Below are 115,343 nucleotides of genomic sequence, written 5' to 3'. Positions count from 1 at the left end.
AGTAAAGCCCTTGTGGGTGCGGCGCCACGCCACGGCAGTGGCCGCACCGCACGTCTAAATCCCCAAGCCTAATGGCTACCTGCCATTGCGCTTCTGCTATACCTCTATCCCTGCCAATACCACTTCAGGAAGGATTCCGATGGGGGCATCCAGCAGGGAGCAGGGCGCCGAAGCCAACGGCGTGATGGGGCCGTCGCCGGCCATGCAGGCTTTACATGCACTGATGGAGCGGGTAGCTGCAAGCGACCGGCCGGTGCTGATCTGTGGCCCCACCGGGGCTGGCAAGGAAGTCATCGCCCAGCGACTGCATCGCCTGAGTGCGCCAGGCAAGCCGTTCATCGACCTCAATTGCGGGGCGATCCCCGAGTATCTGCTCGAAGCGGAGCTGTTCGGTCATGCGCGAGGGGCATTCACCGGGGCTGTTGGCGAGCGGGCAGGGCACTTGCAGATGGCCGGTGCGGGCACGCTGTTTCTCGATGAAGTGGGCGAGCTGCCACTGGTCCTGCAACCGAAGTTGTTGCGTGTGCTTGAAACCCGCCAGTACCGTCCGCTGGGCAGTAGCGAAAACCGCCACTTCGCCGGGCGCGTGATCGCCGCCACCCACCGTGACCTCAAGGCGTTGGTGCATGAGGAGCGCTTTCGCGAAGACCTCTACTACCGCCTTGCCGTGTTCGAGCTTGAGCTGCCGAGCCTGGACGCCCGGCGCGAAGACATCCCCGGCCTGATCCAGTACTTCTGCAGCCTGCAGCCACGCCCGCTGACGTTCGACGCCAGGGCGACGGCGCTGCTGTGCCAACGGGACTGGCCTGGCAATGTGCGCGAGCTGCGTAACCTCATCGATCGTATCGGCGCCCTGGCCCAGAGCCCCGAGATCGACTGTGCCGCACTGCAGGCCTTTCTCGAACCTGTGCAGCACTCGCCGCAGAAATGGGCAAACCTCGCCGAGGCACTGCTGCAACTGGAAGGCAACGACAAGCTGGCCGCCGCCGAGAACCTGCTGGTGGAACATGCGTTGCAGCGTTGCAAGGGTAATAAAAGCGCGGCCGCGCAGTTGCTTGGGGTCAACCGCAAGGTCATCGAGCGGCGCCAGAAATTGCGCGCAGACAAGCGCCAGGCGGTAGAGCGCTACCTTGCCCAGGGCCGCCTGCTGATCGAAGACGCCGACTTCCGTGGCGCCTTGCCGGTATTGCAGAAAGGCTTGCAAGTGGCAGGTGACGTCTTCGACTGCAAAGACCTGTGGCGCCTGCAGTTCGAATTGCACCGCTTGCTGGGTGTGAGTTTTCGCAGCATCGAGGGCTGGCTCAGCGCTACCAGCCAGGCCAGCTACCGTAGCGCCCTGGCCCTGGCGGCGGAACAGGGCACTTCAGACGAGCTGTCGTCGGTGCAGTTCGGTGTCTGGACCACCCAGTTGATGGGCCTGGAGTTGGGCAAGGCACGGGCTACCGCCCAGGACATGCTGCAGCGGGCGCAACAGGCCGGCCTTGGTGCCTTGCGCATCGAGGCCCATGTGGCCATGGCCAACACGTTGTTCTGGCTGGGCGATTTCGAAGAAAGCCTGGCCTGCCTGAACCGCGGTGAGCTGCTCAGCGAATACCAGCCGGACTGGCCCCAGACCCAGGGCCTGGACCTGATTGGCCTGGCAATCACCTTCGAGGGGCTGTCGGCCTTCGAGTTGGGCCGCTTCGCTCAAGCCCGCCATGCTCAGGCCCAACTCACGGCCCGTGCCGGGCAGACCGATGCCAACGCCTTCAACCGCGCCGTGGCCTTGCAGGGCGCGGCCTGGTTGGCGGCGGTGCTGGGCTTGCAGCCAGCCCTGGGCACCCTGGCGCGGGAGCTGGAGCAGTTGTCGGCGCGTCACGAGTTCTCGTTCTATCAGGGCGTCGGGCAGATCCTGCGCGGTTATCACCAAGGCTTGGAAGGCTTCTACGATGAAGGCGAGCGCGCCATCGCCGATGGCTATCAGCATCATGTCCTGCGCAACGGCGGTCAGCTGTTCCATGCGTTCCAGGCCTGGAAGCGCGCAGAAGTGTTGTTGCTGGCCGGACGGGTACGTGAAGCACTGGCGCTGGCAAACAACGCCCTGGACCTTGCCCAGGACCATCAGGAGCGTGCCTACCTGTGCGAGCTGATGCTGCTCAAGGGCCGTGCCTTGCTGGCTGCCGGCGAGCAGGATGAGGCCGAAAGCACTTTGCGCAACGCATTGTCCACCACCCTGACCCTCGGCAGCGTACCGGCGCGCCTGCGCACCGGCCTCGAACTGACCCGCCTGTTGCAGCGCGACGGTCGCCCGGAACAGGCCGCCCTGGTCCTGGAGCGGGCCTTGCGCGGCATCGAGGCGGATTGCGGCTACCCACCGGCGCAGCAAGCCAGTGACTGGCTGGCACGGCTGCGGCGCTGAAACCTCTACGGCGATTCACCCATAGACAACACCAGGAGCAAGACCATGGCTTTCGAGCTGGAACACAAGGATATGCGTGCGTTGATCGATGGTGGCTGCTTTTTCGGTAGTGGTGGTGGCGGCACGCGCACCTCGGCCTTGCACTTGCTGGAGTACTTCAAGGTCGGTGATTTTTATCCCACCAACCGGGTCACAGTGGTCAGCGTGGAGGAGGCGCGGGAGGGGGACGCTGCCGTACTGGCCTACATGGGGGCGCCGGAAGCCATCGCCGGTTGCCGCTACCCCCTTGGGCCGGTCCAGGCGTTGCAGAGTATTGCCCGGCGCCTGGCCAGCGAGGGTCGCAGGCTGGCTTATGTGGTGCCACCCGAGAGCGGTGCCCTGGGCTTTCTGGTGGCCTGCCTGGCGGCTGCGCGGCTTGGCCTGGCGGTGATCGATGCCGACGGTGCCGGACGCGCAGTGCCGTCGTTGCCGATGCTGACCTTCGCCGCCGTCCAGGTGCCGCCGCGGCCGGCCTTCGTGGTCAGCCACAACGGTCTTGAGGTGGAACTGAACGTAACCCCACCCACTGACGCTACAGATTACAACGATGATGCCAGTGTGATCGCCGAGCAAATGCTGCGGCCGATCGTCGCTTCGACGGCCTTTGGCGAGTTCGGTGGCTTGGCGCTGTGGGTCATGAGCGCTGAGCAATTGCCCCGGGCATTGCCGATTCGCGCCACCCTCAGCCGCGCCCTGGACCTGGGCCGGGCCTTGCATGCCGGCGAGCTGGGCAGCACCGAGGCACTGCTGGCATTCCTTGCCAGGCGCTGCGGCATCCAGGCCCGGATGCTGTGCGGGCCTGCGCGTATCGACCACGCCGGGGCCAACACCATGGGCGGCTTTGATGTCGGCACCATCGACCTGCAAAGCGCCGATGCCAGCCTGCGCCTGTGCTACGAGAACGAGTCCTTATTGTTGTGGGACAGACACCAACCGCAACCGCTGGCCATGGCCCCGGACAGTATCAGCTGGTTTTTCCCGGGCCCGGGCCCGCAGGTGGCCTCCAACGGTGACCTGGTCGGCAATGACGGCCGCCTCGCTGCGCACTACGGCGGGCGGCCTGTCTGCCTGCTCGGCTGGCAGGCCGAGGCGCCGTTGCGGGTGCCTGGCGGGTTGATCCTCTGGAGCTTCGAGCAGTTGCTGGCAAGCCTGGGCTACCCCGGCCCGTACCGCAGCATCGGGCAATTGCAGGAGGTCCGCTGATGAGCCTGCGAATCGCCATGCTCGCACCGGTCAACAGCAGCGCCTACAACACGGCCCTGATGGCCTGCATCGCCCCGGTGGTACCGGCGGATGTCAGCGTACAGGTGTTCAACCTCGACCAGGGCAGCCCCAGCATCGAAAACCGCTTGAACCTGAGTGAAAATGCCCCGGCAGTGGTAGCGCTGGCCCAGCGCCTGGAGCAGGAAGGCTTCGACGGCATCTGGCTCAGCGACTTCGACATGTGCGGGGTGGAGGCGGCCAGGGAAGTCATCGACATCCCGATCATTGGCGGCTTCCCCACCTCGGCGTTCACCGCACTGGGGCTCTGCCAGCGGTTCTCGATCATCACCATCCTGCAGAGCACCCTGGCCCTGCAGCAAGGTCATGTGGCCGCCTACGGCCAGAGCAACAACTTTGCCTCGATCCGCGCCATCGACTGCCCGGTAGCGCGCTTGAGCGATGTCGATGTGGTGCTGGTCAAGGCACTGGAGGCGGGCTTGGCGGCCGTCCGCGAGGATGGTGCGCAGGCGTTGTTGCTGGGCTGCACCGGTTTCATGGGCGTCGCCGAACGGCTGTCGCGCCTGCTTGAGCAGGACCTGGGCTGCTATGTACCGGTACTGGACCCCAACCAGTGCGGCTTCAGTTTCCTGCTTTCGCTGGTGCGCATGGGCTTGCGCCCGAGCCGTTTGTGCTACAGCAAGGCGAGCCTGGGCTGAGGTGGTCGATTGCGTCCCCGGCCACGGGGACGCAATGGACGAAAACGGCCAACCCTCTTTTGTTGCATACAGCCAAGCTATTGATTTTACGGCCATTAGAAGCTTGGCACAGATGCTGCTGTTCTCTCCTGGCGTGGCAGACGACCTGCCCGCATACAACACGACAATGGAGAGTGTCATGCCCAACTACTACGTGGACTTCAATAACAACACCAGTGAAACCTGGACCATGGGGGTGTATCAGGAACTGCCAGGATCGGTCGGATTGGAGAGTGTTTCCTGGAAGCAGACCACTGTGCCGCAGATGGGTGAAAGTGGCGTGGAATGGGAGGTTGACTACAACGTCGCCATCGCCAACTACAAACAGAACGGCGGGATTGGCGTGTACAAGGCCAGCCAGACCCTGGGCGCCAGCCTGGGCTCGGTGTGGGACTGCGTGTTCGAAAACAACGTGCAACAATTGCGTCTGGCCAGCGGATCCACCTTGCCTGACTCGATTCTGATTCGTAACGCCTCCAACCAGCTCGCCAACCTGGGCATCGGCATGAGCGGCCAGGGGGCGGTGTACAAACGCAATGTCGTCGGTGGCGGCTCAGCTCAGTTCCAGGTCACTCCGACCTATTACTTCGGGTTGTTCAATAACCTGGTGCTCGGTGAAGTGATCAGCAGCAACGTGGTGGTCGGCCCACAGAAACTGGTGTTCCCGTCCGGGTTGAACTGCGCCACCGTCACCGCCCGGATGGACGGTGCCAATATCAAGTTGAGCGTTGCCTATTCGCAGGTGTCCTCGGTGTCTTACGAGGTGGTCAATCGCCTGCGTGCCATCCAGCTGGAACGCACCGGCGAACTGCTCGAGCGCGCCTAAGCCTTGCCCTCGGTGTGCTGCGCGCATGCGCGGCACACCCGGGGTGCGGTTTGCCATTTCTGCAAGGAGCTGATCATGAACGAAGCTGTTAAATCCCAAGCCCTGACCCAAGACGGCCCGCTGGCTTTCACCAGCGACAAGGGTGTCTCGCCCACGCAACTGGAGAAGTTCGTCGCAACCGTCGACCTGCAGGCCGCCGAAGTGGCTCGCGGGCTGCTCGACAGCCTGAAGAAAGAAGGGGTGAAAGCCCGCGTGGAGCAGCGCCAGAACCAGTACCTGATTATTCAGGAATCGCTCAGCCCCAGTGTCGCCGAGCTTGCGGCGGTCGACCCGAACAGCCGGCCATCACGGATCCGGCTGTTTATCCGCAGTGCCGACGCACCGCCGACGATCAACGCCCTGCGGCTGTTTTTCCGCGACTGGCGGGCGGTGGCCGGGCTGGTCGCTGTCGGTACCGCCTGGCAGGCCGGCCAATGGCTGATGACGGTGCGCCGGCGCGAAGGCCCAACCCAGCACTGAGGCCCTGTGAGTTACAGGATGCTGCTCAAGCAGGGTTCAGGCCGGAGCGGCCAACTCGGCAAACAACGGGTGACCTGCAAGCACAAGCCTGGCCTGAGTAGTGGCGGCAAGCACCGCTTGCTCATTGATGGCCAGGCCCTCCAGGTAGACGAAGTGCACATCCTGCAGGCCCAGTGTACCGAGCACATGGCGCAGGTAGGGGCTGAGAAAATCCGGCTGGCGGGCCCGCGCTCCCCGATGAAAACCACCTGAACTGACGATCACGTAGACTGGCCGATCCCCCAGCAGGCCGACCTTGCCGTCAGGGCCGGCAATGAAGGTGCGGTGGATTCGCAGCACATGATCGATCCATAGCTTGAGTGCTGCCGGTACGCTGAAGTTATGCATGGGGGTTGCGATCAGCAGTACCTCACACCGTTCCAACTCGCTGACCAGTACCTCGGAGTGGGTAAATACCGGGTCGTGTGCAGGCGTCAGCCGGGTCAGTGCAGTCGCGTAACCCGCGCTCAGTGGCGCCAGTGGCGCTGCAGCCAGGTCACGCAGGGTGACCTTGAGCTGAGCGTGCCGTTGGCGGATACAGTCGACCATTTCACTGGCAAGGCGCAAGCCAATCGAGGCGCTGCCACGCATGCTGGCATTGATCAGCAGCAGGTTATCCATGGCGCTGCCCCTCGGCTGCGGGCAATGCCTGGACGAAATGCATGCCTTTGGCCAGCAGTCCCTCGCGATAGTAGAAGCGCTGAGCCAACGGCATATGCAAGCCGGTATCCAGCACCAGGTACGCATGGCCGTAACGCAGGCCCTCTGCGCGTGCCGCATCGAGCAAGGCTGCGCCCACGCGCAGGCCGCGCATTGCGGGGGCAACGACCAGATCGTCGACGTAGGTAAAGCGCCCATAGAGCAGGTTTTCGCTGGTCCGCACACCGGCCAGGCCTAGCAGCTGCTTACCGTAAAAAGCCCCGAGCAGCCTGTAGCCTTGCTGCGCTTGGCGCCTGACTTGCTGAGCGAACGCGTCTGCGTCAACCAGGTGCGGCCGCAGCTCGCGCATGAGCTCGAATGCCGCCTGCTGTTCGGCACCTTCTTGCAGGTATCGGATGGTTGCCTGTTCGCCCACGGGTATCTCCCTGATCAATTTGAGGCGTTACTTTACGGCCGCGACGGACTACCTTATAGGTCCAAAAAATGCACAAATGACTAGGACATGCCGAATTCCTGCCCGCCACCCAACCCGCATGCGGCGACGCCGATCTATCGTCAGGTTTATCTGCGTTTTCGCCACGCCATCAGTGCCGGGCGCCTTCAGCCTGGCGAGCGTCTGCCGTCGGTTCGGGCCTTGGCGGCGGAACTTAACCTGGCGCGCGGTACGGTCGAGGCGGCTTACCAGATGCTCGCCGGTGAAGGCTATGTGCAGACCCGAGGGCCGGCCGGTACGGTGGTAGCGCCGTTGCTGAGCCCGACCCCGGTTGATGCCGGTGAGCGGCGGCTTGACCCGCCACAGACATTCCCTAAGCCTGCAGCGCTTGCGCCAATGCCTTTGCAGATGGGGCTGCCGGCGCTGGACGCGTTCCCGCGCAAACTGTGGACGCGCCTGCTCGGTCGCACCTTGCGCCAGAGCGGCCTGGATGGCCTGGTATACCCGGACCCTCAGGGGGACCTTGCACTACGCCGTGCGTTAGCGAGCTACCTGGGGGTATCGCGGGGGATTTCCTGTACAGCGGAGCAGATTTTTATCTGCGCCGGATACCGTGCCTGCCTCGACCTGATATGCCGCAGCCTGCTGCACGATGGTGATCGCTGCTGGTTCGAAGACCCGGGTTACTTCCAGGCCAGGCGCTTTCTTGAGCAAGCCCGGGCGCAGTTGATTGCGGTTCCGGTGGATGCCGACGGCCTGGATGTCGAAGCCGGCATGGCGCTGGCGGGTGACGCGCGCTTCGCCCTGGTCACGCCTCATCACCAAAGCCCCCTTGGGGTCACGCTCACGCTGCCCAGGCGCCAACGCCTGCTGGAATGGGCCAGCAGCCAAGACAGCTGGGTCATAGAGGACGACTACGATAGCGAATACCGTTACCGCGGTCGTCCGGTGCCGGCACTGAAGAGCCTCGACACGCAGGGACGGGTCCTGTACTGCGCCACCTTCAGTAAAGTGCTGGCGCCAGGCATGCGCCTGGCTTACCTGGTGGTACCGCAGGCTCAGGTGGCCCGCTTCGCCACGGTGGCAGGGGACATGCAGAACCACTGCCCGCAGCTTTTGCAGGCGACGGTGAGCGCATTCATCGAAGCGGGGCACTTTGCCAGGCACTTGAGGAGGATGCGTGGCCTCTACGCCGACAGGCGCAGGTACCTGGTCGACGCCTTGCAGGCCGAGGTGGGCGAGCACCTGCAACTGGACGACAGGGCGGGTGGCATGCACCTGGTGGCACATCTGGCCGGCGGCCTTGACGATTGCACGATCGCCAGGCGCGCGCACCACCTTGGCCTGGCGATTGAACCCCTTTCCAGCTGGTATCGCGGGCACGGGCAACGGCACGGCCTGTTGATCGGCTTTACCAATGTCAGCAGCCGCGAGCAAGCCGCTGAGCTGGCCAGGCGGTTACGCCTGGCGATGGACCTTTAGCCGGGCGCGTGCGCTCGTGCTGGCGGCGATCAATTGCGATCGATCCACACCGTCTGCGCGTTGCAGAACTCGCGCACGCCGAAGTGCGACAGCTCACGGCCAAAACCGCTTTTCTTCACGCCGCCAAAGGTCACCCGTGGGTCACTGGCGCAGTAGCCATTGATGAACACGCCGCCGGTGTCCAGCTCAGCGGCCAGTTGTTCGGCCAGCGCGGCATTGTTGGTGTAAAGGGTCGAGGCCAGGCCGAACTCGCTGTCGTTGGCCAGCTCCAGGGCATGGCGGGCATCGCGGGCGGTGATGATCGAGGCCACCGGGCCAAACAGCTCCTGCTTGAACGAGGTCATCTGGTCGGTGACGTCTGCCAGTACCGTCGCCTGGTAGTAGTTGCCATTACCTTCGACCTTGCCTCCACCCAGCAGCAGTGTTGCACCCTCGGCCAGGGTCGCCTGGACTTGCTGGTCCAGTTCGTCGCGCAGGTCAAAGCGCGCCATCGGGCCGATGTAGGTGTCGGCGGCGTGCGGGTCGCCCATCACCAGGGCTTTGGTGGCGTCGACGAACTTGCGGGTGAACGCCTCGACCACGCCTTGCTCGACGATCAGCCGCTTGGCGGCGGCGCAGACCTGGCCAGTGTTCTGGTAGCGGCCGATCACCGCGGCCTTTACCGCTTCATCGAGGTTGGCATCGTTGAGCACGATGAACGGGTCGGAGCCGCCCAACTCCAGTACGCATTTTTTCAGCGCGGCGCCGGCCTGAGCGCCGATGGCGGTGCCGGCCCGCACGCTGCCGGTCAGGGTCACGGCGGCGATGCGCGGGTCGGCGATGGCCTTGGAGACGCCATCGGGAGTGACGTTGATCACCTCGAACACCCCTTCAGGGAAGCCGGCGCGCTTGAACGCCTCGAGCAGCAGGTAGGCACTGCCCATCACGTTCGGTGCGTGCTTGAGCACATAGGTGTTGCCGGCCAGCAGCGCCGGCACGGCGCCGCGCAGCACCTGCCAGATCGGGAAGTTCCACGGCATTACCGCCAGCAGCGGGCCGAGCGGACGGTATTCGATGCGGGCCTTGCCAGCGGGTACCTGGGCAGGCTCGGCCTGGAGCATGGCCGGGCCGTTGGCGGCGTACCATTCGCACAACTGGGCGCATTTTTCGATTTCACCCCGCGCCTGGGTGACCGGCTTGCCCATTTCGTCGGTGATCATCCGGGCCATGGCTACGGCGTTGTCGCGCAGGGCGCCGGCCAAGGCCAGCAAGCGCTCGGTGCGGGCCGCTACCGGCGTGCGGCGCCAGGCGGCAAAACCTTGGGCAGCCCGGGCCAGGGCGGCATCCAGAACGGCGTCGCTTTCATAGGCGTAGTGGCCGATCTGCTCGCCGCTGGCGGGGTTGATCGACAAAGCATGGGTCTGGAAGTTGATCGCGGTCATCACGGCGGTCCTGAGGGGAGAAGAACGGCTTCAGACTACTGCGTTGTATCTTTGCCTGAAACTGAATAATACTGAGCAAAACATTCACGTAGAGAGAATGAGCATGGACCTGGTGCAACTGGAGATGTTCAAGGCGGTGGCCGAACAAGGCAGCATCAGCGCTGCGGCCCAGCATATCCACCGCGTGCCGTCGAACCTGACCACGCGGATCAAGCAGCTGGAGCAGGAGCTGGGTGCCGAGCTGTTCATTCGCGAGAAAAGCCGCTTGCGCCTGTCGCCGGCGGGCTGGAACTTCCTCGACTATGCACGGCGCATTCTTGACCTGGTGGCTGAGGCGCGGCTGACCGTGGCCGGTGACGAGCCGCAAGGCGCCTTCGCCCTCGGCTCGCTGGAAAGCACCGCCGCTGTGCGTATTCCGACGTTGCTCGCGGCGTACAACCAGGCCTACGCCAAGGTCGAACTGGACCTGACCACCGGTCCTTCAGGCGCGATGATCGATGGCGTACTCGCCGGGCGCTTGAGTGCGGCGTTTGTCGATGGGCCGGTGCTGCATCCGGCGCTGGAGGGCGTGCCGGTGTTCGTCGAAGAGATGGTGCTGATCGCGCCGCTCAACCATGCGCCGATCACCCGCGCCAGCGAGGTCAATGGCATGACCATTTACGCCTTTCGCGCCAACTGCTCGTACCGGCATCATTTCGAAAACTGGTTTGCCCAGGACGAGGCGGTGCCGGGCAAGATCATCGAAATGGAGTCGTACCATGGCATGCTCGCCTGCGTCAGCGCCGGTGCAGGCCTGGCGCTGATGCCGCGCAGCATGCTCGAAAGCATGCCCGGGTGCAGTACGGTCAGTGTCTGGCCGTTGTCGCAACGCTTTCGCTACCTGCGTACCTGGCTGGTGTGGCGGCGGGGCACGGTGTCGCGCAGCCTGAGGACTTTTGTGCAGTTGCTGGAGGCGCGGGGCGAGGTGCTCAAGGTCGAGGAGGCGCAGTGAAGTGTGCGGCGGCGCCTGGATTTGCGAGCGCTGCGCGCTCGATCGCCGGCAAGGCCGACTCCCACAGGTTCGGTGGCGTCAGGATGTCCGCGCTGCGCACACCCCGTAACTGGTCCGCAAGCTCGGCATTGATCGCCACCAGCTTGGCAATGTTCTGCCGGGCCTTGAGCAACTCGGTGTTGAGGTACTCGGCTTCGTTGGTCATCAGTACCACCTGATGCTTCCACATTTCCACCAGGGTCGGTGAATCAGGCGCGGCGAAGTCTTCATCGTAGTCGTTCATCATGTGTACTCGTTGATGCTGTATGCATATACAGTAATCCATGTTTACAACCTTTTGCCAGCCCAGCCGACAAACTGCGAGTGCTGGGCACCCGGGTGTGGCATTGTCAAAGCAGCAGCGTTTTTACCCGGAATGGACATGAGCGAACAGCGCACCGCCCCGCGCAACATTGGCCTGGACCTGCTCAAGTGGCTGGCGATCATCGCCATGGTCGCCGATCACCTGCGGTTTATCTGGCCCGCCGCGCACTGGCTGTTTGTCGTCGGCCGCCTGGCGTTCCCCTGGTTCTGCCTGGCAATTGCCGCCAACCTGGCGCGCAACACGCCCGGGCACGCCTATACCGCCGCCAATGCCCGCTACGTGCAAGGGCTGGTGGTTTTCGCGCTGCTCTCGGAGTGGCCCTATCGCTGGCTCAATGGCCCGTCGCCGACGCTCAACGTGATGCCGACCCTGGCGCTGGGCTTGTTGGTCGCCTGGGGGCTGCACCATCGCACCCGCAGCAGCGGGCTGGTTGCACTGGCGACGGTAGCGGCCGCGGCGCTGCTGTCGGAGTGGTTGATGTACGGGTTGCCCGGGGTGTTGTTGCCGGGCGCTTTTCTGTTGGCCATGCGCTACCGGTCGCTGACCTGGCTGCTGCCCGCGGTGCTGGCATTGGCAGCGAACCTGACCAACCTGTGGTTGCGCGAGCACCCGCTGCAATTGATCGCGCTCATGGCCCTGGGCACAGCGTTCGTCTCTGCGCCCCTGGGGCTGGCGTTGTTACGGCTGGAGGTGCGGCAGCACCTGTGGCGCGTCGGCCGCTGGGGCTACTGGTTCTATCCATTGCATCTGGCCCTGATCAAAGTGGCCAGCGGCATTGGCTATACTTGAACATCAAGGTACTGGCTCACCGGTCGAAGTAGCGCGGATCCAGGAATATCGATCAGTGAGGGCTTGTTCGGGGCCCCAGGTGGCGCAGCATGATAAAGGTTCACTGGGGCTACTTGTTGTTGGCGGCGATGCTGATCGCCTCTGCCGGCGTGCTGGCCTGGGGCGCTGCGGTGGTCCGGCGACGGCGGCGTGAGGAGCGCATAGCCCGCCAGCATGAGCCCGGCGACGACAAATAAGTCGTCGCTGGGCGAGCAATTCGAACCCACTCGCGAGCCAGAGGTCTATCGACTACCTGCATGCCACACAGGAAACCCTGCGATGAAACCGCTGACCACGATGTTTGCCGGCCTGGCCCTGCTCGGCGTAATGGCCGCCACGCCAGTGTGGGCCCAGCAGCCTGGCGACGACTGGAAAGTCGACCAGGCCGAAGCCGAGGCGACCCTCAAAGCCGCCGGCTACACCAGGATCATCAAGATTGAGGCCGAAGAGGACCACTGGGAGGGCGAGGGCATCAAGCAAGACGGGATGAAGTATGAATTCAACGTCGATGCCAACAGCGGCAAGATCACCAAGGATGAGAGGGAGTACTGATCCTGGTCTGTGCGCAGCTCAGGTTGTAGCCGCAGGCTTGGCCAGTTGGATGCCCGCCGCCGCCAGCCGCTTGAGAATCTCGAACAACAGGTCACTCTTGGTCGTGGCGACAATGCGCGGGCTGCTGACGTAGCCGGTGACCTTCAAGGTGATGCCCTCTGCGGTGAGGTTACTGAAGCGTACGAACGGCGCAGGTTTGTCGAGGATCGTCTCGTGTTCCAGGTAGGTGTCGTAGAGCAGGGTCTGCACCTGCTCGGGGTCGATGTCCAGAGGGAACACCAGCTCCAGGGTCGCCACCCCCTGGGCACTGCCGCCGAGGGTGACGTTGCGCAGGTTCTGCGAGATCAGTTGCGAGTTGGGCACGATGACGATCGAGCGGTCGCTCAGCTGGATCTCGGTGGCGCGTACGTTGATGCGGCGGATGTCACCCTCGACCCCGCTGATGCTGATCAGGTCGCCAACCTTGACCGGGCGCTCGGTGAGCAGGATCAGGCCGGAGACGAAGTTCTTGACGATCTCCTGCAGACCGAAACCGATGCCCACCGACAGCGCGCTGACGATCCAGGCCAGGTTGGTCCATTTGACCCCCAGCGACGACAGGGTCAGGAGGATCACCAGGGCATAGCCGATGTTGGCGAACAGGGTGCTGAGCGAGGCGCACATGCCCGGGTCCATGTCGGTCTTGGGCAGGAACTCGTTATCCAGCCAGCGGCGCAGGGTGCGGATCAGGTAGATGCCCAGCATCAGGGCCAGCGCCGCATTGAACAGGTGCCCCGGAATGATGTTGAACTGGCGCAAGCCGGCGCCGCTGAGAAACGCGGCGATGTTGCTGATCAGTTGGCCGAGGGTGGTCCCGATACCACCGACGAACAGGGTGATGACCGCCAGCAACAACAACCCAGCCCGACCGAAACCGCAAATCAGGGTCTCGATCTGATCCAGGCGCCGGTCACCGATGCCCAGCAATTCCTTGAGCGCCTTGCCGCTGGCCTGCCTGGGCGAGAACAGGTATTCGCAGCCGTCCTTGAACGCCTGCATCAGCAGGTAGAAACCGGCCAGCAGGATAAACACCCAGACCACCTCATAGGTGACAAAGCGCGCCAGCGACACATAGCCGGTGAGCAGGGCAATCACCGAGGTGAGCATGGCGATGCTGGCGATGGTGTAGATCACCCCGGCCATGGTCGAGGCGGCTTCCGGCGCGTCACCGGCGGCAGCCATCGCCCGGCGGGTGCTGCTGGTGCGCACCAGCAGGGCGATGATCAGGCCGGTGATCACCGAGGCAGCGATGCCGCGCCCGGCAATGACCAACGGGTTGCTCATGCCGGCGGCGTTGCAAATCTGCACCAGGGTCACCAGCACCAGCAGGGCGCCCGCCAGCCAGCGGGCAAACGGCTGCAAGGCCAGCGCTACCGGGTCGGCGATATCGGGTAGCCGCCAGGAGGGATGCTGGGTCGACAGCAACGCCCGGCTCAACCCTGTGATCAGCACACAGGTATACGCGAGCTTTTCGAATTCCTCCGAGAATGTCGCCAGCATGGCAGGCAACGGCAGGTGGCGGGTGCAGGCGTAAAACAGCAGCTCCAGGGCAACGCCGGTGGCCAGCAGGGTTGCCAGTACCGAGGCCAGGGCCAGCGAGCTGCGGCGCAAGCGGCCCTCGGGCACGCGGTTCATGCAAGCCCAGGCCAGCCAGCGCTCCACCAGCCGGCGGCCCAGGGTCCAGACCAACAGGGCGAGCAACACCAGCACCACGGTGGAGACGCGCTGGCCGGGTTGCCAGACGGCCCCGGCGGTGCTGCCAAGCTCAGCGAAGAACGCCTGCAGGCGCTGGCGGTCGTCGGGCAAGGGGTTGAACACCGGCAACCAGAATGCCGGGTTGAGCAGGCTGTGGGTGCTCAGGGTCAGTTCGCTTTCGAGCATGGTGCGGCGAATGCCGGCAATTTGCGTCAGCAGGTTGGTGGCACTTTCCTTCAGCGTCGCCAGGGTGGTGAGGGTGGCATCCAGGCTGTCCTTCTGTTCGGTGAGTGCCTTGCGTTGCGCGGCAATGTCCGAGGTGCCCGCTACCGGGGCGTCGACCTGCGCCGGGCCCAGCACCTCCAACTGCGCGCGCAACTGCGCCTGTTCAGGTAATAGCGCAGTGGACAGGCGGTCGATATCGACGATCAGCGCCTGCAGTCGATCCTGCGGGCCTTCGAGCTGGTTGTAGTTGTTGGCTTGGGAAATCTGCTGCTTGAGGCTGTCCAGGCGCAGTTGTAAGGCTTGCAGGTCGTTCTGCGTCACCTTGACGGCCGGCGCGGCAGCCGTGGCGGTTGCAGGCGCGGGTGGTTCGGCGGCCTGCCCAAGGGCACTCAGCTGCAGCAGGGCGAGGGTGATGATGCCGATGATCTTAAAAGCATTGCGCATGGTAATGCCCGGTTCGGTAATTGATCTCCCAGCTTTTGAGGGTAGGTCATTACAAGGTATTTGCGCGGGGCATCGGTTGAGGGAAAGCCTTCATTGGCGCTGCTGTGAGGGCTTGCGGGTATGAGAGCGCCGTTCAACCGCCACCACGGCGTTGGCCAGGGCTACCACGCCAGCTTGTAAAAAATATTAATAAGTCATGTCCTTTTGGCCCCGTTTATCAGGGACTTTCAATAACCGATCATCTCGACATCCGTCCCAGGCCTTGCGAGGTGCTCAGCATGTCCCTTGATTTTCAGTTCGATCATTTAGCCTTCAACACATCCGCCGACGGCGATCTTCAGGCTGCGCTGCAAACCTTGCTGGGCGTCGAGCCTGGGCCGAGGCCGGCGTTTCCGTTCCCGGGGCACTGGTTGTACCAGGGTGGCCAGGCGCTGGTGCACCTGATCGAAGGTGAGCACACGCGCTTCAACCACCTGGCCTTGCGCACCGCGCATCCCGCGTCGGCCGTGCTTGAGCGGGTGCGTGCCAGCGGCTTGCCGTACCAGGTCGCGGTGTTGCCGCAAGAGCGTGTCTGCCAGGTCTTTGTCAGCCTGCCCGGCGGTCTGGTGCTGGAGCTGGACTGCCCGCTCGACCGGGACGACATCGGCATCAGCCACCACTACCAGCACAGTACCTACGCCCCGGTCTGAGCATCCCCAATCGGAGCACTGCGGTGCTTCTTCGATGCGAGACCACTATGAACAACAAGACAACGCTCGGTCAGAACGCCAGGGTCACCCGCAGCCCGCCAACGTCACGGTTGTGCAAGCGGACCTCCCCGGCGAGGCGATCGGCAATGGTTTGCACGATGGTCAAGCCCAGGCCCGCACCTTGATCGTTGCCGCGGCTGTAGAAGCGCTCGAACACCCGCTCGCGTTCGGCCTCATCGATGCCCGGTCCCTGGTCTTCGACCGACAGCTCGAACCGGCCTGCCTGCTTGCTCAAACGCACGGTGATGACGCCATGGACAGGCGAAAAGGTGGCGGCATTGCTCACTAGGTTGTTCAAGGCGATGGTGATGGCCGAGGCGTCGACGCGGGCCCGGTAGGTGCCTTCTTCGTGGTCGAACACCAGCTCCAGGCCTTGATCGAACAACCAGGGCGTCAGTTGTGCCAAGGCTTCGCGGACGGTATGGGCCAGGTCGATTTCCTGCGCCTGGCGGCTGCCGGTTTGCGGTTCCAGCCGAGCCATGGTCAGCAGTTGGTTGACCAGGCGGCTGGTGCGGTCGACACCGGTGATCAGGTGCTCGAGCGATTCGCGCCGCTGCGCTTGGGTTCCGGCTTCGAGCAGATTTTGCGCATGGACGCGCAGCACCGCCAGAGGGGTACGCATTTCATGGGCAGCATCGGCAATGAAGCGCCGCTCGCGTGCCAGCACGTCCTGGATCTGCGCCAGCATCCGGTTGAGGGCTGCCTGCATCGGCTCAAGCTCGGTCGGCAGAGGCACCAGTTGCAGCGGTTCGAGCGAGCCTGAATGGCGCGCGCGCAAGGTTGCCGCCATGTCCGCCAGCGGTTTGAGGCCCCAGCCGATGGCCAGCCATACCAGGCCCACCAGTATCAGGCTGCCCAGCACGTTGGGCCACAGGGTATGGCGCACGATGCGGCTCACCAGGTCCGTGCGCACATCATCGCGCTCGCCCACCCAGATCCGCAGGTCGGTCTGTTTGTCTTCAAGCAGGAAGGCGCGCCAATGGCGATGCTTGAGGTCAGTGATATCGCTGAAGCCGGTCGTGCTCGGCGGCACCTCGAAGCTGGGCGCGCTAGCGGTATGCACTAGGCGCTCGCCCTGCGGGTTCCAGACCTGAAACGCCAGCTTGCTTTCGTAAGGATGGCCGTCGACCTTGGGTTCCGCCTCGCCCAGTGCCTGGTTGAAGGCCCGGTACAGCGCGGCATGTTCCTCGCTGGTCAGCGGCATACGCATCACACCCTGGAGCAGGCGTGCGTTCTGGGCCAACTGGGCATCATATACTTCGGCAATCTCATGGTTGCTGTCGTGCAGGTTGAGCGCGCTGATGATCAGCAGCCCGGCCAGCATCAGGCCGATGATCAGGCTCAGGGTACGGCGCCGGATCGAGGTCATGGGCGGTCCTCCACCAGGTAACCGACACCGCGTACGGTGCGGATCAGGTCAGTGGAGAACTTCTTGCGCAGGTGGTGGATGTGCACCTCGAGGGTATTGCTCTCGGCCTCTTCGTTCCAGCCATACAACAACTGGACCAGCCGCTCACGGGTCATCACCCGTCCCGGTGGCGACAACAGTTCGTGCAGCAATTGGTACTCTTTGGGGGTAAGCGCCACGGCCTGGCCGTGGTAGGTAACCTGTTGGCTGCCAGGGTCCAGGGTGATACCGGCGTGCTCGATCAATGCCCGGGCGCGCCCGGCGCTTCGGCGCAGCAGGGCCCGCAACCGGGCTTGCAATTCGGCCAGGTCAAAGGGCTTGACCAGGTAATCGTCGGCGCCGGCATCCAGGCCGGCAATACGGTCTTCGGTGGCATCCCGGGCCGTGAGGATCAGTACGGGCACCGTCGCTCCGTTGTGACGCATGCGCCGCAGTACTTCCAGGCCGTCCAGGCGCGGTAAGCCGAGGTCGAGAACCACCAGGTCGAAGGTTTCGCTGAGCAACGAATGCAGGGCGCTGCTACCGTCGTGCAGCCAGTCGACGGTATAGCCTTCACGGCTCAGCGCGTGATCGATCCCTTCGCCAAGCGCGGCATCGTCCTCAATCAGTAATAGGCGCACTGCAACTCCACTCAGTCGATGTTCTTGTTGACGTCGCCCAGCAAGGTCTCGATCTCCTTGCGCCGCCCGGCGTCGGCACTTTCGCGACCTGGACGGGGCGCCGCCAGCAGGGCTTTTTGCAAGGCAGAGCGGGCTTCGCTGTATTTCTTCTGACGGTAGAGGTGATCCCCCCAGAAGTACAGGCTGTCGATACCGTCAGGGTTGATGTGCAGTGCCTGTTGGAGCAATTGTTCGGCTTTGTCGGTATCGCCAAAGCCAATGGGCCAGCCCGGTACCCGGTCGTACAGCGCGGCCAGGCTGGTGTAGGCCGAGCCCTGTAATGCTTGCGGGTCCAGGGCCAGGGCTTTTTCCAGGTCGGCCCTGGCAGCCTTGACCTTGCCCAGCGCGCCCAGACCACCCTGAGCACCGGCCCAGCTACTGATGACAATACCAGACCAGATCCATGCTTCAGCGGCGCCGGGGCGCTCCCGGGCGAAGGCCGAGGCTTGGCTTGCGAGCTGTTCAAAGGCGACGCTGCGCTGCTCGGCAGGCAACTGATACTGGATTTGCGCCCAGCGTTGCTGGATATCATTCAGGCGCTGCTGGTCGGGAGCGTCCAGCGCGGCCCAGGCGCCTTGGCTGAGCAGGCCGAGCAGCAGGCAAGTGGCAAGTGTTCTCATGGTTTGAAGTGCTCCTTGTCAGGCTTTTGGCTCAGGCGGCGGATCAAGGGTAGTTGCTTGCGCAAGCCGCGATCCACCAGATGGGGCAGCAAGCTGTTCAGACGCACGAAGAAGCGTTCTGGCCAGCCCAGGTACAAGTCCCGGCGATCACCGGCAATAGCGTTCAACACCGCTGAAGCGACGGTTTGCGGGTCATCGACACTGGACTTGAGCGCGTCATTGAGGGCCTGGGCTGCGGTGCTGTTCATGGCCGTGCGGGTGGCCCGGGGCGCGACGTACAACACCGTGACGCTGGTGTCGGCCAGCTCGCGTCGCAGCGCTTCGGAAAACCCGCGCAAGGCAAATTTGCTGGCGCTGTAGCTGGCATAGCCGGGGTAGCCAATGGAGCCGTAGGTCGAGCCGACGTTGACCACCATGGCACTCTTGGCTTTGCGCAGCAGGGGCAGCAAGGTTTTAGTCAGGCAGATCGGTGCGCCGATGTTGACTGCTAGCAAGGCATGAATCTCGCTGTCGTCCAGTTGCTCGAGCATGGCGAAGTGGTTCACACCTGCGGCGTTGATCAGCAAGTTGATACCACCCATGGCCTGGGCCATGGCCAGTACTTTCTTGCGATCGCTGGCAAATGTCAGGTCGGCATCTACCCAGCAGAGGTTGTGCGCGAAGCGCGCAAGCAACGGTTCCAGGGCCTGACGATGGCGGGACACTGCCAGCACCTGGGCACCGCTGGCGCACAGCCCTTCGCAGATCGCCAGGCCAATGCCGCCCGAGGCGCCGGTCAATACCACGCGAGCTTCAGACAGGCGCATGCTTGGGCTCCCCGTCTTGCGGCAAGCCGCGGAACATGTCGGTATAGAGCGCGTAGACCACTTTTGATGCATGAATGACCGCCTGCTGGTCAAGCGGATCGTCCAGCCTGTCCATGAGTCGGCGGTAGGTCTGCATATGTTCGATGTCCAGCGCACCATGGGAGTCGAGGTAGCTGAAGGCGCTCTCAGGCAGGCCCAGGTGTTGGCGAATGCTGCCAGCGGCATGGGTCGCCAAGGCGATGCTGGTGCCTTCCAGAACGTTGACCATGCCGAACAAGCCAACCGGGTTGTCCCGGGCGATCAGGTCGTAGAGGTAACTGACCATCAGCTCGATCGGCAGCGACGGACGCCCATCACGCACCGCCGCAGGGTCGCCACCGCAGGCCTGAATGTCATTGAGCACCCAGGCCTCGTGCCCGTATTCGTCCTCGATGTACTCGCAGACCGCCTTGCGCAGCCATTCCAGGCGCATTGGCAGGCGTGCGCCGCAGGCCATCATCAACGGCACGGTGTGCCGCACGTGGTAGTAAGCCTGGGCCAGGAACGCCTGGTAGCTTGCCAGGCTGACCTGGCCATCGAGCGCATCGCGAATGATTGGCAGGTTGAACAGCGTCTGACGCTCGTGGTGGGTGGCCTGTTGCAGGGTGTCGAAAAAACTCATGATGTGCTGTCCTCATCGCGGAAGGTGTCAGTTAGCTGCGCGCGGTAGCGTTCGACAATCTGCTCACGGCGCGCCCGGCCATTGGCCGTGAGCAAGCCATTGGCGCAGGTGAATGGTTGCTCCAGGCGGCTCCAGCGGTGAACCCGGGCGTAGTCTGGCAGCGCCTGATTGGCTTGGGCGACGGCGGTGGCCAGCTCGCAGTCAGTGCAGTCCGGACGATGGGGCCAAAGCAAGGCATGGTTGTGCGCCATGGCTTCGCCGTAGACGAAGGCCTGAGCGATCGGGCCGTGTTGGGTCAGTTCGGTCTCGACCCATTCCGGGTTGACGTTACGGCCGAAGCTGGTGACGAACTGATGTTTTTTGCGACCCTTGAGGTAAAGAAAACCTTCGTGGTCGAACTCGCCCAGGTCGCCACTGGGCCACCATTCGCCGCTGTACGGGGGCTCACCGAGGTAGCCGAGCAAGTTTGAGCCCTTGATCAACACTTCACCGTCGTCGGCCAAGCGCACCTGCAGATGAGGCAGCGGCTGGCCAACACTGCCTGGGCGCAACGCCTGAGGTCGATTAAGGCACACTACCGATGCGCATTCCGATAAACCGTAGCCTTCGTACACGGGGATGCCGACGCATTGGGCGCGCTTGAGCAGCGCGGCCGATACCCGCGCACCGCCCACCGCGGCAAACCGCAATGAACGCGGGTCGAAGCGATGCTGTTCGGCGGCGCTGACCAATAACAGCAGCAGTTGCGGCACCAGGATCACACTGTGCGGTGCTCGGGCTGCCAGTACCCCGAGGAGGCGTGGCACATCGACGCCGCTGGCGCCCTGGATACCCAGGGTGTGCAGCCCGGGCACACTCAAGGTCGCGCCGCTAATCAGGGCGGCGTAGCACCCCAGGTTTTCCAGGAGAATCGCCAGTGATAGCAGCGCCAGGTGATGACGCGGGTCGGTCAGCGCGCTGGCCGCGCTCAGTTCGCGGGCGACGCTGAGCATGCTATCGGCGCTCAAACACACCCCTTTGGGCGTGCCCGTGGTGCCGGAGGTAAAGGTCACCTTGGCGGTGCCTGCCGGCAGCCGTTGCGAGCCGTCATAGTGCTTGTGCCAGAACGAACCGACCTTTTCATAACCGCTTGCCTGCAACTCGACTTGCAGCGCAGGTTCAGCGATGACCAGGCTGGCCTGGCTCAGTGCCAGGCAATGGCTGCGTTGCGCCATGCTGAAGAACGGCGGCAAGGGCAGGCAGGTCACCCCCTCGAACAACAACGCCAGGTCCCAGAGCAACGCGTCGACGCCATTGTCCAGCGCCAGGGCAACCACCGTAGCCCGCTCATCGCGCAATTGTTGCTGGCGGTACCGCACTTCGGCGTACAGCGCGGCATAGCTCAGCTTCAACTCATCGCCCCACAGGGCGATGACAGTGGCGTTGTGCTTGGCATGGTGGCGCAGGGTCTGCGCGAAGCGCTGCAGTTCAGGCGACATGACCGCCCTCCAGATGAGCGCTCGGCAACCCGAGTCGATTGAACAGGCCGGTGTTGTGCAGATGAACGAAGCCTGCGCGGATGTTGCCGACATGCACCTTTGGCTGGCTTTGGTAGTAGCTGCCCCAACTGTGGCGCTCTTCGCCCAGTCGTAGCGGGTCTGCGGTGCACAGTGTCTGAGGCTTGAGGCCCAGGCGATGAAAGCTGTTGACCAGACCGATGCTGCCGGTGAACGTGACCCACTCCAGCCCGCCCATGGCCAGCAGGTAGGTTATGGTGATGATGCTCAGGCGTGCGCTGCCGGTGTCCGCAGCGGCCAGGTTGCCGACTTCGACAATTGCCCCGCGCTCTACCGACTGCGCCTGAGCGGCGCTGATCATGCGCTCGATCGGCTCGTCCAGGTAACACTCGAGAAACAGCGGCTCGGCGCCTGCCAGGCGTATACCGGCCACGGCACAAAGCGTTCCTGCCACGCTGCTGAGCGCAAACAGTTCGGGCATGAAGTGGCGGATCTGCGCGCCATGGACTTTGCCAAAGCGCTGCTGGATGAAGGCTTCAAACAGTGGGCGAGGGCCTTCGCCGGGGAGCGCCCTGGCCAGCATCATGGTTGTCGCGTGCGCAGTACCGAAGCACAGGGGCAGGGGAATATTCCAGTCAAAGTCCGGCATGGGTCGATGCCTCCCACAATTAGCAATGGCAGGAGTATCCGGGGCAATTCTTAACGGAGTCTGAAGATGGTCAAAGCAGCAGGGCGGGGCGTTCTTGAGCGTGCCTGCGGTTCTGGATGTGTTTGGATCTATGCTCAAGCGTATGCTAGCCAAGCGCCAGGCACATGCATGGATCGAGCATGTGGCGGCCACCTTGTTTCTAACTGGCAGAGAGGAATGCGCATGACCATCGATTGGATCAACTTCACCCCCTGGACGGCATTGCTCGGCGGTCTGTTGATCGGTGGCGCGGCCAATTTGTACATGCTCTTGAATGGGCGCGTGGCGGGTATCAGCGGGATGCTCGGCAGCCTTCTGGAAAAACACGGCGAAGGCAAAGGGGAGAAAGCGCTGTTCCTCCTCGGGGTGGTGCTATCGCTCTTGCTGTGGTGGGTGTTCGCCGAGGGGCCGGTCGTACAGTTTGAGACCGGTTGGCTTGGCTTGCTGGTGGCCGGCGTTCTGGTCGGGGTGGGTACCCGCTACGCCGCCGGTTGCACCAGCGGGCACGGTGTCTGCGGCGTGGCGCGGCTAGCGCCTCGTTCACTGCTGGCCACGCTGTGTTTCATGTCCGCAGGCTTTGCTGTGGTGTTCATCGTTCGTCACCTGCTCGGAGCCTGATCATGCTACGGCTTATGGCCTTTATTTGCGGCGTACTGTTTGGCCTTGGCCTGTTACTGTCAGGCATGGTCAATCCGGCCAAGGTGCTGGGTTTTCTGGATCTGGCCGGGCAATGGGATCCATCACTCGGGATGGTCATGCTCGGTGCGATCGGGATTGGCTTGATCCCCATGCAATGGGGCCGCAAGCAAACACGCTCGCTGCTGGGCGCGCCGATGTGCATGCCGACGTCGCGGACCCTGGACCGCAGGTTGGTGGGCGGCAGCCTGCTGTTCGGCATCGGTTGGGGGATTGCCGGTATTTGCCCCGGGCCATCACTGGCGCTGTTACTGAGCGGCCACTGGCAAATCATTATTTTTGTGCTCGCGATGCTGGCGGGCATGGTGCTTTTCAATGCCCTGGAAAGCCGGCGTACGCGCTGATCTATTGCAACAGCAGGCCTGCCCACATCGAGGTGATAATCAGCAGCTGTCCAACAATGACATAAGCGCCGAACCTGGGCCCACCGCTGGTCCAGGCCAGCACGCACTTGGTCAGCGTATTGCTGCTCATGGCTGTCAGTGCGGGGATCGCGATGTCTGCCACTGGCAGTTGCCCTGACTTCACCACCGAGGCGATCGACGCTGCCGTTGCATGCGCATCGGCCAGGCCGCTCAGCAACGCGGCGATCAGTACACCTTTGTGTCCAAGGCTGGCTAGAAGCGCCGATGAGAGCAGGGTGATGCCGGTCACTGCCGCCGTGACCACAAGGGCGACCTTGAGATTGAAAGCGCCGTCCCCAACCTTGCTTGCGGCCGGCACAAGCGAAGGATTCCAGGGGGCTAGCAGCAGGGAACCGCAGACCACTGTCGTCAATGCCGCCAACAGCATCGGCGCCCATAACGCCCCCACGTACGCCGGGTCGACGGCCCCCAGCACCAGACCGAGCAAGGCAACAGTCGCCAGGTTGGAAAACAGCGCTGCAGCGCTGAGCGCTTTGACAGATGATGGTTCCCTTCGGGCTAAATGCCCCATCAGGGCGATGGTCGCCGAGCCAGAAGCAAATCCTGATGCAATGGCACTCAAGGTATAGCCATAGCGCTCGCCCACCATGCGCATGGCAATATGGCCCAGTGCCCCGGCCCCCATCAGCAGCACGGTCAGGGTGCAGATGGTGCGCGGATTGATGGCGCCAAACGGGCCGAAGAAGCGATCTGGCGTCAAGGGCAGGATGACCAATGCCCCAGTCAGCAGGATCAACCCGTCGCGAACTTCGGTTTCGGTCAATTGCTGGAGGGCAAAACGGTGCAGTTCTTGCCTGAGCGCCAAAACAACCGTAAGCACCACGCCGATGGCGATCGCCAATTCTGGCTGCTCATGACACAAGGCACCGAGCAGCAAGACGAACAGCAGGGCGATTTCACTGGTGATGCCTGGATCCTTGCCAGCGTGTTTCCAGTAGGCGACGGCAATGATGAGAGCCAGCGCGATACTCATGACAGCCACTAACATCGCCCCCGCGACGGCCATGCAGACGTAGCCCAGCACCGAGGTGATGGCAAAGGTCCTGAGGCCGGCAAATGCGCGATGCTCGCCGCTGCCTTTCTTGCGTTCACGCTCAAGGCCAACCAGCATTCCTATGCCCAAGGCTGCAGCGAGGTGCGTAATGTCCAGGGTTTCAAGCATGATGGCGGCATCGAGGCACAGGGGAGGGCAGGCGTGCTAACCGCTTGGGTTGAGCTGCAGTCCTTCCCGGATTATAGCGTTGTCGCCGGGCCTTCACCGTAGCGTTGACTTACCAACTACCTGCGCACGCTCAGCTAGCATCGTCAGGGAGTGCGGGGCGTTGACTCGAGCATGGAGGCGATCGACGAAGGTTGTCGCTTCTTCAAGACTTTGAAAACTCACCCTCCAGACATCCAGGTGCACCCACCAACGGTTCTGACGTGGATGGCTTTCAATGTAGATGTTCATTGAGGCTACTCCGTTCATTCAGGGCGTAATGGCGACCTTCATGACGCCGTCGCGTTGATGGGCAAACAGGTCGTAGGCGGCTTCAATGTCGTCCAGCTTGAAGCGGTGGGTCACCAATGGCGCCAAGTCAATGCGTGCGCTGGCGATGACTTCCATCAAGCGTCGCATACGCTCCTTGCCACCGGGGCACAGCGTGGTAACGATGTTGTAGTCACCCAGCCCGGCCGCAAAGGCATCGAGGGGAATGCGCAAGTCTGAAGCGTAGACACCGAGGCTGGACAAGGTGCCTGCGGGCCGTAACACCCGCAGCGCGGATTCAAACGTCGATTGGCTGCCAAGTGCTTCAATCGCGACATCGACACCACGGCCGTGAGTTATCGCCATGATCTGCTCGACGACATTGCCCTGGGTGTAATCGACCAGGTGTGAAGCGCCAAGCTGGCGGGCCACGCTCATGCGCGCGCTCACGCTATCAACACCGATAATCGTGCCGGCACCTTTCAAGCGGGCACCGGCGACCGCACACAAGCCAATAGGGCCCAGGGCAAAGACCGCGACCGTATCGCCGATTTTCACATCACCGCGTTCGGCACCGCTGAACCCGGTGGACATGATGTCCGGGCACATCAGAACCTGTTCATCACTGAGGTTATCGGGTATCAACGACAGGTTGGCCATGGCGTCGGGTACCCGAACATACTCGGCCTGGCAGCCATCGATGGTGTTGCCGAACTTCCAGCCACCGATGGCCTTGAAGCCATGGAGGGTGCCGGGCCCATCCTGGGAAGAGCACCCACACAGGCAGGCATTGCTATAGCCGCTTGGGGTGATTGCGCCGGCAATGACCCGCTGTCCTTCGCTAAAGCCTTGAACCTGGGCGCCGAGCTTTTCAATGATGCCAACGGGCTCATGACCGATGGTCAAACCCTTGGCGACAGGGTATTCACCGCGCAGGATGTGGACATCGGTGCCACAGATGGTGGTGGTTGTGAGGCGCACCAACGCGTCACTCGGGCCGATGTCGGGAATAGGCTTTTGCTCCAGCACTATCCTGTTTTTCTCCACAAAAACTGCAGCTTTCATGGTCGCCATGGCATCGGTTCCTCTTCGGGAGCGTGGCATTCACCTTGGTTTAGCCTGCGCGCAAAACCAGCGAATCGATTGACCCGGATCAAGGATCCAAGGCTATTTTCACTAGTCGGGTTACCGTGCGTCGGACGACATCGCCTGGTATGGCCTTCAGCAACGCAGTGGGCCATTGCGCGTTGCATTGCATCGCGAGCTTGATGCAAATCAATCGTTCAGCGTTGGACGGATGCAGGATGGTATGTACCTGCTCATTACTTCGCCCGAGGTGAGTCATGTCTGACGTTCAACGCTTGTTGCTGATTGCTCCGTCCCTGATGCGTCGCACTGACGCTTATGACCGTGCTGCAGCCTTGGCCAAGGCTAAAGGTAGTGCGCTGCATATAGTGGCGTTTGATTACCTTGAAGGGCTTGCGACTGCGGGCCTGGTCAATGAACAGGCGCTGGCGGTGATGCGCCAGGCCTATGTCGAGAAACATCATCAATGGCTTGAAGCCCAAGCCGCTCCCCTGCGTAGAAATGGGCTTACGGTCACAACTGAAGTCGTGTGGGTAGAGAATGTCCTGGAGGAAATGCTGACTCACTTGAAAGAACAGCCCTTTACCATGCTGGTAAAGGATATCGAGCAGGAATCGCGCCTGATGCGGGCGATGTTCAGCACGCTGGATATCCGGCTGTTGCGCGAAAGCAGAACACCGTTGCACTTTGTCAGCGAGGCCAGCCACGCCCTACCGCGCAAAATACTGGCAGCGGTTGATCTGTCACGCCCTGAGGATCAATTCCAAGGGTTCAATGACCGTATCATCAATGAAGCGTTGAAATTGGCCATGCAATGCCAGGCGCAAGTGGAAATCCTGTATGCCTACGACCTGACCGCTATGCAAACGGATGCAGAAAACCTGGGGCGTAGCGCCTTTGTGTTTGGCTCCAATGTGGCCGAACGTCTGCATGAAGCCCAAAGCGATGCCTTTCGCCAGCTGGCCGCGCGCAATGGTATCGATCCAGAGAGTTGCCACATGATCATGGGCGACCCGACAAAAGTCTTGAGTGCCTTTTGCCGGGATCACGGCACCGATATCGTGGTGATGGGGCGGGTGCACCACCGTGGTTTGGCCAAGTACATTGGTAGCACGGTTGAAAGGGTACTCTACAAGATGCCCAGCAGTGTCCTGGTGATCACGCCGGATGTTCCGGTGGCCTGACAACGGCGTACCTCAGCGTGGTTCCGCGGCCCGGATGCTGCCTGGCAACGCTCATCACAGCAATGAAAGCCGATGGATAACCTGGCACGCATCGCTGGGGTCACGCACGGTCGAGAAACCAAACTCGCGAGCCAGATCGCGCATCGCCGTATTAGCCGCCGAGTCGATCGAGAACAGGCTTGTGTAGCCGTTCGCCCGCGCCTTGTCGATGAGGTGGCCAAGTAGCAGTGACCCCAGGCCGCGATGCTTCCATTGATCATCAACGGTAACCGCGCATTCACACTCATCCGCTTCAGGGCTGGCTGCATAGCGACTGATACCGACCTCCAGGAGTTCGCCATTGACGTGTGCCAACGCCACGTACGCCACATGCTGACGCATGTCGATGGTCATCAACTGATCCAGCATCGCTTGCCCCGGCTCTGTGATTTGCGACAAAAAGCGAAAGTGCCGCGACTCTGGTGAAAGGCGCATGATGAAGGCTTTTTCTCGCTCGCGATCCTCGGCGCGCAACGGCCTGATGAGGACATGTCCACCCTCCTTTAGCGGCTCGATCCAGTGTTCGCCTTGTACAGGCGCAAAGGCGGGGGTAGAGGGTGTTTGCGCAGAGGGCTGGGGTGCCATGGGGGTTACTCCGAAGCGATCGAGAGGTTGGAAAGCACCTCCCTTGTCTACACCTGTCACAAGCTGCGTGTTTGATTTACGTCAAGTGAAGATGCATCGACGACTGCCTTATGAGCGCTCGGCAGAACCGCCCCATCGCCGCGCACGCTGCGAGCAGCGATGGGGCGTCCAGGGCGTAGGCAATGCGTAAGTAAGGTCCAAGGCCGAAGGCGCTGCCATGCACCACGGCAACCTGCGCCTCTTCCAGCAAGGCCAGCGCCACGTCTTCATCACTGGCCAGATAACGGCCAGCCGGGGTGGTCTTGCCGATCAGCGCCGCGCAGCTGGCAAAGGCATAGATGGCAGCATCCGGCGTTGCGCAATGGATCCCCGGCATGCCAGCGAACTTACGCCTGCCTCATGCGATAGGTCGTGGCGCTCCAGTAGCTATTGCCATTGCGCTGTTGGCGAACCCAGCCGGCAGCTTCCAACTGCTTGGCGATCAGCTGATTCATGATTCCGTGGCCAAGCAGTAGTACGGGCCCTTCATCCGCAAGGGATTGAAGTCGTTGCGCTGCTTGGTTGGCCCGCAGTTTGGCCTTGCGGGCAGACTCAACCGTGCCTGAGAAACCGCACAACCATAAGACACGAAGAATGAATGCCCAGGTGAAGGGGGAAAGACGCGGCAGCGCCCAGCGGCCATGAGGCAGTTGCGCCTCGCAGAAAACCGCGTCGACCAGAATGGGCTGCAAGCCCAGCGCTCGCACGGAGGTCAGTGCCCGGGGCGCGGTGCTCGAGACAATCACTTTGGCGGTAGCCGCCAGCTCAACGCTAACCTGTGGTGCGGGCTGGTTTTTGACTTCGGAGCATTCGTACTGCTCGATCCAGCGCTGCATCTCGAGCGCTGAAATCTTGCCGGAGGTGGCCAGGTCTGGCTGACCATGACGCATCAAGATGATTTCCCTATGCACGGTGTTCCAATCCTTGATTTGTTCTTGCGTGAGAAGGCGTTACCTACAGGTTTTCTCTCAGTTGGGAGAGCTGTTCAGCTTCTGCAGCTCAATTTGCTCGGCGGCACTGCGTTCAAGGTTGATGCGCTCCTCATCGAGATACTGATAAATACTCTGGAGGCTGACGATTTTCTGTTTGATCTCTGCCATCTTCTTTTCAATCAGCTTCGCGCCGGCCGCACAGTCGATCAGCTTGTTGCGCTGCGCATCGAGAATCTCGCCAATTTCCCCGAGGGAAAACCCCATGCCCTGTGCGCGCTGGATAAAGTCCAGGTCCTGCAGTGTTTGCGTGGTGTAGATGCGGTAGTTGTTAGTCCGCCGCTGGGGCGAGATCAAGCCGATTTGTTCGTAGTAACGAAGGGTGTGCCGACTTGCCCCGCTACGAGCCTCCAGTTCGCCGATTCTCATGAAAACACCGCTTGACTGTAGAGTTGGGTCGATAGTTTACGCTTGATTTCTCACCTTACCAAGGAGCAGGAAAATGAGCGTGGAGTGCTTTGTCACAGGGGGTACCGGCTTCATCGGTCAGCATCTGGTGGCGCTCTTGAGTGCACAAGGGCATACGGTCCGGGTCTTGATGAGGCGCCCGGAGCGACTGGCCGCATTGCGTGAGCACGTCGCCAGCCTGGGGGGAAATGCCGCCCAGGTGTTCGCCGTATCTGGCGATCTGCAGCGGGATAACCTTGGCCTGAGTCATATCGACCGAGCCGTGCTAAGACGTGCCCGCATAGTGTTTCATCTGGGGGCCCAATTCGCCTGGGGGCTTTCGCTGCAACAGTCACGGGCAGTGAACGTCGAGGGGTCGAGGCAGGTGGCGCTGTTGGCCGCTGAACAAAACAGCCGGTTGGTGTTGATCGGCGGCTACATGCTGAAGAATCACCAGCATCTGCGCAACATCGGTATTGATCCCCGTCGTCCAGAGCTGACCAACTGGCCCGCCGTTTACCGCAAGGTCGGTGGTTACGAGGCAAGCAAGCTGGAGGCGTATTTTGCGACCCTGCAGGTTATGGCGGCCCAGGGCGGGGAGATTACCGTTGTCCACCCTGCGACAGTCTGCGGCCACAGCCGCACCGGACACATCCTCGAGGGGCAGCCCCTGATGGAGCTGATACGCAACCTGGTGCAAGGAAAGCTGGCGGCAGTGCCGGGGACCCCCGAGCACTGGCTGCCGTTGGTCAGCGTGGATTACCTGGTCGAACTGGTGGCGGCCTGTGCTTTTGATCCCGCCATGGTGGGGCAGGAACTGCTGGCGCTTGATGACCAGACGCCCAATTTGCGAGAACTCCTGGCCCAGGCGGCACACCCGCTTGGCGTGAAAGCGCCGAAGCATCACATGCCGCTGCGACTGATGAAGTTGCTACTCAGCGTTCGTCCCATTGCGCGGTTGTTGAATACAAACGTCGAGGCCTTGGACTTCATCCAGACCACCCGTTTTGATACCGCGGCGGTCGAGCAATTTGCTGGCAGGCATGGCATTGCCAAACCGGATATCCGCGAAGCGCTGCGACACACCGCGACGTTCGTCAATGCGCATTGTCTGGGCAAGGATATCCAGTGACACCTGAAGCGAACTCGCCGCTCAGGCTGGAAACTGCTCTATGTATTGCTCCACCCATTCGTACAGGCGCTCGTCGAGCTGCGGCCGCTGCTGGCTGAAGCTGTCCTGGCAGGCGTTGAACAACGGATCCTGATTGACCCGCACGGCCAGCTCAATTGGGCTTTCGCGCTCGGTATGGGCTGCCCGTAGCCGTTGCTGGCGCTGATCGGCCTGTTCCAGGGTGTCCGCCAGGGCATCCAGTTGCAGGTGCCTGAGTTGGGCGATGGCCTGCGGCAGATGAAAGTGCAGGGCACTGTCAAAGCCTTCCCAGTCCTCAAAGGCCAGCCATTCGTGGAGCACCATGAAGCAACGCGGTGCCGGGGCCAGTTGTTCCAGCCGCTCGAAGGCCAGCCAGTACTGGCGCGGCAGTTGCTCGGCGGTTTCTATCGCCTGGGCGATCAGGTCCAGGGCCCGGGCCTTGTCCTGGTGATGTGTGCGCAGGATGCGCTGGGTCAGGGTGAAGCGCGCTTGCTCTACCGCGCTCAAGGCGCGGTTCAGGTCATAGCCTGCGTTGTGCAGATGCGCCTGGGCTTGATCGGCGGGCAGACCGGACTTGTCCACCAGCACCTGCAGCAGCTCGGTCTTGTAGCGCTCGGCGGCCTGCTGGGGGTTGCCTGCGCAGTGTTCCAGCAAGGCCTGGGCGTGGCGCAGGCTGATGGGGAGCACGCTGCGTAGTTGTTGAAGGGCCTGGATGTGCGTCGGGTCCATCGACTGCGGTGCCTCGGTGTTTGCTGGCGTTGGGGATGGCGGGCCGAACCTGTCACGGCTCGACAGCGTCAATGGGGGGCGGTGTTTGCGAGGTATTGGTGGTAAGTCACGAATTCGCCTTCCCGTTGATAGCCCAGTGACTCGTACAGGGCTTGCGCGGCCTTGTTCGAGGTAGCGGTGTCCAGGCTGATGCGGTCCGCGCCTTCGGCGCCGAGGAGGGTGGTCAGGTGGTACATGAGATGGCGGGCGTAGCCGGCTTTTCTCGCGTGCGGGGCGACGAAGAGGTCGTAGAGCCAGTAGAAGCGCTTCATTGCCAGGGAGCACATGGCTGGGTAAATCTGAGCGAAGGCTACGGGGTTTTGCTCGTTGTCGAGGACGAGGAATATTCGCGAGAGGTTGTTGTGCAGGTTTGATTCGAGGAAATCGCGGGATTTCTCCAGATCGTCCGGCAGCTCATAAAAGACCCGGTATTGGTTGAACAGAACGGCGGCCTGTTCCACGTCCTTGAGGCTGCATTCGATGATATGCATATGAAACTCCAAAAAAACGGATAGTGCGGCGTGAGTGTAAAAAATGCCAGTCCATACCTTCTTACATCCGAATTCGTTAGCACTCTGTTGATCCGTTAAGGTCAGCCGGGGTGAGTGAAGGGGGAGAGCGCTATCCAGTTGTTCGCATGGAGTACAAATGTACTCTTTGCGCTGCGCTTCCTGTTCGAATCGCCACCGCGAGCGTTTGTATGCTGTTTCAGCTCTAGGTTGAACGCTCGTGCACGGTAGGTGTTGCACAAATATTTGACGTGGGAGCAATATTTGCAGCCGCAGGCTTGCGGCCGAGCAATGCAGCGACACACCGGTTGACCCAGGACGGGCGACCCGACAACAAAAACAAGAGAAGTCATCGACATGGATGTGAGATGTGATCAGCTCAAGACGCTGACGGGCACCCTGTGCCTGGCGTTCGCCACCGGACTGCCGCTGTCGGCTGCGGCGGCCTATCAGGAGACCGGCCGCCCGGGCGACCCCGCCAGCTGGCGGTCGGCCGAATACCAGCAGGACTGGGGCCTGGAGCGCATGCAGGCGAGCCAGGCCTATGCCGCCGGGATCACCGGCGCCGGGGTCAGCATCGGCGCCCTGGACTCCGGGTTCGATGCCGCCCATCCCGAGGCCAGCCCCGGACGTTTTCACTCGGTTACCGCCACCGGCCAGTACCTGGACGGCACCCCGTTCAGTGTGTCCGGGGTGCTCAATGGCGCCAACGACAGCCATGGCACCCATGTCACCGGCACCATGGGCGCGGCCCGTGATGGCGTTGGCATGCAGGGCGTGGCCTTCAATGCCCAGGTTTACGTGGGCAACACCAACCACAACGACAGTTTCCAGTTCGGCACCGGCCCCGATCCGCGGTATTTCAAGGCGGTCTACGGTGCCCTGATGGATGCCGGGGTACGGGCCATCAACAACAGTTGGGGCAGCCAGCCCAAGGGGGTCAGCTACCAGACCCTGGGCGACTTGCGCGCGGCCTACGCCCAGCATTTCCAGCAGGACACCTGGCTCGACGCCGCCGGCGACGTGGCGCGACGTGGTGTGATCAACGTGTTCAGCGCCGGCAACAGCGGGTATGCCAATGCCAGCGTGCGCTCGGCGCTGCCGTACTTCCAGCCGGAGCTGGAAGGCCACTGGCTGGCGGTGTCGGGCCTGGACAAGAACAACCAGCAGAAATACAACCAGTGCGGCATCGCCAAGTACTGGTGCCTGGCGACCCCGGGTGCGGCGATCACCAGTACCGTGCCCGGTGGCGGCTACGCCACCTACAACGGCACCTCGATGGCCGCGCCCCATGCCACCGGGGCCTTGGCCCTGGTCATGGAGCGTTATCCCTACCTGAACAACCAGCAGGCCCTGCAAGTGCTGTTGACCACCTCGCGCCAGCTCGATGGCTCGCCGACCCAAGGGCCCAGCGACCGGGTGGGCTGGGGCGTCCCGGACCTGAGCCGGGCGTTGCACGGCCCCGGGCAGCTACTGGGTGAGTTCGACGTCAACCTGGGGCGCGGGCAGGGCGATATCTGGAGCAACGGCATCTCCGACCAGGCCCTGGTGCAGCGTCAGGCCGAGGACGCCGCGGAACGCCAAGCCTGGCAGCAGACCCTCAAGGATCGCGGCTGGGAGAATGGCTTGGCACCGGGAGCCAGCCAGCAGGATCGCAGCGACTATGCCCTGGGCATGGCCCGGGACGCGGCTGCCGCGCAGCGGGTCTACCAGGGCAGCCTGGTCAAGTCCGGGGCCGGCTGGCTGGTGCTCACGGGTGACAGCAGCTACCGCGGCCCGACCCGGGTCGATGACGGGTTGCTGGCGGTCAACGGCAACCTGCAATCGGCGGTGACGGTCAACGCAGGCGGTACCCTGGGCGGCAACGGCCGGATCGGTGCCCTGACCGCCAGCGTCGGGGGCGTGGTGGCCCCGGGTAACTCCATCGGTACCTTGAATGTCGTCGGCAACCTGGACTTGCAGCCGGGCTCGACCTATCGGGTGGAGCTGTCGCCCACGGCCAGCGACCGGCTCGTCGTGGGCGGCCAGGCCAGTGTCGGTGGCGCCAATCTCAGCCTGGTGCCCCAGGCTCAGCCGAACCTGTTGGCCGGTGGCCCGGTATCCAGCCTGGTGGGGCGCCAGTTCGACATCCTGCAGGCAGCGGGTGGCGTCAACGGGCGCTTCGCCCAGGTCCAGCCCGGTTACCTGTTTCTGGGGACCGTACTCGATTATTCGGCCAGCGGCGTGCAGCTGGACGTGACGCGCAGCGGCACGACGTTCGCCAGTGTCGGTGCCACCGCCAACCAGCGCTCCAGCGGCGGCGCCGTGGAGCGGCTGGGACCGGGCAATCCCGTGTATGAAAGCCTGCTGCTCTCGACCTCGGTGGACCAGGCCCGGGACGGCCTGCGGCAGCTGTCCGGGGAGATCTACCCGGCGCTGGACTCGATGCTGCTCAGCCAGGGCTCGGTCTTGCGCGATGCCCTGGGCGAGCGTGTGCAAGGTCCTGCACTGAATGCCAACGCGCCTGGAACGACTGCGAGCGAGCCAGGCTCGACCCAGCTCTGGCTCAAGGGCCTGGGCAGCTGGGGACGCATCGAGGGCGTGCAGGGCAGCGAGTCCTATACCAGTTCCCTGGGCGGGATGCTGCTGGGCCTGGACCATGACCTTGACGAGCAGACCCGCGCCGGCCTGGCCGCAGGCTACAGCGACAGCTCCCTGGGCATGGGTGGCAGCCACTCCCGGGCCACGGTCGACAGCTACCACCTGGGCGCCTATGCCCGCCACGACCTGGACCAGCTGCGCTTGAGCCTGGGCGGCAGCTACAGCTGGCACCGTGCCGAGGTCCGGCGCGACTTGGCCTATGGCGAGGTGTCCGGCCGCCAGCGCGCACGGGTCGATGCCCGCAGCCAGCAGCTGTTCGCCGAGGCGGCCTATCGCCTGGCTTTGCCGGCGGTACAGTTGGAGCCCTTCGCCAACCTGACCTACCAGCACCTGGACCGCGATGCCTTCCATGAGAAGGGCGACGCCGCGGCGCTGCAGGCTCGCGACGAGCAGCGTGATGCCTGGCTCAGCACCCTGGGCCTGCGTGGGCGCCAGCAATGGCAACTGGGCCCGCAGCAAGACCTGCAGCTGGCGGCAAGCCTGGGCTGGCAGCACCGCCTGAGCGGGACCCAGGATCGCGAGCACCTGGCCTTTGCCGGTAACGACCTGCCGTTCCGGGTGGAGACTGCGCCGGCCTTGCGCGATGCCGCGCTGGTGGGGCTCCAGGCACGGGTGGGGCTGACCCGCGACCTGGACCTGAGCCTGGACTACCAGGGGCGCCTGGCCAGTCGTGAGCAACAGCATGGCGCGGGACTCAACCTGCAATGGCGTTTCTGAAGCGCCGTGGCGCTGGTGGTGCCAAGGGCTCGCCGGCCAGGCGTTGCAATACGGAGTTTGACCAACGCGGTTTTTCATCAATGCAACTAAGGAAGGTCGTAGTGAAGCAAGTCAGAAAGGATGACAGCGCGCTCGGGCAGGGCTGGCCCCTGGCCCCACTGGGTCGCGCATTGGTGGGCTGGGCGGCGCTGATGGGCACGGCCCAGGCCGCACCCTACGTGGAGAGTGGGCGCCTCGGCGACGCCAGCAGCTGGCGCAGCAGCGAATTCAAGGCCGATTGGGGGCTTGGGGCGATCCACGCCGACAGCGCCTATGCCGCCGGCTACAGCGGCAAGGGGGTGAAGCTGGGGATCTTCGACCAGCCGGTATACGCCCAGCACCCCGAGTTTGCCGGCAAGGACAAGATGGTGACCCTGGTCACCACCGGTATCCGCCAGTACACCGACCCCTACATCCCGGTGAAGGTCGGCGATGTTTTTCGCTATGATGGCAGCCCGTCGGTGGGCTCGGATGGCAAGCTCGGTTCCCATGGCACCCACGTCGGCGGGATCGCCGCCGGCAACCGTGACGGCGTGTCGATGCACGGCGTGGCCTTCGATGCGCAGATCATCAGCGCCGACAACGGCGACCCCGGCCCCGAGGATGGCATCGTCCTGGGCAACGATGGCGCGGTGTACAAGGCCGGCTGGGACAGCCTGGTGGCCAGCGGCGCGCGGATCATCAACAACAGCTGGGGCATCGGCATCACCGATCGCTTCGCCAAGGGTGGGCGCAATCCGGAGTTCCCGCATTTCACCGTGGACGATGCCCGGGCGCAGTTCGCGCAGATCCAGCCGCTGCTGGGCACCTTGCCCGGTGGCGCCTATGACGGGGCCATCGCCGCCGCCCGCAGCGGGGTCATGACGATCTTCGCCGCCGGCAACGACTACAACCTGAATAACCCCGATGCGATTGCCGGGCTGGCCTATTTCGTCCCGGAGATCGCCCCCAACTGGCTGACCGTGGCGGCGTTGCAGCAGAACCCCGACACCAGCAGCGCCAACCCGTACCTGATCAGCACGTTCTCTTCCCGTTGCGGCTATACCGCAAGCTTCTGCGTATCGGCCCCCGGCACCCGGATCTACAGCGCGGTGATTGGCGGCACCAGCCTGGAAGACCTGACCCAGGGCTATGCCAACAAGAACGGTACGTCCATGGCCGCGCCCCATGCCGCCGGTGCGGCGGCGGTGCTGATGGAGCGCTTCCCCTACATGAGCGGCGCACAGATCGCCAGCGTGCTGCGCACCACCGCCACCGACATGGGCGCACCCGGCATCGATGCCTTGTACGGCTGGGGCAAGATCGACCTGGACAAGGGTCTGCGGGGCCCGGGCATGTTGGTCACCGAACAGGACATTCCCGAGGCGTTCCGCATCGCCGGTGGCTACGGCCCGAGCCAGTTCGTGGTCGATCTGCCGGGTATCGGCGCCCTGGTGGATGCCGGCAAGCCGACCCAGCGGCGCTGCAACGACCTGGGCTGCGGGCTGGACCTGTGGAGCAACGATATCGCTGGCCATGGCGGCCTGACCAAGCAGGGCATCGGTACCCTGGTGCTTACCGGTAACAGCACTTACTCCGGCCCGACCCTGGTCAACCAGGGACGGCTGGCGGTCAATGGTTCGCTGCAATCGGCGGTGACGGTCAATGCCGGCGGCGTGCTGGGCGGCAATGGCCGGATCGGCGCGCTGGTGGCCAACGCCGGCGGCGTGGTGGCGCCAGGCAACTCCATCGGCACCTTGCACGTGAGTGCCGACGTGACCTTCCAGCCGGGCTCGACCTATGCCGTGGAGGTGGATGCCGCTGGCAGCGACCGCCTGGTCAGCGATGGCAAGGCTTTCCTGGACGGTGCGAACCTGGCCCTGGATCTGCAGAACCCCGGGGTTTCGCTGCAGTCCCAGCGGACAACCAGCTTGGTGGGGCGTCAGTTCGACATCCTGGATGCCGCGGGCGGCGTGCAGGGCGGTTTCGCCAGTGTGCAGTCCAACTCACTGTTCCTCGGTGGTGGCCTGGCCTATACCGGCAGCGGGGTGCAGCTGGCAGTGCAGCGTAACGCCACTTCTTTCGCCAGTGTCGGCTTGACCGCCAACCAGCGTTCGGTGGCCGCGGCCGCCGATCAGCTCGGCGCGGGCAACCCGGTCTACGAGAGCCTGCTGTTGTCGGCCAATGCCGGCAGCGCCCAGCAGGCTTTCGATCAACTGTCCGGGGAAATCCACCCGGCGGTGGGCAACCTGCTGCTCAACGACAGCCGCCAGTTGCGCGACGCCGTGGGCGAGCGTACCCGCCAGCAGGGCATCGCCGCCGCGCCGGCCGTGGAAGGCCAGGGCAACGGCCTGTGGGTCAAGGCCCTGGGGGCCTGGGGCAAGGCCGAGGGTGATTCCGCTCGGGCACGCTATAGCAGTTCCATTGGCGGCATGTTGCTGGGGATCGACGGGCAGATGAGCGAGGACACCCGCGTCGGGGTCTTCACCGGCTACAGCGACAGTTCGCTGAGCATGGGCGATGGTCGTCATTCCTCGGCCAGCGTCGATAGCTACCATCTGGGTGCCTATGCAGGCAAGGAACTGGAGCAGATGCGCCTGAGCCTGGGCGGCAGCCACAGCTGGCACCGGATCGAGACCAAGCGCGAGCTGCAGTACAACGAGGTCAGCGATCGCCAGAAGAGCAAGCGCGATGCCCAGAGCACTCAGGTGTTCGGCGAGGCCGCCTGGAAGGTCGCACTGCCGAGCATGGCGCTGGAGCCGTTCGCCAACCTGGCCTATGTGCATATAGCCAGCGACAGTTTCAAGGAACATGGCGGCGCTGCTGCGCTCAAGGGTGGGCAGGATAACCGGGATGCCTGGCTCTCGACCCTGGGCATGCGCGCCGGCAAGCAACTGCAATTGTCCGGCGGCCAGGCGGTGGAGCTTTCCGCCACCCTGGGCTGGCAGCACAACCTGAGTTCCACCGGGGCCGACCAGCACCTGGCCTTCGCTGGCCAGGGCGATACCTACACGGTCCAGGCGCTGTCCCTGGATCGTGATGCGGCGGTAGTCGGTGCACGGGCGGGGATCGCGCTGGGTCGCCAGGCCCGGGTCAACCTGGACTACAACGGACTGCTGGGTAGTCGCGACAAGAGCCACGGGGTCGGCCTGACCCTGGACTGGGCGTTCTGAAGCCCCGGCAACAGACATGCAAGGTGTTGTACCCGCCCCGCGAACCTGGAAACGGGTTCGCGGGTGCAAGCTACCTCGTTCAGGTTGTGCTTGAATGTGCGTCAACGCCGCGTCGTTGCAGGCTGCGAATGAACATTGATGTCGGTCCAGAACCGGTGCTTCAATGCGCGGCCCGTTTATCAAGGACTGGATAATGCTGCTCAGAGGAATACATCGGCTGTTGGTACTGCTGCAACTGGCCATCGGCATTGCGGGTTTTTTACTGTCGGCGCTCATCCTTGGCGAGAGCATCAAGGTCGGTTTGCAGCCGTTTTCAGCCATGTTCATGGCCTGCATCCTGGGCGTGGTCAGCCTCTGCGTGCACGAAGGCGGGCACTATCTGGGCGCCAAATGGGTTGGCATGACGGTGCTGGCGGCGCGGGTGCTGGCCTTGGAGATTCAGCCGCTGCAGCGTGGCTGGAAGGCTCGCTGGTCGCGCCTTGGCAAAGGCCAGCCACTGGCCGGCTATGTCATGGCAGCGCATGCCCCGCACCAGCCATTGCGTCGGCCCATGCTGGTTTTCACGCTGATGGGGCCGTTGCTCAACCTGTTGTTCGCGGGCCTGTGCCTGGTGCTGTATCCGCTGCTGGGCGGCGAGTTTGCGGCGCTGGTACTGGCGCTCGGGGTGTGCAATCTGACCACCGGCCTTGCCAATCTGCTGCCCACGGTCGCGCCGGGCCGGGTCAGTGATGGGGCGGTATTTCTGGCCTGGCTCTACAAGCCTGATGAACAGGGGCAGGCACTGGCCGGTGTGCGCCTGATGGCCTTGGGGGCTGCGGGTATGCAAGCCGAAGACCTGCCCGGCGGCGATCTTGATCACCTGAGTACCCAGCCGATGCCGGCGCCGTTGAGTGCGCTGGGCTATCGCTTGTATGCCCGGCAGAATCAGGCGGATTGGGCGGGCGCCGTAGCGCTTGGGAAGGAGCTGGAGGCCATGTTGGCGTCGCCATCCCTGGTGCTCAAGCAGTGCATGGTGCTGCTGGCGATTCTGCGGGCGGAGCTGGCCTTCTCCCGAGCCATGCTTGAGCGCGATGCCCGCGAGCTGCATGACCATTTGTTCAACGAAGAAACCGACTGGTACGCCCCAAGCTTCCGGCCGCGCTGCCTGGCACTGCGCGCTGCTCTTGCCGGCGATGCCAGCCACCTGGCGCACCCTGTTGAGCAGGCCGTGCGCCTGGCCGGTAACAGTCAGGATCGGTCCCAGGGCCCGCGTGAAGAACGGCTGGCCGGTTACATCCAGGCGTTGCTCACGGCACCTGCAAGCTTGGCAGCGCTGCCCGACCCTGTGCCGAGAGCAGCGGCTCCACCTGCTTCCAACTGAAGGTCACATCTACGTCACAGCCATCGCCGGTGGCCTGGTTGGCCAGGCGCATGCCCTGGGTGTCGAAGCTCAGGTCGTAGGAGGCGTAGCTCGCCACGCCGGGGCAGTCGCTGTCCGCTGTGGCCTGGGTCTGGAGCCAGGTGGCGAATTTTTTCGGCAGGTTGACATGCCCGGAGAACGGGCTGTACCACTCAAAGCGCGTACCGATCCAGGTCCAGGGATCGACGCTTTCACCGGTCTGCAGGTTCCAGGTGTGCAGGCCCCAACTGATGCCGCCGCGACCATAGCCTGCGGTCCAGCGGTAGAACTTGACGGTGATCCACTGAGACGACCAGTACGTGGGGGTAACGCTGATCTCGCTGGTTTCGGCGGAGCCGCCGCGGCCCAGGTATTCGCGTCGCTCGCTGAAGAACGCTTGCTGGCCCTCGGGGCTGACGGCTAGGCGTGCCAGGTGTCGATTGATCTTGTGGATGGCTGGGCCATCTCCCTCCAGCTTCAAGGTGACCTGGGCGCCTTGGGTCCTGACCTGATAAGCGTGTTCGCCGAAGGTATTTTTCTCTACCTTGACGGGCAACGGTGCCGCTTCCATTGGCGCGTTATAGGCGTCGCCACCACAACCTTCGGCACTCGACCGCGTCAGCGCCAAGGGCAACGGCGTGCCGCCTGCCGCCTTGGTCCAGGTTCCGGTCAGCGTATCGCCCTGGAGGGCGTCCAGTTGCCAGAACCCGGTCTTGCCGTCTTCGGCCCAGGGTTCGCCGGACTTTTCCCGGGTTAGCTGGATCGGCGTGAGGAAGCGTTGGTAGTAGTAGCTGCCGTTGCTGTCGGGGGCGGCGTTAAAACAGGCGGTGATCGGGGCCTTGCCGAGGGTGCCTTTCCAGACGCCGGTGAGGTCGGTGGGCGCGGCATTGGCGTAGCCAGAAGCACAAGCGAGGGTCAGTACGGCCAAGGGCTTGAGCATGAGGATCGGACTTCCAGTTGTCTGACGGGTAAGCATCATAATTGCTGTCGCCTCATTTGGGCGAGGCGATGCTCATAAGCGGCTGTAGCCCGAGATTTTGAGACCTGTCAGCCAGAAACCAGTAGAGTGTTCATCACTGTCTGTTCATCACGGCCCTCCATTCGATTCGCGTAGTCGCGCCAAGCGCGTGCAGCGAGCGAACTGGGCAAAAAACTGTATATCAAGCGTTGTTTGAAGAATGAATCGTCCGCTGTTTGTTTCTCTCGATGGGCCCAAGGGCACCGGCAAAACCACACTGTTGGAGGCCGTGACGAAAGTACTGCGGGCAGACAACAAAAAGGTGATCCGACTCTGCGAGAAAAAAAGCGACCCTTATCGGGGTGAAACAATGGCCCTGGTTAACACGCTCGTCAGAAATCCCAGCCGGGATCTGGAGTTGGGGGTGTGTGAGCGCTTTGCTGATAGCCGTACCTGGATTTCCCAGCACGTGCTGACCAAACAGCCAGCGGACAGCATCATCCTGATCGATCGCTGGTACCCGTCCGATGCCGCGTTTCGCCGGATGGTCCCGTTTGCAGAGATTCTACAGTTGAACATGGATCGCAACGTGCGAGTGCCAGACCTGCATGTCGGGGTCGTCACCCCCCCTGAGGTTTCATGGGCGAGGGCAGCGGCACGAACCCGTGGGCTGAGCAGCACTGTGATGCATAAGCTGGAAGAACATGTCGCTTGCACCAAGGCGTTCGAGCAAGCGGTTGCAGATCACGGCTGGGTTTTGTGCCGTAATGAAGGAACGGTCGAAGACGCAACGATGCAGGTGGTTTCTGAGATTTATAGCGTCCTTCGCTAGGGAAACGGACAGGGCCTATGGCCGCTTTTTGTACCGGTCCGACTAGAAGGCGTCAGCCTGGAATGGAGGCATTGCTCCAACAATAAATTTGTACCCTTTGCGCGTGAACCTTGTGTTGAGGATCGCAGTCTTAGCCGAGCCCTTTTTTCGGCATTACCGCCGTCATCCCACCAGAGCTGTTCGCCCCATGCGCCAAGCCGTCCGCTGCCCCCGCTTTGTCTCGCTCTGCCTCATGCCTTTGTTCCCCTTGCTCGCCAGCCCCGCCCATGCCAGCGGAGAAAGGCAATTGGTGGAGGCCATCAACGATTACCGCGCCCAGCCCCAGCGCTGCGAGAGGCGCGTGGTTCGGGTCTCGACGCCGCTGGCGTTGAAGTCGAACCTGGCGTTGCCGATCGGCTATAGCGGCGGTTTGCGGGAAAGGTTGAAGGCTGCCGGCTATCAGGCAGTGACGGTGCGAACCATCCGCCTGGTCGGCGCGCAAGATGCCGAGGAGGCCTTTGACATGCTCCAGAGCGACTACTGCGCGGCCCTGCTCGATAGCCAATTTGCCGATATCGGCGTCAGTCGCGCCCGGAACGAGTGGCGGGTGGTGCTGGCGCGCCCCTTGCTCGATGCTCAGCTCGGCGATGGGCGATCTGCGAGCACAGCGTTGCTGGCACAGGTCAACGCAGCACGGGCGAAGCCGCGCCTGTGTGGTCGCCAGCGCTTCGCCGCGGCACGTCCGTTGACCTGGAATAGCGCTTTGGGGACGGCGGCGCAGAGACACAGCCGGGCGATGGCCAACGGCAATTACTTCGCGCATCGTGCCCCCAACGGTGATTTGCCGGCAGATCGGGCGTGGGATGCGGGCTACCGTGGCCGTCAGATCGGCGAGAATATCGCCGCAGGGCAGGGCTCACCGAGCAAGGCGATGGCAGGTTGGCTGGCCAGCCCCGGGCATTGCGCCAATCTGATGAACCCGATGTTTACCCAGGTGGGCGCGGCCTACGCCGCGAACTCGCGTAGCGACGAGGGCGTGTATTGGACGATGCTGTTCGGCGCGCCTTGAGGGGGCGCGAGCCCCGGCGGGTCCGTTTATTTTCGGCGGGGAGGGTGAAGTGGCGGGTGGTGGGAGCGTTTCATTAGCGTGTGTTCTTCTGCTTTTGTAATCGTATTTTCATGGTGGACAATCCAAAACCTTGCGCTAGCCTGAAAGTTCTCCTCTAGGGAGCAGATCAATGCCTTGCTTTGGCGTGTTGCTGATACCGGCACTGCACTCCATCAGGCGTTTGATGTGAACTTTGAGTCAGCGCGGGCCATGTACGGCCCTCATACAGTTCTGAAGGAATAGAACAATGTCTACGATTGATTTTTCATTACTGAAGTCCAACGTAAATGACTCAGCATCATTGATGCCTAGTATTGCCAATAAAAAAATCCTCATGGGTTTCTGGCATAACTGGCCAGCCGGCCATAGTGATGGTTATCAAGGTGGGCAGTTTGCCAATCTGAATTTGGTGGATGTACCCAAGGACTACAACGTTGTTGCTGTAGCGTTCATGAAAGGCCAAGGTATTCCTACCTTCAGACCTTACAACCTCTCCGATGAAGAGTTTCGCCGTCAGGTAGGCGTGCTGAACAGCCAGGGACGGGCGGTGTTGATCTCATTGGGCGGCGCCGACGCTCATATTGAGTTGCACAAGGGGGATGAGCAGCCACTGGCGAATGAGATCATTCGCTTGGTTGAAGTCTACGGTTTTGATGGGTTGGATATCGACCTGGAGCAAAGCGCCATTGATTTTGCTGACAACAAGACGGTGCTGCCGGCGGCCTTGAAACTGGTGAAGGATCACTACAAGGGCGAAGGGAAACATTTCATCATCAGCATGGCACCTGAGTTTCCCTATCTCAGAGTTGGTGGCAAGTACGTTGGTTACATTCAGGCCCTTGAGGGGTACTACGACTTCATCGCGCCTCAGTACTACAACCAAGGTGGCGATGGGATCTGGGTGCAGGAGGCCAACGGTGGTCAAGGTGCCTGGATTGCACAGAACAATGATGAGATGAAAGAGGATTTCCTCTACTACCTGACCGAAAGCCTGGTGACTGGCATTCGGGACTACATCGCCATCCCCGCAGATAAATTTGTCATTGGCTTACCGGCCAATAATGACGCTGCGGCCACTGGCTATGTGATCGATCCTGCTGCAGTTGTAAATGCATTCAAGCGTCTCGACGCTGCCGGCCATTCCATCAAAGGGCTGATGACGTGGTCTATCAACTGGGACGACGGCGTTACCAAGCACAATGTTCCCTACAACTGGGAGTTCTACGATCGTTACTCCCCATTGATTCACGGCGGGTCGGCGCCTGGTGACCGGCCAACGGCGCCGGCGAACCTGTCCGCCAGGGACGTAACCGAGATCAGTCTGACCTTGAGTTGGGGGGCTTCAAGCGGCCCTCGTCCGATCGAGACATACACGCTATACCGAAATGGGGCTGCGATAGGCCATGCGGCAGCTTTAACGCTGAAGGACTCAGGCCTAACGCCGAACACTCAGTACAGCTACTTTGTCACGGCAACAGACTCTCAGGGAAATGAGTCGCTGCCGAGCAAGAGCCTGAGCGTTCGAACTGCTGGAGACATCCCTGATCCAGAGTTCCCCGAGTGGCAGTTGAACCATCGGTATCGCAAGGAGGATGGCGTGACTTACGAAGGCAATCATTACGTGTGCCTGCAAGAGCACGTATCAAACTCAGGCTGGACACCACCAGTCGCCTTTACCCTTTGGTCGAAGGTCGCAATCAAACGGCGCGCTTAGAGCGCTATGCAAAGCCCGGCTTCAATGCCGGGCTTTCATTGCTTGCGGATAAGCGGTCAACGCTAGCCAGTCATGGCCGCGCCATGACTACTCCACGGCTTGGGCCAGCCCCTGATCCTCGCCCAGAAACCCACCACTCTGGTGCTGCCACAGGCGAGCATAGGTGCCGTTCCTGCCGAGCAATTCGGCGTGCGTACCTTGCTCGATGATGCGCCCCTCATCCATGACGATGAGACGGTCCATAGCCGCGATGGTGGACAGCCGGTGGGCGATGGCGATGACGGTCTTGCCCTCCATCATTTCGCCGAGACTTTCCTGGATAGCGACTTCCACCTCGGAATCCAGCGCGCTGGTGGCCTCGTCGAGCAGCAGGATCGGGGCGTTCTTGAGCATCACCCGGGCAATGGCAATGCGTTGGCGCTGGCCGCCCGAGAGCTTGATGCCGCGCTCACCCACCAGGGTGTCGTAGCCGCGATGGCCCTGCTTGTCGCTCAGCTGGTTGATAAAGCCATCGGCCTGGGCATGGATCGCGGCAGTGCGAATTTGCACATCGGTTGCATCGGGACGGCCATAGGCGATGTTGTCGCCAATGGAGCGATGCAGCAGGGAGGTATCCTGAGTGACCATGCCGATGGCGCTGCGCAGGCTGTCTTGCGTTACCTCGGCGATGTTTTGTCCATCGATGCGGATCACCCCCTTGTCCACGTCGTAAAAGCGCAGTAGCAGGTTGATCAGCGTGGACTTGCCGGCGCCGGAGCGACCCACCAGGCCGACCTTTTCACCTGCGCGTATCTTCAGGCTCAGGCCATCGAGCACCTGGCGCTCACCGTTGTAGTTGAAGCTTACATTGTCGAAGCTCACCGCGCCGCCGCGTGTCTGCAGCACACCCGCGTTCGGCGCATCCTGCACCTTGGGGCCACGGGTGAGGGTGGCCATGCCATCCTGAACGGTGCCGATGTTCTCGAACAGTGAAGTCATTTGCCACATGATCCAGTGCGACATGCCATTGATGCGCAGGGCCATGGCGGTAATCGCCGCCACCGCCCCGGTACCGACTTCACCCTGGTGCCACAACCACAGGGCATAGCCGCCTGCGCCCACAATCAGTGCTACCACCAGCATCTGGTTGACGATCTCGAACTGGCTGACCAGGCGCATCTGGCGAAAGCCGGTTTGCTTGAAATCCTCCATCGCCGCACGCGCGAAGTGCGCCTCACGTTTGGAGTGGGAGAACAGTTTCACCGTGGTGATGTTGGTGTAGGCGTCCGAGATGCGACCGGTCATCGATGACCGCGCATGGGCCTGTTCCTGCCCGACTTGCCCCAGGCGCGGCACGAAGTACAGCATGGCCAGCCCGAACAACGCGACCCAGGCAATGAAAGGCAGCATCAGCTTCAGGGCGAAGCCACCGGCCAGGGCGATGATGGCGATGAAATACACCCCGATCCCGGGGGCGATCTCGATCACCGTGAACAGCACTTCGCGCACGGCGAGTGCCGTCTGCATCACCTTGGTGGTCACCCGGCCGGAGAACTCATCGGAAAAGAACGAAAGGCTTTGCCGCAACATCAGGCGATGGAAGTCCCAGCGCAATCGCAGCGGTAGATTGATCGCCAGTATCTGGTGCTGCACCAGGGTGCGCAGCGCCACCAGCCCGATGCTGCTAAACAGCACGATAGCGATACCCCAGAGCACGCGACGTTCCTGGCCGTCGGCAACGCCGCCTGCCTGCCAGGACGAGAGCAGGTCGACGACCTGGCCAAGAAAGGAGAACAACCAGGCTTCGTAAATCGACACACTGGCACTGAGCAGCGCGAGCGCAAGCACATAGCCACGCGCGCCGCGCGTGCAGGCCCACATAAAGCGCAACAGGCCCACCGGCGGGGGTGGTACTTCGTCGGGCGGGAAAGGGTCGAGGCGTCGTTCAAAAATCTGAAGCATGGCGGTTTCCGAGTGATGATGGACATCGTTGAGCAGAGGTTGTTGTATTTGCTTTAAATGTAAAGTATTCGCATTTATACTGCGCGACCACGCCTTCCTTCCAGGCATTCGTTCCCCCCTTCGCGCAGGTCATCGTGCAGGTCGAGCCTAGCAAACCCACACTCCTGGCAACATTGGCTCGCCATTATGACGAGCTGGTGGATCATGTGCGCCGACGTTTCGGTGAACGGGTCTTCGCCCGTGAAGTGGTACATGACTTGTGTCTGCAGTTGCTGGAACAGGATGAAAAGCAAGGTGTGCGCACGCCGGTGGCCCTGTTGCGCAAAATCGCTCACGATATCGCCATCACCCGCTACCGTAGCGAGCGTCGACGCCAGGCCTGGGTGGTCGGCGTTGCGACATTGCCTGACGTTGCCTGTGGCGCCCCAAGCCAGGAGCGCCATGTTGACGCTGAACGCACCCTGGCGCTGCTGACCGATGCGATTGCCAATTTGCCTGCGCGCTGTCAAATGGTGTTCGTGATGCACAAATTGCATGAACTGCCGCAAGCCGAAGTGGCCGAACGTCTGGGCATATCCCTCAAAACCGTAGAAAAGCACCTGCGCCTGGGTATGAACGCCTGCCGCAAACACCTGGGGACGGCGCTACTGCCATGAGCCGCAACTCGCAAAAAACCAAGGACTATCGCGAAGAAGACGAAGCCATTGCGCGCTTTCGTGAAGCGCTCAAGCAGCGTTTTCCGCTACCGCCGCCAACACCCGCCAAGCGCAAGCGCACAGCAGGCAAAACGCTGGGGCTGATCCTGCTGGCAATGGCCGCTGGTGCAGTCTGGTTCGACCCCGCTTATCAAACCCAGCACATTGCCAGCCAGGTCGGTCAGCGCCAGGCACTGCAGCTGGCCGATGGCAGTCAGGTCCTGCTCGACAGCGACAGTGAGATGACCATCCGTTGGCACCTGCGCACTCGCCAGGTTGAACTGAAACGGGGGCAGGCGCTGTTCCAGGTCTCGTCGAGGGTGTATCGCCCGTTCCTGGTCGATGCCGGCGGGGCAACGGTGCGCGTGGTAGGCACCCGCTTCAACGTCAACCGGCACGGGCAAGAGGTGCAGGTGACCGTGGCCAAAGGCAAGGTAACGGTCCGGGGCAGCGCCACCGATGCGGTTGCGCTGCTCGAACCTGGCCAGCAATTGCGCGTGCGAGATGGCATCCCGGGTCAGGTAACACGGGTCAGCGCCGATGATGTCACCGCCTGGAAAGACAGCCGCTTGGTGTTTGAAAGCACCCCGCTGGCCGAGGTCATCGGCACGCTCCAGCGCTACCACCGCCAGCCGATCACGCTCATCGACCCGGGTATTGCCCGGTTGCCGGTATCCGGTGTGTTCGACAGCGAGCATGTTGAACGCCTGCTGGCGCTGTTGCCCGGCATCCTGCCGGTGAGCGTTTCGACCGCGACCGATGGCGCGGTGCTGATCAAATCGCGCGACGCGAAAAAGTAATTTTCGACAGAGGTAGGGTTACGCGGCTGTGCTGACGGCTATCTCCCTGCAACCTTACTTTGTGGAGAATAAAAACGTGAGTCAGCCCTTCCTGCGTGCGCCTGTGCGCCTGTCCTTGCTGGCCAGCAGCCTGCTGCTCAGCCAATGGTCGATGGCGCAATCTGCACCGATCGATTTCGATGTTCCAGCCACCTCGCTGGAGAAATCCCTCAATGCCGTTGCGCGCCAATCGTCGGCACAGATCCTGTTTGCCAGCGAAATCGCTGCTGGCAAGACTGCGCCTGCTCTGCGCGGCCGCTATACCTTGCAGCAAGCGCTGGAACGGCTGCTGGGCAAGAGCGGGCTGACCATCCAGGAGCGTAACGAACACACGTACCTGGTGGTACCGGGTAAATCTGCGGCTGTTACCGATGCGGCCGCCAACGATTCCACAGCAGTGGAGCTAGCCAGCCTGGAAATCAGCTCGTCGCGTCTGAACAGCGACCTGGTGCCGCAAGCCCGGCAGGTCAATGTCATCGAGCGCGAGCAACTTGAGCAGTTGCGCCAGGGTTCCGATGGCCTGGCCACCTTGCTGGCGAAAAGCATTCCCGGCATGGCTGACTCCAGCCGCACCATCACCGACTACGGCCAGACGCTGCGCGGACGAACGATGCTGGTGCTGGTCGATGGTGTCCCGCTCAACACCAACCGCGACTCCTCGCGCAACCTTGCCAACATCGACCCGGCGCTGATCGAGCGCATCGAAGTGATCCGCGGTAGCAGTGCTATTTATGGTGCGGGTGCAACCGGTGGCATCATCTCCATCACCACCCGCCCGGCCGGCGGTGAACCGCGTGCACAGACCAGCCTGAGCGCCGTATCGCCCCTGAGCCAACTGGACAGTGACGGCCTTGGCGGCCAGTTGCAGCATCACCTGTCTGGCTCCCAGGGCCAGGTCGATTACGCCCTGGACTTCGGCGCCCGGCACATTGGCGCTTCCTATGACGCCAAAGGGCAGCGCATCGCACCAGAGCCCAGCCAGGGTGATCTGTTTGATTCCAACACCTACAACATTGGCGGCAAACTGGGCTTGCGCATTGATGATGTCCAGCGAATCCAGCTGTCGGCCAGCCACTACAACGCCGAGCAGGACTCCGACTATACCTCCGACCCGTCGGTCGCCAGGCTGCCGCCAGGTTCTGTGCCGGCCAGGCCACTGTCGGGCCTGGCGCTGGACGAGCAGAACCAGATCAAGAACACGCTGCTGAACCTTGAATACGCGCACACCGACATACTCGGCGGTACGCTGAATGCGCAGCTCTACTACCGCGACTACTTCACCCGCTTCACGCCTTTCGATGCGCGGGCAGTGGCCACGCGCGGGCGAAATGTCGATCAAGTGATGCAGAACAGCGAAGTGTTCGGCAGCCGGGTCACGCTGCGTACCCCGATCGGCAGCGCGGGCAGTACCGAGCTGCTGTGGGGCGCCGACTTCAACCAGGAGCGCAGCGACATGCCCATCGACATCTTCGACCCGCAGGTCTACGACGCCAGCGGCGGCAGGGTGTTCGACAAGATCGGCAAGCTGACCTACATGCCTGACCTGACCTCGCGCAGTGTCGGGGGCTTTGCGCAGCTGCAGCACAAGTTCAACGATCACTGGTCGATGGAAGGTGGTGTGCGTTACGAGTACGCCACCGCCGAATACGATGACTTCATCCCGCTGTCGGAGTCGGCAGCCAGCCAACCGGCCACCGTCCAGGGCGGTGAGGTTCATTATGACTCGGTGTTGTCCAACCTCAGCGTGACCTACTCACCGGTGGCGGGCCAGGAAATCTATGCCGCGTTCAGCCAGGGTTTCCAGTTGCCCGATATTGGTGTGCAGCTGCGTAACGCCCGACGTGGATTCGACATCGACTCTTCGAACCTGGAACCTGTGAAAACCAACAATTACGAGTTGGGCTGGCGCGGTGCATTGGGCGAGCAGACGCTGGCGTCGTTGGCAGTGTTCTACACCACCTCAAAACTTGGCGATGTGCAAAGCTTCAACAACGGCCTGATCCTCACGCGCACCAAAGAGCGGATCTACGGCGTAGAAGGCAGCGCCGACTGGCTGACCAACGATGAACGCTGGGGCGCAGGTGGCACCTTTACCTGGATGAAGGGCAGGGAACAGCCGGACGCCGGTGACTGGCAGGACATGACCGGGTACCGCATCCCGCCACTCAAGCTGACCGCCTACGTGCAGTTCAAGCCCAGCGACGTTTGGAGCAACCGTGTGCAAGCCACCTATTTTGACGGTGATGACTATCGTCTGGATGGCGTTGCCAGCTTCGGTCGACGCAAGGTCGATGGTTACACCACCGTCGATCTGATCAGCCAGTACCAGGTAACTGCTGACGACCAGGTCAGCGTGGGTATCCAGAACCTGTTCAACCGCCACTACTACCCGCTGTACAGCCAGCTGATGCGTAACAGCAACAACACCAGCCACCTGCCTGCGCCGGGTACGGTGTTGACGGCGAGTTATACGCATCAGTGGTAATGAACAACCCCGCTTGGATGGGCCTGCGCTGACTACCCCTTCGAGCCTGCCCACGTAGACGCTGCGCAATGTCAGGTAGAGGGTGGCTATGCCATCCTCGCTGGTACCCAAGAGCACATACCAACCTACTCGTTCAAAGCGCCAAACTCGTTACTACATTGCCATGTCTTCCTGGACGGGGTGATTCCTTGAGTCCAGCTCATCATCCGCCATCGCTATTCCCCTCATGCGCGCTCCCGCGCAGCCAAAGTTCGTGATAGTGAGTAAGCCGGGACAAACCATAGAGGGCGCCTTCCTGCATAACCTGCGAGCGTTCTCCGAAAAATCGCTAAGTATGGGCAAATACTGCGATGGGCTCGCCAGCAAATGCCCAAGCAAAGCATAAAGTGCCGGGCGCTACCCCTGTGATTCAGGAGCAGGCCCAGCGACACCGGTGGTGGCGATGACGCCATTGGCATTGCTGTCCTTCAAGGCACCCAGCGCCATCTCCCAGGCCACTGCCTCACTGGTCAGGCCGTAACGCTCGATGGTCTCTGGGTTCACTAGCAGAAGGCGCTGGGCCACCCGGCGTTGTCGACATAGGCTGTTCCTCCTGGCGATCGGGCGAGAATGCCCGATATAAGCAGAGGAAACTGTCCGCAGGCCGAAGTTCCGCCCGTTTGCCTCACTGGTGGTATCCTTTCAGGCCCTCATCAATCGTGTTTACGCAGGGCTTCGACCAATTCTGCCTTGGTCATAGTGGAGCGCCCTTTGATGTTCTGGCTACGCGCTTCCTTCATCAGGCTTTCCTTGGACTGCGTTTGTAACGATGAGTATGACGTGCGCGAATAGCCTTGCCGTGATTTTGCAGCACGTTTGGCCGAGTCTGACCTCGCGGCTCTCTTCTCGCCTGAAGACGTACGGACACCAGAGCCACCTGCCTTCTCGCCACCTCCGGACTGCTTGTTGACGGTAGCCCATGCCCGCGCTTCGGCTTCATCCTTTGAAACACCTTTGTGCTCATAGCTTTCTTCGATGTGCTCGGCTTTGCGCTTTTGCTTATCCGTGTATTTATCCTTGTCACCCCGTGGCATGACGTTCACTCCCAAGATGCTTTACTTGTACTGTTGAGGTTTTATCACCGCCAGAGTGCCAAGCAATGGACGAGCGGTTTGAACGCGCCCACTGCCACACCTCGCCGGCTAAACGTAGCGCAGTGTCCGGGATTAGTTGACCACTGCATCTCAACTCAGGCCAGCGGGAAGGGTGAGGTTATTTCTCCCACTGTTCCAGCAGTATCGAGACGAATTTTTCCGCAGCCGGGGAGAGGGAGGCGCCTCTTCGGTAGACCAGTCCCAACGATCGGTTAACCACGGGCTCTATCAACGGGACGCTCACCAATGTTGGATGATCCACAGCAGGCATTGCGAGGCTCGGCATTGCCGATACGCCTAATCCAGCCTCTACCAGACCCAGCGACGTTGATAGGTGTTGCACCTCATAGAACCACTGTGGACGCCAGCTCAAGCCCGACAAAGCATGGTCAAGCAACATGCGGTTGCCGCTCAGACGACCGACTCCGATCAGGCGGTAATTACTGAGTTCAGACCAGGTGACGGCGCTTCGTTTGGCCAACTCATGATCGCGTCGACACGCCAGGACAAAAGGTTCGTTGACCAAAGGTACGAACTCTATGTCCGGGTGCTGGCCGCTCATCATGTTGATGCCAAAGTCGGCTTCGCCACGCAGGACAGCCTCCAGTCCTTCGTTCGCACTCAGGTCAAGCAAGCGAATGCGAATTTGTGGATAGCGCTCGTTGTAGAGGCGGATGACCGATGGCAAAAAGTAGAAGGCTGCGGTGGGGATGCAGGCGAGGGTTACCCGGCCGCTCTGGCGCTCCGCCAGCTCTCGGATGTTGAGTATCGAGTCATCGAAATCATCCAGTAAGCGTCGTGCCTTGGGCAGGAAATCTCGCCCCACGCTGGTGAGGCTGACCCTTCTGGTGGTGCGATCAAGAAGCGCTGTTCCCAATCCCTCTTCCAGTTTTTTCATTCTCCGGCTCAACGCCGGTTGAGAGAGATGCAATGCATCGGCAGCTTCGTGAAAGCTGCCAAGCTCTGCGATCTTCACGAAAGATCGGATGTCATTGAGTTCATAATTCACTTTTTTATCTCAGCAGACGGGGGTGGTTGCGCCTGGGAATCCTAGAATCTTCATTCGTTAAACGCAATAATCAGGCTGATATTTGCATTGGAAACAATTTTCAAAGCCTGCGACTCTTGCTCTCAGCACATCAATTACCCCGATTGATCAATAAGAGTCAGTATTCATGCAACGAATTCCCTGTGTGCTCATGCGCGGTGGTACTTCCAAGGGCCCGGTATTTCTCGCCTGGGATCTACCTGTTGCGATCGAAGAACGTGATGAGCTGCTGCTCAACCTGATGGGTTCCGGCCATGAGCTGGAAATTGACGGCATCGGTGGCGGAAGCCCACAAACCAGCAAGGTGGCGATCGTCAGCCCGTCGCTGCATCCCGACGCCGATGTCGACTATCTGTTCGTTCAAGTTATGGTTTCCCAGCGTCGAGTCGACACCGCGCCCAATTGCGGCAACATGCTCTGCGCTGTTGGCCCCTTCGCCATCGAGCAGGGGTTGGTAAAGGCCGGCAAAGACCTGACCTGCGTGCGTATTCGCAACCTCAACACCGGGACGTTTGTGAACGCCGAAGTCCAGACCCCAGGCGGCAAGGTCAGCTATGAAGGCGATACCGCCATCGATGGTGTGCCAGGTACCGCCGCGCCTGTGCAACTGACCTTTCTCGACGCTGCAGGCAGCAAGACCGGAAAACTGTTCCCGACGGGTCAAACACAGGATGTGATCGACGGTATTGCGGTGACGTGCATCGATATGGCGATGCCAATGATGATTGTCGAAGCCGGCCAACTGGGTAAACGTGGTGATGAAAGTCCTGCTGAATTGGATGCCGACAAAGAGTTCCTGCGTCGCCTGGAGTCCTTGCGACTGCAAGCCGGCCTGGCAATGGGCCTGGGTGATGTCAGCGACAAAGTGATTCCCAAGCCAGTACTGGTGTCACCGGCCAAGGCTGGCGGCACAATCCAAGTGCGCTACTTCATGCCACACAACTGCCACCGGGCCTTGGCGATCACCGGCTCCATCGGCCTTGCCACCGCTTGTGTCACTGAAGGCAGTGTGGTCGCGCAATTGCTCGGCGGGGTTAGCGAGCCACGCTTGAAGCAAGTACGCATTGAACATCCAAGTGGCGGGATAGATGTCGTATTGTCCTACACCGGCGATCAGGGTGAGACAATTCGTGCTTCGGTGGTGCGTACATCGCGCCGGTTGTTCTCCGGTTTTGTCTACGCCGCGGCTTCCCAACGACTTGCCGGATAATTTCCCTAGTCATTGCCGTTATTGCATCAGCACAATTCTAAAAATGGGTGATGCCATGAAAGTTGTAAAATCGCTCTACTTCCAGATTCTCTTCGCCGTGCTGTTGGGTGTGCTGGTTGGGCATTTTTGGTCACAACAGGCCATTGCCTTGAAACCGCTAGGTGATGCCTTCATCAAGCTGATCAAGATGATGATCGCTCCGGTGGTGTTCTGCACCATCGTCACGGGTATCGCCGGCATGAGCGACAAACACTCCCTCGGGCGTCTGTTGAGCAAGACCATGCTGCTGTTCCTGGCGCTAACCGTGATCAGTCTGATCATCGGCCTGGTGGCGGTCTACCTGTTCAAGCCCGGTGTGGGCATGAACATTGACCCCACCCAGTTGAGCACCAAGGGCCTGTCGCAGTACACCGATTCCGCCGCGAAGCTGGGCGTGGTCGAGTTTTTCATGCACATCATCCCCGACACATTCATCGGTGCTTTCAATAAAGGTGAAGTGCTGCCGGTGTTGTTCATCGCGGTGCTTTGCGGTTTTGCGCTTTCGGCCATAGGTGAGCGTGGCAAGCCGGTACTGGATGTACTGGAATCCGCCTCGCACATGGTGTTCAAGATCTTCTCCTACTTGATGCGCTTCGCTCCGATCGGTGCCTTTGGCGCTTTGGCCTTCACCGTGGGCCAGTACGGTATTACCTCGTTGGGCTCGTTGGCCAAGCTGATCATGACCTTGTACATCGCCTGTGCCTTCTTCGTCTTTGTGGTGCTGGGGAGCATTTGCCGGGCGAATGGCTTCAGTCTCTGGAAGTTGCTGCGCTACTTGCGCGAAGAATTCCTGGTGGTGCTGGGGACTTCCTCCACCGAGCCTGTGATGCCACGGATGTTGGAAAAGCTGCAAGCCCTGGGTTGCAAAAAAGGTGTGGTGGGGCTGGTGCTGCCAACGGGTTATTCGTTCAACCTCGACGGTACGGCGATCTACCTCTCGCTGGCAGCGGTGTTCATTGCTCAGGCCTGCAACATTGAGCTGAGCCTGACGCAGACCGTGACCATGCTGGCAATCATGCTGTTGTCCTCGAAGGGCGCGGCAGGCGTCACCGGCGCCGGTTTTGTCGCGCTGGCTTCGACACTGACTGTCATCCATGACATTCCCTTGGCCGGCCTTGCCCTGCTGATCGGCATCGACCGCTTCATGTCAGAGGCCCGGGCTTTGACCAGTCTGGCAAGCAACGCCGTGGCCACCGTAGTGATGTCCATCTCGGAGAATGCCTGCGATCGCGAAACACTGATGCGGACACTGGACGGCAAACCTTCGCCCGCAGCGACCCCAACCCAAGCCCAGAGCGAAAACTGGGATGGCCTGAAGGTTACGGAACACGCCTGACCGGTCACGGCTGAATCAAGCCCCCTAAATACCTCAATGAATACCCCCGCCAGGCACCGTTGATCGTGCCGTCTGGCGGGTACGGGGTCGTGCGCCTGTGCGTCGGCCACGCTACTCATAAGAACAAGAGAACTTACCTATGCTCGCATTGCTTGGCTTGGCCATGGTGGTGGTCTTCACCGTCCTGATAATGACCAAACGGTTGTCACCGATAGTCGCCCTGACGGTGGTGCCGATTGTCTTTGCCGTCATTGGAGGCTTCGGTGGCACTACCGGCAAGATGATGCTCGATGGCTTGAAAATGGTCGCTCCTTCGGCCGCTCTCCTGCTGTTCGCGATCTTGTTTTTTGGCTTGATGATCGACGCCGGCCTGTTCGACCCGCTGATTCGCAAGATCCTCAAGCGCGTCAACGGCGACCCGATGAAAATCGCTGTCGGCACAGCGTTGCTGTCGCTGCTGGTTGCCCTGGACGGTGATGGCACCACCACCTACATGATTACCTGCGCGGCAATGCTTCCCCTATACAAACGTATCGGGATGAATCCGATGATTCTGGCGACCATTGCCATGCTTTCTCTGAGCATCATGAGTGGTATGACCCCTTGGGGTGGCCCAGCGACCCGGGCGATCGCGGCGTTGGGCCTGGATGCCGGTGCCTACTTCGTTCCCTTGCTGCCGACCATGATTGGCGGTGCTATGTGGGTGGTGTTCACCGCGTTTTTGCTGGGCCGTGCGGAACGCAAACGGATCGGAAATATCCAGTTGGAAAGCGGCGGGGGAGATTGCTACATCAAGGCGATTCTTGAAGACACTCCGCACAAGCGACCGAAACTGGCCTACGTTAACCTGTTGTTGGTTATCGCGGTGATGGTCGCACTGGTGATGGGGATCATGCATTCCGCGATCCTGTTCCTGATCGGGTTCGTACTGGCGCTGATGATCAACTATCCGCAACTGGATATTCAGAAGGAACGCATCCTTGCCCATTCGGGCAACGCCATGACCGTCGTACTTTTGGTGTTTGCCGCCGGTATCTTTGCCGGGATCTTCTCGGGCACCAAGATGGTCGACTCTCTGGCGCAAACCCTGGTTGACTGGATTCCACCGTCCTGGGGGCATTTGTTCCCGCTGGTAGTGGCGATTACCAGCATGCCGCTGACCTTCGTCCTGTCCAACGATGCTTATTACTTCGGTGTGGTGCCCATCTTGGCGAATGCCGCTGCGGCCTATGGCATTGATCCGGTGGAGATCGCCCGTGCATCGATTCTCGGCCAGCCAGTACACCTGATGAGTCCGTTGGTAGCTTCAACCCTGTTGCTGGTGGGTATGGTTGATCGCGATATCGGCGATTTCCAGAAAGCCACCGTCAAATGGGCGGTGCTCACTTCCCTGGTGATTACCGCGCTAGCCCTGCTGACCGGGGCGATCAGTCTCTTCACCTGATTCCCCAAAACCACCTGCTTTTTCCTGACGTGCCTCACCAGTGAGGCGCGCGCTGTCCTGCACTCTAAATAACAACAATGAGTAGTTCGCTATGAAGACTTTGTTTACCCGTGGCGTTTCATTCCCTCTTCTTGCACTTTTGCCATTGGCCAGCGTTAGCGCTGAAGGTTTTATCGACGACAGCAAGCTCAAGCTGCAATTGCGCAACGTCTATTTCAATGAGAATTTCCGCGACGAGCATGGCTTGAGTACCAAATCGGCAAGGACGGCGAAGAGCGAGCGAACCGAGTGGGCCCAGGGATTTCTGTTGGATTACCAATCGGGATTTACCCCCGGCACCATTGGGTTTGGTGTGGATGCCCTTGGCCTGCTCGGGGTCAAGCTCGACTCCGGTCGTGGCCGCAGCGGCACGGGCTTGTTGCCCGTCCATGATGACGGTCGAGCGGCTGACGAGTTCGCAAGTCTGGGCATGACTGCCAAGGCCCAGCTGGCCAAGACCACGGTCAAATACGGCACCTTGCTACCCAAGACTCCGGTGCTGATCTACAACGATGCGCGTCTGTTGCCGCAAACGTATCAGGGCACACAGGTCAGTAGCGTGGACATCGAGAACCTCACCCTCACCGGCGGCTACCTGGATCGATTCAAACTGCGCGATTCCACCGACAGCATGCCGATTGTGCCCGACGGTTATGGCGGGGATAAATCAGGGGACTTCAGCTACGCAGGGGCCGAATACAAGCTGGGGAAAAACGTCCGCTTGAGTTACTTCTACGGCGAACTGGAAAACTTTTACCGTCAGAATTTTGCAGGTATCCAGCACGACCTACCCTTGGGCGGCGGTGTGCTGACCAGTGATTTGCGCTACTTCAACAGTGTCGATACCGGCTCGGCCTACGGTGGCAAGATCGACAACAACATGCTGAGCGGACAACTGTCCTACGCCATCTCCGGCCATACTTTCGGTGGTGGCTACCAGACCCTCAGCGGCGATGCCGGTTTGCCCTTCATCAGTGGCGCGACTGTCTACTCGTTCAGCAACGCCGGGATAGGTAAGTTTGTCGAGGAGGATGAAAAAACCTGGATGCTTAATTACGGCTATAACTTTGCTGCCCTCGGCGTGCCGGGCCTAACGTTCTCCACCCGTTATCTGAGCGGCAACGATGGTAAGTCCACCACCACGGTCAAAGAGTGGGAGCGTGACGCTGAACTGGCTTACATCGTGCAACAAGGTACCTTCAAAGGTCTGGGGGTGCGGTTGCGTAACTACGTTTATCGCTCTGATTATTCCCGTGGCCGTGACAGCAACCGGATCTACTTTACCTACGACATCGCGCTCTGGTGATTCCCTGATCGCGGCCTCGCGATGTTCGCAGGCCGCCTCTTCAGTGGCGGCTGCATAGGATTGGGTGAAGGATTTCAACGATGTCATTCAAAACCAAAATACTGTTGCTGACCTTACTACCAGTGATGTTGTTTGCTCTGGTTTTAGGTTTGAGCACCCGCGGCACGTTGCAGTCCCAGGCTGAGCAAGAAGTCGCTCACACCCGCGAGCGACTGCTTGAGGACAGCCGCATACGGCTCAAGGATTACGCGAGCATTGCTCGCACTTCTGTAGCCGAGCTTTATGATCGGGCGGCTCCCGGAGATCCCACCAGCCGAGCCTTGGCGATCAGTCGTTTGTCGAAAGTGAAGTATGGTGATGACGGTTATTTCATTGGGTATGACAGCCAGGTTGTACGCCTGTTTCGTGGTGACAGCAGCGAAGGCGTCGGCATTAACATGAGTGATCGCAAGGACATCAACGGGATTTTTTTGAACCGTGAAATGGTTGCAGCGGCAAAAAATGACACTCACTTCGTCAACTATTCAGGTGGCGTGGTCAACACCGATAAGGTGGTGCCGAAGCTCGCATACAGTTTTTATTTGCCCAAGTGGGACATGATCGTGGTCACCGCGGTCAACCTGGACAGCATTGAGGTTCAGGTCGCCAAGGTACGGGCCGATGTTGATCTACGGGTACGCAACTTGATGTACAGCATAGCCATCACCGCTACCGCACTGATTGGCATTATTGGGGCACTGACTCTACTGCTGGTCAGGCGCAGTTTGCGTCCCCTGACCCTGATCCGAATCCATCTTGACGAAATCGCTGCGGGTGAGGGTGATCTGACAAGGCGTCTGCCGCTTGTAAGTCGAGATGAGCTGGGACAACTTGCCGGTTCGTTCAATGCGTTTATCGAAAAGATTCACAGCCTCGTCAGCCAAATCGTTGCCATGAGCGAGCAGTTGAATGGATCTGTGAGCCATGTGGCCGAGCAGAGCAGGCAAATCGACCGCACTATGGATAAACAGCGCCAGGAAGCCGACCAGGTGGCCGCGGCGATAAACGAGATGTCATCGGCAGCGCAGGAAGTGTCGGTCAGTGCGCAAAATGCTGCAGACGCAGCCGTCAAAATCGACAGACAGTCCCGACACGCGGGGCAAATAGTCAATGGCAGCATGACTCGAATTCAGGCGCTGACCGTGGAGCTTGATGAGAGTGGTATCTCCATGAAGAGCCTTCAAAACGACGTAGCTTCTATCGTCACCGTGCTGGATGTCATTCGCTCGATTGCTGAACAGACCAATCTTCTGGCACTCAATGCGGCCATTGAAGCAGCCCGTGCCGGTGCGGCCGGGCGCGGGTTTGCGGTGGTTGCAGATGAAGTACGAGCCCTGGCCAGTCGTACTCAGCGCAGTACCCAGGAAATCCAGGCAATGGTTGAGCGTCTCAAGAGCACTACGGGTGGCGTAGTCAGTGCCATGCGCCAATCCACTCAAGCCGCTCAAGGCGCTAACGCTCAGGCCGATCAGGCGGCTGAATTTCTGGGCAATACGGTCGAACTGATTGCTACTATCAATGCGATGAACGCACAGATCGCCAGCGCTGCGCAGGAGCAAACCTCAGTGGCTGAAGAGATCAACCGCGGGGTGCATCAGATCGCGCGCGCAATTGACAGCGTAGCCGGTCAGACTCAGCTCGGGGTCAAGACAGTCGATGAGATGTATATGATCGGCAATCGCCTGCAAAGCTTGCTGGGGCAATTCAAAATTTGATGCCGTCCTGCACAGCACTTGTCAGGGCCTATGCTGGCCCGGAACCAAGGCGATCAAGACCGTGCCCGCGGCCATGATCGACAGCGTCACGATCAGCCCTGATGTAAGTTGCATAGAACCCGAACAAAAAGAAGTCGAATTGTCCGCGCTAGTGACCCGCAGGATGGCGCCCAGTTTCGACCCCTTGGATCGGGTGTCTTGAGTTGTTGTTTTCATCATGGCTACCGTGGTGATCACTATTGTTTTTGGAATGAGTGGATCGCCGATCAGTCGCTACCTCCGTTGATCGGGCTGGGTTGGCGTTCTTCGATGGCGTGCTTGAGCAGCGCGGCGCTGCGGAAGATGCCATGGGCGAATTTGCTGTAGGGCATAGTCAGGAAAAACGCCATGACCAGGCCGAGATGGATCGCCAGCATCAAGCCTAGGGCCGCGCTTTCGCGAAACGCCAGGAGTGCCAGGCCGCTGGCACTGACTAGAAACAGCAGCGCGATAAAGCCACGATCCATGGGTTTCTGATTTTCGTCGCCGTGCTCCGGGTTGCGACGCAGGTTCAACCACAACAGACCTGCGGGGCCTATCAGCAGGCCGACTCCACCTGCGATGCCCAGCATCACCGGCAAGCTCAGAACGGGGTAGGGCGCCGACCAGTCCAGCAGGAAATGGTAAAGCGTGGCGACACCGGTGGCGGCGAAGCACAGCATGAAGCCGTAGAAGGTGAAGTGGTGCAAGCGCCGCCGCCATAGGGTGAACTGATCATCGGCATTATTGCAGCCCTCGCCATGACCCCCGTCCAGGTATTTGAGTCGGGCGACGTTGGCCGCGGCCTCCAGTGCAGCGGCTGTCTTTTCCTGCCGGGGGGCATCCGCCGGTGAAACGTTGCGCCAGAAGCGCCGCACGCCAATCGTCAATGCAAGTACCGAGAAACCGAAAACTGCACCGAACATCAGTGCCAGGGTGTTATGCGGGAAGATCCCGTAGAAATTCCCCCCGGGCATTGCGGTCAATAGATTGCCCATCACCATCAACGTGAGGCAGAGGAACAGTGCCAACCCCGCACCGGATGCCAGCGCCAGCGCCAGCCCGTTGCGCCGGTACAACTTGCCCATCACCTGTGGCCAGGCGTACTCGGAATAAGTGTCGAGGCGGACTTTGGCCATGGCCTTGGGCACATTGATTCCGAATTCGTGAGGGGCAGCGTACTGACAGGCATGCAGGCACGCACCGCAGTTATGGCAAAGGTTCGCCAGGTAATGGATATCCGCCTGAGAAAACTCCAGACGCCTCGTCATGGCTGGGAATACAGCACAGAAACCTTCGCAATAACGGCAGGCATTGCAAACACTCATCTGTCGCTGAACTTCGCTTTCATCAAGGTTGAGTACGGGAATCAAATTACCCGGTGCCTTGGGATCAAACAGCTGCATGTTGGGGCTCCGTGGATGAAGGGGTCAGGAAGCCGGCCGCAGCCGCGGCTTGCACACCGGCGATGCGACCGAATGCGGTACCAATGGCCATACCGATGCCGGCGGTATAGCCCTTGCCCAATACGTTGCCCGCCATCATTTCTCCTGCGACAAACAGGTTGGGGCTAGCCTCACCGTTGAAGTGAACGGCCGCGGTATCGTCGGTAGCCAGCCCCAGATAGGTGAAGGTCACGCCTGGCTTGAGTGGGTAGGCGCAGAAGGGGGGCTTTACCAATGGGCGGGCCCAATGGGTTTTGGCGGGTGTCAAACCTTCGGTGTGGCAATTGTCCAGCGCGGTGTGGTCGAACGTGCCGACGCGGCAGGCGGCGTTGTATTGCTCGATGGTTTTGACGAATTGCGTAACGGGAAGCTTCAACTGGCGGGCCAGATCTTCCAGCGAGTTGGCTTTAGTGCCCGGAAATACCGGTGGCATGAACCGTCCGAGGGCTTGTTGGTCGATGATCGAGTAGGCCTGTTGGCCGGGTTGCCCCGCGACCAGGCGCCCCCAGATCGCATAGCGCTTGGGCCAGAAGTCTTCGCCCTCATCGTAGAAGCGTTCGCCGTCGCGATTAACCACCACGCCCAGCGATACGCAATCGATACGGGTACAGATACCTCCGTCATACAGGGGCGCGCGGGCGTCGATGGCCACCATGTGCGCTTGCGTCGGGTCACCAATGAAATCGGCGCCCAGGTTCTGCATGCGCCGAAGCAGTACGCCGGTATTGAAGCGCGTCCCGCGAATCAGAAAATTGTCTGAGGGCCATTCTCCGCGCTCGTTTTGACCCCAAGCTTCGCGGAGCCATGCGCGGTTCGACTCAAAACCGCCAGCTGCCAGAACGCAGGCTTTGGCCTGAATACGCTCGGCGGGTAAACGCTGACCATCGACCTCTCGTTCACCGATGTACGCCGCGACGAACTCTGCGCCCTTCAACTCAATGTCAGTGACTTGAGCGTTGTAGCGGATCTTGATGCCCAGCCGCTCGGCGCTGCGGAAGTACGCATTAACTAACGCTTTGCCGCCGCCCATGAAAAACGCATTGGTGCGCGCAACATGTAGGGCACCCGACAACGACGGCTGAAAATGCACACCATGGCAGCGCATCCAGTCACGGCAGTTCGACGAGGCGCGGATGACAATACGTGCAAGCTTTTCGTTGGTAATCCCACCGGTGACTTTCAGCAGATCCTGCCAATATTCTTCTTCGGGATAGGCATCGACCAACACATCTTGCGGTGCGTCGTGCATGCAGCGCAGGTTTCGGGTGTGTTGCGAGTTGCCGCCGCGCCAGATTTTTGGTGCACCTTCCAGCAACATGACGCTAGCGCCGGCCTCTCGAGCCATCAACGCTGCACACAAGGCGGCATTGCCACCGCCAATCACCAATACATCGATCATCATCACTCCTCAATCGCAAGGAGGCATGAACGAAGTGCTCCTCGCGAGTGGGGAGAAGGTAGAGCTGTCAGCTTATTGTCGAAAGGCGCGAAATGAATCTGGGTGTTTAGTTTTCGTAAAGGCTTTGGCGCGGATACCCCAGTATTGGAAACCGGGAAGAGTGGGCGCCGGTATCATGACGCGACGTCCTCAATCCACGACGCTCCCGGCCACTGTTGATCAACGACCAACTGCCGAGCGACATCGGTGATGACCAATCGCGCCGCCAGAGCAGCGGGAGACAGCTCATCATCAGGCAGTGTCGCCAGCAGGTTTCTTCGACCTACGTGAGCATCGGAAATTTCCACCACTGAAAGTCCCGACTCACCTTTGAGCGCCGCTGCCGCACCGGGCTGGATGGTGGCGGCATGACCTGCGCGTACGGCGTTCATCAATACGGCAAGGCCATCCACTTCCATGATGATGTTGGGAGCCAATCCCGAACGTTCAAACGCAACCATCAGCGTAGAACGCAAACCGTGTTGCGCACTCGGCATCACCAGTGGAAGTTGCCCCAGATCCGACAGTTGCACGCTGATTCCTTGTGGTGCGTGGGGCAGGTGCGGTGCGCTGATGACAAATAGTTTCTCGTCGAGCAGCGGTGTCACGCTCCAGCGCTTACCACCTTCAAGTTGAGACAGAATGGCCAGGTCGATCTGGCGAGCATTGAGTTGCGTGGCCAAATGCCCGGATAGCATCTCGACCAGGTGCAATTGAATATCCGGGTAGCGCTCTCGCATCGCATTGATCAATGGCAGGGCAAGAACAGTGGCAGTCGTGGGCGCCATTCCGACGGTGACATATCCACTCATTCGCCCACGGTGAGCGGCCATGATCGCATTTTCGGCTTGCCGCAAACATAGCTGGGCATGGTGCAGGAACGCCATACCGGAGCAGGTCGGTGTGACGCCAGTAGTAGTGCGATTAAGGAGGCGGGTTGACAGTTCACTTTCAAGTTTCGCGATCTGTTGGCTAAGGGCTGATACGCCGACGTCCAGTTCAAGAGCTGCGCGTCCCAAGCTGCCGTGTTCGAGGATTTTTACGAAATAGCGCAGTTGTCTCAATTCCAAGCGTTGCTGCTCCACGTCAAATTGTTGTTGGAGTGCCTATCGATCCTCACATCAGTGCCTTACGAGGCTCATGAACATTATTAACATGGCACCTCGTTTAACAAGTGGGCGTTCTCATATGTTCATAAGCCACTCACGGGCCGGAGATTGCGGACTCAAAGTCCTCGAAACGAATGCGGCCGTTCATCGATTGATGTTCATAAACCTAGCTTTATTGGCCTCAGTACTGGACTACCCCCATTCCAATAGACATTTTCCGGCCTCATAACGAGGCGCTTTCAAAGGCCTCAGGACTGACGCCGCCCAAGTGACTATGACGGCGAGTACGGTTGTAAAACACTTCGATGTAATCGAACACATCGGCCCTGGCCAAGTCACGGGTTTTCTAGATGCGCTTACGGATCCGTTCTTTTTTCAGGCTGCTGAAAAAAGACTCCGCCACGGCATTATCCCAGCAGTTGCCACGCCGACTCATGCTCTGCTCAAGGTTATTGGCCAAGCAAAAGCGCTTCCAGTCATCACAGCCGTACTGGCTGCCCTGATCGGAGTGCACCAGTACGCGCTCCTTGGGCCGACGGCGCCAGAGCGCCATCAATAACGCGTCCAGCGCGAGTTCACGGGCCAATGTCGGCTTCATCGACCAGCCCACGACCTTGCGCGCATAGAGATCCACCACCACGGCCAAATACAGCCAACCCTGCCATGTGCGGATGTAGGTGATGTCGGTCACCCAAGCCTTGTTGGGGGCATCAACTGTGAATGCTCGGTTGAGATGATTGGGTGCAATAATCGACGGCCGCCCGGCAATTGGGCGCGGCGCCTTATAGCCCCTCAACGCCTTGATCCGGTTGGCACGCATCAACCGCGCAACGCGGTGTTTGCCGCAACTCTCGCCGGCTTCCCGCAAGTCGCCATAGACGCGTAGAGCACCGTAAACCCCTCGGCTGGCCGCATAGGAATCGCGGATCAGTTTCAGCAAGCGGTCGTTATCCTGGTCGCGCTCAGAAACGGGCTTGTGTAGCCATTGGTAGAACCCGGCACGAGCGATCCGCAATACCCTGCACATCGTGGTAATTGCATACTGATGACGATGCTCGTTCATGAAGCGGTACTTCACTCGGGCTCTCTGGCAAAGTACCGCGCGGCTTTTTTTAAGATATCCAGCTCTTCTTCAAGGCGGCGCATTTGGGCCCGTAGCCGCAGGATTTCACTCTTGGCTTCGAGCAATTCGCTGGCCTGCTTTTCTGATTTATCAGGGGTGACGGCGCTCACCCATTTATAGAGGCTGTGAGTCGAGACGCCGAGCCGTGCGGCAATCTCCGCGACTGAATAGCCGCGTTCAACCACCTGCCTGACGGCTTCCGCCTTGAATTCCGGGGTGTATCGCTGGGTACTCATAGACTTCCTCCTATGCTCAAAGCATAGGCCGGGGATGTCTACCTTTCCGGGGGCAGTCCATTGCACTGGAATCGGTGAACGGTAAAGGTGGGGTATTGGCGCAAGGAGGGTTGGATAGGAAGGAAGCAGCGACCGCCGTGCTGGACATCATGGAAGGGTCAGAGGAAGCGTTTAGGCGACGCCTTGAAAAGTACCATTTCTAAATCCACGATCGCCCTTTAATACGGATATAAGCAGCCCCCCACATTCCCTCGGGTTTGAGATCGAAGGCACCGGCGCAGGTGCCTGTTGACGTAAATCGATACGTGCGCTGGTACGACGCATTTAACTATCACCCGTTTTGATCCTTGACTCTACTTGAGCAGGTGAGTTGGCCTCTGCCTGCTCCTGGATCACCTCATCCGCGTCCTGAGTGAGATATTTAGCAGCTTGCTCGTCCTCTGCGGGGGCATGATCCACAAGATGTGTCAGATAGGACGCGTTGTCATGATGCCTGTACTGAGGTGCATATCGAAGACAGACATCATGGGCATCCAGTTTCACTATCTTTATCGGACTCAGTGCCTCTCCTTTAGCACAGACGAGTTGTAGCTTGATGAACTCCAAGTGCATCGATGTTAATTCGGGGATGCACCGCTCTAGAAACCTCTGACTTCGATCGACAAAATTCTCAGGGCAGTCGGGATGCCGGAAAAGTGGTTCCACCAGATGCTTGATCAGCTCCAGCAGTATGACAAATGTACACCGTCCGGATCTGTACATCTCACAGATAAACTCCATGACGGCAGTAGCCGCAGAACCGAAAACCACGGTAGGCACGGCGAGGTACCGGCGTAGACTTTTGATACCCGCATTCGCGAAGGCCAACCCTTGATCCATCATGGCTATGAGGTCTGAGGAACTGATCGAAATGAAGTTACGTCGAGCGATAATCATCCTGATGAGTGCACGAGAGTACTCGACAGGCCTCAACACACCGTCGTCGACCATCGCTTTGAGCAACATCTGAGGCGTTGCAGAAATAACGTCGAGCGACTGTGCGAGCTGGCGAAGACGGCCATCCAAGGATAACAACCCAGTGTGATACTCGTGACAGAGCGTCAGGCAAGCATGCTCCTCCATGTCGAGTAGATCTCTAAGGCGTTGCAAGACGGGGGTAGGGTGGAGCGGCCCATATGCCGGTACGACGATACAGTAGTTAGAAATTGCCAGGTCGATGCTTTTCAGGAAAGCCCGATTCAGGGCATGAGAATCCTCTGTTTCCTCATGGTATCCAAGCTGCCCCTCATGCGAAAACATCGTGCCGCTATTTTGAAATACTGATGAGGATTCGATCTTCACATCCAGTGCTCTGCGAGTGGCAGTGCTGACATAGACCTTGGTTAGGTGACCGAGAAGATCGAGAAGGCCCAGAGTCGCGAGCTCCGTGAGCATTGCCAGGTCGACCACCCAGATTGAGCCCTCAATCTGGCCAGGAAAAGCATCATGGGTATCGCCTGCAGCCGAAGTGACTTGCAACCATGGGCCATCATGATCCCAGCCGCGCACTATATCGATGATGTCCCGCCCTAACCGTTTGGCGACCAAGCCAAGCGTTAGCGGATGCTCTGCATAGAGCGTCAGTAGGTCATTTACCTGAGCACGTTGCTGGTCAAGTTGCTTGAGGAAGAACGAGAAATCCATTTCGCCATTCGCGTCTTGTGCAATGGTCATCGATACAAGGCTTTTACTCGGAACAACAGAATCAGTGATCAGCTTGTGCGAAAGCTCCAGCAGCCGACGATGAAAGGTACATACCCCCTTCACCTCAAAATGTTGCGTACCCACCAGATTGCTGACAGACACCGCTCCACCGATACCCAGTCCGAGTAAGCTGGAGGCGAGCTCAGAGTGTGGAGCAATGAACTCAGAAGAGCCGGGAGGATAGGTAGCCCCTTCAAAATCAATGGTGACATGGCGAACGCAACCCTGTTCATCAGCCAGTTCTATCGACGTTCCAGGCGTGACGATTGTCGGGGCCCGGTGAACATTCCGCATTTCTTCCGATATCTCTTCCGAGACCGTCAGCATTACCTGCACGTGAGTCGCAGCGGCTTCAACATCTCCCAAGGCCGAACGCATTGCGTAGGCGATTCGATCGAGGCCTTTTTGAACCTGTCCATGACGCATTTCAGTACTGGCCAACAGCAACAGTGTCTTGGCTTGACCTTCAACCAGAACAGGGATGTCCGCCACTTTAGAATCAAAATCCAAAACACCTTCGCACGCCGTCACACGGAGAAACATAAGCCATGCGTTAGCATCCATAGGTGACTCAGAAAGGTTCAGCTCCATAATCTCGCGCATTCGAATCCAGTCGCCCGCGCTGTTATAGAGGAAGATTGCCTGCTCTCGCGCCTCCGGCGATTCGCGCCACGTAGTAGGCATCGATTGCAGCAGATTAAGTGCTTTAGCCTGCATTCCTGTGAGGATGTAGCAATGAAGCAGATCGACATGCAGAGCCGTAAACGCATCAACAGGGAGAAGCTTTTCGAGCAGGCCCATAGCAACATCGTAGCGCTGCGCTCGAACCATCGCCCGAGCACCGATGGCTAGCTCCTGGGGATCGGAGGAGGCGGGCGCTAAGTGGGCAACACGATCTACATAACGATTACGGAGAGTCTCTTCGCGCTCATAAGCACGGCACGCAAAGCATAGGTCAATGACAGAGGTGCTATGCGGTGTGACGCCTTTCTGCTCTAGCTCATCACGTACTGCAGATGAATCGCCATCTTGTAGCAGTAATTCCCAATGCAGATGCTGCAGCATGATTGCTATGCGGGACGCGACCTCAGACCCCGTCCGACGTGCCACCTCCTCACGCGCGATCTGCAATAAGTCAACTCGCGACTGCGCCATGCATGCATGGCCATACCGCAGCAAAGCCTCGTCTGGCATGGAATCAAGCGTGCTTTGGAAGCGCTCAGTCACTTCCTGCCAGCGGTTCAGGTCGCACATGGCTTCGATCTCGACCCGAACCATAACCTCAGTAAAGGGTACGCCTTTCATCCGGGCTTGCTGGAGCAGCTCCAAGGCTTCCTCTGCACGTTCGAGCAGTACCATAGAGTACGCAAGGTGACCAACTACATCGCTTACAGTCTTGGGACTCTGTGCAGACCAGACCGTATCGTCGCGATTGTCAAAGCGCGACATTGCGTCCAGCAACATCTCTGCGTGGGCAGCCAGTAGCGATCGGCAGTTGACCCGTACCGGATCGAGGGTTGCCAACCGTATGGCGTAGCGCAAATAAGATTCGAGGGTGAAAAATGAACAATCTGGTTTATCTAACGCGATGCGCATTGCGCGAACTGCACCTTGGTCGTCATCTGCTCCCCCATATGAGGAGGCAACCAACTGCCAGGCAGTCGCCTTGTCGACAAAAGCGCTTGGAATATCGTCCTCATTGACCCGCTCGCCCGCAAGAATCCGAGCATTGGTCGTAGTGGCCCAGACGATGAAGGACTCAGGGAAACGCTCCAGCAAGGTCGTACCAATCTCCACAGCCTGCTGCACCTGGTCTCGGAGCATACAAGCCCGGACTGCCGCAGCGGAGACTCGGTCATCGGAATCACAGAGATTTACAGCAGCGTCGAAATCATTCGCTGCAGCGATGTCCTCCCCCTGGTGCCACAACGAAAGGCCGCGCAGGAGGTACCATCTGGCCTTTTGGTGGTCGTCAAACTCATCCAGATCACTTTCAAGAAGCTCCAACTGATTGAGACAGTCTTGGTATCTGTGAGCTCGTTGCCATTCGGTGATTCGATCGAGGTGTCGCGAGATGCGCGGGTCAGAGGAGGTCGCTCGGGCTGATGGAAGCTCATCCGCCATCACAGCACTCTGGGGGATTCCAGCCTCGCCAAGCAGCGGTCTCAACAACTCTGCGAGCGGTTGTAACTGACTATGCGCCTCAGGGTTCAAGAGGGCGCCGGCCTGGTTACCCAATGAGCCAGGGCCCAGGTTGTTCTGCCTTGCGCTTTGAAGCGCTTGGTATCCGTCCCAAAGGGCGCGGGTGGCTTGAAACTCAGTGGCTAACGAGCCTAAATGGCGCTCAGCTGTATCCAAGCAAATTTCACCAGCCGTCCCGTTGAGTTCAGCACACAGGGCCTGCAGCGTAGCCCATACGTCGCCACTTTGGCGGTTATGGGTGCGTTGGCTAATGAGTTGTTTCTGGGTGTCGACTTCTATCGTGCGGTCGGAGTCCAGATCATGCGGCATGAACTTCAGATGGAGCGCAAATGGGTAGAGATCTACCTTGTCCACCTCCGATCCCAATTGAAGCTCTACCGCGCGCTTGATTGCGAAATAGGCTTTGCGGTTGCTTTCGTTGCTGGAACCTTCGGCGTGCACACGCACGTACCAATCGTCAGCCGTACCGGAATTCACGGCGTAACGAAGCACTTCTTGCGCAGCATGCATGGCAGTGTTGCTGGAGGAGTTATAGACGATAAGGAGTTCATCAACGTTGCGACGGAAATCGGGCTTGCAGAAATCTTCCCAAGCAAGGCCTACTGATTCGTTGAAGTTCTTGTTGTCCGTTGGCTTCAACGACCGCTTCATCTGCAGGCGTTGAGTAGCTTTCTGCCCGGTAACGGGATGCCAGATATCGATGATTAGGTCGTCGGTGTCGTGATCGAAGACTCGCCCCTGGAATAGCAAGCGAGTGATGACGAATCCATCCCGGGCACCTGGGCACTGCAAACCGAGACACATGGCGAGTACGCGGACAGCTTGTACGCGGCGCTCGAATGAACCACCGCGATCGCCGGTGGATACCGGACTCGCCACATTCTTCCTACGATTTTTCGCAGGTACGCCTTCTTTGGTTGGAGCTACCCTTGGGGGCTGTTTCCTTGGAGCCTTTGCCATACCTGGTTCGCAACGCTGATTATGGAGGCATTTTACAGGCCACCAATTGAAATGCGTAGTCAGGTGAAGGGGTTTCTACGCCGCCGTTTGCTCGGCCCAGCTGCGTGCAGCCTGGACAAGATCGGATTGAGAAAGACGGCTCTGGTTGATGACTGATGGAGTTACGATAACGGGAGACGTCTCTTGCAAGTAGCGATATGCATTGGCGATAACCGGTGGCTTAAAAATATACTTGGAAAGCGATTATCGTTCTCATCATCCCTAGAGGCATGATCTGATCTAGCGACACGACTTCAAAAAACTGCTCGCTTGATCTGTAATTTGCGCTGCGCCCACAACGTCGATCGACACGATCAGCGCCCGATAAAATTTGTGTTCAAAAGCATCGAGAGAGGTGCCAATGCCTTACGAATTAGAAAACCGCTTGGTAATCGGAGTGGCGTCCAGCGCTGTGTTTGACCTGGTCGCATCGGACGCTGTGTTTAAGAGCCAAGGGGAGGAGGAGTACCGCAAATTTCAGCAAGAACACCTCCATGACCCGCTACCAAAGGGGATTGCGTTCCCCTTCATCAAGCGTTTGCTGTCAGTGAATGACCTGAGCGACGATCCTGAGGATCCGCTTGTAGAGGTGATCCTTCTTTCCCGGAATGATCCTGACACCGGGCTGCGAGTACTGAAGACAATCGAGCACTATGGCCTTGGGATGACACGGGCGATTTTCATGCAAGGAAAATCCCCGTACGAGTACATACCTGCACTGAATATTGCGCTGTTTTTGTCTGGTGAAAAAAAAGACGTGGAGGGTGCAATTAAGGCGGGGTATCCGGCAGGGCAGGTGCTCGAATCAAAATTCGAAGACGACGAAGCTGACAAAACCCTGCGCATCGCATTCGACTTTGACGGCGTACTCGCCGGCGATGAATCTGAGTCGATCATGCAGTCCTCTGGGCTGACAGAGTTTCATGCCCATGAAATGAAGAACGTCATGCAGCCTCATAACCCTGGGCCGCTGAAGGAGTTCATGGTGCGGATATCCAAGATCCAATCGGTCGAGGAGAAGCACAAAAAGCAGAACCCGAAGTACGAAAACCGCATCCGCGTTTCGATTGTCACGGCCCGTAATGCTCCGTCCCATGAGCGTGCGATGAATACGCTTAAGAGCTGGGGCGTCATGGCCAATGACGCATTCTTCCTGGGTGGCATCGACAAAGGCAAAATTCTGGGCGTGTTGAAACCGCACATTTTCTTCGACGACCAATCCGGGCATCTCAAATCGACCAGCGCCGTCGCTCCATCCGTGCACATTCCTTTCGGCATCACCAACAACGTGACAACTGAGGTTGAGGTTGCGCCTGAGGTTGGTCAGGTAAGTGAGGCGATGTAAGACGGCGACCTGAATTTCATTGCTTAGCGCAAATCCTCTGGTGGGGCTGACACCCATTTTTTTTGATCGTGATTTGGGTTTACAGAGGCAGGGAGACTTCTGAATGTTCTGGTTGGGGCCGTTTGAGTACAAATCAAAAAAAGAGCTGTTGGATCGGCTCAAAGACTATCTGCAAAACGCACCAATTGGCGTAATCACCAGCAAGCTTGCGTTCAAAAAAATGCACTTACTGATGGCCATGCATCCAGAGGCGAGCAGAAAAATTGGTGTCGGGGTCGACCACTTTAAGATTGTGAGGAACGAATTAGGAACGGGCAGGGGGATCAAACTCGTTCGCACCGATGGTTGTGAAACGCAGTTGAATAGAATGATCATCCTAGCCGTCGGTTCTCGGCGACCTTCCTCGCTGCGGGCACCGACAGTCCACCGAACGACACGCTGGAATCGACGTAGCGCAACGCGGATTTCATGTCCTTCCAGCCCACAATTAACTGCAGCTGTTCGCCCAGTGCTTGGAGTGCTCGTTCGAACCCGATGTGATGACGATGGCATCCCACTCGTTCCAAGCGCTATACGACGACTTGATGGGTATTCCTGCTCGCCGGCATGGTTATCCTCTATCCACCTGGCCAGACCGGAAGGCTGCGGGCCAGGCGGCGAATCTCCTTAGGGCACTAAGCGACGCAGATCCCTTGGCACGACTTAGAACCAAAAAAAGCACCAACCCTGTAGCTGATCCACAAGAGTTTCTTGATCGTTCGAGGGCATCAGGCCACAGCAATCATTTTTGGCGGCTTCTGAAGAGGCTTGCCGAGCGGAGCGGGGGAGACGGCAATGATGCGTATCAGTATTGGGCACGTGAGGTAGTCAAGAAGGATAGCATCGAGTAACTTGCCGAATCGTGGCTCAATCGACAGGCTATTGTGCGCGTACGATAGCTCATCGATGGATTTACTAGGCCACTCGAATTTCACGTTCGATTCTAAAAGGAATTTATTTATGGTTGTTCCCGCCGAGTTCAACGCCGCACAGTGGTTCTCTGATAACACCGCGGGCGGCTCGCGCCTTACCCCTGAGACTCAGCATTCCATCGCTGACTTCACCACCATGTGGAATTTCTTCGAGGGTAATCTGTGCCGCAATGAGGGGAATATTGCTGCTTTCGATCGCGTTGCGGATCTGTATCGACCGAGCGATGAGCAGCATCAGGGGGTTTGCGGTTGCCTGGCCTTCTGGCGGTCTCGCTATACGGATGAAAAGGGCATACTACCCAGATTCGACAGATTGGAGTTTCGCGCCAGAGATCGCAGGGTGCTGGTAGAAAGTGTTCTGTTGGGGCAGAACGATGAACCGCATGATGTGCTGTTCGCAACGCTCATCATTATCTACAGGCTGCGAAACAACCTCTTCCATGGGCTCAAGTCGCTCGACACACTCAACGATCAAGTTGAGAATCTCAGGACAGCCACGTACTGCTTGTCCATTGTTCTGGCCGCAACTCCTTCACATCTCGTCAGACCTCAATATGCTTAATCCCGCTTTGGCGGCGCGTACTGCGGTTGCAGTGTGCTGCCTACGCCAAGAACAAATCATCAGCCTCAAATACAGAGCGAAGGAGCGTTATGCAGCTGCAGGATCTGCTTGCTAAAGGATATTTCCCAATTCAGCTACCGGTGGGATTCGGCACGAAGCGACTCGCCGACAGCATTGAGCAGATCAAGGCTGTATGGGACGGAGCGCCGGGGAAACAGGCCGGCGCTTCTCAGTCTGAGAAATTCTCGGTCGCGAGATCCTCCTACAGCAGGCGCACAACCTCGATCCCTAATCCTGTCAGTTTCTATGCCTTGGCTAAGGAGATCTGTGAGTACTGGCCTCAGATCCAGGCGCATTACGATAAAAGCGAAATCTCTCGCAGCATACCGGGCACCGACGGTAGTCTCAGAGCGATCGAGCTGACGAAGTTCAGCGACTTGTATGAGGAGCGCGTGTGCCAATCTGCAGGGGCCCGTTACGCGCTGATCACCGACATATCGAGCTATTTCCCCACTGTGTACACGCACACCATCCCGTGGGCACTGCACACTAAGCCGGTTGCCAAGGCGAACAAGACCAGAAAAACTCCTGAATTTTTTGGCAATATCCTAGATGGCCGTTGCATGGGGACACAGGATGGCCAAACCATTGGCTTGCCTATTGGCCCCGACACTTCCCACATCATCGCGGAAATCATCGGGGTGTCGATTGATGAGGCCATCTGCGCAGAATTGGGTGAGTGGCCGAAGGGGTTTCGCTACGTCGACGACTTCACTTTCTTCTTCAACAAACGTGAGGAAGCTGAGAGGGCGCTGGCAATCATCATCAAATGCGTCAGTGCTTACGAGCTCCAGATCAACGCCTCCAAGACGAAGATCGTCGAAGTGCGAGAGCTCGTCCAGGAATCCTGGAAATACAGCCTCAAGAAACTGACCGTCTCAGCGAGAAAGCGTCAGCAGAAAGACGATATTCACCACTATTTCGAGATGCTGTTCTCGCTTGAATCAAGGTTCAAGGACGAGAGCCTAGTCAAATATGGCCTGAAGCAGCTGTCCTCATCCATCGTCAAGAAGTCCAACTGGGCGATCGCCGAAGCGTACTTTCTCAAATGTGGGTATGGATTTCCCAATACGTTGCAGGTGATCACCCAAATCCTCGCGACCTACCATCGCTATGGTTATCCATTAAATATGAACGCGCTGGGCGCTTTCAGCCGGAATCTTTTGGAGTCGGCTGCCGCCGCGAATCACCACAGTGAGACTGCCTGGCTCCTCTGGCTGTGCAAGGAGCTCAGTATCCATCTTGACGCCCCTTTGATCCTTCAGGTGCTTCAGATGGAGAGCTCCGTATGTTCGCTCATCGCTCTGGATCTCATTCATTCAGATTTAGTCGACGGTGAGGTAGATCTTGCGGCTTTAGCGGGTCTACCGCTCACAGATCAGGCGCTCAAAGGGAACAACTGGTTACTGGCTTACAAAGCAAAAGTGTCCGTAATTCGTCGGATTCCAAGCGTATTGAAGGCTCGGTGCGAGGCTGTAAACCGGGTAGATCAAGGGCTACAGTGTTGCAGGGGCGAAAGTGTCCTCAAATCGCGACGGTCACAGCGGAGTCGCAAGGCTCGGGGGCTGGTGACATCATGAACATTTCTAACATAGCAAATCATTTAACATAATATACATTATGCGTAGCCACCTATAGAGGCTTGGCCCCCGTGCCAGGCTGCTTTTCACCAGGTGTTCCGGCTGACCAGGTCGAATTTCTCGTGTGCGAGAAAAACACCGTCACAAGCATGGCTATGGTTTGCATGGTTCATCAGCGGCATCGATTCGAATGTTGGCACGTGCAACGACGGCTATCGCCTCGACAATATGAGCTGCGTCACCAGTCTCGTATGCATCGGCCAAAAAGACATCTACGGCCTCTGGGTCAACCAGCGCGTCTGCTGGATCATAATCATGAATCGGCTCTGTCATTTGATCACCTGGGAAAAATATGAAGCCAGCATCTGGCTCTGAAAATAAACGCTGGAACGTCACCTGCAAAGACGCTGCTGATGGACTGGCAACCTGATCGTACCTTTGCCTGACGATTTCGAGCGGCTTTCGGATTAACCACTGGTGACAAGCTGGACATGAAAATACAACCGGACGGCACGATATCCCTGGCACCCGTTTGTTCGTAGGTTTTATTCAGCCATTCAATGCCAGATGCATCTACAGCCCTCAGACTACGCGGCCTGTTACCGATTACGCGTGCATTCACTGGACGCTAATCTCGGTCTTTTTGAGAGATGGCGTTCAAATTTGTTAGATATCTAACATGGATGAGCTACCCCTGGATCATCTGGTGAGCTACCCTCTCCCACTAATATCAATAACTTATAACTCAACTAAATAGTCATTTAGTTGAGTTATAAGAGTCAAGCAATACAAGGGGCCGTGGCGGATAGCCACAGGCCCCCTGCTCTTCCTCCGGCCTCCTGCCAACCACAGGCCGGAATTCGGCTATCTGGGCGCTACCGAGGGTGGTTTCCATACCACCCTCGCCTGTCACTCGTGCGCTGCCTCAGGCGCCGCCAAACACAATGTCGCTATTGAGCAGATCGACCCCGACCAAGGTGATGGTCGTTGTCTGCCCGCCCGTCTCGGCAACCGTCACGATGCTGTCTGCACCGCTGTTGTCGATCGATTGGACAACGGCGCTCTGGTCGCCGTTGAGCACCAGCGTGTCGCGCAGGTTTAGGCTCACATCGAAGCCGGTGACCTGGTACAGGTTCTCGGCGACTGACAGATCGATGTTGAAGGCATCCCGCTCACCGCCCGTGCCAACCAGGATGAAGTCGAACGTTGCGTTGGCCGCCTCGTTGGCGAACAGGTTGGCGTCGAACGCACTTGTCGCCGTGTCCCCATCTTTGTCCGTCAGTGTCGCATTGAACGCCAGCTTGATATCGCTGGCCAGGTTCTCGGTCTCCTGAATGAACTGGATCACCGGGATCTTGATCTCGCCCCTGGCCATCGTCAGCTGCACCGCATCGATCAGCGCCGTCCCCTGCTTCTCAATGAGGAAGGATACCTGCCCGCCGTCCTCCGGCGTCAGGGTGTTGACCTCGATGAGGTTCGAGAATGTGCCATCCTCGTAGTAGATCCTGTAGTACAGGTCCTCGGTCGCCGTGTTGTATCCCCCCACGGAGTTGTCGATGAACACCTTCATGGCTGTCAGCAGGCTCTCCGGGTTGATGACGAAACTTTCATCGGCGTTGCTGATGGCTGCCAGGTTGTCCCCTTGGAAGAGGTTATTGGCGACGCCGATGCCGGATGTGCTGACGTTCATGGCCGCCGGGTCTATGTACGCTGGCAAGGGGTTGGTCTGCAGCGCAGCTTCAGTGGGGTCGGGTTCTCCGAGCCCGATGCCGGTCAGGATGTCCGCCGTAGACGCAAGCGCCTTGGCGGAAAAGAACACAATCTCCTCGGAGGGCGAAGGGATAGCCGGGTCATCCGGCTCTGGAATCAACAAGGTGCGCACCGGGTCCGGGCCGCCGGCAGCGAGTGCGCCGTCGGCACTGCTGAGCACGATCGTCGAAGCAAAGCCTTGCACCAGATCCAGTGCATAGCTGCCATTGGCAAAGGCGGTCAGCGTGTAGTCGACGGTGGTGTCCGCCGTTGCGGCGTTGTTGTCGAAGTCACCGGTCAAGGTCCCGGCGAACTGGTACGCACCATTGACGTCCGGCGAGGGCACCAGCTCGGTGAGCGTGCCGGTCCCGGTCGTGGTCGTGTTGTCGGGCCTGACGAGGGTGAACTGGCCATTGACCAACGAGATGTTCAATCCCGTCGTCCCCAGCCCATCGGCGCCGGCCGACTTGCTCCAGAAGCCGTATTGCGCAAGGACGCTACCGGTCCCGATCAGGTTGCCGAATGCGAGTGCCGGGCCGTCGTCCTTGATCACCAGGTTCTGCCCGATATTGAGGGTGGCCTGGGCGCTGTCACCGTCCTTGTCGGTCTTGGTTGCCGTCAGGGTCACCAGGTTGTCCGAGGCCAGGCTGGTCGAATCATCCGGATTGGTCGCGTCGGGATGGATCACGGCGCGGAGCTGGTCGAGGGTGACGTCACCGTTGGCGGCAACGCTGACGGTGAGCACCAGTTGATTGGTCGTGGCCGTGCGGCCTTCCACCACGCCGCCGTTGAGCGACAGGTTGACTGCCTCACCGGTGGCAGAGTCGGTCAGCCCGGAAGCCCCGGCCACCACGCCCAGCGCATAGGTCAGCGTGCCAGCACCATCGGCGCCAAACGCCGAGGTGAAGTTGGCGGCAAAGTTTTGCGTGGCGTCGGTTGTTAGTACGGTTTCGTCCACCGTCAGCGTCGGTTCCGTACCGGTGGTGCTGATACTCGGGCCATCGTCCTTGAACACCAGGTTCTGCCCGATGTTCAGGGTGGCCTGGGCGCTGTCACCGTCCTTGTCGGTCTTGGTTGCCGTCAAGGTCACCAGGTTGTCCGAAGTCAAACTGGTGGAGTCATCCGGATCGGTCGCGTCGGGATGCACCACGGCGCGAAGCTGGTCGAGGGTGACATCACCGTTGGCAGCGACGCTGACGGTGAACACCAGTTGGTTGGTCGTCGCCGTGCGGCCTTCCACCACTGTGCCATTGAGCGACAGGTTGACGGCCTCACCGCTAGCAGTGTCGGTCAAGCCGGAAGCTCCGGCCACCACGCCCAGCGCATAGGTCAGCGTGCCAGCACCATCGGCACCAAACGCCGAGGTGAAGTTGGCGGCAAAGTTCTGCGTGGCGTCGGTTGCCAGCACGGTTTCATCGACGGTCAGCGTTGGCTCGGTGCCGGTGGTGCTGATGCTTGGGCCGTCATCCTTGAACACCAGGTTCTGCCCGATGTTCAGGGTCGCCTGGACACTGTCGCCATCTCCGTCGGTTTTGGTTGCCGTCAGGGTCACCAGGTTGTCCGAGGTCAAACTGGTGGAGTCATCCGGATCGGTCGCGTCGGGATGGACCACGGCGCGAAGCTGGTCGAGGGTGACGTCACCGTTGGCAGCGACGCTGACGGTGAACACCAATTGGTTGGTCGTCGCCGTGCGGCCTTCGACCACACCGCTATTGAGCGACAAGTTGACCGCCTCACCAGTGGCCGTGTCGGTCAGCCCCGAGGCCCCGGCCACCACACCCAGCGCATAGGTCAGGGTGCCGGCACCATCGGCGCCAAACGCCGAGGTGAAGTTGGCGGCAAAGTTCTGCGTGGCGTCGGTTGCCAGCACGGTTTCATCGACGGTCAGCGTTGGCTCGGTGCCAGTGGTGCTAATGCTCGGGCCGTCGTCCTCGAAGATCATCTTCGAGCCGATTTCGGCGGTCGTAGTCGAGGCTTGGAGCAGCTTGAAGCCACCGATATCGAAATCGGCGTGGTTATTGCCCTTGGCGTCGACGGCCGCGCCGTTCTCGATGAGCACGCGGTTGTGGTCTGCCGTTGTGGTGTATTCAATCCTGTAGCCGGCTTTAACGCCGGTGATGGTCGCAACCCCGGAAGCAAAGCTGATGACAATGGCCGGATCATTCGCCGATCCGTCCGAGTTCTCGATCACCAGCCCGGTGCTGATGTTGATGACGCGAATATTGCCGATTGCAACCGACGCATCACCCACATAGCCGTTGATGAAATTCGCGCCAGGTTCAGCAGCGGTGCTGAATGCGCTGATTTTTACCACCGCGCTCTTGCCGCTTTGCAACTGCACGACGTCGAACGTGGCCGACCTCGTATTGAAGACATTGGTGAAGTCGATGTTGGATTCAACATCTGCTTCGTTCTGATCCAGGTTGGGAATGGTCACATTCTGCCTGGCACCGGTGACGAACGAAAAGCGGATGCCCTCCTGTTCAACAATCATCTGGTTGTTAGTGCCGAAGGTGGTCGGGCCACCTGCCTGGCTGGTATTGATCGTATCGCCCGTCGTTATATTGGCGCCGCTCGATTGGTCGGCGGGGTTCTTGCCGGTGGCGATAATGGTCGGGTCAGTGATCCGCAAGACCCCACCGTCGTCGACCACGGTCGGGTTCGCCGTCGTGAACATCAGGAACAGGTTTTGCCCGGAAGGCGCATTGGCCAGGCTGAATACCAGGTCCTGGCTGGTGCCGATGAACACCTTGTTCAGCAGGTTGAGGGCATCGTCCGGGTTACTGGCGTCTGGATGCTTGAGCGGCTGGTATTCCACGGTCCAGATCTTGCCGCCGGTGACCGGCGATCCGCTTTCTTGAATGTAGGCCGCGAACACGATCGCACCGGCTGGCCCCCCGGCTCGGCCCAGCAGGATGTTGTTGTTGGTATCGGTATAGAGAAGGATGCTGGTGCCATCGAGGGTATCGAGTCCGCTGTCCAGGCCATTGAGCGGTGCGCCCAGGCTGTCGGTGAAGCTGACATCGGTAACGCTGGCTCCGGGTGCCGCGGTGATGGTGAACGCATCGCTGCCGGTGTTACCCACCGCCCCCGTATAGCCACTCAGGGCTGCACCTGTTGCGGTACCGGCCCCCAGCGCTGTCAAGCGGGTAGCGAAGGCCGAGGGCAGCGCCGAGATCAGAATGTCATTGTCGTCAGCGTCTCCCGCAGGGCTTGCGGTGGCCGTGCTGTTCTGCAATCCGGCGGTTTCGTCCAACGAAACGTTCACCCCCGTCGCCGCGACACTCAGGGTGCTGGCCACGGTGATGGCAGTGCTGGCGGGGGCGGCGTCTGTCGGGTTGGTGGAGGCGATCGTGATGGGAAACAGGCCGGCATCAGCGTCATCGGTAAGGTCGCTCGTCGGCGATGTGGTTTTTTTGCGGATTGTCATAGCGTTCTCCCGAGCAAGCCCAGCCACAGAGGCCGGAGCGTGGACCTTTACTGCTAGATGCCATCACTGTGAACACGCGTCGGGAATTGCGCATCGGCCGATACTCCCAGGCCGGATGGGAGTTTCAGCCTACCTGGGAGGGCAAACGAGATGATCTGGGAGCGCGCTACCGATCTGATTGGTGAATTCGGCGTCCCTCTCCCCACGAGGTTGATCGTTTGCGGGTTTCAGGGGCTGTCGAGGGTAGTCCGACTGGGAATCGTTTTTTTACAATTCATAGCATTTTGACCTTTCTGCGCTAACGTCAATTAACAACGACAGTTATTCAAACCAGAAGAGCAATCCCCTCTCGGGATCGCCAGACGAACAATAGGTGTGAGCAATCTGTAACAAGCAGACCTAAACCAGACAAGGAAGCAGTGAATGAACAATGATTACGTGAAAGTACTCAAGCGAGCTGCGTGGACTTTGGTTTTCACTGGATTACCTGCCAGCATGGCCCTGGCAGCCCCCGGCAACTGTTCAACATTGGCCCCCCTACCCGCCGTCCTCGAAGTCGGTGAAGGCATGCAAACGGTGATGGGCTCGGAGGTGGCCATCACTCGATTGGCTGTCGGCGATCCGAAAATCGCCGACGTGCACCTCAATAACAATAGGGACTTCCTGGTGACCGGCATTGCCCCCGGCGCTACCAGCCTGATGGTCTGGACCGCATGTTCCAGCTCACCTCGCCAGAGCATGGTGTTTGTCCAGGGCAAAGGCGCCGGTTCGCTGGTGAGCACGGTGATGCCGCCCTCGGAAGACCCACTGCTGCCCAGCCAGGTACAGACCGACATCCGCTTTGTCGAAGTCAGCCGTACCAAGTTGAAAGAGGCCAGCACGTCGATCTTCGGCAAAGGCGGCAGTTTTCTGTTTGGCTCCCCCGGCACCGTCCCCCTGGTCACCGTGTCGCCCGGCCAGCTTGGCAACACGGCAGCCCGTATCCCGCTGGATAATGGCAGTTTCAATATCGGCTTCGGTGGCGGCAACGTGCTGGGCTTGATCAACGCGCTCGAAGGCAGTGGCTTTGCCTACACCCTGGCGCGTCCGAGCCTGGTGGCGTTGAGTGGTCAAAGTGCGAGTTTCCTGGCCGGCGGCGAGATACCTATCCCGGTACCCAGCAGTGGCAGCGACACGGTCACCATTGAATACAAAGAGTTCGGGATTCGCCTGACCCTGACGCCAACCATCATTGGCCGCGATCGAATCGCCTTGAAGGTGGCACCGGAAGTCAGTGAACTTGACTATGAAAATGGCGTGAGGATCCAGGACTTTATCGTTCCCGGGTTGCGGGTGCGCCGCACTGACACCAGTATTTCTCTGGCAGACGGCGAGAGCTTCGTGATCAGTGGCTTGATCAGTTCGACCAATACCTCATCGGTGAGCAAGTTTCCTGGCCTGGGCGACGTTCCGATTCTTGGGGCGTTCTTTCGCGACTCCACCATCAGCCGCGAGGAAAAGGAGCTGCTGATGATCGTGACCCCGCGCCTGGTACAACCACTGGCGGCGAATGCCCGACTGCCTTCGTTGCCGGGCGAAAAACTGCGTAATTACGACCCGAACTGGTTCCGTATGTATTTCCTCGAAGACGGTAACTTCGACAAGCTCAGCGGCTTGTCGAAATGAGCACCAGGACATTGCAGGAGCACAGCATGAAGACAATGATTGCGGCGTTGGGACTGGTGATGCTCAGCGGCTGCGCCACCGATGGAGGCGCACGATGGTCGGGCATGGGCTCGGCCTCGTGCGCCAAGCCGAGCCCGGATCAGGAGCTGTCGCTGAGCATGGCGGATGACATGATCAGTGACGGCAAGTTGCATGCAGGCTTGGCCAATTTGCAGAACCTGCCGCCTGATCTTGCGGCCGTGCGCCTGCGCAAGGCCAAGATCTACCGCATGCTTGGGCAAAACGAGGCCGAGCCGCTGTATCGCAGTTTGCTGGGGACTTGCCTTGCCGCCGAGGGGGAACACGGCCTGGGCCAATTGGCCGCCGCGCACACCGACACCGAGCAGGCGCTAAAGCATTTGCAACGGGCCGCGCAACTGTCCCCCACTGACGAGAAGATTCGCAACGACCTGGGCGTGGTCTACCTCAAGCAATTCAAGCTCAAAGAGGCCCGTTTCGAGTTCATCACCGCCATGGAATTGAAGCAGTCCGATCAGTTGGCGGCCGTCAACCTGGTGACCTTGTTGATTTATCAAGGTAACTGGAAGCAAGCCTCGGAGCTGGTCAGTCGTATGGGCTTGAGCCCCGAACAAGTCAGCGAAGCCCAGGTACGCGCCGAAAAACTCAAAAGCTCGGCCAAGGCTGTAGCAGTGCCCAGTGATCGGGTAGCAACAGCGCTTGATCCGTCGCCGTCCGGTGTCAATCCGCCAACAACGCAGAGGTAGTGATGAAACAGAACATACTCAGCTACCTGGGACTGTTGCTTGTTCCGCTCGCAGCCCAGGCCATCGAACCCGGTCCTTCATCGAAATATCAGCAGGAAACCGAACAGTGGTTACTGCTGCAGTCTCGCGGTCAGGCCGTTTCGCCTATCCCGCAAACAGCGGCGGCCAGCGAACGCGACCTGAGCCTGCAACGCTGGCTGGAGAGTTACAAACATCCCATCCCCCCGTTCTACAAGGAATACTCCGGCGGACAGAGGAAGTAACCCTTAATAGTAATGGGGCCTCTGCCTCCAGCGGGTAAACCCGCTGGAGGCAGAGGCCCCATGTCGTTGAAGCTTGCCCGCCTCTGCTTACAACTTCCCGAAGACCTTGAACACGCCAATGATTGCTGGGCCGATCGCCACCAGGAAAAAGCTCGGCCACAGGCAGAAAATCAGCGGGAACATCAGTTTTGTGCCGATCTTAGCCGCTTTCTCTTCCGCCAACTGGGTACGCCGGTCGCGAAACTCTTCAGCGTAGATACGCAAGGTAGCCCCGACACTGGTACCAAAGCGGATGCTCTGCGCGAGCAAGCTGACCAGCCCGCGAATGTCTTCCAGGCCAGTCCGTTCGGCCAGGCGCTTGAGCGCTTCGGTACTGGGGATCCCGGCGCGGACTTCGGAGTTGACCAGCGCCAGTTCCACGGCCAGATCGGGTTGGCTGACCGCCATTTCCTCGGATACCCGCTCGATCGCCTGGGGCAAGGCCAGGCCCGACTCCACACACACCACCATCAGGTCCAGGGCATCCGGGAAGGCGACAAGCAAGCGGGTCATCCGTGCCTGTTTGCGCGCGTTGACGTAAATGGACGGTGCCAACCACCCCACCCCCAGCGCCACTAGCAGCACGACCATACCGACGAGCAGCGACAGTTTTGGAATCAGCGGCAATGCCAGCACCGCAAGGCCCACCATGGCCAATGGCGACAACAGGCGAATGGCCCAGTACATCTGCACCGCTGCGTGCGAGCGATAGCCGGCATGGGTCAGCAGCGTTCGGGTCGCCGAGGGCTGGCCCTGCTCTACCGAGGAAAAGCGCTGGCCGACTTGCTCCAGCAACAGTTGCAGGTTGCTGGGCGTGCTTTGCCCGTAACTCTCCCCGCCATGACCGCGTTTAATCAGCAAAAGACGCCGCTGTACCGGGTCTTGCAACCCCTGCACCAGCAGCACCAGCGTTGCCACCGCGAGCACTACGCTCAGGCCGATGGCCCCCGCGAACAACAGGCGCGCCAGTTGCTCGTCGCCCACCACACTGTTGATCAAGCTCAGCAGATAGTTCATGACCCCCTCCTCGACACCTGGCGATGTTCAAACCTGGATGCGGATGATTTTGCGGATCCAGAAAATCCCGATCAGCATCGCCACAAATGCCCCGATCACCATTTTCTGGCCCAGGGGCTCGTTGAGCAGCATCGGCAGGTAAGTCGGGCTCGACAGCACAATCGCCGCGGACAATACAAAAGGCACGGAGACCAGTATCCAGCCCGACATGCGCCCTTCGGCCGACAATGTCTTGATCTTGCGTTGAAAGCGAAAGCGCCCACGAATCAGGCTGCTCAACCGTTCCAGCACCTCCGTCAGGTTGCCGCCGGTTTCGCGGTGGATCAGCACCGTTGTCACCAGCATCATCACGGTCATGCTCGGCATGCGCTCAAGCAGACCCAGCATGGCCCGACGCACATCGTTGCCGTAGTTGATATCGGCGAACGTCAGGCCGAACTCATGGGCGACCGGCCCCTTATGCTCCTCGGCCACCAACTGCAGGGTTTCGTTGAACGGATGACCGGCACGCAACGCCCGGCACATCGCATCCAGTGCATCGGGCAGGCCTTCCTCGAACTGGGCGAAGCGTTTGCCACGGTCGCGGGATATCTTCAGCACCGGCAGCCAGAATGCCAGCATGGCCGCAGGGACAGCCACCCACCAGAGTTGGCTGAACAGCCAAACCACGAGCCCGGTTGCCACCGCCAGGACCAGCCCAAGCAACAGTACCCGGTAGGCGCGGTAGTCATGCCCGGCCTGTTCAATCATCTGTGCCAGCGACTCCATCGCCGGCAACTGCTCCAGACGGGCTTCCAGCGGTGACAAACGGCGCAGGTATTTCTGGCGCAGCACCGACTGCATGTTCGCCTGGTTACTGGCGGTCTCCAGCAGGTTCAGGCGGCTACGGATACGCTTGCGCACCTTGCTGGCCTCGCCAAACACCGGAACCGCCAAGCCCTGGCTGAGCAGAAACATGGCCGTGAACACCATGCCGAGGAACGCCAGAATAAACTCGCCGGGGATTTGGTTCATGTTTATCCCTCCATCCAGTCAGGCCGAAACAGGCTGAGCGGCAGTTCGATACCGCGCCTGGCGAGCACATCGCGAAACGCCGGCACCATGCCGGTGGGGCGAAATTCGCCGAGGACTTCACCGTGCTCACCGATACCGTTGCGCACGAAGGCGAAAATCTCGGTCATGGTGATGATCTCGCCCTCCATGCCGTTGATCTCCTGGACGCTGACCAGGCGCCGTGTGCCATCCTCCTGACGCTCCAGCTGGATGACGACGCTGAGGGCCGAGGCTATCTGCTGACGCATGGCCTTGATCGGAAAGGTCGCGCCGGTCATCGAGACCATGTTCTCGATCCGCCCCAGAGCGTCGCGCGCGGTGTTGGCATGGATGGTGGTGAGCGAACCGTCGTGTCCGGTGTTCATCGCCGTCAACATATCCAGCGCTTCGGCGCCACGCACCTCGCCGATCACGATGCGGTCAGGGCGCATACGCAGGCTGTTACGCACCAGTTCGCGCTGGCTCACCTCGCCCCTGCCCTCGATATTCGCCGGACGGGTTTCAAGGCGTACCACATGGGGCTGTTGCAACTGCAACTCGGCCGAGTCTTCGATGGTAACGATCCGCTCGTTGTGCGGGATGAAGCTGGACAGCACGTTGAGCATGGTGGTCTTGCCACTGCCGGTACCGCCCGAGATCAGCACATTCATGCGGCCACGAACGATTGCCTTGAGCATCAGGGCAATGGAGGGCGTCAGGGTGCCCATCTTCACCAGGCTCTCCGTGTTGAGCAGGTCCACGGCAAAGCGCCGGATCGACATGCTCGGCCCGTCGATGGCGAGCGGCGGGATGATGGCATTGACCCGGGAACCGTCCTTGAGCCGGGCGTCCACCAGCGGTGACGACTCATCAATGCGCCGGCCCAGGCTGGAGACGATACGGTCAATGATGTTCAGCAGGTGGTGATTGTCGCGAAAATGCACATCGGTTCTCTGCAACTTGCCAAACCGCTCGACATACACCGAGTCAAACCCGTTGACCAGGATGTCGGACACGCTGTGGTCGGCCAACAGCGGTTCCAGGGGGCCAAGGCCAAGCACTTCGTCCGTGATCTGCTTGATGATCATTTGACGGCTGCTGGCACTGACCGGCGCCGAGTGCTCGTCGAGCAGGCGCTGACAGATCTCGCGGATCTGCCGCGTCGCTTCGGCAGGCTCCAGGGAATCGAGCAATGACAGGTCCATGACCTTGAGCAGCAATTGGTAGATCTTCTCCCGCCAGTCGGTCTCCACCTGATTGAGTTTGGTCCGGGTTTCGTAGAGCACGTCCGGTATGGCGGCCTCCCAGGCCATCAGTACACTGACGCAGTTTTCACTGTCGGCCTGTACATTCTGCTCGTCTGCCGGAGCATTTTTGCCGGCATGCTGACGCAGGCGATTACGAAAGTCGCTGAGCATGGCTTAACCTCCGAACAAACGGCTAAAGGTACGTTTAAACAGCCCCCGCTCGCTGGCCACCACCCCGATCAGGTTCTGGTTCAGCTCACGCATGGCTAAAGTCACGGCTGCACGCGGCGCGTGGACCTCCAGCGGTACACCGCTGTTCTGGCTTTCACTGACCACCGAATAGTCGTTGGGGAGCTTCTGCACGTCGGTGCAGCGCAGGGCCTCGGTAATGTCCTTGAGGCTGACCGGCGAGGTTTTGTTGTAGCGATTGACCACCACCTGCAAGCGATTGCCCTGCACACCCAGGTCGTCGCGCAGGATGCGTGTCAGGCGCGTGCCGTCTTTCAGGTGGCTGAGACTCTGTTGCATCACGATGTAGATCCGGTCCGCCTGCTCCAGCGTGACGCCTGTGAGGTGGTCGATTTGCCGCGGCAAATCCACCACCACCCAGTCATAGGTACTGCGCGCCAGCCGCAACAGGCTTTCCAGTTGTTCCAGGCGAACATCCTGCGACAGGCACAGTTCACCCGTACGGCCACTGAGGACATGCAGGGTCGGGCTGAAGTGGCTGCAGAAACCGCGCAAGGCGATGCTGTCCAGCTCGTCGACCTGTTTCAACACTTCCATGTGGCTGTGTGTCGGCAGTACATCCAGGCAGTGGGCCACCGTGCCGAACTGCAGGTCCAGGTCCAGCAGCAGGGTTCTGCCACCGCGGATGCTCAGCTGATGGGCCAGATTACAGGCCAGCATGGTGGCGCCCGATCCGCCCTTGGCATTCATCACCGCCACCAGCTTGCCGCCTGTGCCCTGTTCGGCATGGACCTCCAGCAACATGCGGTTGATTGCCGCCTGCAGGTCGTCAGCCGCCACTGGCTCGGGCAAGAAATCCCGGGCGCCGGCCTGCATCGCCATGCGCATGCCTTCACGCTCATCCAGCGGGCCGCAGACCAACAATGGCGGTCGCTCTTTGAGCGGATGCTGCAGCAGGGCCGCCAGCTCCTCGCGCCACAAGTGGCTGACCCGCAACAGCAACAAGTCAGGCATTTGCTCCAGCCCATACAGCGGGTCGGTGTGACCGTTGCTCACCAGGCGCGTGTTGACGTTCAGGTTGGGCAAACCCTGGCTCAACGCTTTCAGATGGTTCAACGCCGTCACGTCACGTCCACTGATCAATAGGCGCATGCCTGTTTTTTCAGTCACGCTGGCGACGGGAGCTTCTTTGGTATTTAGCATGGCGTAATCTCCGGGGTGACTCCCGCCTCGGGTTGCCGACCAAGGCTTTCACGCGGCACGGTCGACCTGTACACCGGCAGGGTGAACCCCCCACCGAACCCGGGGATCAACAGCTTGAAGGTGAAGTTGCTCAGTTGTAACTGGATATAGCGAATGGCTCGAAAGCCGCTGGCGCCGCTGAGGTCGCCGGGGCTTGCGACCACCGCACCGTCCTCGTCCAGGTAGACCAGGTTCAGGTTGGCCGTGGCCAGGTTGCCGATCAGACTGCTCGTACCACTGTTAGTGGCCGCATTGAAAATGGCCCGACGCAAAATCACCGGGTCATGGATATCGCACACCGCCGCCAGGCGAGCACCGCGGCGAACGCTTTCATTCAGTGCGTTGACGGTGAAATACAGTCGGCCCATTTCCAGCACGCCGAACAGCAAGGTGAAAAACACCAGGCTGGTAATCGCGAACTCGACGACATACACACCGCGCATACGCTTGAGATTCATCATAAGGCCCTCATCACCACGGTAGAGGTCAACGTCAGGCCAAGCGGTTCGCTCTGGCCATAGAACGCAGGTAGTGCGCTACCGATCACCGGCAAGAAGGTGTAGTTGATACTGACCTGGACGTGATCAGTGCCCACTACCGTCACCGAGACTTTTCCGGTGGTCAGCCCCGGTACCACCGCCGGGTAGCCATTGGGGTTGGCCGGCACACCGTACACCGCAACGCTCTGGGCCTGGGCGCGAAGCGTGTCGCTCACTTCGACCTTGCCCAAGGTTGCATTCCAGGCCTGGCCGGCGACAAAACGTCCAGCATCCCGACTGGCTTGCATCAGGCTGTTGTACTGGAACAGCATGCGGCCGAACTCACCGAAGGTGAACAGCAGCAGTACCAGCAGTGGCAGCGTAATCACCATTTCCACCATCGCCAGCCCACGCTGGGCCTGCGGCGGCTTGCGTCCACGGTGTCCCATAAGGCCTCCTAAGAGTCGGTACTCGGTGTCTGGCTGTTATCGATATAGGTTTTGTACAGCTGAATGATTTGCGGGCCTGCGTCGTTGACAGGATTGGGGCCGGGCACATTGTCGCCCTCGCACTGTTTGACGAACTGGCCGAATATCTGCGCCGAGTTGCCCTGTTGATTGGCCGGTTGCATCACGTAATAGCAACCGAAGCTCAACACCGGAATCGACGACGCCCCGTCGTTCTTGCCGGAGCAATCGCCGATCACCACTTTCAGGATCCGCCGCTCGAACGCGCCGTTGCCCAGGCAGCCGCCGCCGGTGCCGGCAACACACGCGGCAGAGGCCCGTGCCCAGTCGTTGTAGTCGTACAGGGCTTCACCACCGGCGGTGACGAGGTTGCCATTGGTGGAGGTGACGGTCTGGTTGTTGTACTGGATCTGTTCAGGTGTACCGGTGTACGTCAACGACTTGGCATTGACCGCAACCACCAGGTCCGGCGGATAGTCCGCAGCACTGAGGCCACCTGAATATTCGTTGAAGCGCGTATTCAGGCCTTGAGAGGCAGGCCCTACGGTGTTGCCCGGCTTGGTCAGGACGTTGTCGCCGACGCTATTGCACTGATTGATTCCGCCCGCCAGGCCTTGCCTCACGGTGTTGCCGCCCGAGCCGAAGTCGAGCAGCTGAAAATTGCCGGGGCCGATTGCCGAACTGTTGTTCGCCGCCGTTTTCAACACTTGCAAATCACCGAACTTGAACCCCCAGAACATCCCGGTAGCGGGGTCGTTCTTGCTCGGGTCGCCACACACCATCAGCGGCGTGATATTACACGGGCTGGCAGGGCTGGGGCCGGCGGTGGCCACCGCGGCCACGGCCTTGTTCGGGGCAACGCCATCGCCGATCGCCTTCAATATGCCCCAGAAAAAACCGCTCAGCGGGTAGTTGGGCACCGAAACCCGTACATAGCTCGCATTGGCCGGGCCCGGAAAGGAAAAAGGCCCATAGACACTGGCAGACAGCTCTACCGTGGCGAAGCCGGAAACATTATTGCCAACAGCGCTGGCCAGTTCCTTGTTGCCACTGGCGTTGGCATTAAGCGTCAGTGTGCCCAGGGCAGCGGCTTGCGTGAGGCTGGCCGAGCCGGTTGCACCGTATACCTCGCTGAGCGTCTTGGCCCCGCTCAGGGCTGCGGCATCGACAGCATTTTGCAGCCGCGCCTTGTTTACCAGCATATGCCCGCCGTCCAGCGCAAAAGCCCCCATCACCAGGATGGCGGCCATGGCGATCACCGCCAGCACAATAATCGTTCCGCGCTGTTGCCCTGGAAACGCACGGAGTGGTTGGTGGATACGTGCTCTCATCATCAAGCCCTCCAGAGTTCTGCCGACCTTGATCTGCAGGGTGCCGTCGCCCACCACCGCCAAGCGGCGACGCTACCTGGCGGGCGATGCCTGCAACGGTTGCGCCTGTCAGCTACAGAGTGTTCACGCGTTTGACTTCGATACCGCGGATCAGCGTGATACCACTGACGTCAGATCCGCCCTTGCGCTGGACGATCTGCTTGACCGGCGGCACTGGCGCAACCTGGGCCAGCTCCACCGGTTTGGTGACCGGTAGCTTGTTGTTGTCCAGTGGATTGCGCAGGGCCAGTTGCAGCTTCCCGTCCGTCATGCCCTTGACCAGCAGTTCCGCTTCGTCGGGCGTCATTTCCAGGGTGACCGCACGTACCACCACCGGCTGGGTCTTGTCGGTACTGGCAGTCTGGTCCACTGCCAGTACCCGCAAGTCCTCCAGAATGGTGCGGGACTCGGCGTTACCGGTATTACCTGTCTGCTTGGTCGCCAGGACATCGACGCGATTACCCGGCAAGAGGAACCCGCCCACCCCCACCACATCATCCACACGTACCGAAATCGCACGTTTGGTGGGTTCGATCAGCGAGGCCAGCGTGCTCCCGCCCAGGTGCGCGGCCAGACGCGCACCGCGCACGATATCGCCGTTCAACATGGAGAACGTGGCGATTTTGCCGACGACCTTGTCGATGGCATCGAAGGCATCGTCGGGTACCGTGTCCTTGGGCATGCGCACCAGTGTCACCTGTTGCGCCTCGACCATTTGCCCGAAAGCGATTTCCACGGTGGCCACCACCACGTTCTGCTGATTATCGTCGGGGCTGGCGTTGAGCCGGGCACTGAGCCAGGTGTTGGCCATCCATGCGGCGCCCAACCCCAGGATCACGGACAAGGCAATCAAGATGAAAGTACGAGAACTCATGGCGATATCTCCTTACCTATCCAAGGAAGTCGAGCTGTACGAAATAGTTGTGCCATGCCCACTCCAGCTCCTGCGCCGATAACGGCCCGGTGCCGCCCAGGTAACGCTGGCGGTCGAGGGCCATGTTCAACAGGTCACGTGGATGGCAAGGCACCAGCGGCATGTTTTCAACGCCGTAGAGTTCCTCAAGCACGTAGTGCAGTAGCTGCGGGTCGTGAGACATACCCAGGCGTTCACTTTCCTGGCGCCAGATGCGTTCGTATTCTTCGGCTTTCAGGTAGCCGAATTGCAGCTTGTAGCCAATGCGCCGCAAAAACGCTTCGTCGGCCAGCTCCAGCGGATTGAGGTTGGTGGAAAACACCAGGATCAGGTCGAACGGCAGCTCACAGTGCCGCCCACCGCCGAGGTTAAGAAAATCACGTTTCTCCTCCATCGGCACGATCCAGCGGTTGAACAGCTCGGCCGGCGACATGCGTTGACGCCCCATGTCATCGATGACAAACAGGCCATTGCTGGCCTTGAGCTGCAGTGGCGCCTGGTACTGGCGCGTGAAAGGGTCGTAGCGGACATCCAGCTGCTCCATGCTCAACTCGCCGCCGGTAATGACGATAGGGCGTTCACAGCGCAGTAGCCGGCGATCGACCCCTTCGTCGAGCAGCAGACTGTTCTGCAGTTCATCGTCGTCATCCAGGCGCCGGTGTACCTGTGGGTCGTAAATCTCGATCACCGCATCGTTGATTGCAATGGCATGAGGTACCCAGATGGTTTCGTCAAACAGGCGTATCAAGCGGCTGCTGACATAGGTTTTGCCAGTGCCCGCCGGCCCGTAGATCATGATGGCGCGGCCGGAATTGAGCGCCACACCCAGTTGGTCGAGCATGCTTTGCGCCAGGACCACCCCGCCAAAGGCGTGTTGCATGTCTTGGGCATTGATCCGACCGTGGTGAATGGTCTGCAGCTTGAGCAGCGCGCGATAGCTACTCACCGGAAAAGGCGCCGCACCGATATAGCCGCTGCGCGCCAATGCATCACGGGCGGCGCTGCGACCGCGTTCAGTCAACCCGTAGCGCAATGTTTGACCACCGGATTGCCCCAGTATTTCGACACGACCGTCTTTGCGCAGAAAGGTCAGTACTTCTTCAAGCACCGCGCCTGTCAGTGCCAGGCGTTCCACCAGCCGCGACATGTCCAGCACACCGGCATCGTGCAGATGCTTGCAGACCAGGTCACCGAGCAAGTTGTCCGCCAACCCGGTTTCACGGATGGTGCGTGGCTGTGGCGCCAGCCGCTGCACAACTTCTTCGCGCGCATCGTGAGTAACGCTGCTGTTGCTGATGGCGTACATAGTGTTCTCCTGACCTACTGGCCGAGGGGCAGCCAGAAGACACTGGTCAAAGTGCCGAGCAGGACTGCGACTGAATAGGGAAAGGGCTTGCCTGCCACTTCATCAACCGCTGGCGAGAAATAGGCCCTGGCTTTCAACATCAGCCAGTAGCGCCCCATGGTCTGCTGCACTTGACCACGCACGAGGACAATCAATACTCCGCATAGACCGCCGGCGATAAGGCTGAACAGCGCGGTCCACAGGGCATCGTGGGGAGTAAGAAAGGCGCCGACCATGGCCATTAGCTTGACATCACCGGCAGCCATCCCCCCAAAGGCATACATCGGGAGGAAAACGGCAAAACCGATCAACATACCCAGCGCCCCATAGCCAAACCCGATGACACCCAGGGTGTAAACCTGGCCGGCCAAGCCCAGCCCCAAACCCAGCAAGACCAAGAGGTTGGGAATGCGGTGATGGCGAAGATCGCTCAGCACCGCTATACCCAGCAGCCCCAGCAACGATGCAATAACGACTGATTGCTCCATGCCCATGGCTGCAACCCTCTGTGGACGGTGGGGTGTTAGCAAGTGGTGCCTTTGACTGCGCAGCCCAGGCTTTTAATGGCTGCACTGACGTTACCGCCCAGGGTGACAAATGCGGCAACAGCGCCCAGCGTTATCAACCCACCCGCCACCGCATACTCGACAATGGTCAGGCCATCTTCGTCTTTGATGAACTTCACTACCGACGTCTTGATCGATTGCAGATTCATGTTGCTCACCTCGTTCAGTGTGTTGTTTTTAGAGCAGCACTTCTGGTACTGCCTGGGTGAACATTAGTCAGAAGCACAACGCAGGGGTTAGGAGTTTTTTGCTCAACGCTAGGAGTTTTTTGCGGTATTTAGCGGCGCAAGAAAAAATACTAAGTACGCCGTCTTAAACCCGAACGCACGCGATCAATAGGGAATAACTTACATAACGTTGCAACCTAATCGCAGGCTAAACTCGGTCGCCTCCCGCTACCCTGCAAAGACCCGAAACAGCGCCAATGCGCCAAGAAACAAATCTCGCCAAACGGTCTAAGCAAGCGCTTTCTTATCAGGATTTGATCTGCTCACAGGCAACACAACGACGATACTGGTCAACGAGGAAGAAATATCAGGAGCGGGGCCAGGACAGTGAAGTCTGACGCGCCAAGAGACTGGATTGTTGGGGGGCTCGGCACGCAGGCCTTTAGCCTGCGGCGCCACGGCTGAGAAGACTCCACCTTGTCCGAACGGGATCATGGTTAATCAACCAGGCAGAGTCCATATGATGCGTTTTTATCCTCGCGACACGTCCCTCAGCCTGCGGCAAGGTGTTCGTCGCCGCCACGGCCCAGAGGCTAGCAAGCTGCTGGCGCTCTGGGCGGGGCCGACGATGCGTGTTGTGCCGCTAGCAGGTGGTGCCTTTGACTGCACAACCCAGGCTGGTAATGGCGGTAGCCACGTTACCGCCAAGTGTCACGAAAGCAGCCACGGCGCCCAGTGTAATCAAACCACCCGCTACCGCATATTCAACAATCGTCAGGCCTTCTTCGTCCTTGATGAATTTCAGCACCGACGTTTTGATCGATTGCAGATTCATTTTATTCACCTCATCTAAGTTCTATTGGCCGAGGCGGTGACTTAGTGTGCCGCCTGTTTGCATCCTAGTCAGGAGACATAACGAGGGGTTAGGAGTTTTTTATTGATTACTAGGATTATTTTGCAGCGCTGCCTGCCCGGCGAGGTTAAGAAAACGAGAAACAAGGAAGGAATGAGAAAATGAAACCTGAATCGGCCAACTTGCCATTTCTGCTGTGGTTCGATCGCACCCGGGATCGATCGGCCGAGGCGTTGGTTGCGCATTTTCGCCCGACCTGTGAATGCCGTATCGCCAAGAACGGCGAGTTGTCCGAGCTTGCGGGTGAGCGCCAGCCAGACATGGTCTGCATCCATTATGACCGCCCGGACATGCCTGGCCTCAACCTGCTGCTGGAGATCAAGCACAAGTCCCCCTCGATACCGATCGCCATGTTCACCGTACAGCACTCCGAGGAGCTTGCCGTATGGGCCATGCGCTCGCGTGTCTGGGAGTACATCGTGCTGCCCCTGTGCAACAGCGAAAAAAGCCGCTTTCTGCACGCACTGCAGCAACTCTGCGAACTGCGCCGCAGCACTCACTTCCATGCCAAGAAGCCACTGATCGAACATGGCCCGTCGCTGCCGGACAGCATCCGGCTGACCGCTGAGCACCACAAGCACCAGGCACTCAGTAACGTATTGCTCTACATCGACCAGCATTTGCGCGACAGCATCGACCAGAAAGAACTGGCAAAGCGCTGCGGCATGACCACCTTTCGCTTCAGCCGCCTGTTCAAGGAAGTCAATGGCCTGGGGTTCATGGAGTACATCCTGAGCAAACGGATGGACTTTGCCAGGGACCTGCTCGACAACAGCCAGATGCCCATCACCAGCATCGGTTATGAAGTCGGATTCAAGGACCCTTCTTATTTTGCCCGTGCCTTCAAGCAATTCGTCGGGTGTACACCTAGCGAGTACCGGCAGCTCCCTCGAGCTGAAAGCTCCGGGGCAGAATCGACCTCAACGGAAGAACTCTCGGAGGTCGTCGAAAGCCTGCGACTGGGTGCCAAACGCTGAAAGATAGCCACTGGCCATTAGCCCGTTTGTGCTAATCGACCCCCCTCTTTCCCGGCGCTATATTCCTCTTCACCCCAGTGTTCCCCAGTGCCGCTGCTTTGCGGCGCGAGGGATCGCCGTGCCTGCAACAACACAACAACACCAAGGAAGAAGCGCCATGAAACCTGCATTCAACAAGCTCACCCTGCTCAGCGCCCTGCTCGTCGCCCTCGCCGGCTGCCAGACTATGAAACCCAACGAAGATCGCCTGAAAACCACTGCCCAGACGACGATCGGCGAGCCGGTGACCAAGATTTCCAACGTGCGCAACGACAACAGCGCCACTTACTTCATCGCCAGCACCGCTTCAGGGGATTACAACTGCGAGCTGCCCAGCGGCGTCATGGTCGGGATCGCGTCGATGGGCATGGGGATGAGTGCACACTGCTACAACAAGAACAGTGGCCGGCCGCAAAATCCGCTGCAGCGCTATTGATCCTCAGCTAAACCGGTTCTGTGCGGGGTTCACGCAACGAGCGCAAGGTGGTGCGTAACTCGGCCGGGCGCACCGGCTTGGATAGAATCGCGATCTGGCGGTCATGCAGGGCCGCCTGGATCTTCTCCACCTCATGCCCGGTGAGGATCAGCGCCGGCACCGCCCTGCCCCGTTGCGCACGTAGCTGGTCGATGCACTCGATGCCGGTGGCCTGATTGCCCAGGTCATAGTCGGCGACGATGATATCGCAGTCGCTGAGCAGGTCCTTGCCACTGGATTCGGCCTGCACCTCGCAGCCCCAGCGTTCAAGCAACGCTTTGGTGGCCAGCAGCACGTTGCGGTCATCCTCCACCAGGCACACTTTCAGGCCGGTCAACAAGCCGACCTGGCTCGCTTGCTCTCGGGTGACCGGCTGCCGGGGTGCTTCAACCTTGCGCAAGCCCAGCAGGCTCACCGTCGTACCATGGCCGACCCGCGAACGTATCGCCACCTGCATGTCCATCATCCGGCCCAGGCGTCTGACGATCGACAGGCCCAGGCCCACGCCTTCAACGTCCTTGTCGCGCAACTGGCGCACGCGGTAGAACTCCTCGAAGACCTTGGGCAATTCATCGGCATCAATGCCGCAGCCCTGGTCATAAACGACAATGGCCAACCCATTCCCACGCTTGCGCACAGCGATCAGTACCGGCCGCTGCGGTGCGTACTTGAAGCAGTTGGACAGCACGTTCTGGACCATGGTGACCAGCAGCGCCGGGTCAATCTGCACCCAGTGCTCGGCCACCCGCAGGCGCAGTTCGACGCCGGCCCAACGCGCCGCTTCGGCGTTCTGGCGCACCAGATCGTGGAGCAGATCAGCCAGCTGTACGCATTGCAGGCGGGGTTGCAGGCGCCCGTTGTCGAGGGTGTACAGGTCGAGAATCGAGCGAAACAGTTGTGCGACGTTGAGCAGCGAGCGGTCGATGTTGTCGACCAGGCGCCGCTCCTCCTCGCCCAGGCGCGCTTCGCGCAGGCAAGCGGTGAACAGGCCGATCGAGTGAATCGGTTGGCGCAGGTCGTGACTGGCCTGGGCCAGAAAGCGCGACTTTTCCAGGTTGGCGGCGGTCGCTTCTTCGGAGGCCTTGCGCGTGCGCTCAAGCAGCAGGTGCGCGTACATGGGGATGACCGTACTGGTGATCATCAGCATCAGCACCATGAACGGTTGCGCCTGCCAGTAAGGGGTCAGCCGGTAAACGCAGAGCAAGGCCAACAACGCCAGGGCGGTGGCGATCGCCAGGTACCGCGAGCCATAGCGCATGCCATTGCCCAGGTTGACCCAGACCATCACCGCGTACAGCGGCAGCGCGGCCTCGCCACCCACCACCAGGCCGAAACAGGTGCCGGTGTAGTCCTGGACCATGCTGAAGATACGCCGGGCCGGATAGTGGCCCGGCCAGCGCACGATGACCTGGCGCAGGACGATCGACAGCAACAGGAACAGGACGATGTAGATCATGATCGGCAGGTACATGTTGACCTGCTGCCCGGGCAGAAAACCCAACACGCTGATATAGATCATGGCAAGGCCGGCGACAATGATCCGCAGGTTGGCCTGGTCGAGCTCGGTATTTTTCTCGAACTTCATCGGGAACATCCTTGTGCGACAGTCGTCATATCCAGTACGTACACCGGGCAGCGTCCGTGCCCGGTGGTAAAGTAACACGCCTGTAAGGAACGCCAGGCCCAGGGAGGCACTCGACATGGCATGCCGGATCATCATAGCTGACGACCACCCGCTGTTTCGCGAAGCGATGGTGGGGACTGTCCAGCGCCTGTTACCTGATGCGCTGATCGAACAAGCCGGGGATTTCGACAGCGTCCTGGCACAGGTTGCACGCGGCGCGGAGCCCGACACCCTGCTCCTTGACCTGCGCTTCCCGGGGCTTACCTGCATTACTCAGTTGGTCGACTTGCGACAACAGTTGCGCCGCACCACCCTGATTGTGGTGTCGATGGTCGATGACCCGGAGCTGATCAGCGAAGTGATGGCCGCCGGTATCGACGGTTTCATTGGCAAGAACATCGCCCCCGACGAGATCGGCCAGGCGATTCTGGCCATTCGCGAAGGCGAAGTGCTGGTGCGTTTTGCTCCGTCCGGGTTGCTGCCGCTGGACACCAGTGCAGTGGCCACCACCCTGACCGCGCGTCAGCAAGAGGTGTTGCGCCTGATCGCCGAGGGCAAGACCAACAAGGAAATCGCCCGCGCGCTGGATATCTCGCCCTTTACCGTGCGCATTCATGTGTCGTCGTTGTTGCGCACCCTCAACGTGCCGTCGCGGGCCGCCGCGGTGAAATACGCTGTCACACCATAGGGGCCGGCTTGCCCCGCGATTTCACTACTGAAGCCCAGGCTCGTCAGGCTTTCGTCTGCTGTCGCAGTGTGAATACCCAGCATTTTTTTATCGCCAGCAAGCGTGCATCCGCCCACCGACTATATTGATAAAGCCGCCCGCTGCGGCAGGTGGGAAGCGCAGCCGTCCGTTTTTTCCACACCTTGGGACATCACCATGGTCTGATACTGCATGCCCCTTCCCACCCCGACCAAGTGATCTTGAAATGCCACTTTGCTCTGCTAGCGTTAGCAGCGCACCAGCGCACCAGCGCACCAGCACACCAGCGCATCCCCGCGTGCGCGGGTTGCAACCGCGGTACAAGGACGATAGACCCTCTGCCAACAATGATTGGAGGCAACAATGAGCGCAGTCACCAGTTCGACCAATTTCGGTCATGGCTACCCCACCCCCGGCCCACAAACACCCAACGCACAGAAGGTGCTGGACCATGTGTTCTTTCTCTCCGAGTCCGCCTGGAAACAGGTCCGCGAAGAGGAGCAGTTCGACTTCATCATCATCGGTACCGGCTTCTGCTCCCTGGCCTTCGCCGAGCGGATCCTGGGCAGCAACCCCAAGGCGCGGATCCTGATGGTCGAACGCGGGCCGTTCTTCCTCCCCGAGCACTTCCAGAACCTGCCGATCCCCTACCAGAAAACCCTCGGCGGCTTTTCCGAAACCTTCCCCTGGACCCTCTCGGCCCGCACCGCCAGCCAGCCACCGGGCAACATCGGCTGGCAGCACGGCATGGTGCCGTTCTTTGGCGGGCGCAGCATCATGTGGAGCGCCTGGTGCCCACGGCCGACCAAAGATGAAATGGCCTTCTGGCCCGAGCAGACCATCGCTGCCGCCGAGGCCCGCTTCGAGTCGGCCGAGAAGCTGCTCAACGTGATCCCGGCCGACAAGATCGACACCCAGCTCGACCCGCAAGTGCGCGCCCATGTTACCGAGCAGCGCCCGGTCTACGGCACCCTGCAGCTTGAGCTGCAGAAAATGCTCGAGCACAACATCGGCAAGATCGACTCGGCCACGCGCTGGTTACCGGCGCCACTCGCTGCCGCTGCCGATCGTGCTGGCGGCGTTGACTTCGCCAAGTTTTCGACCCCGGCCTCGATCATGGAACTGGCGGGCAAACAAGCCGACCTTGCCGCCGCCGGCAGCGGCAGCCCGCTGCGCATCATTACCGAGTGCGTTGTCGAACGTATCCACCAGCAGGATGGCGTAGCCACTGCGCTGCAAACCTCGCGCGGGGTGGTCAACATCGGCAATGCCAAGCTGATCCTGGCCATGGGCACCCTGCCGCCGGCGACCTTGCTGATGAACTCGTTCCCGCAGGTCAAGCGTGCTGGCGATCGCTTTACCGCGCACTTCATCACCTCGGTGGTGGCGCGGGTGCCGCGCAAGGACTACCCGTTCGCCGCCAAGCTGGCCGAGCTGGAACTGGCGGCGATCTACCTGGCCGGCAAGAACCGGGACAACGGCATGCAGTACCACGTGCAGCTGTCGGTGCTGTCTGACCGCGAGCCTGCAAAGAACGCGCAGAAAGCCGCGCGCTACATGCCTGACGTGGTGGCCACCGCATCCATGGCGCAACTGGAATCGTCGAAGGATTACCTGGTGTTCGTTTGCGCCGTGCTCGGCGAGATCGACTTCCGCAACCCGGAAAACCACTTCCACCTCAACGGCCAGGCCGACCCGACCACCAACGTCAACCTGCAGGTGCTGGCCAGCGAAACCGACCGGCAAACCTGGGACACCATGGATCAAGGGACCTTCCAGATGATGGAACGGGTGTTTGCCCCCGAGGGCAAGGTCGAATACTGGCATGGCGACCCGAACCTGGGCCATTGGACCAGCGAGCGGCCAAGCATTCCCGAGCGCCGGGTGGCCGGGCTGGTGCACGAAGGCTCGACACTGTGGATTGGCGACAAGGACGAAGGCGTCGTTGGCCTGGATTACCGCCCCCATGGTGTGGAAAACGTCTACGTCACCGGTGGCGCGCTGTGGCCGGCCAGTGGTTCGTGGAACCCGACCATGACCATGGTGGCCCTGGCCCAGGACCTGGCTGACCAGCAACTGCACTGCATCAATGCCGTCCAGCCGCTAACCTCGGACCTGACCGAAGTCTGACCGAAGCCTGATCTGTAGGAGCTGACAACTCCTACAGAGCCTTCCCCCTCAACGCCGTCTTTCAGACGCTGCCGTGGCGTTCGCGAATCAGCTTCTTGTTGATCTTGCCGACGCTGGTTTTCGGAATCTCGCTGACAAAGCGCACCAGCCGCGGGATCGCCCATTTATTCAGGTGGCCACTGTCGACAAACGGCTGCAGGTGGCGGGCCAGCGCTGGCTGGTCCAGCTCGACGCCGGCAACGCAGACCACCAGGGCCAGCGGCTGTTCGCCCCATTGCGCATCGGCCACCGCCACCACCGCCACCGACTCGACACCGCTGTGCTGGCTGATCAGGCTCTCCAGCGCCACCGAGCTGATCCACTCGCCGCCGGTCTTGATCACGTCCTTGATCCGATCGCGAATCTGCACCACGCCGTGTTCATTGATGCAGGCCATGTCACCGGTGTGCAGCCAGCCGCCGGCCCAGAGCGCGGCGCCCTGCTCCGGCTCTTTCAGGTAGCCCTGGGTCAGCCACGGCGCGCGGACGACGATTTCCCCGAGGCTTTCGCCGTCATGGGCCAGCGCCTCGCCGTGTTCGTCGACGATGCGCAGGTCCACCAGCGGGATCGGCACCCCGGCATTGATGCGTAGCGGCAGTTGCTCGTGCATCGGCAGCGCCAGGTCCGCAGCGCTGAGGCGGGTGACGCTGAGCAACGGGCAGCTCTCCGACATGCCGTAACCGCAGTGCACGCGAATGCCCCGGGCGCTGGCCCGCGCCGCCAGGCCCTGGGTCAGGGCACTGCCACCGAGCAGCATCTTCCAGCCGCTAAGGTCGGTGCGCTGGCCCTCTTCGCAGTCGAGCATCATCTGCAGCAGGGTCGGTACGCAGTGGGAGAAGCTCACCTGCTCTTCACGCATCAAGCGCACCAACTGGTTGGGCTCGTAGCGGCCGGGGTAAACCTGTTTGATCCCCAGTGCCGTGGCCACGTAAGGCACGCCCCAGGCATGCACGTGGAACATCGGTGTAATGGGCATGTACACATCACCCGAGCGCAGCAGTGCCTCGCCTCCGCTGGCGGCGAAGGTGCCCAGTTCATTGAGGGTGTGCAGCACCAGTTGCCGATGGGTGAAGTACACGCCCTTGGGGTTGCCGGTGGTGCCGGTGGTGTAGAACAGCGTGGCGACGGAGTTTTCGTCGAAGTCGGCGAAGTCGAACGAGGTCTCGGCGCTGGCCAGCAGCGCTTCGTACTCACCCAGCAGCGGCAGATCCGTGTCGGCGCCAGGGCCATCGCTCAGGCCAATGTAGCCCTTCACCGTCGGCAACTGATCGCGCAACGGCGCAATCAGCGGCAGAAAGTCGTCATGCACCAGCACCAGGTGATCCTCGGCATGGTTCATGGTGTAGCGCACCTGCTCCGGTGACAGCCGGACGTTGACGGTATGCAGCACCGCGCCGAGCATCGGCACGGCAAAGAAGCACTCCAGCGCGCGGTGGCTGTCCCAGTCGAGCAAGGCCACGGTGTCGCCGGGTCTGACCCCGGCTTGGCTGAGCACATTGGCCAGGCGCTGGATGCGTTCGAGCAAGGTGCTGTAGCTGTAGCGCAGCTTGTCGCCATAGACGATTTCCTGGCCGGGCTGATAGCGCACCCCCGAGAGCAGCAGGCGCTTGATCAGCAACGGATAAGCATAGGCCCCGGGGGCCGGTTCGATGATGCGGGTGGTGGTCATGTGCGCCTCGTTCACAGTTGTTCGGCCTTAAGCAGGTACAGGCTCTGGCTGCCGGCCTTGACGCTGGCACTGAGCGAGCGGATGCGCGGCAGCAAGCGGGCGAAATAGAAGCGGGCGGTGCCCACCTTGCTCTGGTAGAACGCGCCGTCCTGCGCCAGGGCGACGTCCGCCATCTGCGCCCATAAATAGGCATACAGCGTGTAGCCGAACACCTGCAGGTACTCCACCGCCGCCGCGCCAATTTCCTTCGGGTTGCCCTGGGCGCGATCGAGCACCCAGGCGGTCAGGTCATCGAGGTTGGCCACGGCCAGTTGCAACGGCGCCTTGAACTCGCCACGTGACGGCGCCAGCCCCTCGGCGAAGGCGTTGATCTCCTGCGCCAGCGCCGCGTAGGTGCGGCCACCGTCGGCAACCAGCTTGCGCCCGAGCAGGTCCAGGGCCTGGATACCATTGGTGCCCTCGTAGATCTGGGTGATGCGACAATCACGAATCAGTTGTTCCTGGCCCCATTCGCGGATGTAACCGTGGCCGCCGAACACCTGCTGGCCGTGCACGGTGGTCTCCAGGCCCATGTCGGTGAGAAATGCCTTGGCCACCGGGGTCAGTAGTGCCACCCGCGCTTCGGCCCGGTTGCGTTCATGGGCGTCTTCGCTGTACTTGGCCAGGTCCAGTTGCAGTGCTACATAGGTGGAAAACGCTCGCCCGCCTTCATTCAGCGCTTTCATGGTCAGCAGCATGCGCCGAACATCCGGGTGCACGATGATCGGGTCGGCCGCCTGTTCAGGCGCCTGCGGCCCGGTAGATGCGCGGCTTTGCAGGCGTTCGCGGGCATAGGCAACGGCGTTCTGGTACGAGCGCTCGCCCAACGCCAGGCCCTGGATACCCACGCCCAGGCGCTCGTAGTTCATCATCGTGAACATGGCGTTGAGGCCTTTGTTGGCCTCGCCCACCAGGTAGCCGGTAGCGCCGTCGAAGTTCATCACGCAGGTGGCCGACGCCTTGATACCCATCTTGTGCTCGATGGAGCCGCAACTCACCGCGTTGGCCTGGCCCAGCGCACCGCCCTCCTCGACCAGCACCTTGGGTACCAGGAACAGCGAGATGCCCTTGGCGCCGGCCGGTGCATCCGGCAGCTTGGCAAGCACCAGGTGAATGATGTTCTCGGTCAGGTCCTGTTCGCCGCCGGTAATGAAAATCTTCGTGCCGCTGACCTTGTAACTGCCATCCGCCTGGGGCTCGGCGCGGCTGCGGATCAGCCCCAGGTCAGTGCCGGCATGGGGTTCGGTCAGGCACATCGACCCCGACCAGCGCCCTTCGTACATCGGCGGCAGGTAACGTGCCTTGAGCGCCTCGCTGGCGTGGTTGAGCAGCGACAGGCAGGCCCCGGCGGTCAGCATCGGGTACAGCGCGAACGACAGGTTGGCGGCGTTGAGCATCTCCTCGACCTGGGCGGCGATGACCTTGGGCATGCCCATGCCGCCATACTCGGTTGCCCCGGCCACGCCCACCCAGCCGTCGTCGGCGTAGTTGCGGTAGGCCTGGGCAAAACCGTCCGGGGTACTCACGCGGCCGTCTTGCCAGCGGCAACCCTGCTCGTCGCCACTGCGGTTGAGCGGCGCCACCTGCTGGGCGATGAGCTTGCCGGCCTGTTCCAGGATGGCCCGCGCGGTGTCGGCATCGACCTGCTCGGCCAGGGCCGGTATCCGCGCCCACTGGCCGGGGATGTCGAAGACTTCGTTGAAGAGGAAATCCATGTCGCGCAACGGCGGTAGGTAGTCAGACATGCGATGAGCACTCGGCTGGTTGGGTGTTGAGGTGCAGCCCCTCGACATTGCCGGGGCTGGGTGAAGGCGCCCGCGCCTTGCTGACGGGCAACAGAAAATGCGACAACGCCGGAATCAGGATCAGCGCACCGAGCATGTTCCACAGGAACATGAAGGTCAGCAGGATGCCCATGTCGGCCTGGAACTTGATCGGCGACCAGGCCCAGCCCACCACCCCGGCGGCCAGGGTGATGCCGACCAGGCCCACCACCCGGCCGGTAAAGGCCACGGCATTCTTATAGGCCTGGGCCAGCGACAGGCCCTGGCGCTGGTAGTGCAGCTGCACGCTGAGCAGGTACAGCGCGTAATCCACGCCAATGCCCACGCCCAGGGCGATCACCGGCAAGGTGGCGACCTTGACGCCAATGCCCATGGTTACCATCAGCGCCTCGCACAGCACCGAAGTGAGCATCAGCGGCAGCACCGCCACCAGCGTCGCGCGCCAGCTGCGGAAGGTGATCAGGCAGAACAACGTCACCGCCAGATACACCAGCAACAGCATGCTGCGGTTAGCCTCACGCACCACGATATTGGTCGCCGCCTCGATCCCGGCGCTGCCGGCCGCCAGCAGGAACTGGCGATCCTCGCCGCTGTTGGCCTGGGCAAAGCGCTCGGCAATCGCCACCACCTGATCCAGGGTGTCGGCCTTGTGATCCTTGAGGTAGGCAATCACCGGCATCAGCGAGCAGTCGTTGTTGAACAGCTCCGGGGCGTTCACCGAGGCTTGCTGGGCGGCGTAGTTGAGCACGTCCTGGTTGCGCTGAATGCTGCTCAGCTTGGGGTTGCCCTCGTAGGTGCCGGCGGTGATCTGCCGTACCGCATTGGTCAGCGACAGGGTGGTCTGCACCTGCGGGTGCTGTTGCAGTGCCCAGGCCAGGCGGTCGGCGAGCACCAGGGTCTGGTAGCGCAGGCAGCCTTCCGGCGCGGTCTTGATCATCACCGCGAAGGTGTCGCTGGACAGCGCGTAGTGGCCGGTGATGTAGGCGTTGTCGCGGTTGTAGCGCGAGTCGGCGTGCAGCTCCGGGGCGCCGCTGTCGAGGTCGCCGATTTTCAGTTGCAGGCTGAGCCAGAAGCCACCGGCGCCGAGTAGCACAGCCACCAGCACCGCAGCGGTGGCCCACTTGCGTTCGGTAAAGCGGTCGAGCAGGTCCCAGAGCTTGCCAAAGCCCCGGTGCTCGGCCGCGCGCAGGTCGATGCGCAAGGCCCGTTCGGCCGCCTTGCGCCCGACGCCGACGTACGACAGCGCCACCGGCATCAACAGCAGCGAGGTGAAGATCAGCACCGCCACACCGATGCTGGCGGTCGTCGCCAGGTCCTGGATCACCGGGATATCGATCAGCATCAGCACGGCAAAGCCCACCGCATCGGCCAGCAAAGCGGTGACCCCGGCGACGAACAAACGCCGGAAGGTATAGCGCGCGGCGATCTGCCGGTGGGTGCCGCGGCCGATGTCCTGCATGATGCCGTTCATTTTCTGCGCGGCGTGGGAGACGCCAATGGCAAAGATCAGGAACGGCACCAGGATCGAATACGGGTCGATGGCATACCCCAGCCAGGCGACGATACCCAGCTGCCAGACCACCGCCGTCAACGAGCACAGCACCACCAGCAAGGTGCTGCGCACGCAGCGGGTGTAGAGGTAGATGATCAGCAGCGTGGTCAGCACCGCCAGGGCGAAGAACAGCATCACCTGCAGCAGCCCGTCGATCAGGTCGCCCATCAGCTTGGCGAAACCGATCACGTGCAGCTTGTACACGCCACCTGCTTCGTACTGCTGGCGCAGTTGCTCAAGCTTGGCGCTGAAGCCGTGATAGTCGATGCTGGCGCCAGTCGCCGAGGCCTGGTCGAGCAGCGGCACGATGAGCATGCTTGATTTGAAGTCACGTGCCACCAGGCTGCCGAGAATGTTGGCCCGCTCGATGTTCTGGCGCAGTTGCTGGATGTCGGCGGCCGAGCCCTGGTAGGCGTCGGGCATCACCGGGCCGCCCTGAAAGCCCTCTTCAGTGACCTCGGTCCAGCGCACCGCCGGGCTCCACAGGGATTTCATCCAGGCGCGGTCGACGCCCTGGCTGAGGAACAGTTCGTCGTTGATCTGGCGCAGGGTCTGCAGGTAGGCCGGGTCGAAGATATCGCCGCGGGTATTTTCCACCACCACCCGCAGTGAATTGCCCAGGCCGCGCAGCGACTGGCGATTGTCCAGGTAGTTCTGGATGTAGGGATGGCTCTGCGGGATCATCTTCTCGAAGCTGGGCCGTAGCTCCAGACGCGTCAGGGCCATGTAGCCCAGCACCAGGGTGACCAGCAGCATGCACAGCATGAACGGTAACCGATGGTTGAACACCAGGCGTTCGAGACGATTGCCGGAGCGCGTATCGAAGTCGCCGAGGTTGCGGATCACCGGCAAGGTGTCTTGTTGGATGTCGGCCATCAGGGTTTTCTCTTGTTATGGCTGCTGCGGTTGTTCGAGGGCCAGGGTGCGAATGCCGCGCTCACCGACCAGCACCAGGTCGGCGGCGCTATCGAAGGCCATGCCGCTCACCGGGGCGCGTTCGCTCTGCGCCACGGCGCTGAAACGTGCGCCGTCGTTGCTGCTGACCAGCAGATCACCGGCCTGGCTCGCCAGCCAGAAGCGCCCGCTGGCGTCGAGGCTGGCGGCGGTGATGCTGGTGTTCAGGCCGGTATTGACCGGCTGCCACCGGGCGCCGCCGTCGCTGCTACGCAGCACATGGCCGCGTAGCCCATAGGCCAGCAGCGTCCCGGGCTTGCCGATGACGCCGAAGTAGCTGCCGGCATACGGCGTGTGCAGGCGCTGGAAGCGTTCGCCATCGGCGCTCAGTTTGAGCAGCAGGCCCTGCTCGCCGCTGATGTACAGCGCACCGTCGACACTGGCCAGGCCGGTCAGGTGCAGGCCTTGCGGGTTGTCGCTGCGCTCAAGCCAGGGGGTCCAGTGCTGGCCGCCGTCAGCGGTGTGCAACACCAGGTTGAACACCCCGACCGCATAGCCATGCAGCGGGTCGCTGAACCAGACATCCAGCAACGGCTTGTCGGCACCCTCCGCGACCAGGCGCTCGCCCTCGCCCACCCAGGCGGCCCACTGATCGCCCCCTGTCTGCGCCCGTGCCTGGTAATAGGCCAGCGCCTGCGCACCGAGCTGTCGCCCGTCCAGCTGTTTTTCCCAACGCAAGCCACCGTCGCGGCTGTGCAGGATCACCCCGTCGTTGCCCACCGCCCAGCCAAGCTCAGGGGTCGGAAAACTCACGGCATTGAGGTCGGCGCTGACCGGCACCTGCGCTTGCTGCCAGTGGCTGCCAAGGTCATCCGAATACAGGATGTGCCCCCGTGGCCCCACGGCAACCAGGCGGGCGCCGGCGCGGGTGACATCGCGCAAGGCGCTGGACGCTGCCAGCGCGCTGGGCAGCGCCGGCAGGTCGAGTACGTCGACGTAAGCCTCGGCCTGGGCCGCGCCTTGCAGCGCGGCCCAGGCCAGCAGCATCACGCTGCAGCGTTTGAACACATTCATCCCTGATCCTCCACGGTGTGTGATCATCAGGCTCAGCGAATGCCGGCCCCGGCCAGGGATTCGGGCGACCACTGGGTCCGTGACAATGGCTCGATGTAGCGGATGCCGCCGTAGGCACCGACCACGCCATTGAGGTTGTAGGTGCCGCCGATCAGGTCGTAGATCATGAACGGCGTGGCATCCGGGGTCTGTTTGTCGTAGCTCTGGCTAAGGAAGGCGAAGGAGCCACGGTACAGCTGGCCACGGGCGTCATACTGGTCCGAAGCAAGGGCGATCCAGCTGTCCTCGTCGAGGTAGAAGCGGCGCTTGTGATAGATATGCCGCGCGCCATCCTTGAGCTTGCCTTCCACCACCCAGACCCGGTGCTTTTCCCAGCGCACGAACTGCGGCGCCAGGTGATTGGCCGTGGTCAGCTGCTTGACGTCGGTGTTGTAGGTCAGCCGGTAGGTGTTGTACGGCACGTACATTTCCTGCTTGCCGACCAGGGTCCAGTCGTAGCGGTCCAGGGCGCCATTGAAGACGAACACGTCATCGTAAGTGCCCGAGCCCGAGGTGCCCGGGTTGGGCGTGTCGTAGGCCAGGTTCGGTGCCAGCTTGACCCGACGCTGGCCCGGCAGGTACTGCCAGGCGCTGCGTGGCTGCACCAGCGGGTTGGCGGCATCGCGCAGCATCATCGCCTCACCGGCGCGCCGGGCCGGCGCGGTGTAGGTGAGTTTCATCTGGTAGTAGGTGTCCTTGGCGCCGATCGGCTTGGCCATGTCTTCGTAGATCGGGTAGCTGATGTTGGCCTGGCCGGTGGTACTCAGGGTCGCGTTGCCGGCGGCATCGACGTTCCACGAGTCGTACTTGGCGGTCATGCTCACGCCCTGGTAGCGCAACAGGAAGTTCCACATAGCCTCGGCGCCACTCTGCGGGATCGGGAACGGAATACCCGGCAGCACGTTGTCGACCGCACTACCGCCCTCCTGGCTGCGGGCAGCCACGGCGTTCTTCAGGGTGTTGTCGAGCACCGGTTGCGGCAGCGCCACGCTGCGATGGGTGGGGTAGACATCGACGCGAAAACTTGGGAAGCGCTTGAGCAGTTCCTGGGTGGTGGCGGTCAGTTGTCCCTTGTATTGGTCGGCATTCTTGCCATCGATGACCCGCAGCGGTTTTTCCTCGGCGAACGGGTCCGGGCGCATGCTCGCGCCGTTCTTGAACGCCGCCGGCGGGGTCAGCAGGCCGCCCTGGTAGGCGGGGATCGAACCGTCGGCGTTGGCGGCCTTTTCTGCACCAATCGGCGTCAGGCTGGTGCCCAGGCGCGCGGCCTGTTCGGGGGAGACAGCGGCGTCAGCCGCGTTCAGGGCAGCCAGCGACAGGCACGTGGCCAACAGGGTGTGCACGTAGTTCATGTTGTTGTTTTCCTGTGTGACTCAAAAGGTGGTTTTCAGGGTCAGGTACAGCGCGCCACGGTCCTCGGTGGTGGCGGCGCCGCCAGAGAACGCGGCGTATCCGCCGCCGTAGCAGGTGTAGTCCTGTTCGCCGTCCAGGGCGTTGGGGGTGGTGCCGTCGGTCTGGCCGTTGTTGCAGGACTGGGTCTTGCCGAAGCCGTCGACGTACTTGAGGTCGACGAAATACTGGTTGTAGATCGCCGCGCTCAGGCCCACGGCGTAGTTGCCGGTGTTCTCGGCGCCACCGCCCTGTACCGGCGACACGCCGTCCAGGCCGAGGTTGATCGACAGCGGCATGCTCAGGTCCATGCCTGGAAACACCTGGTACCAGGTCGGCGTGAAGTTGACCGCGATGCCCCAGTTGTCGCGGGTCGGCTGGTCGATGCCGCGGTAGCTGCCCTTGCCCTTGTACAAGGCCTCGTTGTGGCTATCGAGCTTGAGCAGGTTGTTGTAGAACAGCTCGCCGAGCAGGGTCGCCGAGTCGAACAACGGCGTGTCGCCAAGGGTCATTAGGCCGTTGAGGGTCCAGTGCAGGGTGTCGCCGGTGGCACTCATGCTGTCGCCGTCCGACGGCACCTCATAAACCACGCCGCTGCTTGGCAAGCGCGCAGGCAAGAGCCCGAAACCGCCGCCCAGGCCAGCCTGCCCCGGTGCGCTGAGGATCGCCGGAATACTCGCCAGGGGCATGTTGTGGCGAATGTTCAGGTCGCTGCCGACGCTGATACCGCCGACATCCTTGGACAGGCTCAAGCCGTAAATGTCGATGTTGTCGGCATAGGCGAACTGGTAGGTGGCGCTTTGCAGCGAGTTGTAGAGGTTGCCCACCGCGCCCTGGGCGCTGCCCGGCGGGTTGCCGAACGGGCCGTTGGCGACGGTCAGGCCACGGGCGTCGAGCCAGGCCTGGGGCAGAATCTCCGAGCTCTTGCGGTAATAGATACCCAGGGTGCCGCCGAGCCATTCGGGCGACCACTTGGCCATGACACCCCAGTCGCCGCGCTTACCCGGGGTCAGGTCGTGGCCACGGCGGATGCTGGTCAGCGCGCCACGTACCGGAATCAGCCCGGGGGTGCCGGTATGGCCGAGCAACAAGCTCTGCGCGCCCTCGCCCACCAGGTCCGAACCACCGTAATAGGTGCCGGCTTCCGGCAGCCGCGCGGCATCCCAGTCGAAGAAATACTGCGCGCCAACGGTGAGCTCGGGGTTGAGCAGAAACGCCGCCGAGAGTTGATTGCGCGGCACGAACAGTTCCTTGGCTTCGGTGCCGGGTGACGCGGCCAGCTTGGCCAGGTCCAGGCCCGACTGCCCATAGCTCAGCGAATGCACCGGGTTGAGCAGGGTTTCGCCCCAAAACAGGTTGTGCTGGCCGAGCTTGGCGCTGATCTCGGATGAGTCGCCCACTTCACGGCGCATGAACACGAAGGCATCGAGCACTTCCCCGGACGGGCCGCTGTAGTAACGCTGGGCGTAGTTGCTCAGGTGCGGGCTGCCCAAGGGCACGCCGGTGCCGGGCAAGCCGTTGAGGCTGGGGTTGATGCCCGACTGGCCACCGTTGCCGTTGACGAACGGGTTGGAGTTGGAGCCGGTGTTGTCATAGGCCTTGTCGTACCAACTGGCGGCGCTGACACGAAAGCCCATGTTGCCCTGGTAGATCACGTCCAGTTCGGTGAGCAGGTCCACGCGGTTGGTGACGGTGGTTCCGGCCTTGCGGAAGTTGTAGTCGCCGTCGTTGTTGTTGGGGGTTGCCAACAGACGCTTGTCGGCGCTTTCGGTGCGCACGCCGTAGTTGTACTTGACCGTGTTATCCAGGCGCACGGCCCAGTCTTCACTGCCGGTATCGACTTCAAAGGCCTGGGCGCCGGGCAGTGCCAGCAGGCCGATGGCGCAGGCCAGCAGGCAGCGCTGTGGTTTCACAGCACGGTGAATGCGAGGGTTTGGCATCGCGATGACTCCACTTATTGTTATTGTTTTTTTTCGCCGCCCGTCGTTTGCGGGCTTGGCTCAAGCGTCCGTGCGCTACTGCAGGATTAGCGATCCAGGGCCTGGATCAGGGTTTCGGCCTGGGGCCAGGGGCCGTAGCCGGCTGCCGGGTTGAGGTGGCCGACGGCGCCAAGTTCGAGCAACTGGCTGCCCCAGCCGCGCGCCATGTTGCTGACCGCCTCAAGGCTGGCCAGATGATCATTGCTACTGGCGGCGACGATGCTTGGGAACGGCAGCGGCGTGATCGGCAGCGGGCTCCAGCCGTTGGCGCGCAAGCTGTCCGCGCTTGGGTAGGCGGCGGGCCACGCCGCCTCAAGGTCCGGCGGCGCCGCCAGCAGTGCGCCCTTGATCGGCCGCTGATAGCGCGCCGCCCAATGGGCCACCATCAGCACGCCGGCGCTGTGCGCTACCAGCACTACCTCGCCGTCGATCTGCTCCAGCGCCTGCTCGATGGCCTCGACCCGGGCATTGCAGTCCAGGCCGTTGCGATGCAGCGGTGGCACCGTATGGACCTTGGCCAGGCGCGCCGCCAGCAAGGTCTGCCAATGCTCGGCGACATGCTCGCGCAGGCCGGGGACGATCAGGACAGTAGCGGTGGTATGCAGTTTTTCCACGTCGGCACCTATGCTCAAGACAGTGCGCTCGCAGGTCACCTGGAGCGTTTGCACAGTCACAGTAATCAGCCCTCCCCCGAGGCGCTTTACATTGCGCGTCAGCGACTTTTCATTTGATGACAGGGTTTCTGGCTTACCACCGAGCGGCCCGTGATCAGGGACGTTGCGCTGATTTCACTCGCCGAAAACGGCTTCTCATTTGACGACACCCGCGCTATAACGAACCACCCGCCACAGAAGCGGAACGCCAGATGAGAACGCGTGGAAAACAATAAAATGACCGCCCTCGTACGTGCTGCAAGCCTGACCAACTACCTTGAGGTGTCCCGTCACTTGGGGCTCAACCCTCATGCCCTGTTGGCCCAGGTCGGCCTGAGCGCCGCCCTGCTCGACGATCCCAACCAACGTATTGCGGTCTCCAGCGTGGTGACCCTGCTGGAGGAGTCGGCGCGGGTCAGCGGCTGCGAAACCTTCGGCTTGCGCATGGCCGAATTGCGCCAGTTGTCGGATTTCGGCGAAATCAGCCTGCTGCTCAGCCACCAGCGCACCCTGCGCGATGCCCTGCAGGTCATCGTGCAGTACCGCCATCTGCTCAACGACGCCTTGGCCATCCATATCGAAGAGGCTGGCAAGACCGTGATCATTCGTGAAGAGGTGGTCACCGACCTGCCCCAGCGCGGCCGTCAGGCGACGGAACTGGCCATTGGCGTAATGCTGCGCTTGTGCGCCGCCCTGCTGGGTGCCCACTGGCATCCGATCAGCGCCAACTTCACCCATGCCGCGCCCGCGGACCTGGCGATTCATCGACGGATCTTTGGCTGCACGCTGGTGTTTGGCAGCGAATTCAATGGCATCGTCTGCCCGGCCGCCGACCTCGACACGGCCAATCCGTTGGCCAACGAAGCCATGGCGCGCCTGGCGCAGCGCTACCTGGATACCCTGCAGGCCGGTGGCAAGCTGTCGCTGGAGCTGGAAATGCGCAAGACCATCTACCTGCTGCTGCCCATGGGCCGGGCGACCATCGAGCAGGTAGCGCAAACCCAGGGCATGAACGTGCGCACCTTGCAGCGGCGCCTGGAGGAATGCGGGGTAACCTTCAGCGACCTGGTCAACGGCGTGCGCCGTGACCTGGTGATCCGCTACCTGGAAAACCCCAGCTATTCGCTGGGGCGGATTGCCGACATGCTCGGCTACTCGATGCCCAGTTCATTTACCCGCTGGTTCATCGCCCAGTTCGGCATGCCCCCGGCCAGTTGGCGGGCGCAGCATGATCGCCGGCACAGTCAGCACTGACCGGACTACGACCGCTGCGCGCTCGATCGCGGGTCTAGCCCGCTCCTGCAGGTTCGGCGTACACAGATACATTGTGGGAGCTGGCTTGCCAGCGATGAGGCCAGTTCAGCCGGCACATCAGGCGCTGCCTGGACTACCATCGCTGGCAAGCCAGCTCCCACAGGTTCGCGGAGCATGCAGAACGGTTGTGGGCAACCGTCTACAACCCCCAGTGCATCAACGCCAGCACCAGCAACACCAGAAACACCGTCTCCCCGACCATCAGCGCAATCGGCTTGAGGCCCACCGCCGCCAGCTCCTTGAGCTGAGTCTTCATGCCCAGGGCACTGATCGCCACCACCAGGCACCAGCGCGACAGGTCATTGACCCCGCCCTGCACGGCCGCCGACACCCAGCCGGTACTGTTGATGCAGGCCAGCAACACGAAACCGACGGCAAACCACGGTAACAATGGCGGTCGCTGCCCACTGGCATCGCCGCCGGCGCGGCGGGTGATCATCGCCGCACAGACAATCACCGGCAGCAACATGCCCACGCGCATCAGCTTGACCACGGTGGCCACATCCCCGGTCTCGGTAGACATGCTGTACCCCGCGCCCACCACCTGCGCCACATCATGAATGGTCGCGCCGAGAAACACCCCGGCCTGCTGCGGCGACAACTGCAGCCAGCCGGCAATCATCGGGTAGACGATCATCGCCAGGGTCGACAGTGCTGACACGCCGATCACGGTAAACAAGGTGGCGCGCTCTTTCTGCGGATGCTGGGGCAAGGCCGCGGCCAGGGCCAGGGCCGCCGATGCACCGCAGATCGCCGTGGCACCGCCGGTAAGCATGCCGAACAAGCGCTGAAAGCCCAGAGCACGGGCGGCCACTACTGAAACCAGGATGGTCACCACCACCAAGATCACCACCAGCGCCACCGGTTTCCAGCCCAGGCTGGCGATCTGGCTCAGGGTAATGCGCATGCCCAGCAGCGCCACCCCCAGGCGCAACACCGTGCGCGCGGTAAATTCAATCCCGGCCTTGCAACGGCCATCGGCCGCAAGAAAGTTCAGGGCCATGCCCAGCAACAAGGCAAACAGCATCACCGGGGCATCGTAGTGCTCTCTGAGAAAGCTGGCCGCCGCCGCGGCGATCAGGCTGACGATAAAGCCCGGCGCCAGTTCCCGGGCACGAAGATTGACGGCGGTAATTGCGATCACGCTCATTGGCCCGGTTCCTTGCACGCTAAAACGATGAACAGTTGCTCGCCCTGGCGCTCGACCGGGTAGCTGGCAACCTTGAGTTGATTGGAGTTGAGCAAGTAGCCGCTGGCCAGATCAAAGCGCAGGCCATGGGCGCAGCACTGGATCACCCGCCCGTCCAGGCGCCCGCCGCACAGCGAGGCGCCCTGGTGCGGGCAACTGTCGTCGATGGCGTAAAAGGTGTCAGCGACGTTGAACAGCGCCACGCTCCTGCCTTGCCATTCGAGCAGCACCCGCCCGCCACGCGCCGGCACTTTGTCGGCCGGTACCGGATAGCGCAGGCTCATGCCGGGGCCGCCTCTTCCAGGGCGTCGCCCATGGCCTGCAGCAGCACCGCGACCGGCTGCGCGCCCGACACCCGCAGGCGCTGATTGAAACGGAAACACGGCACGCCATCGGCGGCGCGGTCATTGGCGCCAATGAACGGGCTGGCATCGCCGCGCAGGCAATCGGCAACCTGGGCCGGCTCCAGGCCACAGGCGCGGGCGATGTGCAGCAAAGTAATCGGATCGCCCAGGTCCTTGCCCTGCTGAAAGTAGGCGGCAAACAGCCTGGCCAGCAGGGCTTGGGCCTGTTCCGGCGAGCCCAGCGCCACGGCGCGCTGCAGCAAGCGGTGGGCGTCGGCGGTATTGGGCATGCGACTGATACGGGCAAAATCGATATCCACCCCTGCCGCCTCGGCGGCGGCGCGCACCTGCGCCTGGCGCAGGCGTACTGCCTCATCACTGCCCAGGCGCTTGCGGTAGAACGCCTCGAACGGCTGGCCGGTCCTGGCCATCTGCGGCAGCAGTTGCACCCCGCGCCAGTGCAGACTCACCTCAACTTCCGGCTGCTCGCGCCGCAACTGCTCAAGGGCCCGTTGCAGATGAGCCTGGCCGATCAGGCACCAGGGGCAGATAAAGTCGAAGAACACTTCGATCGACAGCACGTGCTTCACGGTTTCAACTCCCGGGCCGCACCAGGCTCAACCGCGTGCGGGTTGTCCAGGCGGGCCATGTCATGGTGGTAATGCCGCTTGGCGATGAAGAACACCGCCGCGGCGCCGATGCTAATCAACGGCACCAGCTGGAAGGCGCCATGCAGGCCGATCAGGTCGGACACCCGGCCGGTGATCAGCGGCCCGGTCGCCAGGCCAAGCAGGTTGTTGGCCAGGGTCAGGGTGGCGAACGCCGTGCCGTGCACCGAGTAATGAGTCAGGTTGGCGACCATGGCGCTGGACGGCCCGTTGGTGCCGGCGGCAACCATCATCCCCAGGCAGATCAGCACCAGTTGCGCGGTGCCCGACGGCAGCGCGAAGGCCAGCGACAGCAACAGGCAACTGCCCAGGCAATAGCCGATGGCCAGGCTGATCTTGCGGTCCGGACGCTGGCGGCCCAGGCGGTCGCAAAGCATGGCGCAGAGGATCATGCCGATGCCGCTGCACAGCACGATGATGGCGGCCACCACCCCGGCCTGGTCGGTGCTCATGGCGTAGTAGCGGTTCAGGTAGCTGGGCATCCAGACGATCACCGTGCCGCCGACGAACAACTGCAAACCGCTGCCGACATAGGCGGCGATCACCGAACGGCTGCCGTACAGGGTATGCAGTGGCCGGCTGACCTTGTCGGCGGCAGCCTGCACACGCTGGGGAGCGATCTTTGCCTCCTTGACGATCAGCGGGTACAGCAATGCCAGCAACAGGCCGAACAAGGCCATGCCGGCAAACGCCCAGCGCCAGCCGAAGTGCTGGGCCATCAAGCCGCCCAGGGCCATGCCCAGCACCGAGCCGAACATGCCGCCGGCCATGAAGGCTCCGGCCAGGGTGGCGCGCATGTCACGGGGGAACACCGACACCACCACGGCGATGCCGACGCTGCCGTAGGCGGCCTCACCGACGCCGACCAGAAAGCGTGCGGCAAACATTTGCGGGTAGTTGTCGGCCAGGGCGCAGCCGAGGGTTGCCAGGCTCCAGAGCACGGCCATCAGCACCAGGCTGCGGATCCGCCCGAAGCGGTCGGCCAGCAGCGACAAGGGGAAAGTCAGCAGCCCGACCATCAGCGCGACAATGCTGCTGAGCAGGCCCAACTGGCTGTCGCTCAGGGCCCATTCGGCCTTGAGCAGCGGGAATACGGCGTTGAGCACCTGCCGCGACATGTAGTCGGAAATCAGCAGGCCGAAGGTCAAGGCGAAGACAATCCAGGCATAACGCCGTGGAATGCCCCGTGAAGTGTCGGCGCCATCGTCTGTGGCGCTGGCGAGATAGGCGGCCATGCTGCCTCCTTGGGGTTGTCTGGCATGAGTTTTATTGTTTTTGAAAAGCCCGACGGTCAGCGCTGCGGATCGGCGGCCCGGCACGTAAACACGTACCGGGCCTGGCCAATCAGGCGCGCTGCGGCACACCCTTCTGGCCCGGCTGGCGGTTAGGCGCCATGCCGTTGGCCTGGAGGGTCTGCTCGATGCTGCTGTACTGCTCGCCAATGCGGTAGATGGCCCGCGCTTCCTTGCCGTTGGCAATCTCACGGCCCAGTTCATGGGCCACGCGCACGGTCTGCTGGATCTGCTGCACCGAACCGAAGCGCTTGCCGTGCTGGTCGATGATGGTGTCTTCGTTGCCGCAACGCGGGTGCAAGCCCATGGCCAGGGCCATGGTGTTGAACGGCAGGACGTTTTTCAGCAACGATTCGGCGGTCAGGGTGCAGCCGTTGGGCGCCCGGTGGATGAAGTTGAAGAAGTTGAACGGGTTGGGCCCGTCGAAACCGCCGCCAATGCCGATCCAGGTCAGGTTCAGCGGGCCCATGTAATCGCCCTTGCGCACGATGCGCTCAAGGGTTTCCAGGGCGTGCATACCGGTCAACTGGAAGTGCGGCTGGATACCGCTCGCCTGCAAACGGCGCAGGTGTTCGCGCACCCAGGCGGGACCGGCCGGTACGGTCATTTCGCTGTAGGCGGCCTGGATCGCCGGATGGGCCAGAGAGGTGCCTTCCAGGTACTGCGGGTACAGCA

97 protein-coding genes and 4 pseudogenes (2 of these 101 cut by a window edge) are annotated in these 115,343 nt (G+C 60.9%); 42 read left to right on the top strand and 59 right to left on the bottom strand.

Translation table 11 applies throughout. The annotated features are described in order from the left end of the window. From PspR32_RS13680 to PspR32_RS13655, 6 genes are all read left to right on the top strand, one after another. A protein-coding gene (locus PspR32_RS13680; protein ID WP_010220126.1) for a DUF2388 domain-containing protein crosses the window boundary here: on the top strand, positions 1-5 show its 3' portion. 313 nt of this gene lie to the left of the window's left edge; the window shows 5 of its 318 coding nt (coding positions 314-318); the start codon falls outside the window, past its left edge; the stop codon is at positions 3-5. Positions 6-139: 134 nt separating this feature from the next. Then, positions 140-2,398, top strand: coding sequence for a sigma 54-interacting transcriptional regulator (locus PspR32_RS13675; RefSeq protein WP_159388690.1), 2,259 nt, complete (start codon positions 140-142; stop codon positions 2,396-2,398). A gap of 45 nt (positions 2,399-2,443) precedes the next feature. Next, the gene (locus tag PspR32_RS13670; protein ID WP_159388689.1) at positions 2,444-3,640 is read left to right on the top strand and encodes an S-methyl thiohydantoin desulfurase domain-containing protein; all 1,197 of its coding nucleotides are present in this window, start codon (positions 2,444-2,446) and stop codon (positions 3,638-3,640) included. Further along, positions 3,640-4,356, top strand: coding sequence for an aspartate/glutamate racemase family protein (locus PspR32_RS13665; RefSeq protein ID WP_010220123.1), 717 nt, complete (start codon positions 3,640-3,642; stop codon positions 4,354-4,356). Before PspR32_RS13670 ends, PspR32_RS13665 begins: the two co-directional genes overlap by 1 nt. 178 nt (positions 4,357-4,534) lie before the next feature. Beyond that, positions 4,535-5,221: a hypothetical protein gene (locus PspR32_RS13660; RefSeq protein ID WP_010220122.1), complete on the top strand. Its 687-nt coding sequence runs from the start codon at positions 4,535-4,537 to the stop codon at positions 5,219-5,221. 75 nt (positions 5,222-5,296) lie between these two features. Beyond that, a complete protein-coding gene (locus tag PspR32_RS13655; protein ID WP_010220121.1) occupies positions 5,297-5,740 on the top strand; it encodes a hypothetical protein in 444 nt (147 codons plus the stop codon). 36 nt (positions 5,741-5,776) lie between these two features. Here the strand turns inward: PspR32_RS13655 and PspR32_RS13650 are convergent, their stop codons facing one another. Together PspR32_RS13650 and PspR32_RS13645 are read right to left on the bottom strand one after the other, a co-directional pair. Continuing rightward, positions 5,777-6,400 (bottom strand): FMN-dependent NADH-azoreductase, encoded by a 624-nt coding sequence (locus PspR32_RS13650; protein ID WP_010220120.1) that lies wholly within the window; start codon positions 6,398-6,400, stop codon positions 5,777-5,779. After that, positions 6,393-6,854: a GNAT family N-acetyltransferase gene (locus tag PspR32_RS13645; RefSeq protein WP_159388688.1), complete on the bottom strand. Its 462-nt coding sequence runs from the start codon at positions 6,852-6,854 to the stop codon at positions 6,393-6,395. The genes PspR32_RS13650 and PspR32_RS13645 overlap by 8 nt, the downstream gene beginning before the upstream one ends. 87 nt (positions 6,855-6,941) lie before the next feature. Here PspR32_RS13645 and pdxR point away from each other — a divergent pair, with 87 nt between their 5' ends. Then, a complete protein-coding gene (pdxR, locus tag PspR32_RS13640; RefSeq protein WP_159388687.1) occupies positions 6,942-8,354 on the top strand; it encodes a MocR-like pyridoxine biosynthesis transcription factor PdxR in 1,413 nt (470 codons plus the stop codon). A gap of 29 nt (positions 8,355-8,383) precedes the next feature. On the opposite strand, the gene PspR32_RS13635 is transcribed toward pdxR, so the two are convergent. Next, complete coding sequence (locus PspR32_RS13635; protein ID WP_036997174.1) at positions 8,384-9,775, bottom strand: aldehyde dehydrogenase family protein; 1,392 nt, start codon at positions 9,773-9,775, stop codon at positions 8,384-8,386. Positions 9,776-9,878: 103 nt separating this feature from the next. Between PspR32_RS13635 and ptrR the strand changes: the two genes are divergently transcribed. Next, complete coding sequence (ptrR, locus tag PspR32_RS13630; RefSeq protein ID WP_010220116.1) at positions 9,879-10,766, top strand: putrescine utilization regulator PtrR; 888 nt, start codon at positions 9,879-9,881, stop codon at positions 10,764-10,766. Here the strand turns inward: ptrR and PspR32_RS13625 are convergent. Beyond that, a complete protein-coding gene (locus PspR32_RS13625) occupies positions 10,744-11,049 on the bottom strand; it encodes a hypothetical protein (RefSeq protein WP_010220115.1) in 306 nt (101 codons plus the stop codon). The two genes, ptrR and PspR32_RS13625, sit on opposite strands and share 23 nt — an antisense overlap. A 132-nt stretch (positions 11,050-11,181) precedes the next feature. Here PspR32_RS13625 and PspR32_RS13620 point away from each other — a divergent pair, with 132 nt between their 5' ends. The 3 genes from PspR32_RS13620 (at position 11,182) to PspR32_RS13610 (ending at position 12,510) form a co-directional block, all read left to right on the top strand. Then, entirely contained in the window at positions 11,182-11,919 is a 738-nt protein-coding gene (locus PspR32_RS13620) for a TraX family protein (protein WP_010220114.1), read from the top strand. 89 nt (positions 11,920-12,008) lie between these two features. Next, complete coding sequence (locus PspR32_RS13615) at positions 12,009-12,155, top strand: hypothetical protein (protein WP_158491197.1); 147 nt, start codon at positions 12,009-12,011, stop codon at positions 12,153-12,155. 82 nt (positions 12,156-12,237) lie between these two features. Continuing rightward, positions 12,238-12,510: a PepSY domain-containing protein gene (locus tag PspR32_RS13610; RefSeq protein WP_159388686.1), complete on the top strand. Its 273-nt coding sequence runs from the start codon at positions 12,238-12,240 to the stop codon at positions 12,508-12,510. An 18-nt stretch (positions 12,511-12,528) separates the two neighbouring features. Here the strand turns inward: PspR32_RS13610 and PspR32_RS13605 are convergent, their stop codons facing one another. Beyond that, complete coding sequence (locus PspR32_RS13605; protein WP_159388685.1) at positions 12,529-14,913, bottom strand: DUF3772 domain-containing protein; 2,385 nt, start codon at positions 14,911-14,913, stop codon at positions 12,529-12,531. Positions 14,914-15,191: 278 nt separating this feature from the next. On the opposite strand from PspR32_RS13605, the gene PspR32_RS13600 reads away from it, so the two are divergent. Then, a complete protein-coding gene (locus tag PspR32_RS13600) occupies positions 15,192-15,602 on the top strand; it encodes a hypothetical protein (protein WP_036997178.1) in 411 nt (136 codons plus the stop codon). A 70-nt stretch (positions 15,603-15,672) separates the two neighbouring features. On the opposite strand, the gene PspR32_RS13595 is transcribed toward PspR32_RS13600, so the two are convergent. Genes PspR32_RS13595 through PspR32_RS13565 form a run of 7 tightly spaced genes read right to left on the bottom strand, consistent with a single transcriptional unit; the run spans position 15,673 to position 21,961 of the window. After that, a complete protein-coding gene (locus PspR32_RS13595) occupies positions 15,673-17,031 on the bottom strand; it encodes a sensor histidine kinase (protein WP_100783070.1) in 1,359 nt (452 codons plus the stop codon). Next, positions 17,028-17,690 carry a response regulator gene (locus PspR32_RS13590; RefSeq protein ID WP_159388684.1) on the bottom strand — a complete coding sequence of 221 codons (663 nt, stop codon included), beginning with the start codon at positions 17,688-17,690 and terminating at the stop codon, positions 17,028-17,030. The genes PspR32_RS13595 and PspR32_RS13590 overlap by 4 nt, the downstream gene beginning before the upstream one ends. Before the next feature lie 11 nt (positions 17,691-17,701). Beyond that, positions 17,702-18,349 carry a tetratricopeptide repeat protein gene (locus tag PspR32_RS13585; protein WP_036997185.1) on the bottom strand — a complete coding sequence of 216 codons (648 nt, stop codon included), beginning with the start codon at positions 18,347-18,349 and terminating at the stop codon, positions 17,702-17,704. Then, positions 18,346-19,155, bottom strand: a complete 810-nt coding sequence (locus PspR32_RS13580) for an SDR family oxidoreductase (protein ID WP_036997188.1) — start codon at positions 19,153-19,155, stop codon at positions 18,346-18,348. The genes PspR32_RS13585 and PspR32_RS13580 overlap by 4 nt, the downstream gene beginning before the upstream one ends. Beyond that, positions 19,142-19,816 carry a TenA family transcriptional regulator gene (locus PspR32_RS13575; protein ID WP_159388683.1) on the bottom strand — a complete coding sequence of 225 codons (675 nt, stop codon included), beginning with the start codon at positions 19,814-19,816 and terminating at the stop codon, positions 19,142-19,144. The genes PspR32_RS13580 and PspR32_RS13575 overlap by 14 nt, the downstream gene beginning before the upstream one ends. Then, complete coding sequence (locus tag PspR32_RS13570) at positions 19,813-21,294, bottom strand: AMP-binding protein (RefSeq protein WP_159388682.1); 1,482 nt, start codon at positions 21,292-21,294, stop codon at positions 19,813-19,815. Before PspR32_RS13570 ends, PspR32_RS13575 begins: the two co-directional genes overlap by 4 nt. Continuing rightward, the gene (locus PspR32_RS13565; RefSeq protein ID WP_036997194.1) at positions 21,284-21,961 is read right to left on the bottom strand and encodes a thermostable hemolysin; all 678 of its coding nucleotides are present in this window, start codon (positions 21,959-21,961) and stop codon (positions 21,284-21,286) included. The genes PspR32_RS13570 and PspR32_RS13565 overlap by 11 nt, the downstream gene beginning before the upstream one ends. Positions 21,962-22,183: 222 nt before the next feature. Between PspR32_RS13565 and PspR32_RS13560 the strand changes: the two genes are divergently transcribed. Next, positions 22,184-22,618: a YeeE/YedE family protein gene (locus PspR32_RS13560; protein WP_159388681.1), complete on the top strand. Its 435-nt coding sequence runs from the start codon at positions 22,184-22,186 to the stop codon at positions 22,616-22,618. Between the two features lie 2 nt (positions 22,619-22,620). After that, positions 22,621-23,040 carry a YeeE/YedE family protein gene (locus PspR32_RS13555; protein WP_026001126.1) on the top strand — a complete coding sequence of 140 codons (420 nt, stop codon included), beginning with the start codon at positions 22,621-22,623 and terminating at the stop codon, positions 23,038-23,040. A 1-nt stretch (position 23,041) separates the two neighbouring features. Here the strand turns inward: PspR32_RS13555 and PspR32_RS13550 are convergent, their stop codons facing one another. The 3 genes from PspR32_RS13550 to PspR32_RS13540 form a co-directional block, all read right to left on the bottom strand. Beyond that, the gene (locus PspR32_RS13550; RefSeq protein ID WP_026001125.1) at positions 23,042-24,283 is read right to left on the bottom strand and encodes an MgtC/SapB family protein; all 1,242 of its coding nucleotides are present in this window, start codon (positions 24,281-24,283) and stop codon (positions 23,042-23,044) included. A 93-nt stretch (positions 24,284-24,376) separates the two neighbouring features. Beyond that, the gene (locus PspR32_RS13545; RefSeq protein WP_081492750.1) at positions 24,377-24,571 is read right to left on the bottom strand and encodes a hypothetical protein; all 195 of its coding nucleotides are present in this window, start codon (positions 24,569-24,571) and stop codon (positions 24,377-24,379) included. 18 nt (positions 24,572-24,589) lie between these two features. Beyond that, on the bottom strand, positions 24,590-25,663 hold the full coding sequence (locus PspR32_RS13540; RefSeq protein WP_036997196.1) for an NAD(P)-dependent alcohol dehydrogenase: 1,074 nt from the start codon (positions 25,661-25,663) through the stop codon (positions 24,590-24,592). 269 nt (positions 25,664-25,932) lie between these two features. Here PspR32_RS13540 and PspR32_RS13535 point away from each other — a divergent pair, with 269 nt between their 5' ends. Further along, entirely contained in the window at positions 25,933-26,859 is a 927-nt protein-coding gene (locus PspR32_RS13535; protein ID WP_026001124.1) for a universal stress protein, read from the top strand. Between the two features lie 54 nt (positions 26,860-26,913). On the opposite strand, the gene PspR32_RS13530 is transcribed toward PspR32_RS13535, so the two are convergent. The 4 genes and pseudogenes from PspR32_RS13530 to PspR32_RS13515 all read right to left on the bottom strand — a co-directional run bounded on the left by PspR32_RS13530 (position 26,914) and on the right by PspR32_RS13515 (position 28,880). Then, a complete protein-coding gene (locus PspR32_RS13530) occupies positions 26,914-27,483 on the bottom strand; it encodes a GNAT family N-acetyltransferase (protein ID WP_010220096.1) in 570 nt (189 codons plus the stop codon). A 76-nt stretch (positions 27,484-27,559) separates the two neighbouring features. Then, positions 27,560-27,856: pseudogene (locus tag PspR32_RS13525) on the bottom strand (aminotransferase class I/II-fold pyridoxal phosphate-dependent enzyme); the annotation flags it as partial. A 13-nt stretch (positions 27,857-27,869) separates the two neighbouring features. Then, positions 27,870-28,433 carry a histidine phosphatase family protein gene (locus PspR32_RS13520; RefSeq protein WP_036997200.1) on the bottom strand — a complete coding sequence of 188 codons (564 nt, stop codon included), beginning with the start codon at positions 28,431-28,433 and terminating at the stop codon, positions 27,870-27,872. A gap of 57 nt (positions 28,434-28,490) precedes the next feature. Beyond that, a complete protein-coding gene (locus PspR32_RS13515) occupies positions 28,491-28,880 on the bottom strand; it encodes a MerR family transcriptional regulator (RefSeq protein WP_036997202.1) in 390 nt (129 codons plus the stop codon). A 73-nt stretch (positions 28,881-28,953) separates the two neighbouring features. Here PspR32_RS13515 and PspR32_RS13510 point away from each other — a divergent pair, with 73 nt between their 5' ends. Further along, positions 28,954-30,030, top strand: coding sequence for an SDR family oxidoreductase (locus PspR32_RS13510; protein ID WP_159388679.1), 1,077 nt, complete (start codon positions 28,954-28,956; stop codon positions 30,028-30,030). A gap of 21 nt (positions 30,031-30,051) precedes the next feature. Here the strand turns inward: PspR32_RS13510 and PspR32_RS13505 are convergent, their stop codons facing one another. Further along, a complete protein-coding gene (locus tag PspR32_RS13505) occupies positions 30,052-30,777 on the bottom strand; it encodes a hypothetical protein (RefSeq protein ID WP_159388678.1) in 726 nt (241 codons plus the stop codon). Positions 30,778-30,845: 68 nt separating this feature from the next. Continuing rightward, complete coding sequence (locus PspR32_RS13500; RefSeq protein WP_159388677.1) at positions 30,846-31,307, bottom strand: GNAT family N-acetyltransferase; 462 nt, start codon at positions 31,305-31,307, stop codon at positions 30,846-30,848. A 375-nt stretch (positions 31,308-31,682) separates the two neighbouring features. On the opposite strand from PspR32_RS13500, the gene eprS reads away from it, so the two are divergent. The 3 genes from eprS to PspR32_RS13485 all read left to right on the top strand — a co-directional run bounded on the left by eprS (position 31,683) and on the right by PspR32_RS13485 (position 39,233). Continuing rightward, positions 31,683-34,682: an autotransporter serine peptidase EprS gene (gene eprS / locus PspR32_RS13495; RefSeq protein ID WP_159388676.1), complete on the top strand. Its 3,000-nt coding sequence runs from the start codon at positions 31,683-31,685 to the stop codon at positions 34,680-34,682. A gap of 191 nt (positions 34,683-34,873) precedes the next feature. Further along, positions 34,874-37,873, top strand: a complete 3,000-nt coding sequence (locus PspR32_RS13490) for an autotransporter domain-containing protein (protein WP_174242329.1) — start codon at positions 34,874-34,876, stop codon at positions 37,871-37,873. Positions 37,874-38,066: 193 nt separating this feature from the next. Continuing rightward, positions 38,067-39,233 (top strand): M50 family metallopeptidase, encoded by a 1,167-nt coding sequence (locus PspR32_RS13485; protein ID WP_159388674.1) that lies wholly within the window; start codon positions 38,067-38,069, stop codon positions 39,231-39,233. On the opposite strand, the gene PspR32_RS13480 is transcribed toward PspR32_RS13485, so the two are convergent. Further along, complete coding sequence (locus PspR32_RS13480; RefSeq protein WP_159388673.1) at positions 39,160-40,191, bottom strand: hypothetical protein; 1,032 nt, start codon at positions 40,189-40,191, stop codon at positions 39,160-39,162. The two genes, PspR32_RS13485 and PspR32_RS13480, sit on opposite strands and share 74 nt — an antisense overlap. Before the next feature lie 238 nt (positions 40,192-40,429). Here PspR32_RS13480 and PspR32_RS13475 point away from each other — a divergent pair, with 238 nt between their 5' ends. The 3 genes from PspR32_RS13475 (at position 40,430) to PspR32_RS13465 (ending at position 43,842) form a co-directional block, all read left to right on the top strand. Further along, complete coding sequence (locus PspR32_RS13475) at positions 40,430-41,041, top strand: dTMP kinase (RefSeq protein WP_159388672.1); 612 nt, start codon at positions 40,430-40,432, stop codon at positions 41,039-41,041. A 187-nt stretch (positions 41,042-41,228) separates the two neighbouring features. Then, positions 41,229-42,089, top strand: a complete 861-nt coding sequence (locus PspR32_RS13470; RefSeq protein WP_036997209.1) for a CAP domain-containing protein — start codon at positions 41,229-41,231, stop codon at positions 42,087-42,089. Positions 42,090-42,375: 286 nt separating this feature from the next. Then, complete coding sequence (locus PspR32_RS13465; RefSeq protein ID WP_010220083.1) at positions 42,376-43,842, top strand: glycosyl hydrolase family 18 protein; 1,467 nt, start codon at positions 42,376-42,378, stop codon at positions 43,840-43,842. An 87-nt stretch (positions 43,843-43,929) separates the two neighbouring features. Here the strand turns inward: PspR32_RS13465 and PspR32_RS13460 are convergent, their stop codons facing one another. Beyond that, a complete protein-coding gene (locus PspR32_RS13460; RefSeq protein ID WP_159388671.1) occupies positions 43,930-45,783 on the bottom strand; it encodes an ABC transporter ATP-binding protein in 1,854 nt (617 codons plus the stop codon). Positions 45,784-45,917: 134 nt separating this feature from the next. Here PspR32_RS13460 and PspR32_RS13455 point away from each other — a divergent pair, with 134 nt between their 5' ends. From PspR32_RS13455 to PspR32_RS13445, 3 genes are all read left to right on the top strand, one after another. Continuing rightward, positions 45,918-46,439 carry an RNA polymerase sigma factor gene (locus PspR32_RS13455; RefSeq protein WP_159388670.1) on the top strand — a complete coding sequence of 174 codons (522 nt, stop codon included), beginning with the start codon at positions 45,918-45,920 and terminating at the stop codon, positions 46,437-46,439. After that, entirely contained in the window at positions 46,436-47,278 is an 843-nt protein-coding gene (locus tag PspR32_RS13450; protein WP_159388669.1) for a FecR family protein, read from the top strand. Before PspR32_RS13455 ends, PspR32_RS13450 begins: the two co-directional genes overlap by 4 nt. Positions 47,279-47,429: 151 nt before the next feature. Continuing rightward, positions 47,430-49,802 carry a TonB-dependent siderophore receptor gene (locus PspR32_RS13445; RefSeq protein ID WP_159389388.1) on the top strand — a complete coding sequence of 791 codons (2,373 nt, stop codon included), beginning with the start codon at positions 47,430-47,432 and terminating at the stop codon, positions 49,800-49,802. A 202-nt stretch (positions 49,803-50,004) separates the two neighbouring features. Here PspR32_RS13445 and PspR32_RS13440 read toward each other — a convergent pair. From PspR32_RS13440 to PspR32_RS13430, 3 genes and pseudogenes are all read right to left on the bottom strand, one after another. After that, positions 50,005-50,360, bottom strand: a pseudogene (locus PspR32_RS13440) (CinA family protein); the annotation flags it as partial. Positions 50,361-50,494: 134 nt separating this feature from the next. Further along, positions 50,495-50,875, bottom strand: coding sequence for a termination factor Rho (locus PspR32_RS13435; RefSeq protein WP_159389387.1), 381 nt, complete (start codon positions 50,873-50,875; stop codon positions 50,495-50,497). A 178-nt stretch (positions 50,876-51,053) separates the two neighbouring features. After that, positions 51,054-51,944: a LysR family transcriptional regulator gene (locus PspR32_RS13430; RefSeq protein ID WP_010220074.1), complete on the bottom strand. Its 891-nt coding sequence runs from the start codon at positions 51,942-51,944 to the stop codon at positions 51,054-51,056. 166 nt (positions 51,945-52,110) lie between these two features. Here PspR32_RS13430 and PspR32_RS13425 point away from each other — a divergent pair, with 166 nt between their 5' ends. The 5 genes from PspR32_RS13425 to PspR32_RS13405 all read left to right on the top strand — a co-directional run bounded on the left by PspR32_RS13425 (position 52,111) and on the right by PspR32_RS13405 (position 59,111). Next, complete coding sequence (locus PspR32_RS13425; protein WP_010220072.1) at positions 52,111-53,193, top strand: 4-oxalomesaconate tautomerase; 1,083 nt, start codon at positions 52,111-52,113, stop codon at positions 53,191-53,193. A 43-nt stretch (positions 53,194-53,236) separates the two neighbouring features. Continuing rightward, complete coding sequence (locus PspR32_RS13420) at positions 53,237-54,568, top strand: dicarboxylate/amino acid:cation symporter (RefSeq protein WP_159389386.1); 1,332 nt, start codon at positions 53,237-53,239, stop codon at positions 54,566-54,568. Between the two features lie 139 nt (positions 54,569-54,707). Then, on the top strand, positions 54,708-56,012 hold the full coding sequence (locus PspR32_RS13415) for a CitMHS family transporter (protein ID WP_010220068.1): 1,305 nt from the start codon (positions 54,708-54,710) through the stop codon (positions 56,010-56,012). Positions 56,013-56,103: 91 nt separating this feature from the next. Then, on the top strand, positions 56,104-57,357 hold the full coding sequence (locus PspR32_RS13410; RefSeq protein WP_036997213.1) for an OprD family porin: 1,254 nt from the start codon (positions 56,104-56,106) through the stop codon (positions 57,355-57,357). A gap of 80 nt (positions 57,358-57,437) precedes the next feature. Further along, the gene (locus tag PspR32_RS13405) at positions 57,438-59,111 is read left to right on the top strand and encodes a methyl-accepting chemotaxis protein (protein WP_159388668.1); all 1,674 of its coding nucleotides are present in this window, start codon (positions 57,438-57,440) and stop codon (positions 59,109-59,111) included. A 36-nt stretch (positions 59,112-59,147) separates the two neighbouring features. On the opposite strand, the pseudogene PspR32_RS26385 reads toward PspR32_RS13405, so the two are convergent. The 6 genes and pseudogenes from PspR32_RS26385 to PspR32_RS13370 all read right to left on the bottom strand — a co-directional run. Further along, a pseudogene (locus tag PspR32_RS26385) lies at positions 59,148-59,330 on the bottom strand (citrate-proton symporter); the annotation flags it as partial. A 47-nt stretch (positions 59,331-59,377) separates the two neighbouring features. Continuing rightward, positions 59,378-60,535 (bottom strand): tricarballylate utilization 4Fe-4S protein TcuB, encoded by a 1,158-nt coding sequence (gene tcuB / locus PspR32_RS13395; protein ID WP_159388667.1) that lies wholly within the window; start codon positions 60,533-60,535, stop codon positions 59,378-59,380. Further along, complete coding sequence (gene tcuA, locus PspR32_RS13390; RefSeq protein WP_010220064.1) at positions 60,522-61,973, bottom strand: FAD-dependent tricarballylate dehydrogenase TcuA; 1,452 nt, start codon at positions 61,971-61,973, stop codon at positions 60,522-60,524. Before tcuA ends, tcuB begins: the two co-directional genes overlap by 14 nt. Before the next feature lie 173 nt (positions 61,974-62,146). Continuing rightward, complete coding sequence (locus tag PspR32_RS13385) at positions 62,147-63,082, bottom strand: LysR family transcriptional regulator (RefSeq protein ID WP_159388666.1); 936 nt, start codon at positions 63,080-63,082, stop codon at positions 62,147-62,149. A gap of 262 nt (positions 63,083-63,344) precedes the next feature. Further along, positions 63,345-64,480: pseudogene (locus PspR32_RS13380) on the bottom strand (IS3 family transposase). A 324-nt stretch (positions 64,481-64,804) separates the two neighbouring features. Next, the gene (locus tag PspR32_RS13370; protein ID WP_232531732.1) at positions 64,805-69,304 is read right to left on the bottom strand and encodes a PIN domain-containing protein; all 4,500 of its coding nucleotides are present in this window, start codon (positions 69,302-69,304) and stop codon (positions 64,805-64,807) included. A 481-nt stretch (positions 69,305-69,785) separates the two neighbouring features. Between PspR32_RS13370 and PspR32_RS13365 the strand changes: the two genes are divergently transcribed. From PspR32_RS13365 to PspR32_RS13350, 4 genes are all read left to right on the top strand, one after another. Beyond that, complete coding sequence (locus PspR32_RS13365; protein ID WP_159388664.1) at positions 69,786-70,769, top strand: 5'-nucleotidase; 984 nt, start codon at positions 69,786-69,788, stop codon at positions 70,767-70,769. Positions 70,770-70,872: 103 nt separating this feature from the next. Next, complete coding sequence (locus tag PspR32_RS26680; protein ID WP_159388663.1) at positions 70,873-71,439, top strand: DUF3223 domain-containing protein; 567 nt, start codon at positions 70,873-70,875, stop codon at positions 71,437-71,439. 329 nt (positions 71,440-71,768) lie between these two features. After that, positions 71,769-72,302, top strand: coding sequence for a hypothetical protein (locus PspR32_RS13355; RefSeq protein WP_159388662.1), 534 nt, complete (start codon positions 71,769-71,771; stop codon positions 72,300-72,302). Positions 72,303-72,391: 89 nt separating this feature from the next. Then, a complete protein-coding gene (locus tag PspR32_RS13350; RefSeq protein ID WP_159388661.1) occupies positions 72,392-73,942 on the top strand; it encodes a reverse transcriptase domain-containing protein in 1,551 nt (516 codons plus the stop codon). Positions 73,943-74,095: 153 nt separating this feature from the next. On the opposite strand, the gene PspR32_RS13345 is transcribed toward PspR32_RS13350, so the two are convergent. Continuing rightward, complete coding sequence (locus tag PspR32_RS13345) at positions 74,096-74,344, bottom strand: helix-turn-helix domain-containing transcriptional regulator (protein WP_232531856.1); 249 nt, start codon at positions 74,342-74,344, stop codon at positions 74,096-74,098. A 523-nt stretch (positions 74,345-74,867) separates the two neighbouring features. After that, positions 74,868-79,121 carry a DUF5801 repeats-in-toxin domain-containing protein gene (locus tag PspR32_RS26380; RefSeq protein WP_232531855.1) on the bottom strand — a complete coding sequence of 1,418 codons (4,254 nt, stop codon included), beginning with the start codon at positions 79,119-79,121 and terminating at the stop codon, positions 74,868-74,870. A 423-nt stretch (positions 79,122-79,544) separates the two neighbouring features. Here PspR32_RS26380 and PspR32_RS13335 point away from each other — a divergent pair, with 423 nt between their 5' ends. Genes PspR32_RS13335 through PspR32_RS13325 form a run of 3 tightly spaced genes read left to right on the top strand, consistent with a single transcriptional unit; the run spans position 79,545 to position 81,813 of the window. Then, complete coding sequence (locus PspR32_RS13335) at positions 79,545-80,786, top strand: type II and III secretion system protein family protein (RefSeq protein ID WP_159388660.1); 1,242 nt, start codon at positions 79,545-79,547, stop codon at positions 80,784-80,786. Positions 80,787-80,812: 26 nt separating this feature from the next. After that, the gene (locus PspR32_RS13330; protein WP_010227155.1) at positions 80,813-81,550 is read left to right on the top strand and encodes a tetratricopeptide repeat protein; all 738 of its coding nucleotides are present in this window, start codon (positions 80,813-80,815) and stop codon (positions 81,548-81,550) included. Between the two features lie 2 nt (positions 81,551-81,552). Then, positions 81,553-81,813, top strand: coding sequence for a DUF3613 domain-containing protein (locus PspR32_RS13325; protein WP_159388659.1), 261 nt, complete (start codon positions 81,553-81,555; stop codon positions 81,811-81,813). Positions 81,814-81,900: 87 nt separating this feature from the next. Here the strand turns inward: PspR32_RS13325 and PspR32_RS13320 are convergent, their stop codons facing one another. The 12 genes from PspR32_RS13320 to PspR32_RS13265 form a co-directional block, all read right to left on the bottom strand. Then, complete coding sequence (locus tag PspR32_RS13320) at positions 81,901-82,869, bottom strand: type II secretion system F family protein (RefSeq protein WP_010226140.1); 969 nt, start codon at positions 82,867-82,869, stop codon at positions 81,901-81,903. A gap of 27 nt (positions 82,870-82,896) precedes the next feature. Beyond that, positions 82,897-83,883 (bottom strand): type II secretion system F family protein, encoded by a 987-nt coding sequence (locus tag PspR32_RS13315; RefSeq protein WP_036995607.1) that lies wholly within the window; start codon positions 83,881-83,883, stop codon positions 82,897-82,899. 2 nt (positions 83,884-83,885) lie between these two features. Then, the gene (locus PspR32_RS13310) at positions 83,886-85,319 is read right to left on the bottom strand and encodes a CpaF family protein (RefSeq protein ID WP_010226136.1); all 1,434 of its coding nucleotides are present in this window, start codon (positions 85,317-85,319) and stop codon (positions 83,886-83,888) included. 3 nt (positions 85,320-85,322) lie between these two features. Beyond that, entirely contained in the window at positions 85,323-86,540 is a 1,218-nt protein-coding gene (locus PspR32_RS13305) for an AAA family ATPase (protein ID WP_026001486.1), read from the bottom strand. Next, the gene (locus PspR32_RS13300) at positions 86,534-87,037 is read right to left on the bottom strand and encodes a TadE/TadG family type IV pilus assembly protein (protein ID WP_100783273.1); all 504 of its coding nucleotides are present in this window, start codon (positions 87,035-87,037) and stop codon (positions 86,534-86,536) included. The genes PspR32_RS13305 and PspR32_RS13300 overlap by 7 nt, the downstream gene beginning before the upstream one ends. Beyond that, a complete protein-coding gene (locus PspR32_RS13295; RefSeq protein WP_010226131.1) occupies positions 87,037-87,507 on the bottom strand; it encodes a TadE/TadG family type IV pilus assembly protein in 471 nt (156 codons plus the stop codon). Before PspR32_RS13295 ends, PspR32_RS13300 begins: the two co-directional genes overlap by 1 nt. Before the next feature lie 8 nt (positions 87,508-87,515). Continuing rightward, on the bottom strand, positions 87,516-88,859 hold the full coding sequence (locus PspR32_RS13290; protein ID WP_159388658.1) for a TadE/TadG family type IV pilus assembly protein: 1,344 nt from the start codon (positions 88,857-88,859) through the stop codon (positions 87,516-87,518). A gap of 109 nt (positions 88,860-88,968) precedes the next feature. Continuing rightward, positions 88,969-89,769, bottom strand: coding sequence for a Flp pilus assembly protein CpaB (gene cpaB / locus PspR32_RS13285; protein ID WP_010226127.1), 801 nt, complete (start codon positions 89,767-89,769; stop codon positions 88,969-88,971). A 16-nt stretch (positions 89,770-89,785) separates the two neighbouring features. Further along, positions 89,786-91,114, bottom strand: a complete 1,329-nt coding sequence (locus PspR32_RS13280; protein ID WP_159388657.1) for an AAA family ATPase — start codon at positions 91,112-91,114, stop codon at positions 89,786-89,788. Positions 91,115-91,128: 14 nt separating this feature from the next. Next, the gene (locus PspR32_RS13275; RefSeq protein ID WP_010226125.1) at positions 91,129-91,647 is read right to left on the bottom strand and encodes an A24 family peptidase; all 519 of its coding nucleotides are present in this window, start codon (positions 91,645-91,647) and stop codon (positions 91,129-91,131) included. Between the two features lie 29 nt (positions 91,648-91,676). Next, positions 91,677-91,868 carry a Flp family type IVb pilin gene (locus PspR32_RS13270; RefSeq protein WP_010226124.1) on the bottom strand — a complete coding sequence of 64 codons (192 nt, stop codon included), beginning with the start codon at positions 91,866-91,868 and terminating at the stop codon, positions 91,677-91,679. A 661-nt stretch (positions 91,869-92,529) separates the two neighbouring features. Next, positions 92,530-92,721, bottom strand: coding sequence for a Flp family type IVb pilin (locus PspR32_RS13265; protein WP_036995610.1), 192 nt, complete (start codon positions 92,719-92,721; stop codon positions 92,530-92,532). A 179-nt stretch (positions 92,722-92,900) separates the two neighbouring features. Between PspR32_RS13265 and PspR32_RS13260 the strand changes: the two genes are divergently transcribed. Further along, positions 92,901-93,776 carry a response regulator transcription factor gene (locus tag PspR32_RS13260; protein ID WP_036995611.1) on the top strand — a complete coding sequence of 292 codons (876 nt, stop codon included), beginning with the start codon at positions 92,901-92,903 and terminating at the stop codon, positions 93,774-93,776. Positions 93,777-93,933: 157 nt separating this feature from the next. After that, positions 93,934-94,251 (top strand): hypothetical protein, encoded by a 318-nt coding sequence (locus PspR32_RS13255; protein WP_010226121.1) that lies wholly within the window; start codon positions 93,934-93,936, stop codon positions 94,249-94,251. 7 nt (positions 94,252-94,258) lie between these two features. Here PspR32_RS13255 and PspR32_RS13250 read toward each other — a convergent pair whose 3' ends face one another. Further along, the gene (locus PspR32_RS13250) at positions 94,259-95,875 is read right to left on the bottom strand and encodes an ATP-binding response regulator (protein WP_159388656.1); all 1,617 of its coding nucleotides are present in this window, start codon (positions 95,873-95,875) and stop codon (positions 94,259-94,261) included. 115 nt (positions 95,876-95,990) lie between these two features. Here PspR32_RS13250 and PspR32_RS13245 point away from each other — a divergent pair, with 115 nt between their 5' ends. Both PspR32_RS13245 and PspR32_RS13240 read left to right on the top strand, forming a co-directional pair. Beyond that, positions 95,991-96,602 (top strand): LuxR C-terminal-related transcriptional regulator, encoded by a 612-nt coding sequence (locus PspR32_RS13245; protein ID WP_010226118.1) that lies wholly within the window; start codon positions 95,991-95,993, stop codon positions 96,600-96,602. A gap of 381 nt (positions 96,603-96,983) precedes the next feature. Further along, entirely contained in the window at positions 96,984-98,750 is a 1,767-nt protein-coding gene (locus tag PspR32_RS13240; RefSeq protein WP_036995613.1) for a GMC oxidoreductase, read from the top strand. A 61-nt stretch (positions 98,751-98,811) separates the two neighbouring features. On the opposite strand, the gene PspR32_RS13235 is transcribed toward PspR32_RS13240, so the two are convergent. The 7 genes from PspR32_RS13235 to PspR32_RS13205 form a co-directional block, all read right to left on the bottom strand. Next, positions 98,812-100,458 carry a fatty acid--CoA ligase gene (locus tag PspR32_RS13235; protein WP_159388655.1) on the bottom strand — a complete coding sequence of 549 codons (1,647 nt, stop codon included), beginning with the start codon at positions 100,456-100,458 and terminating at the stop codon, positions 98,812-98,814. An 11-nt stretch (positions 100,459-100,469) separates the two neighbouring features. Continuing rightward, complete coding sequence (locus tag PspR32_RS13230) at positions 100,470-102,242, bottom strand: acyl-CoA dehydrogenase C-terminal domain-containing protein (RefSeq protein ID WP_159388654.1); 1,773 nt, start codon at positions 102,240-102,242, stop codon at positions 100,470-100,472. Then, positions 102,235-104,709: an efflux RND transporter permease subunit gene (locus tag PspR32_RS13225; RefSeq protein WP_100783247.1), complete on the bottom strand. Its 2,475-nt coding sequence runs from the start codon at positions 104,707-104,709 to the stop codon at positions 102,235-102,237. The genes PspR32_RS13230 and PspR32_RS13225 overlap by 8 nt, the downstream gene beginning before the upstream one ends. A gap of 15 nt (positions 104,710-104,724) precedes the next feature. Further along, positions 104,725-105,801 (bottom strand): WD40/YVTN/BNR-like repeat-containing protein, encoded by a 1,077-nt coding sequence (locus PspR32_RS13220; RefSeq protein ID WP_159388653.1) that lies wholly within the window; start codon positions 105,799-105,801, stop codon positions 104,725-104,727. 32 nt (positions 105,802-105,833) lie between these two features. Beyond that, positions 105,834-107,192 (bottom strand): DUF1329 domain-containing protein, encoded by a 1,359-nt coding sequence (locus tag PspR32_RS13215; RefSeq protein WP_010226092.1) that lies wholly within the window; start codon positions 107,190-107,192, stop codon positions 105,834-105,836. Positions 107,193-107,213: 21 nt separating this feature from the next. Next, on the bottom strand, positions 107,214-109,169 hold the full coding sequence (locus PspR32_RS13210; RefSeq protein WP_159388652.1) for a DUF1302 domain-containing protein: 1,956 nt from the start codon (positions 109,167-109,169) through the stop codon (positions 107,214-107,216). 86 nt (positions 109,170-109,255) lie between these two features. Further along, positions 109,256-109,822: an RBBP9/YdeN family alpha/beta hydrolase gene (locus tag PspR32_RS13205; RefSeq protein WP_159388651.1), complete on the bottom strand. Its 567-nt coding sequence runs from the start codon at positions 109,820-109,822 to the stop codon at positions 109,256-109,258. A 276-nt stretch (positions 109,823-110,098) separates the two neighbouring features. Between PspR32_RS13205 and PspR32_RS13200 the strand changes: the two genes are divergently transcribed. Then, positions 110,099-111,115 carry an AraC family transcriptional regulator gene (locus PspR32_RS13200; protein WP_036995624.1) on the top strand — a complete coding sequence of 339 codons (1,017 nt, stop codon included), beginning with the start codon at positions 110,099-110,101 and terminating at the stop codon, positions 111,113-111,115. A 199-nt stretch (positions 111,116-111,314) separates the two neighbouring features. On the opposite strand, the gene PspR32_RS13195 is transcribed toward PspR32_RS13200, so the two are convergent. From PspR32_RS13195 to PspR32_RS13175, 5 genes are all read right to left on the bottom strand, one after another. Continuing rightward, positions 111,315-112,325, bottom strand: a complete 1,011-nt coding sequence (locus PspR32_RS13195; RefSeq protein WP_159388650.1) for a YeiH family protein — start codon at positions 112,323-112,325, stop codon at positions 111,315-111,317. Beyond that, positions 112,322-112,648 carry a Rieske (2Fe-2S) protein gene (locus tag PspR32_RS13190; protein ID WP_010226083.1) on the bottom strand — a complete coding sequence of 109 codons (327 nt, stop codon included), beginning with the start codon at positions 112,646-112,648 and terminating at the stop codon, positions 112,322-112,324. Before PspR32_RS13190 ends, PspR32_RS13195 begins: the two co-directional genes overlap by 4 nt. After that, a complete protein-coding gene (locus tag PspR32_RS13185; protein WP_100783251.1) occupies positions 112,645-113,298 on the bottom strand; it encodes a DsbA family oxidoreductase in 654 nt (217 codons plus the stop codon). Before PspR32_RS13185 ends, PspR32_RS13190 begins: the two co-directional genes overlap by 4 nt. Then, entirely contained in the window at positions 113,295-114,611 is a 1,317-nt protein-coding gene (locus PspR32_RS13180; protein ID WP_159388649.1) for an MFS transporter, read from the bottom strand. Before PspR32_RS13180 ends, PspR32_RS13185 begins: the two co-directional genes overlap by 4 nt. 109 nt (positions 114,612-114,720) lie before the next feature. Next, positions 114,721-115,343, bottom strand: the 3' portion of a protein-coding gene (locus PspR32_RS13175) for a 3-keto-5-aminohexanoate cleavage protein (protein WP_159388648.1). Its footprint extends 430 nt past the window's final position; the window shows 623 of its 1,053 coding nt (coding positions 431-1,053); its start codon lies off the right edge, out of view; it ends in the stop codon at positions 114,721-114,723.

Origin of the sequence: Pseudomonas sp. R32 (assembly GCF_009866705.1) — a bacterium.
Classification (GTDB): Bacteria; Pseudomonadota; Gammaproteobacteria; order Pseudomonadales; family Pseudomonadaceae; genus Aquipseudomonas; species Aquipseudomonas donghuensis.
This window is presented reverse-complemented; position numbering and strand designations above follow the sequence as displayed.

Excerpts from the sequence above, each read along its gene's own strand:
- PspR32_RS13675 (WP_159388690.1), top strand. The coding sequence starts at position 140 with ATGGGGGCATCCAGCAGGGAGCAGGGCGCCGAAGCCAACGGCGTGATG.
- PspR32_RS13670 (WP_159388689.1), top strand. The coding sequence starts at position 2,444 with ATGGCTTTCGAGCTGGAACACAAGGATATGCGTGCGTTGATCGATGGT.
- PspR32_RS13665 (WP_010220123.1), top strand. The coding sequence starts at position 3,640 with ATGAGCCTGCGAATCGCCATGCTCGCACCGGTCAACAGCAGCGCCTAC.
- PspR32_RS13660 (WP_010220122.1), top strand. The coding sequence starts at position 4,535 with ATGCCCAACTACTACGTGGACTTCAATAACAACACCAGTGAAACCTGG.
- PspR32_RS13655 (WP_010220121.1), top strand. The coding sequence starts at position 5,297 with ATGAACGAAGCTGTTAAATCCCAAGCCCTGACCCAAGACGGCCCGCTG.
- PspR32_RS13650 (WP_010220120.1), bottom strand. The coding sequence starts at position 6,400 with ATGGATAACCTGCTGCTGATCAATGCCAGCATGCGTGGCAGCGCCTCG.
- pdxR (WP_159388687.1), top strand. The coding sequence starts at position 6,942 with ATGCCGAATTCCTGCCCGCCACCCAACCCGCATGCGGCGACGCCGATC.
- PspR32_RS13635 (WP_036997174.1), bottom strand. The coding sequence starts at position 9,775 with ATGACCGCGATCAACTTCCAGACCCATGCTTTGTCGATCAACCCCGCC.
- ptrR (WP_010220116.1), top strand. The coding sequence starts at position 9,879 with ATGGACCTGGTGCAACTGGAGATGTTCAAGGCGGTGGCCGAACAAGGC.
- PspR32_RS13625 (WP_010220115.1), bottom strand. The coding sequence starts at position 11,049 with ATGAACGACTACGATGAAGACTTCGCCGCGCCTGATTCACCGACCCTG.
- PspR32_RS13620 (WP_010220114.1), top strand. The coding sequence starts at position 11,182 with ATGGACATGAGCGAACAGCGCACCGCCCCGCGCAACATTGGCCTGGAC.
- PspR32_RS13615 (WP_158491197.1), top strand. The coding sequence starts at position 12,009 with ATGATAAAGGTTCACTGGGGCTACTTGTTGTTGGCGGCGATGCTGATC.
- PspR32_RS13610 (WP_159388686.1), top strand. The coding sequence starts at position 12,238 with ATGAAACCGCTGACCACGATGTTTGCCGGCCTGGCCCTGCTCGGCGTA.
- PspR32_RS13605 (WP_159388685.1), bottom strand. The coding sequence starts at position 14,913 with ATGCGCAATGCTTTTAAGATCATCGGCATCATCACCCTCGCCCTGCTG.
- PspR32_RS13600 (WP_036997178.1), top strand. The coding sequence starts at position 15,192 with ATGTCCCTTGATTTTCAGTTCGATCATTTAGCCTTCAACACATCCGCC.
- PspR32_RS13595 (WP_100783070.1), bottom strand. The coding sequence starts at position 17,031 with ATGACCTCGATCCGGCGCCGTACCCTGAGCCTGATCATCGGCCTGATG.
- PspR32_RS13585 (WP_036997185.1), bottom strand. The coding sequence starts at position 18,349 with ATGAGAACACTTGCCACTTGCCTGCTGCTCGGCCTGCTCAGCCAAGGC.
- PspR32_RS13580 (WP_036997188.1), bottom strand. The coding sequence starts at position 19,155 with ATGCGCCTGTCTGAAGCTCGCGTGGTATTGACCGGCGCCTCGGGCGGC.
- PspR32_RS13575 (WP_159388683.1), bottom strand. The coding sequence starts at position 19,816 with ATGAGTTTTTTCGACACCCTGCAACAGGCCACCCACCACGAGCGTCAG.
- PspR32_RS13570 (WP_159388682.1), bottom strand. The coding sequence starts at position 21,294 with ATGTCGCCTGAACTGCAGCGCTTCGCGCAGACCCTGCGCCACCATGCC.
- PspR32_RS13565 (WP_036997194.1), bottom strand. The coding sequence starts at position 21,961 with ATGCCGGACTTTGACTGGAATATTCCCCTGCCCCTGTGCTTCGGTACT.
- PspR32_RS13560 (WP_159388681.1), top strand. The coding sequence starts at position 22,184 with ATGACCATCGATTGGATCAACTTCACCCCCTGGACGGCATTGCTCGGC.
- PspR32_RS13555 (WP_026001126.1), top strand. The coding sequence starts at position 22,621 with ATGCTACGGCTTATGGCCTTTATTTGCGGCGTACTGTTTGGCCTTGGC.
- PspR32_RS13550 (WP_026001125.1), bottom strand. The coding sequence starts at position 24,283 with ATGCTTGAAACCCTGGACATTACGCACCTCGCTGCAGCCTTGGGCATA.
- PspR32_RS13545 (WP_081492750.1), bottom strand. The coding sequence starts at position 24,571 with ATGAACATCTACATTGAAAGCCATCCACGTCAGAACCGTTGGTGGGTG.
- PspR32_RS13540 (WP_036997196.1), bottom strand. The coding sequence starts at position 25,663 with ATGGCGACCATGAAAGCTGCAGTTTTTGTGGAGAAAAACAGGATAGTG.
- PspR32_RS13535 (WP_026001124.1), top strand. The coding sequence starts at position 25,933 with ATGTCTGACGTTCAACGCTTGTTGCTGATTGCTCCGTCCCTGATGCGT.
- PspR32_RS13530 (WP_010220096.1), bottom strand. The coding sequence starts at position 27,483 with ATGGCACCCCAGCCCTCTGCGCAAACACCCTCTACCCCCGCCTTTGCG.
- PspR32_RS13515 (WP_036997202.1), bottom strand. The coding sequence starts at position 28,880 with ATGAGAATCGGCGAACTGGAGGCTCGTAGCGGGGCAAGTCGGCACACC.
- PspR32_RS13510 (WP_159388679.1), top strand. The coding sequence starts at position 28,954 with ATGAGCGTGGAGTGCTTTGTCACAGGGGGTACCGGCTTCATCGGTCAG.
- PspR32_RS13505 (WP_159388678.1), bottom strand. The coding sequence starts at position 30,777 with ATGGACCCGACGCACATCCAGGCCCTTCAACAACTACGCAGCGTGCTC.
- PspR32_RS13500 (WP_159388677.1), bottom strand. The coding sequence starts at position 31,307 with ATGCATATCATCGAATGCAGCCTCAAGGACGTGGAACAGGCCGCCGTT.
- eprS (WP_159388676.1), top strand. The coding sequence starts at position 31,683 with ATGGATGTGAGATGTGATCAGCTCAAGACGCTGACGGGCACCCTGTGC.
- PspR32_RS13490 (WP_174242329.1), top strand. The coding sequence starts at position 34,874 with ATGGGCACGGCCCAGGCCGCACCCTACGTGGAGAGTGGGCGCCTCGGC.
- PspR32_RS13485 (WP_159388674.1), top strand. The coding sequence starts at position 38,067 with ATGCTGCTCAGAGGAATACATCGGCTGTTGGTACTGCTGCAACTGGCC.
- PspR32_RS13480 (WP_159388673.1), bottom strand. The coding sequence starts at position 40,191 with ATGCTCAAGCCCTTGGCCGTACTGACCCTCGCTTGTGCTTCTGGCTAC.
- PspR32_RS13475 (WP_159388672.1), top strand. The coding sequence starts at position 40,430 with ATGAATCGTCCGCTGTTTGTTTCTCTCGATGGGCCCAAGGGCACCGGC.
- PspR32_RS13470 (WP_036997209.1), top strand. The coding sequence starts at position 41,229 with ATGCGCCAAGCCGTCCGCTGCCCCCGCTTTGTCTCGCTCTGCCTCATG.
- PspR32_RS13465 (WP_010220083.1), top strand. The coding sequence starts at position 42,376 with ATGTCTACGATTGATTTTTCATTACTGAAGTCCAACGTAAATGACTCA.
- PspR32_RS13460 (WP_159388671.1), bottom strand. The coding sequence starts at position 45,783 with ATGCTTCAGATTTTTGAACGACGCCTCGACCCTTTCCCGCCCGACGAA.
- PspR32_RS13450 (WP_159388669.1), top strand. The coding sequence starts at position 46,436 with ATGAGCCGCAACTCGCAAAAAACCAAGGACTATCGCGAAGAAGACGAA.
- PspR32_RS13445 (WP_159389388.1), top strand. The coding sequence starts at position 47,430 with ATGGCGCAATCTGCACCGATCGATTTCGATGTTCCAGCCACCTCGCTG.
- PspR32_RS13435 (WP_159389387.1), bottom strand. The coding sequence starts at position 50,875 with ATGCCACGGGGTGACAAGGATAAATACACGGATAAGCAAAAGCGCAAA.
- PspR32_RS13425 (WP_010220072.1), top strand. The coding sequence starts at position 52,111 with ATGCAACGAATTCCCTGTGTGCTCATGCGCGGTGGTACTTCCAAGGGC.
- PspR32_RS13420 (WP_159389386.1), top strand. The coding sequence starts at position 53,237 with ATGGGTGATGCCATGAAAGTTGTAAAATCGCTCTACTTCCAGATTCTC.
- PspR32_RS13415 (WP_010220068.1), top strand. The coding sequence starts at position 54,708 with ATGCTCGCATTGCTTGGCTTGGCCATGGTGGTGGTCTTCACCGTCCTG.
- PspR32_RS13410 (WP_036997213.1), top strand. The coding sequence starts at position 56,104 with ATGAAGACTTTGTTTACCCGTGGCGTTTCATTCCCTCTTCTTGCACTT.
- PspR32_RS13405 (WP_159388668.1), top strand. The coding sequence starts at position 57,438 with ATGTCATTCAAAACCAAAATACTGTTGCTGACCTTACTACCAGTGATG.
- tcuB (WP_159388667.1), bottom strand. The coding sequence starts at position 60,535 with ATGCAGCTGTTTGATCCCAAGGCACCGGGTAATTTGATTCCCGTACTC.
- tcuA (WP_010220064.1), bottom strand. The coding sequence starts at position 61,973 with ATGATCGATGTATTGGTGATTGGCGGTGGCAATGCCGCCTTGTGTGCA.
- PspR32_RS13365 (WP_159388664.1), top strand. The coding sequence starts at position 69,786 with ATGCCTTACGAATTAGAAAACCGCTTGGTAATCGGAGTGGCGTCCAGC.
- PspR32_RS26680 (WP_159388663.1), top strand. The coding sequence starts at position 70,873 with ATGTTCTGGTTGGGGCCGTTTGAGTACAAATCAAAAAAAGAGCTGTTG.
- PspR32_RS13355 (WP_159388662.1), top strand. The coding sequence starts at position 71,769 with ATGGTTGTTCCCGCCGAGTTCAACGCCGCACAGTGGTTCTCTGATAAC.
- PspR32_RS13350 (WP_159388661.1), top strand. The coding sequence starts at position 72,392 with ATGCAGCTGCAGGATCTGCTTGCTAAAGGATATTTCCCAATTCAGCTA.
- PspR32_RS26380 (WP_232531855.1), bottom strand. The coding sequence starts at position 79,121 with ATGACAATCCGCAAAAAAACCACATCGCCGACGAGCGACCTTACCGAT.
- PspR32_RS13335 (WP_159388660.1), top strand. The coding sequence starts at position 79,545 with ATGAACAATGATTACGTGAAAGTACTCAAGCGAGCTGCGTGGACTTTG.
- PspR32_RS13330 (WP_010227155.1), top strand. The coding sequence starts at position 80,813 with ATGAAGACAATGATTGCGGCGTTGGGACTGGTGATGCTCAGCGGCTGC.
- PspR32_RS13325 (WP_159388659.1), top strand. The coding sequence starts at position 81,553 with ATGAAACAGAACATACTCAGCTACCTGGGACTGTTGCTTGTTCCGCTC.
- PspR32_RS13320 (WP_010226140.1), bottom strand. The coding sequence starts at position 82,869 with ATGAACTATCTGCTGAGCTTGATCAACAGTGTGGTGGGCGACGAGCAA.
- PspR32_RS13315 (WP_036995607.1), bottom strand. The coding sequence starts at position 83,883 with ATGAACCAAATCCCCGGCGAGTTTATTCTGGCGTTCCTCGGCATGGTG.
- PspR32_RS13310 (WP_010226136.1), bottom strand. The coding sequence starts at position 85,319 with ATGCTCAGCGACTTTCGTAATCGCCTGCGTCAGCATGCCGGCAAAAAT.
- PspR32_RS13305 (WP_026001486.1), bottom strand. The coding sequence starts at position 86,540 with ATGCTAAATACCAAAGAAGCTCCCGTCGCCAGCGTGACTGAAAAAACA.
- PspR32_RS13300 (WP_100783273.1), bottom strand. The coding sequence starts at position 87,037 with ATGAATCTCAAGCGTATGCGCGGTGTGTATGTCGTCGAGTTCGCGATT.
- PspR32_RS13295 (WP_010226131.1), bottom strand. The coding sequence starts at position 87,507 with ATGGGACACCGTGGACGCAAGCCGCCGCAGGCCCAGCGTGGGCTGGCG.
- PspR32_RS13290 (WP_159388658.1), bottom strand. The coding sequence starts at position 88,859 with ATGATGAGAGCACGTATCCACCAACCACTCCGTGCGTTTCCAGGGCAA.
- cpaB (WP_010226127.1), bottom strand. The coding sequence starts at position 89,769 with ATGAGTTCTCGTACTTTCATCTTGATTGCCTTGTCCGTGATCCTGGGG.
- PspR32_RS13280 (WP_159388657.1), bottom strand. The coding sequence starts at position 91,114 with ATGTACGCCATCAGCAACAGCAGCGTTACTCACGATGCGCGCGAAGAA.
- PspR32_RS13275 (WP_010226125.1), bottom strand. The coding sequence starts at position 91,647 with ATGGGCATGGAGCAATCAGTCGTTATTGCATCGTTGCTGGGGCTGCTG.
- PspR32_RS13270 (WP_010226124.1), bottom strand. The coding sequence starts at position 91,868 with ATGAATCTGCAATCGATCAAGACGTCGGTAGTGAAGTTCATCAAAGAC.
- PspR32_RS13265 (WP_036995610.1), bottom strand. The coding sequence starts at position 92,721 with ATGAATCTGCAATCGATCAAAACGTCGGTGCTGAAATTCATCAAGGAC.
- PspR32_RS13260 (WP_036995611.1), top strand. The coding sequence starts at position 92,901 with ATGAAACCTGAATCGGCCAACTTGCCATTTCTGCTGTGGTTCGATCGC.
- PspR32_RS13255 (WP_010226121.1), top strand. The coding sequence starts at position 93,934 with ATGAAACCTGCATTCAACAAGCTCACCCTGCTCAGCGCCCTGCTCGTC.
- PspR32_RS13250 (WP_159388656.1), bottom strand. The coding sequence starts at position 95,875 with ATGAAGTTCGAGAAAAATACCGAGCTCGACCAGGCCAACCTGCGGATC.
- PspR32_RS13245 (WP_010226118.1), top strand. The coding sequence starts at position 95,991 with ATGGCATGCCGGATCATCATAGCTGACGACCACCCGCTGTTTCGCGAA.
- PspR32_RS13240 (WP_036995613.1), top strand. The coding sequence starts at position 96,984 with ATGAGCGCAGTCACCAGTTCGACCAATTTCGGTCATGGCTACCCCACC.
- PspR32_RS13235 (WP_159388655.1), bottom strand. The coding sequence starts at position 100,458 with ATGACCACCACCCGCATCATCGAACCGGCCCCCGGGGCCTATGCTTAT.
- PspR32_RS13230 (WP_159388654.1), bottom strand. The coding sequence starts at position 102,242 with ATGTCTGACTACCTACCGCCGTTGCGCGACATGGATTTCCTCTTCAAC.
- PspR32_RS13225 (WP_100783247.1), bottom strand. The coding sequence starts at position 104,709 with ATGGCCGACATCCAACAAGACACCTTGCCGGTGATCCGCAACCTCGGC.
- PspR32_RS13220 (WP_159388653.1), bottom strand. The coding sequence starts at position 105,801 with ATGAATGTGTTCAAACGCTGCAGCGTGATGCTGCTGGCCTGGGCCGCG.
- PspR32_RS13215 (WP_010226092.1), bottom strand. The coding sequence starts at position 107,192 with ATGAACTACGTGCACACCCTGTTGGCCACGTGCCTGTCGCTGGCTGCC.
- PspR32_RS13210 (WP_159388652.1), bottom strand. The coding sequence starts at position 109,169 with ATGCCAAACCCTCGCATTCACCGTGCTGTGAAACCACAGCGCTGCCTG.
- PspR32_RS13200 (WP_036995624.1), top strand. The coding sequence starts at position 110,099 with ATGACCGCCCTCGTACGTGCTGCAAGCCTGACCAACTACCTTGAGGTG.
- PspR32_RS13195 (WP_159388650.1), bottom strand. The coding sequence starts at position 112,325 with ATGAGCGTGATCGCAATTACCGCCGTCAATCTTCGTGCCCGGGAACTG.
- PspR32_RS13190 (WP_010226083.1), bottom strand. The coding sequence starts at position 112,648 with ATGAGCCTGCGCTATCCGGTACCGGCCGACAAAGTGCCGGCGCGTGGC.
- PspR32_RS13180 (WP_159388649.1), bottom strand. The coding sequence starts at position 114,611 with ATGGCCGCCTATCTCGCCAGCGCCACAGACGATGGCGCCGACACTTCA.